The organism is Sorangium sp. So ce124 (assembly GCF_051525235.1).
Lineage (GTDB): Bacteria > Myxococcota_A > Polyangia > Polyangiales > Polyangiaceae > Sorangium > Sorangium atrum.
This window is the reverse complement of sequence record NZ_CP150312.1, coordinates 8,334,855-8,450,197: the sequence shown is the minus strand read 5'-3', so window position 1 is coordinate 8,450,197 and position 115,343 is coordinate 8,334,855. Positions and strand designations below refer to the sequence as shown.

The 115,343-nt window shown below is 70.3% G+C and carries 76 protein-coding genes (2 of these 76 cut by a window edge); 46 read left to right on the top strand and 30 right to left on the bottom strand.

The genetic code is table 11. The features are described from left to right. Both WMF19_RS31430 and WMF19_RS31425 read left to right on the top strand, forming a co-directional pair. On the top strand, window positions 1–845 hold the 3' portion of the coding sequence (locus WMF19_RS31430; protein ID WP_437893762.1) for a glycosyl hydrolase family 8. The gene continues 337 nt to the left of window position 1, outside the view; only the last 845 of its 1,182 coding nucleotides appear in the window; its start codon lies off the left edge, out of view; the stop codon is at window positions 843–845. Between the two features lie 459 nt (window positions 846–1,304). After that, window positions 1,305–2,447 (top strand): purple acid phosphatase family protein, encoded by a 1,143-nt coding sequence (locus tag WMF19_RS31425; protein WP_437893761.1) that lies wholly within the window; start codon window positions 1,305–1,307, stop codon window positions 2,445–2,447. A 39-nt stretch (window positions 2,448–2,486) separates the two neighbouring features. Here WMF19_RS31425 and plsY read toward each other — a convergent pair whose 3' ends face one another. Continuing rightward, window positions 2,487–3,146, bottom strand: coding sequence for a glycerol-3-phosphate 1-O-acyltransferase PlsY (gene plsY, locus WMF19_RS31420; protein ID WP_437893760.1), 660 nt, complete (start codon window positions 3,144–3,146; stop codon window positions 2,487–2,489). A 116-nt stretch (window positions 3,147–3,262) separates the two neighbouring features. Here plsY and WMF19_RS31415 point away from each other — a divergent pair, with 116 nt between their 5' ends. The 5 genes from WMF19_RS31415 (at window position 3,263) to WMF19_RS31395 (ending at window position 10,122) form a co-directional block, all read left to right on the top strand. After that, window positions 3,263–4,537 (top strand): patatin-like phospholipase family protein, encoded by a 1,275-nt coding sequence (locus WMF19_RS31415; RefSeq protein ID WP_437893759.1) that lies wholly within the window; start codon window positions 3,263–3,265, stop codon window positions 4,535–4,537. 136 nt (window positions 4,538–4,673) lie between these two features. Beyond that, window positions 4,674–6,782: an SUMF1/EgtB/PvdO family nonheme iron enzyme gene (locus WMF19_RS31410; RefSeq protein WP_437893758.1), complete on the top strand. Its 2,109-nt coding sequence runs from the start codon at window positions 4,674–4,676 to the stop codon at window positions 6,780–6,782. A gap of 287 nt (window positions 6,783–7,069) precedes the next feature. Next, a complete protein-coding gene (locus WMF19_RS31405) occupies window positions 7,070–7,735 on the top strand; it encodes an STAS domain-containing protein (RefSeq protein WP_437893757.1) in 666 nt (221 codons plus the stop codon). 164 nt (window positions 7,736–7,899) lie between these two features. Further along, window positions 7,900–9,087 carry an oxygenase MpaB family protein gene (locus WMF19_RS31400; protein WP_437893756.1) on the top strand — a complete coding sequence of 396 codons (1,188 nt, stop codon included), beginning with the start codon at window positions 7,900–7,902 and terminating at the stop codon, window positions 9,085–9,087. Window positions 9,088–9,219: 132 nt separating this feature from the next. After that, window positions 9,220–10,122, top strand: a complete 903-nt coding sequence (locus WMF19_RS31395) for a hypothetical protein (RefSeq protein WP_437323524.1) — start codon at window positions 9,220–9,222, stop codon at window positions 10,120–10,122. Between the two features lie 79 nt (window positions 10,123–10,201). Here the strand turns inward: WMF19_RS31395 and WMF19_RS31390 are convergent, their stop codons facing one another. Further along, the gene (locus WMF19_RS31390; RefSeq protein WP_437893755.1) at window positions 10,202–10,387 is read right to left on the bottom strand and encodes a hypothetical protein; all 186 of its coding nucleotides are present in this window, start codon (window positions 10,385–10,387) and stop codon (window positions 10,202–10,204) included. Here WMF19_RS31390 and pgm point away from each other — a divergent pair. Then, window positions 10,386–12,032 (top strand): phosphoglucomutase (alpha-D-glucose-1,6-bisphosphate-dependent), encoded by a 1,647-nt coding sequence (gene pgm, locus WMF19_RS31385; protein WP_437893754.1) that lies wholly within the window; start codon window positions 10,386–10,388, stop codon window positions 12,030–12,032. The genes WMF19_RS31390 and pgm overlap by 2 nt on opposite strands. 99 nt (window positions 12,033–12,131) lie before the next feature. On the opposite strand, the gene WMF19_RS31380 is transcribed toward pgm, so the two are convergent. Beyond that, window positions 12,132–14,468, bottom strand: coding sequence for a DNA polymerase II (locus WMF19_RS31380; protein ID WP_437893753.1), 2,337 nt, complete (start codon window positions 14,466–14,468; stop codon window positions 12,132–12,134). Between the two features lie 462 nt (window positions 14,469–14,930). Between WMF19_RS31380 and WMF19_RS31375 the strand changes: the two genes are divergently transcribed. Continuing rightward, the gene (locus WMF19_RS31375) at window positions 14,931–15,563 is read left to right on the top strand and encodes a DUF4142 domain-containing protein (RefSeq protein ID WP_437893752.1); all 633 of its coding nucleotides are present in this window, start codon (window positions 14,931–14,933) and stop codon (window positions 15,561–15,563) included. A gap of 44 nt (window positions 15,564–15,607) precedes the next feature. On the opposite strand, the gene WMF19_RS31370 is transcribed toward WMF19_RS31375, so the two are convergent. Further along, window positions 15,608–16,777: a zinc-dependent alcohol dehydrogenase gene (locus WMF19_RS31370; protein ID WP_437893751.1), complete on the bottom strand. Its 1,170-nt coding sequence runs from the start codon at window positions 16,775–16,777 to the stop codon at window positions 15,608–15,610. A gap of 2 nt (window positions 16,778–16,779) precedes the next feature. Continuing rightward, window positions 16,780–17,517 carry a hypothetical protein gene (locus WMF19_RS31365; RefSeq protein WP_437893750.1) on the bottom strand — a complete coding sequence of 246 codons (738 nt, stop codon included), beginning with the start codon at window positions 17,515–17,517 and terminating at the stop codon, window positions 16,780–16,782. A gap of 342 nt (window positions 17,518–17,859) precedes the next feature. On the opposite strand from WMF19_RS31365, the gene WMF19_RS31360 reads away from it, so the two are divergent. The 3 genes from WMF19_RS31360 to WMF19_RS31350 all read left to right on the top strand — a co-directional run bounded on the left by WMF19_RS31360 (window position 17,860) and on the right by WMF19_RS31350 (window position 21,583). Next, entirely contained in the window at window positions 17,860–18,732 is an 873-nt protein-coding gene (locus WMF19_RS31360; RefSeq protein ID WP_437893749.1) for a CIA30 family protein, read from the top strand. Between the two features lie 230 nt (window positions 18,733–18,962). Then, window positions 18,963–20,486, top strand: a complete 1,524-nt coding sequence (locus WMF19_RS31355) for a sugar ABC transporter ATP-binding protein (protein WP_437893748.1) — start codon at window positions 18,963–18,965, stop codon at window positions 20,484–20,486. Then, window positions 20,483–21,583, top strand: coding sequence for a sugar ABC transporter permease (locus tag WMF19_RS31350; RefSeq protein ID WP_437893747.1), 1,101 nt, complete (start codon window positions 20,483–20,485; stop codon window positions 21,581–21,583). Before WMF19_RS31355 ends, WMF19_RS31350 begins: the two co-directional genes overlap by 4 nt. A 377-nt stretch (window positions 21,584–21,960) precedes the next feature. On the opposite strand, the gene WMF19_RS31345 is transcribed toward WMF19_RS31350, so the two are convergent. The 4 genes from WMF19_RS31345 to WMF19_RS31330 form a co-directional block, all read right to left on the bottom strand. Further along, window positions 21,961–23,892, bottom strand: a complete 1,932-nt coding sequence (locus WMF19_RS31345) for an ABC-F family ATP-binding cassette domain-containing protein (protein WP_437893746.1) — start codon at window positions 23,890–23,892, stop codon at window positions 21,961–21,963. Between the two features lie 210 nt (window positions 23,893–24,102). Beyond that, window positions 24,103–27,294: a CARDB domain-containing protein gene (locus tag WMF19_RS31340; RefSeq protein WP_437893745.1), complete on the bottom strand. Its 3,192-nt coding sequence runs from the start codon at window positions 27,292–27,294 to the stop codon at window positions 24,103–24,105. Window positions 27,295–27,683: 389 nt separating this feature from the next. Then, a complete protein-coding gene (locus tag WMF19_RS31335; RefSeq protein WP_437893744.1) occupies window positions 27,684–28,526 on the bottom strand; it encodes an ABC transporter ATP-binding protein in 843 nt (280 codons plus the stop codon). A 127-nt stretch (window positions 28,527–28,653) separates the two neighbouring features. Further along, window positions 28,654–30,438, bottom strand: a complete 1,785-nt coding sequence (locus WMF19_RS31330) for an SUMF1/EgtB/PvdO family nonheme iron enzyme (RefSeq protein ID WP_437893743.1) — start codon at window positions 30,436–30,438, stop codon at window positions 28,654–28,656. Between the two features lie 102 nt (window positions 30,439–30,540). Between WMF19_RS31330 and WMF19_RS31325 the strand changes: the two genes are divergently transcribed. Beyond that, window positions 30,541–31,326: an aldo/keto reductase gene (locus WMF19_RS31325; RefSeq protein ID WP_437893742.1), complete on the top strand. Its 786-nt coding sequence runs from the start codon at window positions 30,541–30,543 to the stop codon at window positions 31,324–31,326. A 32-nt stretch (window positions 31,327–31,358) separates the two neighbouring features. Then, window positions 31,359–32,315 carry an NAD(P)-dependent oxidoreductase gene (locus WMF19_RS31320; protein WP_437893741.1) on the top strand — a complete coding sequence of 319 codons (957 nt, stop codon included), beginning with the start codon at window positions 31,359–31,361 and terminating at the stop codon, window positions 32,313–32,315. Window positions 32,316–32,830: 515 nt separating this feature from the next. Here the strand turns inward: WMF19_RS31320 and WMF19_RS31315 are convergent. Next, window positions 32,831–32,974 carry a hypothetical protein gene (locus tag WMF19_RS31315; RefSeq protein WP_272094423.1) on the bottom strand — a complete coding sequence of 48 codons (144 nt, stop codon included), beginning with the start codon at window positions 32,972–32,974 and terminating at the stop codon, window positions 32,831–32,833. Window positions 32,975–33,097: 123 nt separating this feature from the next. Here WMF19_RS31315 and WMF19_RS31310 point away from each other — a divergent pair, with 123 nt between their 5' ends. The 14 genes from WMF19_RS31310 (at window position 33,098) to WMF19_RS31245 (ending at window position 52,627) form a co-directional block, all read left to right on the top strand. Further along, the gene (locus WMF19_RS31310; RefSeq protein WP_437893740.1) at window positions 33,098–33,586 is read left to right on the top strand and encodes a hypothetical protein; all 489 of its coding nucleotides are present in this window, start codon (window positions 33,098–33,100) and stop codon (window positions 33,584–33,586) included. A 74-nt stretch (window positions 33,587–33,660) separates the two neighbouring features. Further along, the gene (locus WMF19_RS31305) at window positions 33,661–34,671 is read left to right on the top strand and encodes a hypothetical protein (protein WP_437893739.1); all 1,011 of its coding nucleotides are present in this window, start codon (window positions 33,661–33,663) and stop codon (window positions 34,669–34,671) included. Between the two features lie 9 nt (window positions 34,672–34,680). Continuing rightward, a complete protein-coding gene (locus WMF19_RS31300) occupies window positions 34,681–36,663 on the top strand; it encodes a tetratricopeptide repeat protein (protein ID WP_437893738.1) in 1,983 nt (660 codons plus the stop codon). 194 nt (window positions 36,664–36,857) lie between these two features. Next, window positions 36,858–37,700 carry a sialate O-acetylesterase gene (locus tag WMF19_RS31295; protein WP_437893737.1) on the top strand — a complete coding sequence of 281 codons (843 nt, stop codon included), beginning with the start codon at window positions 36,858–36,860 and terminating at the stop codon, window positions 37,698–37,700. 9 nt (window positions 37,701–37,709) lie between these two features. Continuing rightward, window positions 37,710–39,167 carry an MBOAT family O-acyltransferase gene (locus tag WMF19_RS31290; protein WP_437791829.1) on the top strand — a complete coding sequence of 486 codons (1,458 nt, stop codon included), beginning with the start codon at window positions 37,710–37,712 and terminating at the stop codon, window positions 39,165–39,167. A gap of 9 nt (window positions 39,168–39,176) precedes the next feature. Continuing rightward, window positions 39,177–40,484: an alginate O-acetyltransferase AlgX-related protein gene (locus WMF19_RS31285; RefSeq protein ID WP_437893736.1), complete on the top strand. Its 1,308-nt coding sequence runs from the start codon at window positions 39,177–39,179 to the stop codon at window positions 40,482–40,484. A 1-nt stretch (window position 40,485) separates the two neighbouring features. After that, a complete protein-coding gene (locus WMF19_RS31280; RefSeq protein WP_437893735.1) occupies window positions 40,486–41,445 on the top strand; it encodes an NAD-dependent epimerase/dehydratase family protein in 960 nt (319 codons plus the stop codon). Next, a complete protein-coding gene (locus WMF19_RS31275; RefSeq protein WP_437893734.1) occupies window positions 41,446–42,489 on the top strand; it encodes a hypothetical protein in 1,044 nt (347 codons plus the stop codon). Then, window positions 42,486–43,565, top strand: a complete 1,080-nt coding sequence (locus WMF19_RS31270) for an NAD-dependent epimerase/dehydratase family protein (RefSeq protein WP_437893733.1) — start codon at window positions 42,486–42,488, stop codon at window positions 43,563–43,565. Before WMF19_RS31275 ends, WMF19_RS31270 begins: the two co-directional genes overlap by 4 nt. Next, window positions 43,562–44,281 carry a glycosyltransferase family 2 protein gene (locus WMF19_RS31265; protein WP_437893732.1) on the top strand — a complete coding sequence of 240 codons (720 nt, stop codon included), beginning with the start codon at window positions 43,562–43,564 and terminating at the stop codon, window positions 44,279–44,281. The genes WMF19_RS31270 and WMF19_RS31265 overlap by 4 nt, the downstream gene beginning before the upstream one ends. Beyond that, on the top strand, window positions 44,268–46,313 hold the full coding sequence (locus WMF19_RS31260) for an alginate O-acetyltransferase AlgX-related protein (RefSeq protein ID WP_437893731.1): 2,046 nt from the start codon (window positions 44,268–44,270) through the stop codon (window positions 46,311–46,313). The genes WMF19_RS31265 and WMF19_RS31260 overlap by 14 nt, the downstream gene beginning before the upstream one ends. Further along, window positions 46,310–47,164, top strand: coding sequence for a transglutaminase family protein (locus tag WMF19_RS31255; protein WP_437893730.1), 855 nt, complete (start codon window positions 46,310–46,312; stop codon window positions 47,162–47,164). The genes WMF19_RS31260 and WMF19_RS31255 overlap by 4 nt, the downstream gene beginning before the upstream one ends. Window positions 47,165–47,912: 748 nt before the next feature. After that, window positions 47,913–50,216: an FG-GAP-like repeat-containing protein gene (locus tag WMF19_RS31250; RefSeq protein ID WP_437893729.1), complete on the top strand. Its 2,304-nt coding sequence runs from the start codon at window positions 47,913–47,915 to the stop codon at window positions 50,214–50,216. Between the two features lie 326 nt (window positions 50,217–50,542). Beyond that, window positions 50,543–52,627, top strand: coding sequence for an FG-GAP-like repeat-containing protein (locus tag WMF19_RS31245; protein WP_437893728.1), 2,085 nt, complete (start codon window positions 50,543–50,545; stop codon window positions 52,625–52,627). Window positions 52,628–52,634: 7 nt separating this feature from the next. Here the strand turns inward: WMF19_RS31245 and WMF19_RS31240 are convergent, their stop codons facing one another. Both WMF19_RS31240 and WMF19_RS31235 read right to left on the bottom strand, forming a co-directional pair. Beyond that, window positions 52,635–53,120 carry a hypothetical protein gene (locus tag WMF19_RS31240; RefSeq protein ID WP_437893727.1) on the bottom strand — a complete coding sequence of 162 codons (486 nt, stop codon included), beginning with the start codon at window positions 53,118–53,120 and terminating at the stop codon, window positions 52,635–52,637. A 147-nt stretch (window positions 53,121–53,267) separates the two neighbouring features. After that, window positions 53,268–53,774 (bottom strand): hypothetical protein, encoded by a 507-nt coding sequence (locus tag WMF19_RS31235; protein ID WP_437893726.1) that lies wholly within the window; start codon window positions 53,772–53,774, stop codon window positions 53,268–53,270. Between the two features lie 386 nt (window positions 53,775–54,160). Here WMF19_RS31235 and WMF19_RS31230 point away from each other — a divergent pair, with 386 nt between their 5' ends. Both WMF19_RS31230 and WMF19_RS31225 read left to right on the top strand, forming a co-directional pair. Next, entirely contained in the window at window positions 54,161–55,822 is a 1,662-nt protein-coding gene (locus WMF19_RS31230) for a hypothetical protein (protein ID WP_437893725.1), read from the top strand. 781 nt (window positions 55,823–56,603) lie between these two features. Continuing rightward, window positions 56,604–58,349 carry an EGF domain-containing protein gene (locus WMF19_RS31225; RefSeq protein ID WP_437893724.1) on the top strand — a complete coding sequence of 582 codons (1,746 nt, stop codon included), beginning with the start codon at window positions 56,604–56,606 and terminating at the stop codon, window positions 58,347–58,349. Window positions 58,350–58,701: 352 nt separating this feature from the next. Here the strand turns inward: WMF19_RS31225 and WMF19_RS31220 are convergent, their stop codons facing one another. Beyond that, the gene (locus tag WMF19_RS31220) at window positions 58,702–59,436 is read right to left on the bottom strand and encodes a hypothetical protein (protein ID WP_437893723.1); all 735 of its coding nucleotides are present in this window, start codon (window positions 59,434–59,436) and stop codon (window positions 58,702–58,704) included. Window positions 59,437–60,354: 918 nt separating this feature from the next. On the opposite strand from WMF19_RS31220, the gene WMF19_RS31215 reads away from it, so the two are divergent. Both WMF19_RS31215 and WMF19_RS31210 read left to right on the top strand, forming a co-directional pair. Next, a complete protein-coding gene (locus WMF19_RS31215) occupies window positions 60,355–61,044 on the top strand; it encodes a hypothetical protein (protein WP_437893722.1) in 690 nt (229 codons plus the stop codon). A gap of 12 nt (window positions 61,045–61,056) precedes the next feature. Beyond that, window positions 61,057–61,506, top strand: coding sequence for a hypothetical protein (locus tag WMF19_RS31210; protein ID WP_437893721.1), 450 nt, complete (start codon window positions 61,057–61,059; stop codon window positions 61,504–61,506). 215 nt (window positions 61,507–61,721) lie between these two features. On the opposite strand, the gene WMF19_RS31205 is transcribed toward WMF19_RS31210, so the two are convergent. Next, window positions 61,722–62,969, bottom strand: a complete 1,248-nt coding sequence (locus WMF19_RS31205; protein WP_437893720.1) for a sigma-70 family RNA polymerase sigma factor — start codon at window positions 62,967–62,969, stop codon at window positions 61,722–61,724. Window positions 62,970–63,202: 233 nt separating this feature from the next. Between WMF19_RS31205 and WMF19_RS31200 the strand changes: the two genes are divergently transcribed. From WMF19_RS31200 to WMF19_RS31185, 4 genes are all read left to right on the top strand, one after another. Next, window positions 63,203–64,249: a hypothetical protein gene (locus tag WMF19_RS31200; protein ID WP_437893719.1), complete on the top strand. Its 1,047-nt coding sequence runs from the start codon at window positions 63,203–63,205 to the stop codon at window positions 64,247–64,249. Window positions 64,250–64,941: 692 nt separating this feature from the next. Then, window positions 64,942–65,391 carry a hypothetical protein gene (locus WMF19_RS31195; protein WP_437893718.1) on the top strand — a complete coding sequence of 150 codons (450 nt, stop codon included), beginning with the start codon at window positions 64,942–64,944 and terminating at the stop codon, window positions 65,389–65,391. A gap of 999 nt (window positions 65,392–66,390) precedes the next feature. Beyond that, a complete protein-coding gene (locus WMF19_RS31190) occupies window positions 66,391–66,609 on the top strand; it encodes a hypothetical protein (protein ID WP_437893717.1) in 219 nt (72 codons plus the stop codon). A gap of 468 nt (window positions 66,610–67,077) precedes the next feature. After that, complete coding sequence (locus tag WMF19_RS31185) at window positions 67,078–68,265, top strand: DUF6544 family protein (protein ID WP_437893716.1); 1,188 nt, start codon at window positions 67,078–67,080, stop codon at window positions 68,263–68,265. Here the strand turns inward: WMF19_RS31185 and WMF19_RS31180 are convergent. The 6 genes from WMF19_RS31180 to WMF19_RS31155 all read right to left on the bottom strand — a co-directional run bounded on the left by WMF19_RS31180 (window position 68,242) and on the right by WMF19_RS31155 (window position 76,429). After that, entirely contained in the window at window positions 68,242–69,132 is an 891-nt protein-coding gene (locus WMF19_RS31180; RefSeq protein ID WP_437893715.1) for an SDR family oxidoreductase, read from the bottom strand. The genes WMF19_RS31185 and WMF19_RS31180 overlap by 24 nt on opposite strands. A 49-nt stretch (window positions 69,133–69,181) precedes the next feature. Beyond that, window positions 69,182–70,090, bottom strand: a complete 909-nt coding sequence (locus WMF19_RS31175; RefSeq protein ID WP_437893714.1) for a helix-turn-helix transcriptional regulator — start codon at window positions 70,088–70,090, stop codon at window positions 69,182–69,184. 94 nt (window positions 70,091–70,184) lie between these two features. Continuing rightward, window positions 70,185–72,146: a sugar-binding protein gene (locus WMF19_RS31170; protein WP_437893713.1), complete on the bottom strand. Its 1,962-nt coding sequence runs from the start codon at window positions 72,144–72,146 to the stop codon at window positions 70,185–70,187. Between the two features lie 167 nt (window positions 72,147–72,313). Then, window positions 72,314–75,136: a cation-translocating P-type ATPase gene (locus WMF19_RS31165; protein ID WP_437893712.1), complete on the bottom strand. Its 2,823-nt coding sequence runs from the start codon at window positions 75,134–75,136 to the stop codon at window positions 72,314–72,316. Window positions 75,137–75,149: 13 nt separating this feature from the next. Next, window positions 75,150–75,986, bottom strand: coding sequence for a PspA/IM30 family protein (locus WMF19_RS31160; protein ID WP_272094395.1), 837 nt, complete (start codon window positions 75,984–75,986; stop codon window positions 75,150–75,152). Between the two features lie 53 nt (window positions 75,987–76,039). Next, a complete protein-coding gene (locus tag WMF19_RS31155) occupies window positions 76,040–76,429 on the bottom strand; it encodes a hypothetical protein (RefSeq protein WP_272094394.1) in 390 nt (129 codons plus the stop codon). Window positions 76,430–76,798: 369 nt separating this feature from the next. Between WMF19_RS31155 and WMF19_RS31150 the strand changes: the two genes are divergently transcribed. Together WMF19_RS31150 and WMF19_RS31145 are read left to right on the top strand one after the other, a co-directional pair. Continuing rightward, the gene (locus tag WMF19_RS31150; protein ID WP_437893711.1) at window positions 76,799–78,325 is read left to right on the top strand and encodes a serine/threonine-protein kinase; all 1,527 of its coding nucleotides are present in this window, start codon (window positions 76,799–76,801) and stop codon (window positions 78,323–78,325) included. Between the two features lies 1 nt (window position 78,326). Continuing rightward, the gene (locus WMF19_RS31145; protein WP_272094392.1) at window positions 78,327–79,721 is read left to right on the top strand and encodes a sigma 54-interacting transcriptional regulator; all 1,395 of its coding nucleotides are present in this window, start codon (window positions 78,327–78,329) and stop codon (window positions 79,719–79,721) included. A gap of 30 nt (window positions 79,722–79,751) precedes the next feature. Here the strand turns inward: WMF19_RS31145 and WMF19_RS31140 are convergent, their stop codons facing one another. Beyond that, window positions 79,752–81,554 carry a monovalent cation:proton antiporter-2 (CPA2) family protein gene (locus WMF19_RS31140; RefSeq protein WP_437893710.1) on the bottom strand — a complete coding sequence of 601 codons (1,803 nt, stop codon included), beginning with the start codon at window positions 81,552–81,554 and terminating at the stop codon, window positions 79,752–79,754. 44 nt (window positions 81,555–81,598) lie between these two features. On the opposite strand from WMF19_RS31140, the gene WMF19_RS31135 reads away from it, so the two are divergent. The 3 genes from WMF19_RS31135 (at window position 81,599) to WMF19_RS31125 (ending at window position 87,046) form a co-directional block, all read left to right on the top strand. Further along, window positions 81,599–83,008, top strand: a complete 1,410-nt coding sequence (locus tag WMF19_RS31135) for a B12-binding domain-containing radical SAM protein (RefSeq protein ID WP_437893709.1) — start codon at window positions 81,599–81,601, stop codon at window positions 83,006–83,008. 422 nt (window positions 83,009–83,430) lie between these two features. Beyond that, window positions 83,431–84,936, top strand: coding sequence for a hypothetical protein (locus tag WMF19_RS31130; protein ID WP_437893708.1), 1,506 nt, complete (start codon window positions 83,431–83,433; stop codon window positions 84,934–84,936). Between the two features lie 547 nt (window positions 84,937–85,483). Further along, window positions 85,484–87,046 carry a hypothetical protein gene (locus WMF19_RS31125; RefSeq protein ID WP_437893707.1) on the top strand — a complete coding sequence of 521 codons (1,563 nt, stop codon included), beginning with the start codon at window positions 85,484–85,486 and terminating at the stop codon, window positions 87,044–87,046. Between the two features lie 33 nt (window positions 87,047–87,079). Here WMF19_RS31125 and WMF19_RS31120 read toward each other — a convergent pair whose 3' ends face one another. After that, window positions 87,080–87,601 carry a hypothetical protein gene (locus WMF19_RS31120; protein WP_437893706.1) on the bottom strand — a complete coding sequence of 174 codons (522 nt, stop codon included), beginning with the start codon at window positions 87,599–87,601 and terminating at the stop codon, window positions 87,080–87,082. 657 nt (window positions 87,602–88,258) lie between these two features. Between WMF19_RS31120 and WMF19_RS31115 the strand changes: the two genes are divergently transcribed. Beyond that, complete coding sequence (locus WMF19_RS31115; RefSeq protein ID WP_437893705.1) at window positions 88,259–93,124, top strand: hypothetical protein; 4,866 nt, start codon at window positions 88,259–88,261, stop codon at window positions 93,122–93,124. A gap of 443 nt (window positions 93,125–93,567) precedes the next feature. Further along, window positions 93,568–94,698, top strand: a complete 1,131-nt coding sequence (locus WMF19_RS31110) for a protein kinase domain-containing protein (RefSeq protein ID WP_437893704.1) — start codon at window positions 93,568–93,570, stop codon at window positions 94,696–94,698. A 147-nt stretch (window positions 94,699–94,845) separates the two neighbouring features. Here WMF19_RS31110 and WMF19_RS31105 read toward each other — a convergent pair whose 3' ends face one another. Beyond that, entirely contained in the window at window positions 94,846–96,072 is a 1,227-nt protein-coding gene (locus WMF19_RS31105; protein ID WP_437893703.1) for a glycosyltransferase, read from the bottom strand. 819 nt (window positions 96,073–96,891) lie between these two features. Beyond that, window positions 96,892–99,522: a collagen-like triple helix repeat-containing protein gene (locus WMF19_RS31100; protein ID WP_437893702.1), complete on the bottom strand. Its 2,631-nt coding sequence runs from the start codon at window positions 99,520–99,522 to the stop codon at window positions 96,892–96,894. Window positions 99,523–100,106: 584 nt separating this feature from the next. Here WMF19_RS31100 and WMF19_RS31095 point away from each other — a divergent pair. After that, window positions 100,107–100,637: a GNAT family N-acetyltransferase gene (locus tag WMF19_RS31095; RefSeq protein WP_437893701.1), complete on the top strand. Its 531-nt coding sequence runs from the start codon at window positions 100,107–100,109 to the stop codon at window positions 100,635–100,637. A 609-nt stretch (window positions 100,638–101,246) separates the two neighbouring features. Here the strand turns inward: WMF19_RS31095 and WMF19_RS31090 are convergent. From WMF19_RS31090 to WMF19_RS31065, 6 genes are all read right to left on the bottom strand, one after another. Continuing rightward, window positions 101,247–101,981, bottom strand: a complete 735-nt coding sequence (locus WMF19_RS31090) for a DUF7873 family protein (RefSeq protein WP_437893700.1) — start codon at window positions 101,979–101,981, stop codon at window positions 101,247–101,249. A gap of 109 nt (window positions 101,982–102,090) precedes the next feature. Next, on the bottom strand, window positions 102,091–108,132 hold the full coding sequence (locus tag WMF19_RS31085; protein WP_437893699.1) for an AAA family ATPase: 6,042 nt from the start codon (window positions 108,130–108,132) through the stop codon (window positions 102,091–102,093). A gap of 231 nt (window positions 108,133–108,363) precedes the next feature. Beyond that, window positions 108,364–108,966, bottom strand: coding sequence for a hypothetical protein (locus tag WMF19_RS31080; protein WP_437893698.1), 603 nt, complete (start codon window positions 108,964–108,966; stop codon window positions 108,364–108,366). Window positions 108,967–109,036: 70 nt separating this feature from the next. Beyond that, window positions 109,037–110,104 carry a hypothetical protein gene (locus WMF19_RS31075; protein WP_437893697.1) on the bottom strand — a complete coding sequence of 356 codons (1,068 nt, stop codon included), beginning with the start codon at window positions 110,102–110,104 and terminating at the stop codon, window positions 109,037–109,039. After that, complete coding sequence (locus WMF19_RS31070; protein WP_437893696.1) at window positions 110,101–111,687, bottom strand: FecR domain-containing protein; 1,587 nt, start codon at window positions 111,685–111,687, stop codon at window positions 110,101–110,103. Before WMF19_RS31070 ends, WMF19_RS31075 begins: the two co-directional genes overlap by 4 nt. Further along, window positions 111,663–112,310 carry an RNA polymerase sigma factor gene (locus tag WMF19_RS31065; protein WP_012238084.1) on the bottom strand — a complete coding sequence of 216 codons (648 nt, stop codon included), beginning with the start codon at window positions 112,308–112,310 and terminating at the stop codon, window positions 111,663–111,665. Before WMF19_RS31065 ends, WMF19_RS31070 begins: the two co-directional genes overlap by 25 nt. 154 nt (window positions 112,311–112,464) lie before the next feature. Between WMF19_RS31065 and WMF19_RS31060 the strand changes: the two genes are divergently transcribed. Next, window positions 112,465–114,705 (top strand): DUF3160 domain-containing protein, encoded by a 2,241-nt coding sequence (locus tag WMF19_RS31060; RefSeq protein WP_437893695.1) that lies wholly within the window; start codon window positions 112,465–112,467, stop codon window positions 114,703–114,705. 315 nt (window positions 114,706–115,020) lie between these two features. Beyond that, window positions 115,021–115,343: the 5' portion of a hypothetical protein gene (locus WMF19_RS31055; RefSeq protein ID WP_437893694.1), read on the top strand. Its footprint extends 301 nt past the window's final position; the window shows 323 of its 624 coding nt (coding positions 1–323); it begins with the start codon at window positions 115,021–115,023; its stop codon lies off the right edge, out of view.

The following is a 115,343-nucleotide window of genomic DNA, read 5'->3' as shown; positions in this document are numbered from 1 at the left end:
CGCTCCAGCCCACGTCCGGTCCCAACCAGGGTTATCTCATGTCGTGGTGCGACACCCCGGCAGGCCCGATGTTGTGCGCCGATCCCTTTGGCCTCCAGCAGATCGCGATGGCGCTGTTCTTCGCCCACGGCCGCTGGGGGAGCGACACCGGGACCATCGACTATGGGCTGGACGCGATCAACTTGCTCGAGGTGATGCGCCACAAGGAGGCCCTGAACGGGGGAGTCGACTCGGGTGTGACGAACACCTTCGATTCGACGACGAAGCTCGTCTACGACTACCCGCACGTCTCGGCGGCGGACGTCACCCGTCCTTCCATCGAGATGCCCGCCTATTACGAGCTCTGGGCGCAGGCCATGCGCGACCCCTTCTGGTCCGAGGCTGCCGCCAGCGCGCGCACACACTGGCAGGAGGCCGCGCACCCGAGCACCGGGCTCATCCCGGTGCGCACGCACTTCGACGGCACGCCGGTGCTCAACTGGGACTACTTCGGCTCCGAGGCCTACCGCACGCAGCTGAGCCTCGCGCTCGACCACGTCTGGTTCGGGGTCGACCCGTGGCAGGTGGAGGAGGCGGACCGGCTGCTCGGGTTCTTCTCGAAGCTGGGCATCGGCAAATACGGCGCGGTCTTCAAGATCGACGGCGCGATGCTCAACGCCACGCCGGAGTCGGCGCTCATCTTCATGAACGGGGTCACCGGGCTGGTCGCGACGACCGAAGATCGCGCCGATTACATCGCGGCGGTGTGGACGACGCCGCCGGCGACCGGGGAGACCCGCTACTTCTCGGGGTTGCTCCACATGCTCTCGCTGCTCACGCTGAGCGGGCAGTTTCGCGTGTACTGATCCGGCGCGAGCTCGCGCTCGCGAGGATCGTCGGCGGCGGAGGCGAGCCCTCCTCGTGCGCGGGCTCCGGCAGGCACGAGAGCTCCGATGGGAGCAGGCGGCCGACAGAAAGCGGTGTGCGCGAGCTCACGAGGCTTCTTCCCGGCGAACGTCGGACCAGAGGAAAGCGGCGAGCGCGGCGCATGGGTACAGGCTCGAGGCAGGGGCCGTCTCTCGGATCACGCTGACTCCGTTGTTGATATTGAAAGTGGTGTTCAATTTGTGCGTGTGGATCTCGCCGACGTCAAGCAAAAACGGGCACCGTTGGAGGGGGCCGGGCCGCGGCGCGGATACCGTGTTGACGCCAGTGTCCGGTCTGGGTGGAAGAGCTGGTGTGCTCGAGTTTCCTGGCGTGCCGGGACGAACAAAGCTTTGGACGGGTGATCATCGGAGACCGGCGTTGGTTACAATGAGCGCCAGATGAAGCCTCTTCGCGCAGCACGTCCTCTCGCGATCTCCACGAAGTCCCTTGTTGCCCTCGTCCTCTCGGCGTCGCCGGCCATCGTCTTCGGCGCGGGCTGCGGCGTGGCGGACAGCGTGCCGATCCCGGGCGCAGGAGCGCTGGCGGGGGCAGGCGATGAGCCGACCAGCACGGGCGCCGCGAGCAGCGGCGCCGGGCCGAGCGGCGGGATCCCCGCGGACCACGGCGCGAGCTTGGGCGCGGCGGGCGCCCAGGCCATCGGGACCGTCGTCTCTCACCTCGATGTCGTCAGGATCATCGCTATCGGCGACACCGGCGAGGGAAACCTGGCGCAGAACCAGGTCGCCGATCGGATGAGCGAGAAGTGCATCGAGGTCGGGGGCTGTCATGCCGTGATGATGAACGGCGACAATTTCTACGACAACGGCGTGGCCGACACGGGCGATGCGCAGTGGGGTCCCAAGTTCGAGCAGCCCTACGACAGGGCCGGCCTGAACGGCCTCCCATTCTATGCGGTGCTGGGGAACCACGACCACGGCCCCAGCAGCAACGGCGTGCGGCAAGCGCAGATCGACTACTCGCAGCTGCCCGTGGGCGACGGGCCCGGCATGCGGATGACCGCCAAGTGGCACATGCCCGCCTCGTACTACGACGTTCGCGTCGGCGACGTCCATCTCTTCGGGATCGATACCGTCGACTTCACCTCCGATGACCAGGCGCGCGACATGGGCGCGCGAGTCGCCGCCTCGGACGCCACGTGGAAGATCGTCTTTGGCCATCACCCCCGCTATACGTCCGGAGCTCACGCCTCGGACAACCCGTCGCTCGGGATGAGCGGGATGTTCGCCATGCAGCAGGCCATCTACTGCGGGGCCGACATGTATATGGCCGGCCACGACCACAACCTCGAGTTCATCGACAAGGGGCGAGACGAGGTCTGCCCGAGCACCTATTTCGCCGTCAGCGGCGCCGGCTCGAAGACCCGCCCGGTGTCCCCCTCGGTCCCGACGGAGCGGGGGCAGCTCTTCTTCACGGACAAGACCGAGGGCTTCGCCTATCTGCGGTTCGAGGGGAGGAACCTGCTGTTCGAGTTCATCGACAAGCAAGGCGCGGTGATCTTCACGAAGACCATCTCCAAGTGAGCGGGCGCCGCGCTCGGCGGCCGAGCGACGCCGCGGCCGTCAGCGGCGCTCGTCGTCGCGCGGCGCGCCGTCGCGCTCGTCGTTGCGCTCGTCGTCGCGCCGCTTCCCGAACGAGATCGTGTTCTCGGTGCCCGCGAGCATCCGCCGGATGTTCGGGATGTGCTTCAGCCAGACGAGCCCGGCGAGGAGCAGCGAGAGGCAGAGGGCCGGGGCGGCCCGCTCGCCGAGCAGCCAGAGGAAGAGGGGCAGGGCGAGGGCGCCGGCGAGGGAGCCCGCCGAGACCATGCGGGTCGCCCGCACGACGACCGCGAAGACGGCCAGCGTGGCGAGCGTGGATCGCGGCGCCAGCACGAGCAGGACGCCGCAGGAGGTCGCGACGCCCTTGCCGCCCCGCATCCCGAGGAAGACCGTGTAGTCGTGGCCCAGCACCGCGGTGAGGCCGCCCGCCGCGGCGACCCACCCGCCCGGCGCGACGGAGAGCCACGACGCGAGGGGCCCGGCGACGAGCGCGCCCTTCGCCACATCCGCGGCCAGGACGGCCAGGCCAGGCCCCCAGCCGAAGGCGCGCAAGACGTTCGTCGCGCCGATGTTCCCCGAGCCGACCTGGCGGAGGTCGACCCCTTTGACGAACCGCGCGAAGAGGTAGCCTGTCGGGATCGCTCCGAGGAGGTAGGCAAGGGCCAGGTAGATTGCCGTCATCTGCCGTCACCGCGCGCCTCCGTGCCCGCGTTCACGGCGGGTGTAGCACGCCGCGGCGACGCGTGAAGCGCGCCAAAGAGCCCATGTCGTGATGGCGATCATGGTATTCTGCGAACATGGCTGACCTGGCGCCCGTCTCGACCCGGAGTGGCCGCGCCCCCAAGATCGCGCTCGTCCTGGCCGGCGGCGCCGCCCGCGGCGCTTACGAGGTCGGCGTGGTGCAGCACATCCTCGAGGACGTCTCTCGCGATCTCGGCCGCGAGGCGCCGCTCGATATCCTGTGCGGCACCTCGGTCGGCGCCATCAACGTCTGTGGGCTCGCCGCGTTCGCGGACGAGGCGCGGAGCCGCGCGCGGCGGCTCGCCGGGGTATGGACGCGCCTGCGCATCGACGACCTCGTGCGCCTCGACGTGCGCGGCGTGCTCGCCGTCGGGCACGACCTGCTCCGCGGAGGCGCCGCGAGCGCGCCCTCGAGCGGCCGCGCCGCGATCCTCGACACGTCGGGCCTCGAGCGGCAGATCGCGGAGGCCGTGCCCTTCGAGCGGATCGACGGCCACCTCGAGAGGGGGCTCCTGTCGGCGCTGACCGTGTCGACGACGCTGGTCAAGAGCGGCCGCACCGTCGTCTTTGTCCACCGCCGCGAGCCCGGCCTGCCGCCCTGGAGCCATGACCCGACGATTTCACCGCGCGCCACCGCGATCCGCGCGCAGCACGCGCTCGCCTCGTCGGCGCTCCCCATCCTGTTCCGCCCGGTGAGCATCGACGGAGAGCTCTACTGCGACGGCGGGCTGCGCCAGAACGTCCCGCTGTCGCCCGCGCGGCGCCTCGGCGCCGACGGCGTGATCGTGGTCAATCCGCGGTACATCGAGCCCGCCTCGAGCGCGACCGAGCGCGACGCGCCGGGCTTCCCCGGGCCCCTCTTCCTGCTCGGCAAGACGCTGAACGCGCTGATGCTCGACCGGATCGACAACGATCTGGCGCGCCTCGAGAGCATCAACGGGATCCTGGAGGCGGGGCGGCGGCGCTATGGAGAGAGCTTCGTCGGCGAGCTCAACGACGAGCTCGGGCTGCCGCCGGGGCGCGCGCTGCGGCCGATGCGGTCGCTGCTCATCCGCGCCTCCAAGGACATCGGCAGCCTGGCGGCGGAGTTCGTGCGCTCCCCCGCCTTCCGCGCGCGCACCACCAGCGTGCTCGGCCGCGTGATGCGGCGCCTCGCCGAGGGAGACGAGCAGCGCGAGGCCGATTTCCTGTCTTACCTGCTGTTCGACGGGGAGTTCGCCGGGGCGCTCATCGAGATAGGCCGCGCGGACGCGCGCGCGCGGCACGAGGAGCTGTGCGCGTTCTTCGAGCGGGCGCTGAGGCCGGGCGGGTTCGAGGACCGGGCGCCCTGAGGGGATCGGGAGACACGCTCTGGATCCGTCCGGATCCTCCCGGGCGCCGACGCTCAGACGACGTCGGGGCGCTCGGCGCCTATCTCGGCGCGAGCTCCGCGCGGCCGCGGCGCCCGGTGTACACTCGCGCCGCGAGATGGCACCTTCGGATCCCTTCGGCTGGGTGGGCGCGACGATCGGCGGCAAGTACCGGCTCGACGCCGTGGTCGGCGAGGGCGGGTTCGGCGTCGTCTACCGCGGCCAGCACCTCGGGTTCGACGAGCCGGTCGCGGTCAAGTGCCTGAAGCTGCTCGGATCGCTGGCCCCGGCGGAGCGCGCGTCGTTCCAGCGGATGCTCCTCGACGAGGGGCGGCTCCTCCACCGCCTCTCCCGGGCGAGCGCCGGCATCGTGCAGGCCCTCGACACCGGCGCCGCGGTCTCGCCGTCGGGCGAGTGGACGCCTTATCTCGTGCTCGAGTGGCTCCATGGCGTGCCGCTCGACCGCGAGATCGCCGAGCGGCGCGCCCGCGGCGATGCGGCGCGCCCGCTCGCCGAGGCGGTCGCCCTGCTCGCGCCCGCGGCCTACGCGCTCGAGGTCGCGCACGCGCAGGGCGTCGCCCACCGCGACGTCAAGCCGGCCAACCTGTTCCTCGCGGAGATCGGCGGCCGGCGCACGCTGAAGGTCCTCGACTTCGGCATCGCCAAGGTGCTCGGCGAGCTCTCGAGCATGACGCAGGCGATGGCCGAGACAGGGAGCGCGCTCCGGGCCTTCACCGTCCATTACGGCGCGCCGGAGCAGTTTCACCACCGCTTCGGCGCGACCGGGCCGTGGACCGATGTCTTCGCGCTCGCCCTGGTGCTCATCGAGGTCGCCTCGGGCAACCGCGCCCTCCTGGGAAGCGACGTCACGCAGCTCTACATCGCGGCGACCGATCCGGCGTTCCGCCCGAGCTTGCAGGGCGCGGGCGTGAGCGCGCCCGACGCCGTCGAGGCGGTGGTGCGCCGCGCGCTCGCGATCGACCCGCGGGAGCGCTACCGCACGGCAGGCGAGCTCTGGGGAGCGCTCGAGGCTGCGATGGCGACGGCCGCGCCCGCCGGCGCTGTCGCGCTCGAGGCGGGCATCCCGCCTGCGGGCGCAGCGCCCGGCGCTGCGGCGCTGGGCGTGGCGGGGACGGAGCGCGTGGCCGCTGGCCCGCCCGCCGGCGGGCTTCCCACGTCTGTCGGCGCGCCCCCCACGTCCGTCGGCGCGCCGCCCACGCCGTCCCTCACGACGATGCGCGGCCTGGCGACGAGCGCGCCGCCGCTGGCAGCCCCGCAACCGGCGTCGCCCCCTCCCGCGCCGCAGGCCGTCAGGGCCGCTCCGCGGCGGCGCCTGTTGCCCGCGCTCGCCTCGTCGGTCGCGCTGGCCGCCGCGGCCGGCGCAGGCGCCGTCGCGTTCGTCCGTTACCGCGCGCCCGACGATGCGCGGCCGGCGCGCGCGCTCGGCGGCCTGACCGCGCCCCAGATGAAGGCGCCTCCCCCGCCCGACATGGTCCGGGTGCCGGCGGGCCGCTTCACGATGGGCAGCGAGAAGGGCGGCAAATCCGAGCGCCCGCCCCATGACGTGACGCTGACCCGCGCGTTCGACGTCGATCGCACCGAGGTGACGGTCGCCGCCTACCAGCGCTGCGTCGAGGCGGGCCGGTGCACGCCGAGCGGCCTGCACGGCCCCCGCGCGACCGACGCCGACGTCGAGCAGCGCGGCGCGCTCTGCACCGCGGCGGATCCCGCGAAGTCGCAACACCCGATCTCGTGCGTCGACCAGGCGCAGGCGGCCGCGTACTGCGCCTTCGCCGGCAAGCGGCTCCCGACCGAGGCCGAGTGGGAATACGCCGCGCGCGGCGCCGACGGCCGCGAGTACCCGTGGGGCAACGAGGCGCCAGGGTGCGCGCACGCGATCGTGTCTCGGCCTCCTGGGCAGGGCTGCGGCGGGCGCGGCAAGGGCACCCAGGAGGTCGGCTCGGCCAAGGCCGGAGCGAGCCCGTCGGGCGCGCTCGATATGGCGGGCAACGTCTGGGAATGGGTGGCCGACGGCTGGGATCCGGGTGTGTACGCCAGAGGCGCCCAGACAGATCCCCAGGTGCCGGCGACCGGCAGCAGGGGCGTGCTCCGGGGTGGATCGTGGGACTTCTCCGCTAGCACCGCAAAGGCGACATTCCGGCTGGCGTACGATCGTGAGGCAGGTGACGTGTCGACCGGATTTCGTTGCGTTCGCTCGGTCGATTGAACACGAGGTCGCCAGCGCGGGCGGCGGGGAAGCGCGGAAGCGCGGATCAACCGGCCAGGCTCATTTCAGCCGCGCCGCGGATAGGCTATCTATCCCATCTTGGTCGAAGGTCGATTCACACGCCCGCTCGCGAGGTACGATGTAGGGATAGGTAGAGCCGTGCGATCGGGCACACGATGCCAGATCACCGCGGGCACATCCCATGCGGCCGGCGAGGTCGACCCAGCGCATGAGCCCGGTGACTCCGCTTCCTCACCGGTCAACCTCTGCTGCGCCCCCAGGAGCCCATGCAAGAATCCGAGAACATGATCTCCATCGAGGAACGCCGGATGCAACGCGTCATCGATGCGGTTGCGCTCGCGTCCACCGGAGAGGTCGAGCTCGCGTTGACGCAGCTGACGGAGGTCGAACACGACGCCTTCGGGGTGATCGAGGAGGCGCTGCGCGTCTTTCTCTCCGAGCTCTCCGTGACCACGCAGCAGAAGAGCCAGGCGCTCGCCGCGCTCGCCGCCTCGAAGCGAGAGCTCGAGCATCAGCTCGACACCATCCAGCGCCAGGAGTGCGCGATCCGGGAGCTCTCGGTGCCGATCATCGATATCTGGCACGGCATCCTCACGCTCCCGCTCGTCGGGCTGTTCGACTCGGTGCGCGCCGTCGAGGTGACCGAGCGGCTCCTCGTGCGCGTGGCGGAGGACAGCGACGTCGAGTGGGTGATCCTCGATCTGACCGGCGTCACGCTCATCGACTCGATGACCGCCCAGCACCTCATCAAGCTGGCTCAGGCGGTGCAGCTCCTCGGCGCGCGCTGCGTCCTCACCGGCCTGGGCGGTCATGTCGCGGAGACGCTCGTCGCGATCGGGGTCGCGTTCGATGAGCTGAACCCGATGCGCAGCCTGCGGGAGGGGCTCAGGTTCTGCCTTGCGCAGCGCGGGCGCACGATCTCACCGAGGTGATCCGCGGAGCTCCGGTCGGCGCGCGGCGTCGCGCAAGGCGGCGCCCTGAGCCGCAGCGACGCCCCGCGGTGGAGCGCCCGGCTGCTCGCCTCGGCGTGACGATCCGCGCGGCGTCGCCTTTGCGGAGTGCAGCCGGTGCGCCAGGGGATATTCTGTTCCAGCGCATGGAGAACGCGACGATTCCGGCTCGCTTCCAGGACACCGCAGACGCCCGCCATCGCTTCGGCGACCAGCTCGATCGCCTGGGGCCCTTCCTGCTCCGCGTCGATCCGGCGGCCGACGCCGTCGTGGAGGCGTTCGCGTCGATGCCCCCGGGCCAGGGCTTCCGCCTCCTGGAGGCTGCCCTCGCGCGCGGCATCGACGATGACCGCACGGCGAAAGAGGCGCCGGCCGAGCTGCGGGCGCTCTTCGCGTCGGTCGATCACGTGCCCCTCTGGGTGGACTGGGAGGCGGTGAACCGCGGCGGGGCGGCGTTCCTGCGCACGGGCTTCCTCGGAGGGATCCTGCTCGCGATGCAGTCGCTCGTCCTCGGGTACGCGTCGCCCGGCGGGAACAAGCCGCTCGTCTTCTCGGGGAGGCTCCGCGAGCAGGCCGCGCGCCGCCTCGCCGAGACGAGCCGGTTCGTCTACGCCGTGAGCCAGGCGAACGGAATGCGCCGCTCCGGCGAGGGCTTCGCGATCACCGTCAAGGTGCGCGTCATGCACGCGCAGGTGCGGCGCCTCATCCGCGCGAGCGGCCGGTGGCAGACGGCCCTCTGGGGCGAGCCGATCAACCAGCACGACATGGTGGCGACGGCGCTGCTCTTCTCGGTCGCGGTCATCGACGGCCTCGACAAGCTCGCCTACCGCTTCACGCCCGCCCAGAGGGAGGACCTCGTCCACCTCTGGCGCTACGTGGCCCACGTCATCGGCGTCGAGCCCGAGCTCATCCCCGGGTCCTACGCCGAGGCGCGAAGGCTGGCCGAGATGATCTTCGCGACGCAGGGCGCGCCGGACCACGACTCGCGCATGCTCGTGGACGCGCTGCTCACCGGCAAGGTCCGCAGCGCGCGCACCGCAGGCGAGCGCCGGAGCGCCGAGCGGTTCATGGCCATCTCCTGCAGCCTCTCCAGGGCCGTGCTGGGCGACGAGCTCGCCGAGCAGCTCGGCGTGCCCCGGCAGCGCGCGCCCCTCGTCGTGCCGCTGCTCCGCGCGGTCGCCGCCGCGTCGAGCCGCGCGCACGCGCTGCCGCCCCTGCAGGATCTCGCGCTCGACCTCGGCGACCTCCGCTGGCGGCGCGTCATCTCCATGGGCCTCGGCGGCCGCCCGGCCGACTTCGCGCCTCCGGAGCGCTTGGCCGGCAGCGGTACCTGAGCGCACCTGAGCGGTCGCGCCGCTCGCAGGGCGAGGCGGCTGCGGCGCCGGATGTCCAGGGCGACGGCGTGGGAGCGGGCGCGGCGGTCGGGGTTGAACCGCCCTCCGGTTCTGCGGTACGAGACCTCCCGCATGGAGATCATCCCTTACGGCGGTTGGAAGCGCGCCGCGCGCCTCGTCTGCGGCGACACGGAGCTCGTCGTCACGCTCGACATCGGCCCGCGCATCATCCGGTACGGCGTCATCGGCGGCCCGAACGAGCTCTCCGAGATCCCCGAGGACATGGGCGCGACAGGCGGGACCAAGTACAGGTTCTACGGCGGTCACCGGCTCTGGATCGGCCCCGAGGATGAGCAGCGGACGTTGCAGCCCGACAACGATCCGGTCGAGCACCGGGAGGAGAACGGCGCGCTCGTGCTCCGGACCGCGCCGGACAGGTACGGAATGCAGAAGGAGGTCCGCATCGCGGCGGACGCCGCGGCGGGCAGGTTCGTCATCGATCATGCGATCGAGAACCACAGCGCCTATGCCGTCGAGTTCGCCCCGTGGTCGCTCTCCGTGATGGCGGCCGGCGGCGAGTGCCTGTTCCCGCAGGCGCCGTTCGTCCCGCACCCCGATCGCGTCTTGCCGGCGCGGCCGCTCGTGCTGTGGTCGTATACCGACATGGCCGAGCCCCGGTGGACATGGGGCAAGCGCGTGATCCGCCTGCGGCAGGTCGCCGGCAAGGACCCGCAGAAGGTGGGTGCGCTCGTGAGCCAGGGCTACGCGGCGTACGCGAACCACGGGAACGTGTTCCTGAAGCGGTTCCCGTTCATCGAGGGCGCCAGGTACCCGGACATGGGGTGCAACTTCGAGACGTTCACGAACGCGGACATGCTCGAGGTCGAGTCGCTCGGCCCGCTGCAGCACGTGGAGCCCGGCGCCCGCGTGGAGCACCGGGAGGCGTGGTATCTCATCAAGGGCGTTCAGCCGCCCGCCGAGGACGGCGCGTGCGCGGACTGGCTCGAGGCGGCGGCGAAGGACAGGCCGCTGTGAACCGCCGCTCCTGAGCGCGTGGCGTTCGGCTCTCCTCGCCATCGCCCATCGCGCCCCCGCGGGCGGCGGCGAACGGCGCTCAGGCCTCCTCCTTGACGGCCGCGCGCCCCAGGAACCCCTCCACGAGCGCCACGCCGACGAGTTGGCCGGCGCTCCAGCAGGCCAGGCGGAGCTCGAGCGGCAATCCAGATTCGCCGTGCCCGGGACCCGCGGCACCCGTGGAAGGGTTGGCTCGTCCCGCGCGCTCGGCTATGCGGAGGCTCATGCCGCTCCACCCCCTCGCAGGCCGCAAGGCCCCTCCCGACGTGCTGATCGATCCCGACAAGCTGCGCGCGCAGTACTACAGCGAGCGCCCCGACATGGGCGATCCGCAGCAGCGCGTCGCCTTCGGCACCTCCGGCCACCGCGGCTCGGCCGCCCGGCGCAGCTTCAACGAGGCGCACGTCCTCGCGATCGCGCAGGCCATCTGCGAGTACCGCGCGAAGGAGGGCACGACGGGCTCGCTCTACCTCGGCATGGACACGCACGCGCTCTCGGAGCCGGCGCAGCGCAGCGTCATCGAGGTCTTCGCGGCCAACGGCGTCGACGTCCTCATCGCCGAGCGGAGCGGCGTCACGCCGACGCCGGCCATCTCGCACGCGATCCTCACCGCCAACCGCGGGCGCACCTCGGGGCTCGCGGACGGCGTGGTGATCACGCCGTCGCACAACCCGCCCGACGACGGCGGCATCAAGTACAACCCGCCGAACGGCGGGCCGGCCGACACCGCCGTCACCGGCTGGATCGAGGATCGCGCCAACGAGCTGCTCCGCGCCGACAACGCGGGCGTGAAGCGCACGCCCTACGAGGCCGCGCTGCGCGCGCCGACGACCCACCCGTACGATTTCATCGGCCCCTACGTCGCCGATCTCGGCAACGTGGTCGATCTCGAGGCCGTCCGCGGCGCGAAGCTGCGCATCGGCGTCGATCCGCTCGGCGGCTCGAACATCGCGTACTGGGCGCCGATCGCCGAGAAATTCGGGCTGGATATCACGGTGGTGAACCAGGCCGTCGACCCCACCTTCGGCTTCATGCCCCTCGATCACGACGGCAAGATCCGCATGGACTGCTCGTCGCCCCACGCGATGGCGAACCTCATCGCGCTCAAGGACGACTACGATCTCGCGTTCGGCAACGACGCCGACTCGGATCGCCACGGCATCGTCACGCGCAGCGCCGGGCTGATGAACCCGAACCATTACCTTGCCGTGGCGGTGTCCTACCTCTTCCGGAACCGCCCGCTCTGGCGGCCCGACGCGGCCGTGGGCAAGACGCTCGTCTCGAGCAGCATGATCGATCGGGTGGCGAAGGACCTCGGCCGCCCGCTCCGCGAGGTGCCGGTCGGCTTCAAGTGGTTCGTCGATGGGCTGCTCGACGGCTCGCTCGGCTTCGGCGGCGAGGAGAGCGCGGGCGCCTCGTTCCTGCGGAAGAACGGGCAGGTGTGGTCGACGGACAAGGACGGCATCCTCCTCGACCTGCTCGCCGCCGAGATCCTCGCCCGCACCGGGCGCGATCCGGCCGAGCACTACCGCGACCTCACCGCGCGGTTCGGCGCGCCGATCTACACGCGCATCGACGCGCCGGCCACGCCGAGCCAGAAGAGCGTGCTCAAGAAGCTCTCCCCCGACGCGGTGCGCGCCAAGACCCTCGCGGGCGAGCCGATCACCGCGAAGCTCACGCGCGCGCCCGGCAACGGCGGCGAGATCGGCGGGCTCAAGGTCGTCGCGGAGAACGGCTGGTTCGCCGCGCGGCCGTCGGGCACTGAGGACGTCTACAAGATCTACGCGGAGAGCTTCAAGGACCAGGCGCACCTCGATCGCGTGCTCGACGAGGCGCGCGCGATGGTCACCGACGCGCTGTCGGCCAAGTGAGCTTCCCGGGCGCCCCCGCGAACTCCTGATCTCCCGGCGCTCCGCCGGGGACCTCGCGGCCGCCCGCCCCCGGATGCGCCTCGCGCGACCAGCGCCGGGTCAGAACAGCGAGAGCTGCCGCCGCGCGCCCGTCATCTCATCGAAATCGGCCCCGCCCAGCCACCGCAGCACCGAGTCCGCGATCGGCTTGAGCTGCTGCGACACGTAATGATCGTAGTCCGGCGGCGCCGTCGTCTGGCCCGCCGGCTCCGGGCCGGCGCGCGTGATCACATAGGCCACGATCCTCCCCGCGTCCCCGCCCAGCTTGCGGGCCGCCTTCACGTGCGGCGGCGTCGTCTTCGTGTAAGCGCCGAGCGGCTTCCTCAGCGCCTTCTTGTAGACGAGCTCCGCGTCGAACCGCCCCGCGCGGAGCTCCGTCACGAAGCTCCGCACGAAGCCCTCCACCGGGCGATCGTGGAAGACCAGGTCGAGCAGCTCCCGCTGGAAGCGCCGCGCCACCGCGCTCGCGTCGCGCCGGACCGCCTCGAGCCCGACGATCTCGAGCTTGTCGCCGCCCTCCCCGGCGACCAGGCCGGCATAGCGCTTCTTGCTGCCCTGCGCGGCGCCGCGCAGCTCGGGCAGGAGGAAGCGCGCATAGACCTTCTCGAACTCGAGCTCCAGCCGGCTCTCGCAGCCGAACGTCCTCGCGATCTCGGCGGCGACCGACCCGGAGACGGCGTCGCGGAGCTCCTCGGCCCGGGCGACGGCGCGCGCCGTGTCGGGCTCGCCGATATCGACGAAGAGAGAGTCGGTGTCTCCGTAAAGCACCCGGTGCCCGGCCCTCCGCACCGCCTCGGCCGTGAGCCGGATGACGTGCTGCCCGGCGCGCGTGATCGCGTTCGCGACCTCCGGGGAGAACAGGCGCGACGCGGGAGAGCCGAGCACGCCGAAGAGCGAGTTCATGAGGATCTTGATGGCCATCGCGCCCCGCTCGTCGCCTGCCCGCCGCGCCTCGGCCCGCTCGTCCCAGAGGCGCGCGACGAGCTCGGGCAAGATGCCCGGCTCGCCGCGCCGGAAGGCCGCGCCGCCCGGCGTCACGATGAGCGCCTCGGGCGGCCCGGCGCCCCCGGCGACGAACGTCAGCGGGTCGATGTTGAAGGTGCGAATGAGGCTCGGATAGAGGCTCTTGTAATCGTACACCACGATGTTGCGGTAGAGCCCCGGGAGCGAATCGAGCACAAGGCCGCCGGCGATCTCCGCCTCTCCCTCCGGCCCCTCCCTCGATACCGAGGGCGCGACCTTGCCGCGGGCGCGGAGCGCGGGCAGGTAGAGCGAGTCGATCGCGGCGATCTGCGCCCCCACGCGGTCGAGCTGCATTCCGGTGAGCAGGCTCCTCCGCACCGAGAGCTCGATGAGCCCCGTCTTCTCCAGCAGGTCCCGGACGAGGCGCGCGTCCTCGAGGTTGTACTCCGCGAGCCGCGCCGGATCGTCGCGGTACGACGCCTCGATCTGCTCACCCCGGTCGTCTGGGCCGAACAGCTTGCCGCGCCCGAGGATCGTCCGGGCGGCGGTCTCGAGGCGGTAATCCTCGAGCCGCAGGAAGGCGCCGCGGAGGAGCGCGAGGCCGTCGAGCACCACCCGCCCCGGCAGGACGGCGCGCGCCTCGCGCGAGAAGCCCGGATCGCGCAGGATCGTGATCTCGTCATCGCCCCTCCCGAGCGCGCACGGGAGCCCGGCGCGCCGGCAATAGCGCTGGAGCGCGGGCAGATCGAAATCCGGGATGTTCCAGCCGGTGAGGACGTCGGGGTCCGCCTGGGCGACGAGCTCGAGGAAGCGCTCGAGGAGCGCCCGCTCGTCAGGGAAGCGCTCGACGAAGGAGGGGAGTCCGCCGGGCACCGGCTCGTCGCGGACGAGGAGGCAGCGCTCGCCGCCCGCCCCCGCGAGGGCAATGGCATAGAGGCTCTCGCCGTCGAGGCTCGTCTCGATATCGAGCGAGAGCACGCGGAGGCGGGGGACGAAGCTCGCGGGCACGAGCGTGGGATTGCGGTACACGCGCCCCACGCCCGGGTGGAGCTCGAAAGGCCCGGAGACCGCGAACGCCCCGCGGATGCCGCGATCGATGAGAAAGCGGTAGGGAAAGCGCACGTCCGCCTCGAGGGCGTCGGCGCCGGCCTCGGCCAGCCTGTCGCGCAGCGCCGCGACGTCCCGGGGGAGCGCCGCGTCGACGCGCAGGACCGGCTCTCCGTCGAGCGTCTCGAGCGCCTGCGGGGAGACGCGGCGGTCCGCGAGCCGCCGCGCGACGTCCTCGTCGCGGGCGCGAACGAAGAAGTAGGGCCTGAACCTGTCCTCGATGACGAGCGCCGGCGCGCCGTCCTCCATCACCGCGTGGAGGTGGATCTCCGGGCACCCGGCGACGACGCGGGTCGTGGGCGTGAGGATGAAGCCGCGGTCAGGCATGTGCGAATTCGCGGAGGCCCCCAGGCGAGCTCTTCGCCAGCGCGCGAGGCGGCCCGGGGGCCGCGCCACGCTGCACTTGACCACCGGGACCGGCGCCCCGCAAGCCCCTCTCGCCCCCGGCGCAGGGGATTTCCCGGAGGAGCCCGATTGCCGAGGGAGCGGGGCTTCCGCCGGAGAGGGCGCCTTTCGAGGAGGCGACCTCCCTTGCACGGTCGATTGAACGGGGGATAACGGGCCCTCTTGGCTCGACGTGGAATCCCGAGACACGGCGAGGACGACTCGCCGGGTGTGCGGCGAGCGCCCCGCGAGCGCGCCCGCGCGCAGCGCCATGAGCAGGGCAGTCCCTCGGATTACGTCGAGAGCGGGTCCGCCGCTTGCTTGACGTTCGAGACGTCGTGAGCCGCGGGCATCCACGGATCGGCCCGTGAAGCGCGCCGCGGAAATCCAGGAAGGGAATCCACCATGATGCGCCATCATTTCAAGCATCGCGTCGCGGTGATCGCCGCGCTCGCCGCGAGCGTCATCGGCAGCTCCGCGCACGCGGGTGGGCGGGGAGGTGTTGTCCATCAGGGCGCGCAGATCTCCCAGCAGCAGAGGCCGCAACTGGCGAGGCTGCAGCCAGCGGAGAAGCGGGTATCGGACGGCGCCCTCGTCAAGGTGATCTCCGCGGCGAACCAGGGTGAGATCGCCCAGGCGAAGATCGCCCTCGAGCTGGCGAAGTCGCGCGAGGTGAAGGACTTCGCCCGGGAGATGATCAAGGCCCACACCCAGGCGGAGAACGATCTGGGGGCGCACCTCCGGCGCCTCGGGATCAAGGCGGAGCCGACGCGGGCGAGCGCCATGCTCGCCGCGCACTCGTCCATCATCGCGGCGCACCTCCGCGCGCAGCCGGTCGAGAGGTTCGACCAGGAGTACATCGCCATCCAGGTGAGGATGCACAGCTATGCCGTGCGGATTCTGGACGAGCAGGTCATCCCGCGGGTGAAAGACCAGGAGCTCAAGCAGGAGCTCCAGCGCATTCGCGACACGGCGGCGAGCCACCTGAAGCGGGCGCAGGCCATCCAGGCGACGCTGGCGGAGGGGCAGGAGCGCTAGATCCCGCGCGGCGGCCTCGCCAGGGCGCGGCGGCCTCGCCAGGGTCAGGGGGCGAACACCGCGCGCATGCACCCCTCCGTGCGCGCCTCGAACAGGCGGTATCCGCGCGGCCCGTCATCCAGGCACATCCGGTGCGTCAGGAGGTACGACGGATCGATGTCGCCGCGCTGGATGTGATCGAGCAGCCTCGGGATGTACCGCTGTCCGTGCTGCTGACCGGTCCTGACGATGAGCGCCTTGTTCATGAGCGCGCCGAGCGGGATCTTGTCGGCGAACCCGGAATAGACGCCCACGATGGACACCGTGCCGCCCTTGCGGCACGCCAGCATCGCCTCGCGCAGCACGAGCGGGCGGTCGCTCTGCATCCGGAACGCCTGCTTCACCCGATCGACCGCGTACTGCAGGCCCGTCCCGTCGGCTTCCATGCCCACCGCGTCGATGCAGGCGTCGGGGCCGCGCCCTCCCGTCATCTCGCGGAGCGCCTCCTGGACGTCGACCTCGGCGTAGTTGAGGGCGTCGGCGCCCCCGTGCGCCTTCGCCATCGCCAGGCGGTCCGCGATCCGGTCGATCGCGATGACGCGCTCGGCGCCGAGGAGATAGGCGCTCTTGATCGCCATCTGACCGACGCCCCCGCACCCCCAGACGGCCACGACCTGGCCGGGGCGGATGTCGCAGAGCTCGGCCGCCATGTAGCCCGTCGAGAGCGCGTCGGAGGCGAACAGGGCGCTCTCGTCCCGCACCCCGTCGGGGACCTTGAACGCGCCGTGATCGGCGAACGGAACGCGCACGTACTCGGCGTGGCTCCCCGCGAAGCCCCCGAAGGCGTGCGAGTACCCGAATATCGCGGCTGTCGTGTCCCCGAACACCCTGTCCGCCACCACGTGATGAGGATTCGAGTTCTCGCAGAGCGACCACAGCTCGCGCTGGCAATACGCGCACCGCCCACATCCGATGATCGACGCCACGACGACGCGATCGCCCCGCTGGACCCGCTTCACCTCCGCGCCGGTCTCCACGACCTCGCCGAGGAACTCGTGCCCGAGGATGTCGCCCTGCTTCATCGTCGGGACGTACCCGTGGAGCAGGTGCAGATCCGAGCCGCACACCGACGACAGCGAGACGCGGACGATGGCGTCGTGCGGGCTGATGAGCCCCGGCTCGGGCACCGACTCCACGACGATGTCATCCACCCCGTTCCAGCAGATCGCGCGCATGGTCACTCCCCCTCACGGTCTGTCCGGCCGGACGGCTGCCCCGCCGTCGTCGGGATCTCGCCGATCTCGATCCATTGCCTCAGCCGCCGCAGCTCGCCCCGCAGCTGCCGCCTGGGCAGCTCCGCGAGCAGCTCGCCCGCCGCGCGCGCGAGCCGCCCCCTCGGCCGCGCGCCCGGCAGCACCACCTTGATCTCCGTGCCCCTGTCGCCCGGCGCGGTCGCGAGCGAAACGACGCCTGCCGGCGTGCGCTCCGGGCCACCCGCGCCGGCCGCCCGGAGCGTGGAGGCCTGCCTCTTCGCGCCGGCCTCCACGCGCCCGATGCTCGGCAGGAGGCGCCGCACGCCCGCCGCGTCCTGCAGCGCGTTCAGGACCGCCGCCCGCGCGCGGCTCACCGTGACGCTGCTCACGACCCGCGGGGCGCGGGCCCCGAACGCCCGCAGCGCCGACGCCGCGATCTCGACCCCGAGCGCCGGCCGCTCCTCGGACAGCCCGGCGACCCGCTCGTAGATGCGGTATGCCGCCGTCTCCAGCCGGCTCAAGAGCAGCCCCGCGACTCCCCTCCTCCCCGGCAGCCGCGCGCAGCTCCCGCGCTGCGCCGCCGCGCTCTGCCGCTCTCTCCGCGGGGCTCTCTCCTGCTCCGTCGGGGGCGCGCCTTCGCCTTCGCTCCGCTCCCGGTCCGCGCTCTGCGCGCCCCTCTGCGCCGCGGCGCGCGCTCGCCGGCCAGCCTTCGCCCGTGCCATCTTTCCTCCTTCGAGCCTCGCCGAGAGAGCCCGCGAAGGCGCCTTGCAAGCAGGCGGCCACTCGCGCTGATCCAGGCGCTCACGTCTCAACGACGCTTCGAACGTGCCACCGCCGTCGCGAGCGGCCCCAACAAGGACATTCGCGCGAGCCTGCTCTCCATGGCGAACTGCGGCGCACTGCGGCGAACGATGAGAAAGATGGATTGCAGCGAAGGAAGAAGAAGGTTGCAGGGCCTGAACTTCCAGGCGATACTCGCCGCGCCAGGACGCTCCTTGATTCAATTGACGTCCGGCCCAGTGCGAGCGCTGATTAGCATAACCTAGGTTCGGAGATATGAACGTATGAAGACTAGAATTTTCCTGCGTGCCTTTAACTTGACGGTGTGCGGACTGGCTGTCGCGGCGTTCGCGGCGTGCGGCGGCGACGACGATGGCGGCGGGAGCGGGGGCGCTGGCGGCGCCGGCAGCGCCGGCAGCACCACCTCCTCGGGCAGCGTGGACCCGTCGACGACGACGGCGGCGAGCACGGGGGCCACCGATCCCACCACGACCTCGACGGCCGCGAGCACCTCCGCGTCGACGGGCTCGGGCGCCGGCCCCCAGACGATCGAGATGATCGATGACATGGAGGACAACGACAACGCCATCCTCGCCAAGGGCGGGCGGGTCGGTTACTGGTACACCTTCAATGACGCGACGGAGGGGGCCACGCAGACCCCGCCGCCCGATCCGGAGGGGACCGGGGAAGAGCCTTTCACGATGACGGCGCTCGAGCCGGCGCGCGGGCCGAGCACGTACGCGGCGCGATCGTGGGGGACGGGCTTCACCGAGTGGGGCGCTGGCTTCGGCTTCGATCTGAACAGCCCCGAGGGGGTCAAGGCCTCCTATGACGCCTCGGCGTACACGGGAATCACCTTCTGGGCGAAGCTCGGCCCGGGCTCCGGCACGAGCGCGACCGTCATGATCTCGGACCCGGGGACGGATCGTGCCGGCGGTGCCTGTTCAGACAAGTGCGACGCGTGGCAGAAGACGTTCGCCGCCACCGAGGAGTGGCAGCAGTTCACCATTCCCTTCGCGGACCTGAAGCAGGGCGGCTGGGGCGATCCGGCGGGCACGGACCAGATCGACGCATCGAAGCTCTACTCGCTCCAGTTCCAGATCGGCAAGGCGCCCCAGTTCGACCTCTACATCGACGACCTCGGCTTCTACAACTGAGCGCCCTCGCCCGGGCCGCCCCGGGAGCCCTCGCGCCGGGGGCTCTCATCCACTCTTCGCCCCCCGCGCTTCCCAGGGAACACGCGTGACGCGCGCCGCGTGACCCGCGTCGCGCGTCACGCGGCGACCCGAGCGCCCAGCTCCTCTTCGCGCTTCCAACAAAGTGCTTGCATCGCAGGCCCCTCCCAGGCGAACGTGGCCGCGCGCTGACGCCCCTTGCGCCCAGGACAATGCCTCTCCTCGAGCTCGCATCGATCACGAAGCAGTTCCCCGGGGTGAAAGCCCTCGATGGCGTCTCGTTCGACCTCCAGGAAGGCGAGATTCACGCCCTCTGCGGCGAGAACGGCGCGGGTAAGAGTACCCTCATCAAGATCCTCTGCGGCTACTACCCCGCAGGCACCTACGGCGGCGAGATCCGCTTGAACGGCGGCGTCGTGCAGTTCAGCAGCATGCGCAGCGCCGAGGAGCACCGCATCGCGCTGATCGCGCAGGAGCTCGCGCTCGTGCCTGATCTCACCGTCGCCGAGAACCTCGTGCTCGGGCGCGAGCCCGTCCGCGGGGGGCTCATCGACTGGGACGCGGTGCGGGCCGTGGCACGGGAGGCGCTCGCGCGCGTCGGGCTCGACATCGATCCCGAGCGTCCGATCAAGGAGCTGGGCATCGGCCAGCAGCAGATGGTCGAGATCGCGAAGGCGCTGCTCAAGGACGCGAAGATCCTCGTCCTCGACGAGCCCACGGCGGCGCTCACCGAGTCTGGCGTGAGGACGTTGCTCGGCCTGCTCCGCGACCTGCGCGCCCGCGGCGTCTCCTGCATCTACATCAGCCACCGGCTCGAGGAGGTCTTCGAGATCGCCGATCGCATCACGGTCCTCCGTGACGGGAAGTCGATCACGACCCAGCCGCGGACCGCGCTCACGCCCGACAACGTCATCTCGTACATGGTCGGCCGCGAGGTGACGAACCTCTATCCCTGCCCCCCGCCGCCGGAGGGCCCTGTCGCGATGTCGGTCCAGGGCTGGTCGGTCGAGGACGCGGGGCACCCCGGGCGGTACGTGCTGCGCGACGTGAGCTTCGAGGTGCGCGCCGGCGAGGTGCTGGGCGTCGGCGGCCTCATGGGCGCCGGCCGCACCGCGCTCCTCTCGACGATATTTGGCGCTGCAACGAGCCGCGTCACCGGCGCGATCTCGGTCCGAGGCGGGCCCGCGACGCCGCCGTTCAAGGAGCCCGCGCAGGCGATCGACGCGGGCATCGCGCTCGTCAGCGAGGATCGCAAGCGCTACGGCCTCGTGCTCGAGGCGACCCTCCTCGACAACATCACGCTCGCTACCCTGCGGCGGTTCGTCAAGGGGCTCTTCCTCGATCACGCCGATCGGGAGGTCACTGCGGTCGAGCAGATGAAGGCGCTCCGGACCAAGGCGTCTGGGCCGCTCGCGCTCGCGAACCAGCTCTCGGGCGGCAACCAGCAGAAGATCGTGATCGGCAAATGGCTGATGACGGGGCCGCGCGTGCTGCTGCTCGACGAGCCGACCCGGGGAATCGACGTCGGTGCGAAGGCGGAGATCTACCAGCTCATCCACAAGCTCGCTTCGGATGGGCTCGCGGTGGTGCTCGTGTCCTCCGATCTACCGGAGCTGCTCGGCATGAGCCACCGCGTGCTGGTCCTCAACCAGGGCAGGCCGACGGCCTGCCTCGATCGGAAGGACGCGACCGCGGAGCGCGTGATGGCTGCTGCAACGAGGAAGGTGACGGAATGAGCGAGGCCAAGCTTCGCGTGCGTATCCCCTGGCGCGCCCTCTCGATGGTGGGCTCGCTCATCGCGATCTGGATTGCCTTCTCCATCACGACGGATGGGACGTTCGTGACGCCGCGCAACCTGACGCTCCTCGCGCGGCAGATGTCGGTGACCTCGATCCTGGCCATCGGCATGGTGATGGTCATCGTCTCGGGGCAGATCGATCTCTCGGTGGGCGCGCTCGCCGGTCTGCTCGGCGCCTCATCGGCGATGATCTACGTGAGCCTCGGCTGGCCGCTGCCGGCCGCCTTCGTCCTGCCGCTCCTGCTGGGGGCCGTCCTTGGCTTCGTGCAGGGCGCCCTCGTGGCGCGGCTGCGGATTCCCCCCTTCATCGTCACGCTCGGCGGGATGCTCATCTTCCAGGGATCCATGCTCGGCTTGACGGGCGGTGTGTCCATCTCGCCGGCGCGTCCTTACCTGTTCGTGGGCCAGGCGTACGTGCCGCACGCCCTCGGCTGGGCGGGCGCTGGCGTCCTCTGCGTCGGGCTGCTGTACAAGGCGGTGCGCGCGACCGGCTCGGCGCGCTACCCGTGGATCGGGCTCGCCGTGTTCTCCGTCGCGTTCGCCGCCCTGATGAACTCCTACGAGGGTGTCCCGTTCCCCGTGCTGGTCGTGCTCGTGCTCGCCACCGCGTTCACGGTGCTCGCGAAGCACACGACGTTCGGGCGGCACCTCTACGCGATCGGCGGCAACCGAGAGGCGGCCTTCTACTCCGGCATCAGCATCGATCGTCACCTCATCGCCGTGTTCACGCTGATGGGCGTGATGGCGGGCATCGCGGGCGTGGTGCTCACCGCCCGCGTCGGCTCGGCGACCTCGGACGCCGGCCGGATGATGGAGCTCGACGCGATCGCGGCCGCCGTGATCGGCGGCACGTCGCTCCTCGGCGGTCAGGGCACCATCTGGGGCGCGCTGCTCGGCGCGCTCGTCATGGCCTCGCTCGACAACGGCATGAGCCTGATGAACACGGAGAGCTTCTGGCAGCCGATCATCAAGGGCATCATCCTCATCCTGGCCGTCGGCATCGACATGGCCAGCCGCAAGACAAGAAGTCACTGAGCGACGGCTCACCCGCTTCGGATACGGGCCCACCTCGACGTTTTCGGTGCTCAGCGCACTTGAGTGCGCTTCCGCGCCGAAAACGCCGATCTGGGCCCGTCTCCTGTGCGGGTGAGCCGCCGCTCGCGTCGCCAAGGGGAGCCGCCGCGTGCTGAGCGGGTCATCAACAGAGCACCGGTAGGCCCCGGGAGAGGGGGTCCGCCGCGCGGCGCGGGGGATGGGCCGATGTTTGAGCCTGAGACGATGATCCTCCGGCGAAGCCGGAGGATCATCGTCTCAGGCGAGTTCGGCGGGGCCCCCGCGCCGCGCGGCGGACCCCCTCTCCCGGGGCCGGGCAACCCGGCAGGACCTTCGGACCGGGGCAACCCGGCAGGACCTCACTGCGGCTGCGCCACCCCGAGCTCCGCGATCTCCTGCTCGAGCTGCTCCCACTCCGCCATGAGCGCGTCGATGCGCGGCCCGAGCGCCTCGTCCTCGGCCTGGAGCGCCGCGATCTCGGCCTGTCCGGTGCGCTCGAAGAAGCCGTCGCTGCAGTAGAGGTCGTGGATCGCCTTCTTTCGCGCCTCGGCCGCCTCGATGGCCGCGAGCACCTTGTCGCGCCGCGCGGGCAGCTCCTTCTGCCGGTTGCGACGCCGCTTCTGCTCTTCCCAGGAGCCGCCCGCCTCGGCCGGCGCGGCCGCCTTCTGGTGGTCGCGCTTCGCCTTGAGCACCACCGTGTCGGCGTCGAGGTGATCGTCGCCGCAGCCGGCCAGGTACTCCTCGTAGGTGCCTGGGAAATCGCGCGGCCCGCTCGGCGTGACCTCGAGGATGCGCGTCGCCAGCTCGGACACGAAATAGCGATCGTGCGAGACGAAGAGCACCGTCCCCTCGAACGCCTTGAGCCCCTCGACGAGCCCCTGGATCGCCTCGAGATCGAGGTGATTGGTCGGCTCGTCGAGCACGAGCACGTTGGGCCGCTCGACGATGATCCGGCAGAAGATGAGCCGCGCCGCCTCGCCGCCGGAGAGCGAGCCCACGCTCTTCTCGACGTCGTTGCCAGAGAACAGCGCCTTGCCGAGCTGGCCGCGGACGTAGCTCGGCGACTCGTCGGGGCACGCCGCCCACAGGAAGGAGAGCGGCGTCATCGACCCGTCGACGAGCAGCTCGCGGTGATCCTGGGCGAAGTAGCCGACGCGGGCCTCGTGCCCCCACGACGCGCCGCCGGCGTCGGCCGCGAGCCGGCCCACGAGGATCTTGAGCAGGGTCGATTTGCCGAGCCCGTTCGGCCCGATCACCGCGACCCGCTCGCCCCGCCGCACCGACAGCGAGACGTCGCGCAGCACCTGCTTCGCGCCGTACGATTTCGAGATCCCCTTCGCCTCGAGCACGTCGCGCCCGCTCGGCCTCTGGACCGCGAACCGGAACACCGGTGAACGCCGCGACGTGTCGGCGAGCTCCTCGACCTCGATCTTCTCGATCTGCTTGAGCCGGCTCTGCGCCTGGCGCGCCTTCGTCGCCTTCGCGCCGAACCGCTCCACGAACGCGCGCTTGTCCGCGATGATCTTCTCGGCGCGGGCGATCTCGGCCTGCTTGCGCTCGCGGATCGCCTGCTTCTCGACGACGAACGCCGCGTAGTTGCCCGTGTAGAGCGTGATGGTCTCGTAGTCGACGTCGAGGACGTGCGTGGCGACGTTGTCGAGGAAGCGCTGGTCGTGGGAGATGACGACCGCGCAGCCCTTGTAGCCGGCGAGGAACTTCTCGAGCCAGCGGATGGAGAGGATGTCGAGGTGGTTCGTGGGCTCGTCGAGCAGCAGCACGTCCGCGCCGCCGAGGAGCACCTGCGCGAGCAGCACGCGCAGCTTGAAGCCGCCCGAGAGCGTGGAGAGCGGCCTCCGGTGCGCCTCCACGGGGATGCCGAGCCCCTCGAGGACGGCGCTCGCGCGCGCCTCCAGCGTGTACCCGTCGTGGGCGCGGATGCGATCCTCCAGGTCGGCCACCCGGCCGGCGTCGCCGCCGTCCTCCGCGAGCCGCCGCGACTCGACGAGCGCCTCCCACACGACGCGATCACCCATCATCGCGAGATCCAGGATGATCTGGTCGTCGCTGAGGAACCGGTCCTGCCGGAGCACACCCACGCGGGCGTCCTTCGGGAAGCTGACGCTCCCGTCGCTCGCGGGCTCGTCGCCCGCCACGATCTTCAGGAAGGTGGTCTTCCCCGAGCCGTTCGCGCCCACCAGGCCGTAGCGGGACCCGGCGTTCAGCTTGAGCGACACGCCCTCGAAGAGGGTCCGATCACCGAATGATTTTGCGAGGTTCGAGGTTCCGAGCATGGCGCTGTGGGGGCTTGGGTCGCGGCGCGCGGGGCGCGGGGCTCCGCGCGCCGGGGCGGCGCGCCGTCAGCGGCGCGGCGGGGCGCACAGGCATAGCACCGCGCTCCGGGCGGGAGCCTGTGTTCGTGCGTCAGCGCGGCGCGCGGCGCGCGACGCCGGCGTGGCGCGCGCCTGGCCGGCGGGGAGGCCCGCCGGCCGGACGCCGGCGCGTCAATTGATCTCCGGGCACAGGAGCTTGTCCGAGGCGGCGTCCTTGTTGTTCCCGTCGTTGCACTCGTCGATCGCCCCGTCCGGATCGACGACGGCGTAGATCAGGATCGACAGGTTCGACGGGAACTTGTCGATGGTGGCGGTGAGATCCACGCTCGCCCCTGGCGCGATCGGCCCCGCGATGACCTCCTCGTGGAGCACCGTCCCGCCCTGGCCGGGATCGCCCGCGTAGTACCGGATCCGCACGTCGCTGGCCGGCGCGGAGCCGGCGTTGGTGACGGTCGTCGGGACGTCGACCTGCTTCCTGTTGCACTTCGCGCCGGTCACCCGGCCGATCTCGATCTGGAGGTCCGGGCGCGCGCTGCCGGCGTCGAGCGGCGCGGTGAGCGCGTTGTTGTCCTCGTGGCACTCGCGCTCGACGGCGTCCTCGTCGACGACCGCGCGCAGGCGGGCGGGCAGCGTCCCCTGCGCGTTGTTCGCGGCGTCGTACCTCACCGTCAGGAGCAGCGAGCTGTGCGGCTCGATGCTGCTCTGGAGGACGAACTGCAGCGGGGCGAGGTCCTCACCGTAGAGCGGCTCATCGACGTCCGGCGTGTCCCACTCGCCGTAGAAGTTGATGGCGACGCCGGGGCCCACGCGGAGATCGCCGAGGTTCTCGACGCGCACCGTGATGGCGATCTCGTCGGTGAGCTCGCCGCATGTCGCGTCCGGGGACGAGACCTGGATGCCGCTCAGCGCGAGATCCGGCGCGATGCCGTACGACCGCGGGTTCGAGCGGTAGGTGTTGTAGACGCGGCCGCCGTACGCCTTCCAGCTCTCGGGCTCCCGCACGGGGATGCCGCCGTTCTCGAGCACGTTCGTCACGTGGTAGCTGTGCTGGTTCCAGATGCGGCGCGCCGAGACCCAGAGGTCCTTCTGCGCGCCCCAGACCTCGAGGCCGTTGTTGTAGTCGGCGCCCTCCGAGCAGTGGTTGGACTCGTTCGAGGTGCCGAACACGATCTCCGCGTTGCCGTCGTTGTCGACGTCGGCGACGATCGGGTACTCGGACCGGGTGCGGCTCGGCGAGTGCTCCTTGAACAGGACGTCGGCCGTCACGCCGTCGTAGATGCGGAAGTAGCACTCGTCGTTGTAGATGACCTCGGCGGCGCCGTCGCCGTTGAAGTCGAACACGCTCGACCCGGTGGTGCGGCTCGAGTCGTCCTCGGTCAAGCGCTGCCAGCCGTTGTGGTAGCAGACGCAGGTGCCCCGCTGCTGGTTGCACGTCGCCGCGCCCGGGGCGCCGCAGTCCTCGTCGGTGGTGCACGGCTTCCCGTTCGGGGTCCGCGGCGGGTTGCCCTGGAGCCCCGTCCCCGCGTCGGTGAACGCGTTGGGCCACGCCGGGCACTCGGCCGTCGGCTCCTGGAGATCGAACATCATGTAGCGGAGGCCGAACGCCGTGCCGACCTCGGGGAAGCCGTCGCCGTCGAAGTCGTCCACGTTCGGGGCGCCGCCGTCGAAGGTGGTGCCCTCGGCCGTCATCACCTGGTGGCGCTGGATGGTGCCGTTCTGCCCGTTGAGCACGAAGAAGTGCCCGTTGTTGAACAGGATCACCTCCGGGCGCTGATCGAGCGGGTTGTTCGGCCCGGGCGCGGCGGCCTGGTTGCGCCCGAGGATGTCGGCCACGGCGCAGAGGCCGTCTCGCTGCGCGTTCGGGATCTGGGCCGTGCCGTTGACGATCTGCCCGTCCCAGAGCTCGAGGAGCCTCCCCTCGCAGAACGCCGTCGCGTCCTCGTTGGCGTAGGGCGGCGTGCACCCGGCCCTGCTCGTCACGCCGGCCGGCGGGCGGGGCAGCCGGTAGGCGGTGCTGCCCGCGACGATCTCCAGCCGGGGGTCGTCGTCGAGGTTCGCGACGCACGCGATGGGCCCGAGCCGGTTCTGCTGGTTCGACGGTGACCCCTGTACCCCTTGAGCCTTGTCGCCCTTGAAGTGGTCGACGATCGAGAGCTCGCGGGTCGCCTCGTCGACCCGCAGCGTGAACACGTGCGGCCCGACCACGATCTCCGGGAGCCCCTCTCCGTCGATGTTGGCGAGCGCGGGCGACGGCTCGTTGTAGCCCGTCCAGATCTCGTTCATGAGGACCTTGGTCTCGCCCGTGTTGCTGAAGATCTGGAGCCCTGTCTTCGTCACCTCCGTGGCCCCAGACCCCGTCACGACGGCGGTGATCGCGACGATCTCGGGGACGCCGTCGCCGTCGAGATCGCCGACGGCCAGCCCGGCGGTCGGCATCAGCGTCGCGTCGGCGCAGGCGTAGGGCGCGTCGATGGGGTCGCCTTCGTGCCAGACCTGCGCGCCGAGCACCGCGAAGTAGTTCTCTCCCTTGCGGGGCCCGCCGCCGTGGATCGCCCGGAGGACGCCCTGCTTGCCGAAATTCGAGCCGCAGAACGTCGTGAAGATGATCTCGGGGAAGTCGAGCTCGTTGATGAGCCCGTCGCCGTTGTCGTCGTCGAGGTTGGCGACGAGCGGCGTCATGACGGTCTGCGCCGAGGTCTTGAACGGGCTGTTGGCGGCGTCGGAGTTGGCGCGGTTCTGCCCTCCCCACTGGATCTCGTTCTGCGGCAGGGCGCCCGCGAACGGCTCCGGAGGCAAGAGGCACGTGGGCGCGGCGCCCGTGCCTGCGCAGGAGCCGACCTCGCAGGCGGCGTACGTCGGGCAGTCCCAGTCGTCCTCGCAGGGGCAGCTGGCGTGCCCCGCGCCGTCGTCGGTGCACGTGCTCTCGAAGTAGGCCTCTCCGCCGCACGTGAAGAGCTCGCTCGTCGTGCTGCCGTTCGACACGCACAGCCGGAGGCTGTCGCCGTCGCACGTCCGGGCTCCGGCCGTGCAGGCGTCGACGACGCAGATGGTGCCGTTGCAGAACTGGTCGACGGCGCACTGGAGGTCGCTCTCGCAGGCGATATCGACGCAGCGCGCGCCCGCATCCGGGGGCGTCTCGCACACCTCGGTCGCGTCGCAGGTGAGGTCGTCGCACGTGTTGTTGACGCAGGTGCCTTGTCCGTCCTCCTCCTCGCAGTGCTGGTCCGCCCGGCAGCTCACGCCCTCACAGCCAGTCCCGCCGCCGGCGCCGCCCGAGGCGGCCATCGACCCGACGAACCCGCCGCCATCGCTCGAGCTGCTGCTCGCGCCGCCGTCGCCCCCGCCGCCATCGCCGGGCGGCATCACGACATCCGGATCGCCGCCGCAGGCGGCTACAGCGAACAAAAACCAAGGAAGGGCGCGGGGAAGCAACCGCCGGGGGCACGTGGGCATGAGGCGATTGTACGAGCGCGCTGTCGGCATGGAAGCGCGTTCGCGCGCGGGATCGTGCGGCGAGTGGGAGCTCTGCCCACGATCGGCGTCGCTCGCGGCGGCGGTCAGCGGCAAGCGGGGAGAGTAGAAGCGGGCCACGCGGGCCGTGGGGACGGCCGCGGTGGGGGCGGAGAGCTTCGGTGCACGGAGGGTATTGGAGGTGACCTGGGTGCGACTGCCGATCGCGCTGCCCACGCTCGATAGCGGGAGTGTCGTGCAGCGCCGGAGTCCGACAGCGCGCTAGTTCCGCCCGCGGGGCCTCACGCCCCGCCGCTCTCCAGCGCCTCTTGCAGCGCGCGCACCTCGCGCGCGAACGCGGGCTCGGTGCGCAGCGCGGCCGTCCGCTCGTCCGGCAGCGCCAGCGTGCGGTCGGCGACGACGCGCGCCGGCCGCGGGGACAGGACGACGGCGCGCTCGGCGAGGTAGGCGGCCTCGGTGATCGAGTGCGTCACGAAGAGCACCGTCATGCCGAGCTCGGCCCAGAGCGCGCGGAGCTCGTCGTCGAGCCGGCTCCTCGTGAGCTCGTCGAGCGCGGCGAACGGCTCGTCGAGCAGGAGCAGCCGCGGGCGCGTGACCAGCGCGCGGGCCAGCGATACGCGCATGCGCATGCCGCCGGAGAGCTCGGCCGGGTAGCGCGCGCCCGCGTCGGCCAGGCCGACCTGGACGAGCGCGGCCCGCGCCGCCGCGTGGCGCTCGTCGAGCGGGGCGCCGGCGAGCTCGAGCGGCAGGGCGGCGTTCTCGAGGACGCTCCGCCAGGGCAGGAGGTGGGCGTCCTGGAAGACGTACGCTAGGGGCGCGCGCGCGCCGCCTGCGCCGCTTCCGCCGCCCCGCGCCTCCTCGGCCTCCACGACGGCCGCGCCGGTGTCGGCGCGGTCCAGCCCGGCGACGAGCCGCAGGAGGGTGGATTTGCCGCACCCGGAGGGCCCGAGCAGCGCGACGAACGCACCGGGCGCGATGTCGAGATCGATGCCGTCGATCGCGATCACGCCGGGGGCGCCGTCCCTCGGCCCGCGGCCCGCGTCGTCCAGCACCGGGAAGACGCGCCGGACGCCGGTCAGCCGCACGCGGACGCCGCCGCTCGCCCTGGCCTTGTTCGTCTGCATCTGCGCCCGGCGTTCTATCCGCGCCGCCGCCGGTTGACCAGGCGCTCGTGCGCCGCGCGCCGCGCCGAACAGCCGAGCTCGCGCCGAGCAGCCGCGCGCGCGCCGAGCAGCCGCCGCGCCCGCGCCCTCAGCTCGCCGATGCCGTTCGCACGCAGCGGAAGCCGCCGCCGGCGAAGCGGTAGTGCGCCTCGAAGCTCGTGCGCGCCCAGGTGCGGAGCGACTGCGCGCCGTACATCCACGAGCCGCCGCGCATCACGAGCAGCGGCCGATCCGAAGGCCGCGTGTTGCGCGGGTTGTGGGAGGGGCCGTCCGCGTAGAAATGCGGATCGTCGTAGTCCTCGCACCACTCCCACACGTTGCCGGCGAGGTCGAGGATGCCATACGGGGAGGCGCCCCCCGGCAGCGAGCCGACGGGCACCGTCCCGCCCTCGCGGTTGTCGTAGTTCGCGCGCGTGGGCCCGGGCTCGGCGCGCCCCCACGGGTATTTGCGGCCGTCGGCGCCGCGCGCGGCCTTCTCCCACTCGGCCTCGGTCGGCAGGCGCTTGCCGGCCCAGTTGGCGTAGGCCCGCGCGTCGTCCCACGACACGTACACCACCGGGTGGTCCTCGAGGCCCGCGGGGATCTCGCCGCGCCTGAAATGGGCGAGGAGCCGGCTCGCGTCGTCGTCGTCGGGGCGATACCCGGTCACGTCGAGGAACGCCTTGAACTGGCGGTTCGTGACCGGCGTGCGATCCATGTAGAAGGCGTCGACATGGACCTTCCTGCGCTGCTGCCCGCTCAGGAACGGCCCGCCCGGGACGAGGATCATCTGCTCGCCGGTCTTCTCGCGGACCGTCGGCGCGAGCTCGCGCCCATCGGACGAGGGCCGCGACGGGGCGGGCGAGAACTCCGAGAGCGCCTCGTCGAGCCGCGCCCGGAACTCCGCGCACGACGCCGGCCTCCCTGCCGGATCCTTCGACAGCGCGTCGAGCACGAGCCGGTCGAGGGCCGGCGGGAGGTCGGGGCGCAGCGACGAGGGGGGCGCCGGGGCGTCGGCGACGTGGGCCATCATCACGGCGAAGTGGTTGGGGCTGTCGAACGGCACCTGCCCTGTCGTCAGCTTGTAGAGCGTCACGCCGAGAGAGTAGATGTCCGAGCGCCTGTCCGCGGCGTGGGGGCTCTTCACCTGCTCGGGCGACATGTAACAACACGTCCCGAGGAACGCGCCGCTCAGCGTGTACGTCGTCCCCTCCAGGATCTTGGCGATGCCGAAGTCGACGATCTTGGGGGAGAGGCCGTCTTTCCCGGTCGTGACGAGGATGTTGTCGGGCTTCAGGTCGCGGTGGATGATGCCCATGCGGTGCCCCTCGTCCATCGCCTCGAGGACGCCGCCGAACAGCGCGCGGATCTCCTGGAAGGGGATGCGCCCGCGCCACCGCTCGAGGTGCCTCACCAGCGTCGACCCGTCGACGTACTCCATGACGATCGCGAGCAGGTGATCGCGCTCGACGAAATCGTAGACGGCGACCACGTTGTCGTGGCTCCAGGAGCGGAGCACCCGCGCTTCCCGCGCGAACCGCCGCCGGATCTCCGGGTTGCCGCAGAGGTTCGAGTGGAGGCATTTGACGGCCACGACGCGCTCGCGCGCCCGGTCGTAAGCGCGGTAGACGACGCCCATGCCGCCCTCGCCGAGCGTCGACTCGATGCGATAGACGCTGATCTCCGTCCCGGGCAAGAGCCGCACCGGCGGCAGCGGCAGGGAGGTTGGCGGCAGCCCGACGGCGCCGGGCTGCGTCGCGGGGAACGCCGTCGGGGCGAGGGCAGGGCCGGGATCCGGGGCGGTGACGAGCCGGCCGCACGAGGGGCAGAAGCGGGCGTTCTCCGGGAGCGGAGCGCTGCAGCCGGCGCACCGGGGAGGCGAGTCCTGGCCCATCGGTGGACCGGGAGTCTCGCACAGGTCGGGGCGGCCGTGGGCGGCGAATGTGCGGCGCGCCGGAGCCGGTGACATCGACGGAGGTGATGGTAGATCCGGCCCATGGACGACTGGCTCCACCGCGCGCCGACCGCCTTTCACGGCAAGCGCATCTTCCGGCTCGGGCTCGCGGCGAACTACGGCATCGACGAGGGCGGGGTGCGCGCGGCGATGGACCGCGGCGTCAACCTCTTCCTCTGGACGGTGCGCTCGGGCGGGCTCGGCAACCCGCTGCGCGAGGCGCTGAAGGGGCGCCGCGACAGCGTGGCGGTGGTCGGCTTCGCGCAGGCCGGCTGGTTCGGCTGGGGCGTGCGCCGGGGCGCCGAGAAGCTGGTCCGGGAGCTCGGGACCGACCACCTCGATGTCTATCTGCTCGGCTGGCTCGGCGTCGGGTCTGCCTGGACGAGCGCGACCGAGCGCGAGCTCGTTCACCTGCGCGAGAGCGGCAAGGTGCGGGCGCTCGGGGTGAGCATCCACGACCGCGCGCGGGCAGGCAGCCTGGCCGAGTCGTCGCCGCTCGACCTGCTCATGATCCGCTACAACGCCGCGCACCCCGGCGCGGAGCGTGACATCTTCCCGCGCGTGCGCGACGCGAAGCCGAGCATCCTCGCCTACACGGCGACGGCGTGGCGTCGGCTGCTGAAGCAGCCGAAGGGCTGGGATCGCCCGGCGATGACGGCCGGCGACTGCTATCGATTCCAGCTCTCCAGCCCGCACGTGGATCTCGCGCTGACGGGGCCGAAGAGCCGCGCCGAGGTGGAGGCGAACCTCGACGCGCTCGCGAAGGGCCCGCTCACCGCCGACGAGGAGGCGTGGATGCGGGAGTTCGGGCGCGCCGTGCACGGGTGAGGGGGGAGGCGTCGGTGGATCGGCTGATCATCGTGAGCACCGTTGTTCTGCCGGCGGAGGCGGCGCGCTCGCTCTCGGAGGGCGTCGCGCCGCACGCGCTCGAGCTGGCCGCGGCGCGCTCCGCGAAGAACCTCGCCGTCGTCGAGCCGGATCCGCTCGTCCTGGGCGCCGAGGTCGTCTTCGGCCAGCCGCACCCGGATGACGTGTGCGCGGCGCCGCGGCTCCGCTGGGTGCACCTCAGCACCGCGGGGTACGCCCGCTACGACGTGGCGGCCGTGCGCGCCGCGCTCGCCGCCCGCGGCGCCGCCCTGACGACGAGCAGCGGTGTCTACGCCGATCCCTGCGCGGAGCACGCGCTCGCGTTCCTGCTCTCGGCCTCGCGGCGGCTGCCCGAGTGCCTCGAGAACCAGCTCGGCCCGCGCGCCTGGCCCGACGCCTCCGTGCGGTCGAGGAGCGCGCTCCTGCGCGGCCGGCGGGTGCTCCTCCTCGGCTTCGGCGCCATCGGCCGCCGCCTGGCCGAGCTGCTCGCCCCGTTCGATGTGGATCTGCGCGTCCTGCGCGCCCGCCCCCGCGGCGGCGAGCCCTTCCGCGTGGTCGTGAGGGAGGAGCTGGGCGACGCGTTCGCCTGGGCGGATCACGTGGTCTCGAGCCTGCCCGAGGCCGAGGGCACGCGGCGGCTGGTCTCGGCCGCGCTGCTCGCGCGGATGCGGCCGGACGCGTGGTTCTACAACGTCGGCCGGGGCGTCACGGTGGACCAGGCCGCGCTGCTCGAGGCGCTCGAGGCGCGCCGCATCGCGGGCGCGTACATCGACGTGACGGATCCCGAGCCGCTGCCGCCGGAGCACCCGCTCTGGCGCGCCCCGGGCTGCACCATCACGCCGCACACAGCCGGTGGGCGGCGCGAGGAGCCGATGGCGCAGGTCGAGCATTTCCTGGCGAACCTGCGGCGGTTCGAGCGGGGGGAGCCGCTCGTGGACCGGGTGATCTGAGGCGGCGGCGCGCGCCGGGCAGTGGGCAGCGCGTCACTCCAGCTGGATCTGATACCGAGGCAACGGGTCTCTGCTCGTCCCCTGCAGCCACGTGGCGTCGTGCCGCCACGCGCCGTTCCTGCGCGGACCGGATCCCGGCGTTGACGGCGGCCTGATAACAGAGGAGCTGTGCGATGAAAAAGCTCCCGCCGGCCTCCGTGATGAGCTCATCGCGACGCGTGAATCGGATGTTCGCCGCTTGCTCTCTTTTGATGATCAGCTCGGCGACCTTGACGTCCTTCTGGCGATCCATCTGGATGATCCGGAATCGGCCGGAGAGGTCGGGCAGCGCCTCAATGAACGAGCTACCGATCGGGTTGATCCCTATGAGGGTCACCTTGGCCTAAGGCCGCTCCTGATCCGCGAGGATCTTCATACAGTAGCCGGCGCAGAGCGAGACAAGGGGCGCGTCGGCGTGCCGCGGGCACACCTCGCCCGCCGGACGTTGATCTGGCCCGGGATGTTGTCGCGATGCGCTACGCGGCGTCGCCGAGCGCCTTATGGCGCAGGACGGTGTTCTTCCAGTACGGCGGTCCCCGGTCGGGTGAGCGGCCAGGAACGTCGGTCGGCTCGCCGAGCGCGGAGAGGAAGCGGGCGATGCTGCTTGGCTCGGTCACCATGGCGGCTCTCGCGCACCCCGCCGTAAATTACCAGCGGTAGTGCTGCCCTCACGGTGGAAAGATGCCGACAGCCTGGAGCGATCTCCGGCGTGGGTTGCTTCATCTCCAGAATCGGCGCTTGCCTTGTTGCAAGATCAACCTTTCTCGCCCTATTCTGCGACGATGATGCATTCAAGCCGACGCCAGTTTGGTCGCCAAGCGTTTATGAGCGTGCTGCTGCTCGCAATAGCCGGTGTCGAGCGGAGCGCCCGGGCGGACGGGGTCGCACCCCTGGAATTGACGGCAAAGCTCGTCGAAATTCCCTCCAAGATGCCCCCCGATGACCTGTACGATTACGCCTACGTGATGCGCTACCAGGTCCAGGGCGGGCCGCTCGACAAGCAGTTCATCCTTGTCGCGCACTACAAGCCGCTCGTGCCGCGCTCCAAGATCAAGGACAAGATGAAGGAGCAGGTCGGCGGCAAGCTGCGCAGCTTCAACCAAGGCGACGTTCACCAGATGAAATTGACGGCTGATCTGAAAGCCATCTGGAAAGGTGCACTCGTAGACGAATATGCCGCTACGGATCGCGGGAGCGTTCGCTATTGGTGCCTCCAAGTCGACCCAGCTTGACCTTGCGCTCGGGAGAAACTCGATTGAACTTCAGACGACTACGTGTCCCGGGCGCCTGGCTGGTAACATGTGGTTTGGCCGCGGTCGCCAGCTTTCCGTTCATTGCGGCCGAGCGCGCGGCTCGGCAAAACGATGTGCGAGTGGCCCGCCTGGAGGCGACCCTCGGCGAGCGAGGCGACGCGCTCGCCGAGCTCGGACCAGCGCTGTCTTTACGAGTTTCACGGCTGGAAGGCCTGCTCTCGAGCTGGGAGACGATCGGCGGCTGCGGAGCCGGTGCCTCCACGGGCGCGGGGGGCGGAATCAAGTGGATCGGCCACAGCGTGACCGGGGGGCTATTCGAGCAGCAGACACTCGGCACGTACACGCACCTGGACGACGGCTACAACCTCAGCCTCAGCCCTCAAGTTTCGCGTAATTTGAACGAGAAATGGAATGTGGGGCTCGTGGTTCCGCTGCTCTACAAGTACTACCGCGACTACTACGGCCTGCCCGTGGACATCTCGAACTCCGGCGTGGGTGACGTCGCGGGGTTCGTCACGCGGCGCTTCGGCGAGATCAACTCCACCAGCCTGACGTTGCAGGTCGGTGTCCCGACCGGCGTGCACGACGCCCAGTACAAGAACGACTATCTCACGCAGGAAAAGCAGCTTGGCCTTGGCAAGGTGAGCGGCAGCCTGACGCTCGACCATACGATCGACAAGACGTGGGGGCTGATCGTGCTGGGCGGCTCGTTCGGCTACCGCGGCGGGGAAAACGAGCTGGGCAACTACCGCGCACCGGCGGCCGCGATCTACGGCTACTCGGGCTATTTCTGGGGGCCGCTGGTGCCGTCGCTCGGCCTGTCGCTGTCGCATTTCTTCGGTGCGGATCGTGACCGTGGGCTTGACCAGGAGGTGCAGCTGTGGGCAGTCACCGGCACGCTCGCCGTGGAGTGGTCGAACGCCTGGCTGGCGATCCTGGGGGGCGTGTCGCTGCCGCTCGGCTGGGACAAGCGCGGAGTCGTCGACGGCGCCGAGAGCAGCAGCCAGGGCGCGAGCCTGCAGCCGTGGACGGCAGGCATCGGCTTCACCGTCTCACCGTTCTGAGAAGTGGTCATGTTGCCCGTCGCCGCCCTGCTCCGCCATCGCACGCCGCTCGTCGCGGCGTTGCTCGGCCTGGCTGCGGCCTCGACGGGGCTCGCGCCTTCGGCCGACGGTGACATCTGGTGGCACCTCGCGGCAGGTCGCGAAATGGTCGCTCGGCGTGGGCTCCTGTTCACCGATCCCTTCTCGGTCAGCGCGCAAGGGCGTGCCTGGGTCGACGTGCACTGGCTTTTTCAGCTCGCGGTGTACGCGGTGCACCAGGCGGTCGGCCTCGTCGGGCTTGTTCTGGTCAAGTGCGCGCTGATCGGCCTGGGCGCGGGCTTCCTCTACTTCGCGCTCGAAGCGCGGCGCGGCTCGTGGGCGAGGGGGCTCCTCGTGACGTCGCTGGTCGGCGGGCTCCTGGCGGCTCGCTCGCTCTTGCTCGTCCGGCCCGTGATAGGCACGCTCGTCCTGCTCGCGTTCTTCTGGTTCGCGCTCGAGCGCTTTCGGCGCGACGGCCGGGTCCGGCACCTGCTGGTGTTGCCCTTGGCGCAGCTGGTCTGGGCGAATTTCCAGGGCCTTTCGGCGCTTGGCCCCGCGGTGATCGCGGCGTACGCGGTGGCGGCGCTCGGCTGGGCGAGCTTTGGCCAGACGCGTGCGTGGCCGTTTGCGCGCGAACACGCCGGTGCGCTGGCACCGTGGGCCCGGGTACAGCAGCTGTTCGCGACGCTAGGGGGGTGTTTGCTGGCGACGTGTCTCACGCCGTTTGGCTTGCGCGGCGCAGCGTTGCCGGCGCTGCTGCTCGGGCGCTTGTTGCCCGGCGAGCACCAGGTCTTCGCCCACGACGTGGCGGAGAACCTGCCGCCCTTCGAGCTCGAACGCCTGTCAGACGGCGAGTTCTGGCACTTCAAATGGTGTTTGGCCCTGCTCGCTCTGTCCGTGCTCCTGGCCGGGCGCCGCTTGAGACTGAGCCATGCGCTGCTGCTGCTCGGCTTCGCCGGGCTGGCGTTGATGAGCAACCGCAACGTGCTCCTGCTGTACTGGCTCGGGGCGCCGATCTTCGCGGTCAATCTGGCCCCGGCGCTCCGGCGGCTTTGTGTCTCGAGCTTTCGCCGCGCGGGCGTGCGCGTGGCGGTGGGTCTCAACGCGGCGCTTCTGAGCGCGCTGCTGCTCGTCTCGGCATCGGCGGCGGCGCGCGAGCCGCCGCTGGCGGATCCGAGCCCGTTCCGGGTGCCGGCCGAGAGCGCTGCGCGCCTCGACGCGCTGCCCGGGGGCGACGTCTTTGCGGCCGATCATCACGGAGGCTACCTGATCTGGCGGCTCTATCCGCGGTTTCGGCCGTACATTGACACCCGGCTCGTGTTGCGCACCGCCGACGAGTATGCCGAATACCTGAGGCTCGCGGACGAGCCAGAACGTTTCGAAGCGTTTCAGGCGCGTCATTCGTTCGCCTACGTGGTCTTGCCGGTGATGTTCCCCGAACGCTACCAGCGCTTGATTGGCCACCTCTACGCGAGCGCTGATTGGAAGCTACTCTACACGGACGGCTCGGAGGTGCTGTTTGCTCGCCGCGACCTTGCGCCCGGCGTCGCGGAGCAGCCGGTCCGTGAAGCCAGCGAGACGGATCGCACCTTGGTCCAGCTGGGGCAGCGCTTCGCGGATTCCCCAAAGGTGCACGCCGCGGCACGTCTGAGCCTGGCCACGTTGCACGGCGTGCTCGGTCAGTTCGAGCAAGCGGAGCGTACGCTCGCAGGCCTCGACACGCCGCAAGCCCGGGCCCTCGAAGCGCGTCTTCGCTTCGCGGCGGGTGAGCTCGATGCCGCCGAGCGGCTCGCCCGGCAGAGCCTGATTTCCCAGGACGACGACGTCGGGAGCCTGAATCTCATGGCGTTGATCGCCCTGCGAAGGGGCGAATCGGCGCAAGGCCTGGGCTTTCTACGGCGTGCCTTGCGCGTCCGGCCTTTCGACCCCGAAGCGACGCGGATTTTGGTGAACTTGGAGGAGAGTCGACGATGAAACCACTTTTCAACGTGAGCCTGTCCAGGTCTCGGTGGGCGCTCGTTTCCTTGTTCGCGCTGGTCGGCGGGCTCGCCTGCGGGGTCGCCGAGCATCCGCACGACACGCAGTCCGTCGGGACGGGGGACGACTTCGGGCCTTCGAGCGGCGCTGGAGCGGGGACCACCACGGGTGGAGCTTCGGTCGGCGGTGCCATGACCGCGGCGAGCGGGAGCGGTGGCGGCGGGAGCAGCGGGACCAGCGACGCGGGGGCCGGCGGTGGGCCGGCGCCTTCGGGCGTGACCATCAACCTTGGAGGCGTTGACGTCCCGAGGGAGCGCGCGATCGCCTTCATTCACATCGGTCACTCCAACATGGCCGGTCGCGCCACGAGGCCCCAGAGCTCACGCCCGTTCCATTTCACGGAGACCCATCCGCACGCCTTCATGTACCACCCTGGCTCGGCGCCGGAGCTCGCGATCGAGCCGAAAACCGCCGGTGACACCGACGCCGGCGGGCCGGGTACGGCGCTGGTCAAGGAAGCCGCGATGCTCGCGCCCGACAACTATTTCATCTCGCTCGGATTTGGGTGGCCCTCGGCCTACTGCTCCCAGTTCATTCCGGGCGGCCTCTACTACGACAAGCTGATCGCCGCACCGAAGGCTATCAAGGGGCGGGTGACCTTCGGCGGTATCTTCATCTATCTCGGGATCACCGAGCGACACGGTACTGCCGCCGATCGCTCCGGTTTTCCCGAATGCATCAATACTCTCGTGACCGCCATTCGCAACGACGTCGGCGAGCCCACGCTGCCTGCATTGATGAACGACTACGAGGTGGAAGGCTCGGGCGAGTTCGTTGTCGGCGGCGCCGTGGCGACCGCCATCCGTCCCGAGATCGAAAGGTGCCCGAGCGTGGTGTCGAACTTCGCGCTCGTCTCGGCCGAGGGTGTGGGAATGCAAGACGACCATCACTTCAATCTGGACGGCCATCGCACCTGGGTGCAACGAGCGCTCGCGACGATGAAGGACAAGGGCTGGCGCCCGTGGGCCCCGTGAGCCGCTGAGATGGTCTTTTCCAGCCATATCTTCCTGTTCTACTTCTTGCCGCTGGTACTGGCCGCGTACTACGCCCTGCCGGGCCGGGCCCGCACGGCCCTCATCGCCGTGTCGAGCTACGTATTTTACGGCTGGGCGAACCCGAGCTGGGCCGTGATCATGTTCTTCGGCTCGAGCGTCGACTACGTGTGCGGCCTCTTGCTTCTGAAGATGTCACGGCTGCCCGACGTCGACGGCTTGCCGCCCGTGATCGGTCCCGAGGTCGTGCGGACCCGCCAGATGAAGCTGGTGCTGGCGACGTCCATCGTCACCAACCTCGGGCTGCTCGCGGCGTTCAAATACACGGGCTTCGTCGCCGAGAACATCAACGCGCTTGGCGCGCTCTTCGGCAGCTCGACGCAGATCGTGCCGGTCTTGCACGTCGTTTTGCCGGTGGGCATCTCCTTTTACACGTTCAAGGCGATGAGCTACGCCATCGACGTGTACCGCGGCGACGCCCGACCGATGCGGCGCTTCACCGACTACATGTGCTTCGAGGCCTTCTTCCCCGACCTGGTGGCGGGCCCCATCATCCGTTATGCGGCGATCGAGGAGCAGATGCGCGTGCGCCAGCACACGCTCGAGAAGTTCGCGCGCGGCGTCGCGTTCTTCTCGCTGGGGATGGGCAAGAAGATTCTGCTGGCCAACCCGATGGGGCACATCGCCGATACGGCGTTCGCCGGTGGCGCCAAGCACTTCTACGACGCGTGGTTCGGGCTGGTAGCGTACGCGTTCCAGATTTACTTCGATTTCTCCGGCTACTCAGACATGGCCGTGGGCTTGGCGCTGATGCTCGGCTTCGTCCTGATCCAGAACTTCGACTCACCCTACAAGTCGCGCAGCATCACGGAGTTCTGGAGGCGCTGGCATATCAGCCTGTCCACGTGGCTGCGCGACTATTTGTACATCCCGCTCGGTGGCAACCGCAAAGGCCCCTTGCGCACGTACGCCAACTTGATGGCTGTCATGTTGCTCGGCGGGCTCTGGCACGGTGCCAGCTGGAACTTCGTCATCTGGGGCGGCATCCACGGTGGCATGCTCGGGGTGGAGCGCAGGCTCGGTAAAGCTCACCCGCTGCGCCGCCTGCCACCTGCTGTCGGCGTCGCCTTCACCTTCTTGATCGTGTGCTTGTCGTGGGTGTTCTTCCGCGCCAAGACGCTCGAGCAGGCGGTGACCTACCTGGGCTCGCTGTTTGGGCTCGCCGCCGTTTCGCCGGCGGCGGACGTCGTGGCGGGCGCATTCCACCCGCGGTACTACGTGGGGCTATTCGCCTTGGCCGCGGTCGTGATCTTCGGCATGCCCAACAGCTGGGAGCTCACGCGGCGCTTGTCCTTGCCACGTACCGCGTTCGTGACGGCCACGATGGCGCTCGCGACGTTGATGATGTGGACGCAGACCATCAACCCGTTTCTGTACTTTCAGTTCTGAGGCCGCGCGATGCAAAGTACCTTGCCTCCCTCGTCCTCCGCCATCGAACGCAGCGGCGGTCCGACCGACCCCACAGGCGACGAGCAGCTGCGCCGCGGTATCATCGCGACCGACGTGAGTCGCGGCGCGGCCTGGCTGCTCACGCTGCTGTTTCTGGGGGCGATCTACGCTGTTCCGCTCGCGCAGGCCTACCTCGAGAAGAGCGAGGGTGAGGAATCGCCTCTCGCGGATCTGGTGCGCCGCCCACCGACGGCCGAGAACCTGCGTCAGCTCGAGAAGGGCATCGAGGATGCCTCGTACGCCAAGTCCTGGGTCCAGCCCCGCGTGCAGCTTCTGCTCACTCGTCTAGGTCGTGTGGGCAACAAGCTCGCGGTCGTCGGACACGGCGGCTGGCTCTATTACACGCCCGGTGTGCTGCACGTCGGCGGGCCCGGATTCCTGGAGCCCGAGGTGCTGCGGGGCCGCGCCAGGGAAGCCCTCGACGCAGGCCAGGAGCCCATCCACCCGGATCCGCGACCCGCCATCTTCGCGTTCCAGCAAGCGCTCGCGCAACGCGGGATTCGCCTCGTGCTCCTGCCGATGCCGGACAAGGCTGGGATCGAGCCGGGTCCACTTCTTGGGCGTGATGGGCGCGTCGAAATGGCGCAGAATGTCGACTACGACCGCTTCTTGAGCGAGCTCCGAGCAGCCGGCGTGGCCGTCCTCGACGCGCGCCGCAGCGTGCCTGAGCCCCGTACCGAGCCGCTTTTCCTGGCTCAAGACACGCATTTTACGCCCGGCTACATGGAGCGCATCGCCGCCGACCTCGGCCAGCTCGTGATCGGGCTCGGGGTGTTGCCAGAGCTGGCCGAGAAGCCCGTGCTGCGCGGCGTTCCGCAGCCGGCTTCGCGCGTCGGTGATCTGGTCGACATGCTCAAGCTGCCCGACGACCAGAGCCTGTTTCAAGCGGAGAGCGTGGTCGTGCACCAGGTGCAGGACGCGGCCGGCACCCCCTGGGAGCCTGACGAGAGCGCCGACGTGCTCCTGCTCGGCGACAGCTTCACCAACATCTTCACGCTCGAGGGGATGGGCTGGGGCAATGCGTCGGGCCTGGCCCCGCACCTGGCCCTGGCGCTTGGTCGCCCCCTCGACGTGATCGCGCAAAACGACTCCGGCGCCTTCGCTACGCGCCAGGCGCTCGCGCGCGAGCTGAAGGCCGGCCAAGATCGCCTGGCGGGCAAGCGCGTGGTGGTCTGGGAGTTCGCTTCGCGCGAGCTGTCGGTCGGAGATTGGATTCCGCTGGATCTCCCGACTCCCGAGCCTGCGGGGGCTCCGTAGGATGCCGACAGCCCTGGTCACTGGCGCCGCCGGCGTGATGGGCGCCCGCTTGACGGCGCGGCTGCGCAAAGCGGGCTGGCAAGTGCGAGCGCTCGTGCTGCCCGGTGATCCGTCGCGAGCGCGCATCGACGCGCTGGGCTGCGACGTGCGCGAAGGCGACATCAGCGATCCGAACACATTGGCCGGCGTGTGTCGCGGCGTCGACCTCGTCTACCACTTGGCCGCCATCATCATCACCCACGACCCCACGATGTTTCAGCGCGTCAACCGCGACGGCACGGCGCACCTCGTTGCGGAGGCGCGAAGAGCGGGGGTGCCGCACTTCGTGTACGTCTCGTCGGCCTCGGTCGTTTACCCCCGTCGCACGCGCTATGCCGAGTCCAAGCTCGAGGCCGAGCGTCTCGTCCAGGGCTCAGGGCTCACCTACACGATCGTGCGGCCCACGCTGGTTTACGACCAGGGCGGCGGTCAGGAGCTCCTGATGTTCCTCGACTACTTGCGGCGGTTTCCGGTGGTGCCGTTCATCGGCGCCGGGGGCGCGCTCAAAAGGCCCGTTTGGTCCGAGGATATCGTCGACGGCCTCGTGCGGCTCGCCAATGCGCCGATCGCGCACGGCAAGATCTACAACTTCAGCGGCGCGGAGGTGATTTCGATGCGCGAGCTCGCGGAGCTGCTGCTGCTTCATCACGATCGGCCTCGGCCCTTCTTGCACCTACCGGTGTGGGCGTGCCAGGCGCTGGCAGCCGTGCTCCCCGTGTTCATGAAGCGGCCCCCGCTCACCTCGAGCGCGATAGCCGGCATCGTCAACGACGCCGATCTCGACCCGACCGAAGCCATGAACGACATCGGCTATGCGCCGCTCGGCGTGCGCGCTGGGTTGCGTCACTGTTCCCCTTCACCCGCCGTCGAGGCGGCCACCCTCGCACCCCGCGCGAGTGGAGCTCGCGAAAGGACAAATTAGATGAGCCTGCGTTTCCCACTGCGGCAAATTGGTACTCTGTGCTGCTCGGCTGTGCTCGGATGCTCGGCCTTTTCGGGCGAGCCCCCGAAGGGTGCCGACGAAGCCCCGCCCGCGGAGGACGTCGCGCTGATGCGCGAGGTCGGCGGAAAGGCCAACGGCACCATCGTCTGGTCCAGCTCCCGCGTGGGCAATCACGACCTGTTCACGATGAAGACGGACGGCTCGGACGTCAAACAGATCACCAAGGGCGACGAGGTCGACTGGTTCCCGAGGTACTCTCCGAGCGGCGCGCAGATCCTGTTTTGCCGCAGCAAACAAGGCTGGGTGAGCGAACGCGACGCCAACACCAGCGACAAATGGGACATCTACACGATCAAGCCGGACGGCTCCGAGCCGAAGAAGGTCGTCGAGAGCGCGAGCTGGGGTAGCTGGATTTCGGAGGATGAGATCCTGTTCGTACGCGGCACGAAGGTCTTTCGCAGCAAGCTCGGCAGCGGCGCAGAGACGCAGTTGATGGACAGCGAGGGCGTATCCGAGCTGGACGGCGCCTTGCTGCAGCAGCCGGAGCTTTCGAGTGACGGCAAGTACCTCGCCATCACGCTGCGCGGCTCGAAGCGCGAAACCGGCATCTGGAACATCGCCAAGAAGGCCTGGACCCAGACCGGGCTGGGCTGCCAGGTGAACTGGACGCCGGATCACACGGCCATCTACTGGGTTCACCCGACCGGGAACGGCGATAGCCGGGTGCTGCGCATGCCGATCGATGACGGCACGCCGCCGAAGGACGTCGACCTGGACAAGCTCCAGTTCATGGACTTGCCGGGTCGCCGCTCGCACGAGTACTTCCCGCAGCTGTCGCGCGACGGCAAATGGCTGGTCTGGGGCATCACCCAGCGCGGTCATGACCACGACACCGCCGACTACGAGATTTACCTGTGGGAGGTGGGCACGCCGCCCGAGAAGGCCGCGCGCCTCACCTACAACTCGGCCAATGATCGCTGGCCCGACATCTTCATTCCGTCCGCCGGGAGCGGCTCACCGTGAGGGAAACGCGCATCGCCGTGGTCGGCGCGGGCGGCTTCATCGGCTCGCACCTGGTGCCGGCTTTGCTTGAACGCTTTGCCTGCCAGGTCGACGCCGTCGACGTGGATTTGACCAAGCTCGAGTGCTGGGACCCGCGCGTGCGGCGCATCGAGGCGCGCGTCGAGGCGCCGGGGCTCGTCGAGGACGTGACCGAGCGCTGTCAGGTGGTGATCTCGCTCACGGCGCTTTGCAACCCAGCCCAGTACTCGACCATCCCGCTGGAGGTCATCGACGCCAGCTTCACGCACCTATTGCCGCTCGTGAAACGCTGCGCGGAGCGCGCCGTGCGCTTGATTCATTTCTCGACCGCCGAGGTTTACGGGCGCGCCGCGCTGGACGCGCAGGGGCTGCCGACCGCGCGTATGCACGAGGACGACTCGTGCTTCTTGCTCGGCCCGGTGGGGCGCGAGCGCTGGACGTACTCGTGCGCGAAGCAGCTGCTCGAGCGGGTGATCTGGGCGCACGGTCAGCACGGCGCGTTGCCGTTCACGATCGTTCGGCCCTTCAACACCATCGGCGCGCGCATGGACTTCCTGCCCGGCATCGACGGGGAGGGGACACCCCGCGTACTGGCCTGCTTCATGAGCGCGCTGCTGCGAGGGGAGCCTTTGCCGCTCGTGGACGGCGGCGCGCAACGGCGGGCGTTCATGGACGTGAGCGACATGGTCGAAGCCGTGTGCCGCGTGCTCGAGCGGCCGAAGCAAAGTAGAGGTCAGATCTTCAACATCGGCAACCCGGACAATAACGTCAGTATCGCGGAGCTCGCTCGGCTGTTGGCCGACGCTTTCGCTGAGCGGTTGCCCGAGCGCGCGCCTGCGCAGTTTCGCGCGGTGTCGGCCGCCGAGTTCTATGGCCCCGGCTACGACGACACGCAGGAACGCATCCCGGACGTTCAGAAAGCGCAGCGACTGCTCGGCTGGAAGCCCCAGCGACGCCTGGCCACCTCCTTGCCGCCGATCGTGCACGACTACGTCGAGCGCTACGGCGCTCGCGTCGCAGCGGCATCCTCGCTCTCCCAGCTCGCGAGCTCCGCATGAAGCTAACGGTCGTCATCCCTGCGTACAACGCTGCCCGGCACATCGAGTCGGTGCTGGAGCGCGTCGGCGGCTTGGCTTCGTCGGGACTCACCCACGTGGTGGTCGTCGACGACGGCAGTCGCGACGACACCGCCCGTCGGGTCGAGCGCCACAGCTCGTCGGCGTTTCGCCTCAGCTTGGTCCGGCGGCGCAACAACGGCGGTTACGGTGCGGCGATGAAGGACGGTCTGGCCAGGGCTTGCGCCGATGCGCCGGAGCTGGTCGCCTGTATCCACGCCGACGGTCAGTATGCGCCGGAGGCCTTGCCTGGGCTGATCGGGGAGCTTTCGCGTCGCGGGCTCGATCTGCTGCAGGGCTCGCGCATCGCTGCGGGCACGGCCTTGCAGGGGGGTATGCCCCTCTACAAGTACGTCGGCAATGCGCTGCTGAACCGCATCGAGAACCGGACGCTGTCGCTTTCGATGACTGACTACCACAGCGGCTACCTCCTCTATGGGCCGCGCGCGCTGGCGCTGCCGTTTCACGACCTGTCTGACAGCTTCGATTTCGATCTGGAGGTCATCGCCTCGGCGCGGGCACGTGGGCTTTCGGTCGGCGAGGCGCCGGTGCCCACGCACTACGGGGACGAGGTCTCGCACCTGAACCCGCTGACGTACGGGCTCCGGGTGCTTCGAGTGATGTGGAACTATCGTCGAGGTCGCTATGACGCAGCGTAAGCGCGCACTTGGGGTCTGGGGCTTGCTCGCCGCCGCATCGGCGCTTGGCATTGTTGCTTGTCACGCCGGGTCTGCGAATTTTCCCTGGGGTGATGCGAGAGCGGGCACGCGCGTCGAACACGCTTACGTCCATACGCTGAACGAAGGCTATGCGCGAACGCACTCGCAGGTCTGGGTGCGTGAGGTGGCACGCCCGACGCGCGCCGCGCTCGACTACGCCGCCTATCACAGCAACTTCATGATCGCCGACCCGGAGCCAGAGACGCCCATGTCGGCTGCGGGCACGCCCGATACCTCGCACGCGTTCGCGGGTAAGCTCGACCAGGGCAGCCTGACGAGCGATCTCGCGAAGACGCCGCTCTCGCCGGTCGAGCAGCAGCAAGCGCTGGCTTTCGCGCCGCTGTCGGAGTTTTTGCAAGCGCACAAGGTAGCGGGGGCTGAAGCGCTGGCCGGGGTTGGCTCAGCCGTGCGCAGCGAGCGGTGGGGCCTGCAGTTGCCGCCCGGCACCTCCGGCCAGCTCCTGAGCGAGGTGTTCGTTCATCAGGCCGCGTCGGGCGCAGTGGAGTTGTGGGCCAAGGTAGAGTTTCAGCCTTGGTTCAAGCCTTTTGCGGGCTCCGCCGATCAGGACGGGGACGGCTTTCCCGAGCTCTATGGCCGGGTGGCGCCTGGCGTCGTCACTCCCGTGCTCGTGGCTGCGATTCAGAAGGACTACGTCGCGCCGGTGCTGTCGCCGAGCGAGGTGAAGGCTTGGGCGAACCAACTCTCGTCGTATTGGTACCCGTCCTTCAACACCGATCTCATGCCGGTGGGACCGAGCTTTCCCGACGCGCAGACCGAGCCTTACATCAAGCAAGAGCTGGGCGGGCGCGCCTTTCCGGCGCCGACCATCGTGCTGCGCGGCAAGCCGCAAGGCAAAGCCACGTACAACGTCTTTCTGGTGCGTGGCGAAGGCGCGGCGCTCGCGGCCGCTGCGCCCGCGAAGCCGGCGCTCCGGCTGAGCAAGACACGTCCGTCGCCGAATCCCGCGCCGGGGCTCGAGACGGTGCAGCGCGAGCTGGCCCAGGCGGGCGGCTCTTGGCCGAAGTGGATGGCCAAGCTCGCGCCGACCCATGACGCCCTGAAGAAGCGGCTCAAAGGCATGCCGCCGAAGGTCAAGGCGCTGGCTGGGCGAGATGGCTTTCTGTTCTACCGCAACGACCTCGAATACGTCAGCGGTGGTGATCTCGAGCAGCAACCCAAGGGAAAGAACCCGCTGCCGGTGATCCTCGAGTTCAAGAAGCTGCTCGACGAGCAGGGGGTCGACTTCTTGTTCGTGCCGGTCCCGACGAAGCTCGAGGTGTATCCGGAAAAGCTGGACCCCGCCTTCACAGCGCTCTCGGGCCAGGTCATCAATCCGGCGTTCCGCAAGCTGATCGAGAGGCTCAGCAAGGAAGGCGTGGAGATCGTGGACCTGCTGCCGGCATTCCTGCAGGCAAAGGTCACGAGCGCGGCGGAGCCGTTTCTGTTCCAGCACCAGGACACGCACTGGACCGACCGTGGGCTGCGCTTGGCCGCAGACCTCTTGGCCAGCCGCGTGAAAAAGTACCCCTGGTACGCCGATCTCGCCAAGCAGAAGCGCGCTTACGACCTGCGCGAAACCAGCTTCACCCGTTTCGGCGATCTGCATTCGCGACTGCCGGAAGCTGAGCAGAAGAAATACGCGCCTGAGACGCTCGTGGCGCACCAGGTCGTTGCCGACGGCAAGCCGTACGATGACGACCCGGATAGCCCGGTCGTGCTCTTGGGCGACAGTTTCACCGCCGTCTATGAGCTGACGGACGCCGAGCACGCTGGCGTCTCGGCGCACCTCGCGCGTGGCATCGCGTATCCGCTCGACTTGGTCATGAGCTACGGCGGTGGCCCCAACGTGCGGCAAAAGCTGCTGCGCCGCAGCGTCGAGGCGCTCGGCACGAAGAAGCTGGTCATCTGGATGATGACGGCGCGTGATCTCTACAACTACTGGGAAGACTGGGAGCCGCTGAAGAAGCCATGAAGCGCCGCTCGCTCCTGCTCTTGCTCGCGGGCAGCGGCTGCTTTCGCGCTCCGCGCCGAGAGCTTGCGTTCGGCCGCGCCCTGATCGGCCTGGCCCGTGACACCGCGTTCGTCGACGAGAGCCAGGTGACATGGAGCCTGACGGAGCTCTCGCGTCTCGTCGACGAGGCGGAGAGCGCGCTCGCTTCGTCGCCGCAGCGCTCACCTGCCACGGTGTTGAGTGAGCTCTTGTTCGGTCGTTGGAGCTTCGTGCGCGAAGTGGCCGACACGAACCTAGCCTTCGTGTGCCTGCCCGGCGTGCTGGAGCGCCGCCGCGGAAGCTGCGTTGGCCTTGGTACCTTGTTTCTCGCGCTGGCTGACGCGCTCGGCTATTCGGCGTCCGGGGTGATGATGCCTGGGCACTTCTACGTGCGGGCGCAGGAACAGGGCGGCGCGCGCAACGTGGAGCTGCTGCGCGCCGGTGAGGCGATGCCGGACGCGTGGTACGGCCAGCGCTTTCCGGTACCGGGCGGCTCGGCGCGCGAATACGCGCGTCCACTCCGCCAATCCGAGGTGCTGGGCGTCGTCGAATACAACGTCGGCAACGAGCGGCGCCGGCAGCTACGGCTGACCGAAGCGCGAGCAGCCTTCATCCGCGCCACCGGCCTCTTTCCGGAGCTGTCCGAGGCCCACGCCAGCCTTGGCGCCGTCGAACAGCTGCTCGGTAATCTCGAGAGCGCGGAGGCAAGCTACCGTCGCGCTTGCAACGCCAATCCGCACTTGCCAGGCATCGAGCAGAACCTTTCTCTCTTGGCAGCGGAGCGCACGACCGCGACGACTCCGCGGGCGTGCCCGCTGCCGCCGAGCTACTGATTCGAAAGCGAGTCTCGCCAGGGCGTGTCGGCAAAGCTGCTCGCGCCCCGAATCGTCGCTCGCCCTACCTCGAGATCCTCAAGGGTAGCCGGTCCGCAGACCGCGTCTTTTCGCTGGCCAGATTCGGTTGCACGCCACGTGACGTCAGATGAGGGGCGTGCCCTCGCCGAGCGAAGAGGAGCGGAATCGCGTTTGGCCACTCGGGTCGGTTCAGCAATGTGTTGAGAGTTATGTCGCCTGTGCACAAACGTCGCCGTCTGTGCAGAATACAAACGATAGCGCCTCTTCACGGGTGTGAATCACAAGCGTGAATCACATGGGTCGATGCATTTTTTCGATTTACTTGACTCGACCGGCTCGTAGTATCCGAGCGGACACTCCTCCGTCGTTCTCGACAGTGAGGGGCGCGCTCCGCGGCTGAGGCATTCAGGCAGCAGTAGCAGCAGCGGAGCGCGCCCGGACCCCGGGGCTGTACGCGTCCGGCATCGCGGTGTGTGCGATGCCGGACAAACGAGCCCGAGGTGAAGGTGTGCCCTGATTTTAGCGTGATTTCAGCACGGGAGCCGGTGGCTCGTGCGGCGGCGCGCCGAAAGACGCGCTGCGGGCTGCCTCTACATCACCTCCACAAACGGCGTATTCACGCTGGCATCGATCTTGAATTGGCGAGTCGGACGACCTGGGTTTCTTCAGCCAGCGCCGGCTCGCCATCGCGCGGCACCCCCGCTTGAACCCAAACAGAGGACAAACGATGCGCTCTCGCAAGAGCTCTCTTCTCGGCTATCTGGCGATCCCTGCTTTCACCACCCTGCTGCTCGCGAGCTGCACCAGCGCCGGCCCCTCCGCGGCCGACGGCGATGAGGGCGACGTCGTGGGCGAAGCCCATGGCGCGCTCACCCCTGCGCAGTGCAACTACTTCGACGTCAACGGTACGGTCCAGCTCTGTCACAGGACCGGTTCCACGACGAAGCCGTACACGATCATTCGCGTCAGCGAGCAGGCGTGCGTCAACGCGCACAGCGCCCATGCCGGCGACTACGTTACCAGCCTCGACCCGAGCTCGCCGACCTACGACCCGACCTGCGGCGGCCAGGGATGTCTGGCTGTGAACGCGCCGTGCGACCCCACGGTGCCGTGTTGCGACGGCCTCACCTGTCAGAGCGGCACCTGCACGGATGTCGACGAGTGCGCCCTCGGCACCGACAACTGCGACGCGAACGCTGCGTGTACCAACACGCCGGGCTCGTTCACGTGCGCCTGCAACGCGGGGTACTCCGGCGACGGCGTGACGTGCACCGACGTGGACGAGTGCGCCCTGGGCACCGACAACTGCGACGCGAACGCTGCGTGCACCAACACGCCGGGCTCCTTCACGTGCGCCTGCGACGCGGGGTACTCCGGCGACGGCGTGACGTGCACCGATGCCGACGAGTGCGCCCTGGGCACCGACAACTGCGGCGCGAACGCTGCGTGCACCAACACGCCGGGCTCCTTCACCTGCGCCTGCGACGCGGGGTACTCCGGCGACGGCGTGACGTGCACCGATGTCGACGAGTGCGCCGCCGCCACGGCCAACTGCGACGTGAACGCGACGTGCACCAACACGGCGGGCTCCTATACCTGCGCCTGCAACCTGGGCTACTCCGGCGACGGCGCCACGTGCGCGGAGATCGACGAGTGCGCGCCCAACCCGTGCCAGAACGACGGGACCTGTACCGACGGCCTCAGCAGCTACACCTGCGAGTGCGCGCCCACCTACGAGGGGACCAACTGCGAGGCGTGCCAGGGCACCCTCGCGGACTGCAACGGGCTCACGTCCGACGGCTGCGAGGCGAACGTCCAGAGCGACGCCTCCCACTGCGGCGGCTGCAACAGCGCGTGCGCGGCGGGTCAAATCTGCTCGAACGGTGGCTGCCAGACCCCGCCCTCCGGCCAGGTCCCCGGCACGCCGGTCACCGTCTCCGTGCCCCACAACCCGCTGGCCCCGGCGGTCGCGGATGTGAATGGCGACGGCAAGCTCGACGTCCTGGTGGCCAACGGCGAATCCGGGTCGTTGCTGTTCCCCTCCGGGTCGCTCTCCGTGTTCCACGGCAACGGCGACGCGACCGTCCAGCCGGAGCTCTACACAACGGGCGCCCCGCTCTCCAGCAACGCGGTCGTGGCGGTGGACGTGGACGGCGACGGGTGGCTCGACGCCGTCACCGTCGACGGCCAGACCAACCTGCCGCTCATCAGCGGGAGCATCAGCGTCTACCGGAACCTGGGCCCGAGCGCGCCCGGGACCTTCGGCGCGCCGACGAGCTTCACCACCGGCACCCCGGGCTCCGTCCACCTCTGCACCGGGGACTTCGATCACGACGGGGCGGCCGACATCGCCACCACCAGCGTGACCCTGAGCCAGGTGAGCGTGATGTTCGGCACCGGCACGGGCAGCTTCGGCGCGCCCACGCACATCTCCATCTTGAGCACCGGCGGCGTGCAGTCGAGCATCGCCTGCCGTGATCTGAACGGCGACGGCTCTTCCGATCTCGTGGTGACGAGCCCCGGCTCCGCACGCCTGTCGATCCTCCTCAACCACGGCAACGGCTCGTTCGCCGCGCCGGTCGCCTACACCAACGCTGTCAACGGCCAGACGGCGGGCATCGCCTTCGGCGACGCCGACGGCGACGGCAAGCTCGACATCCTCTCGAACGGCGCGGCCGGCCGGTACCTCTTCTTCTTCAAGGGGAACGGTAATGGCACGTTCGCGAGCGGCGTTCAGTCCGCCGCCGCGCCGACCACGAGCGCCAACTCGGCGCTGGGGGTCGTGGCCAGTGATTTCAACGGCGATGGGAAGCTCGACGCCTACATCCTGGTCACCACGTCGTCCGGCGGCGTCCGCCCGATGACCGGCAACGGCAACGGGACCTTCGTCGCTGGCTCGGTCGTCCCGACCGGCACCTCGCCCGGCGCCAACGCCATCGCCGCCGCGGACCTGGATGCCGATGGGTACGACGATCTCATCCTGACCAACAGGGGATCCGGCACCCTCACTGTGATCCCCAACGGACTCTGACCCGCCTTTTCGCCCTTTTTTTATTTACGTGGCTCGCCCGGTTGGAGCATCCTACGTGAGCTGAAAGCGCTCCATCGACGGCGGATCGTACGGAGTCGTTTCGCACGATGAGTGGCGCGCTCTGCAGCTGAGGCATTCAGGCAGCAGTAGCAGCGGAGCGCGCCTGAACCCGGGGGGCTGCTCGTGCTTGAACCCGTGATGTGCGCGGTACCGGGCAAACGGGCCCGATGAGGTGGTGTGCACTGATTTTCGCGCGAGCTCAGCGCGGAATCCGGTGGCTCGCGCGGCAGCCCCCCCGGGCTTCAACAAAAAACAGAGGACAAACCATGAGCTATCGCAAGAGCTCTCTTTTCAGCTGTCTGGCGATCCCTGCTTTCACCACCCTGCTGCTCGCGAACTGCACCAGCGCCGGCCCCTCCGCGGCCGACGGCGATGACGACGGGGACGCGGGCGGCCAGGGCTGTCTGGCCGTGAACGCGCCGTGCGACTCCACGGTGCCGTGCTGGGACGGCCTCACCTGCCAGAGCGGCACATGCACCGATGTGAACGAGTGCGCCCTGGGCACCGACAACTGCGACGCGAACGCGGCGTGCACCAACACGGCGGACTCCTTCACCTGCGCTTGCAACGCAGGGTACTCCGGCGACGGCGTGACGTGCACCGAGGTCGACGAGTGCGCGCTCGGCACCGACAACTGCGACGCGAACGCTGCGTGCACCAACACGCCAGGCTCCTTCACCTGCGCTTGCAACGCAGGTTACTTCGGCGACGGCGTGACGTGCACCGACGTCGACGAGTGCGCCCTGGGCACTGACGACTGCGACGCGAACGCTACATGCATCGATGCGTCGGGCTCCTTCACCTGCGCTTGCAACGCGGGGTACGAGGGCGACGGCGTGACCTGCACCAACATCGACGAGTGCGCCGAAAGCCCATGCCAGAACGGCGGGGCCTGCGTCGACGGCATCAACAGCTACACCTGTGAGTGCTTGCCCGGTTACACGGGCGACAGCTGCGAGACCGACATCGACGAGTGCGCCGAAAGCCCGTGCCAGAACGGCGGGACCTGCGTCGACGACATCAACAGCTACACCTGTGAGTGCTTGCCCACCTACGAGGGGACCAGCTGCGAGGCGTGCGAAGGCACCCTCGCGGACTGCAACGGGCTCACGTCCGACGGCTGCGAGGTGAACCTCCAGAGCGACCCCTCCCACTGCAACGCCTGCGACAGCGCGTGCGCGGCGGGTCAAATCTGCTCGAACGGTGGCTGCCAGGACCCGCCCTCCGGCCAGGTCCCCGGCACGCCGATCAGCGTTTCCGCGCCCCACAACCCGCTGGCTCCCGCGGTCGCCGATGTGAATGGCGACGGCAAGCTCGACATCCTGGTGGCCAACGCCGAATCCGGGTCGTCGACGACCCCCTCCGGGTCGCTCTCCGTGTATCACGGCAACGGCGACGCGACCGTCCAGTCGGAGCTCTACACCACGGGCGCCCCGCTCTCCAGCAACGCGGTCGTGGCGGTGGACGTGGACGGCGACGGGTGGCTCGACGCCGTCACCGTCGACGGCCAGACCAACCTGCCCAGCAGCAACGGGAGCATCAGCGTCTACCGAAACCAGGGCCCGAGCGCGCCCGGGACCTTCGGCGCGCCGACGAGCTTCACCACCGGCACCCCGGGCTCCGTCCACCTCTGCACCGGGGACTTCGATCACGACGGGGCGGCCGACATCGCCACCACCAGCGTGACCCTGAATCAGGTGAGCGTGATCATGGGCACCGGCGGGGGCAGCTTCGGCGCGCCCACGCTCATCTCCATCGCGGGCACCGGGGGTGTGCAGTCGAGCATCGCGTGCCGTGATCTGAACGGCGACGGCTCCTCCGATATCGTGGTGACGAGCCCCGGCTCCGCACGCCTGTCGATCCTCATCAACCAGGGCAACGGCTCGTTCGCCGCGCCGGCCGCCTACACCAACTCCGCCAACGGCCAGACGGCGGGCATCGCCTTCGGCGACGCCGACGGCGACGGCAAGCTCGACATCCTCTCGAACGGCGCGGCCGGCCGGTACCTCTTCTTCTTCAGAGGGAACGGCGACGGCACGTTCGCGAGCGGCGTTCAGTCCACCGCGTCATCCAGCGCGATCGCCAACTCGGCGCTGGGGGTCGTGGCCAGTGATTTCAACGGCGATGGGAAGCTCGACGCCTACATCCTGGTCACCACGTCATCGGGCGGCGTCCGCCCGATGACCGGCAACGGCAACGGGACCTTCAGCGCGGGCCCGGTCGTCCCGACCGGCACCTCGCCCGGCCCCAACGCTATCGCCGTCGCGGACCTGGATGGCGATGGGTACGACGATCTCGTCCTGACCAACACGGGATCCGGCACCCTCACCGTGATCCCCAACGGACTCTGACCCGCCTTTATGGGCTCGCCTTCGCGCGGCGGCCGGTGAAGGTGTCGGAGGCGATGGGATCGCCGGTGTCGGTCGAAGGGTCGAGCGGATCTTCCCCGTCCTCGAAGGTGCGCACGACGAGGGAGCCGGCGATCTCGTCGCAGCCCTGGCCGACCGTGTCGAGGACGATGTCGATCCGGGCCGTCGTCATCAGGGTGTTGTCCTCGTCGTAGACGAAGGCGAACAGGGCGCCTCGAGCGCCGTTGTGGCCGACCTTCTCCCAGCTCCCCTGCTGGTTGGAGAAGTTGTAGAGGGGCTGTGTCGAGGTGGTCCCGAAGAAGGACCCGTCGGCCGCGAACGTCCAGAAATCCCTGGCACCGCCCCCTTCCGAGATCAGGTAGGTCCCGGCGCATCTGGAAGGGAAGCCGCCGGCCAGCGTCGGCGCCGGCCTGACGGCGAGCCCGAGGGCCGCGAGCGGGAGCAGCGAGAGAGCAACAAGAAGCCTTTTTCGCATACGTGTCGATCCTTCCCATGAACCAGGCGCGTGCTCTCGGCGCGTCCTCGCGCCAGGGCGCCGCGACAGGTCCGTTAAACGAGCGTGGAGAAACTCTCTCTTATCTCACGGCAGCGACGCCGCCGGAAGCTCTTTCGGCGCGGAGAGCTAGGGCGCGGACGACCGATGGTAGAGATGCCCATTCAGGTACGCGCAATCGAACACCGTGACCGGGGTGGCGGCGGGATCGAGCGGGTCGACGCCCGTGGCGAAGATCTTGCCCTGGCAGCTCGCCGTGAACGTCTCCTTGTCAGAGGCGAACACCAGGAGGTAGTCGACGACGGCGATCCCGGAGAACGCCGGCGCTGCGCCGGTCAGATCGAAGTTGAGGTTGAGCATACGCACGGAGATCGCATGGTTCCCCGAGCGCCTCCAGGAGCCCAGGCTGTCGCTGAACGTGAACCCGCCGGCGCCGAACGTGACCTGATCCGAGAGGGTCATCCCGGCCGTGCCGTCCCGGTGAAGGTGCATGATCTCCGCGCGATCCGGGAGGCTCGCCACGTAGGTCCCGGCGAAGTCCGTGCCCTCCGCGAGAGCGCCCCCGGCGCCGGCGAAGAGCCCTCCGGTCGCTGCGGCGAGCGCCGTGGCTGCAAGATGGATTCGAGAGATACGCATCGCTGAACGCTCCTTTGTATTGAAATGTTCATTCAATCATGTCCGTGCATCGGCTGTCGATGGGCAGTGAAGGAGCACGGAACCCGGGATCTCGGGATCAGGGCCTGGCCGAGCTGTGAGGGGGAGGGGGAGGCCCGGCCTGCGTCGCGCGGAGCGCGGCATCGAAGACCGCGCCCGGAGAGGCGCCCCAGAGAGCCAGAGCCGGGCCGTCGCCCCCCGAACGTCGCGGCGGCCGCCTCGCGCACCTCGGCCATCGCCTCGCGCGCCTCCCATGGGAGCGCGTCACCGCCGGGCGCGCAGAGCGTGGGCGAGGCCAGCCGGGTGGGAGCTCGGTCCGATTCACGCTGTTGCGTCCACGAGGGCCACGGGTGAGGATGTGCAGACGAATGAAGCGTTCTCCGCAGAGCGCCCAGCACGCCGCCGTCGCGGCCGAGCTGGAGCAGGTGGTGGCGAGTCCGGTGTTCGGCGGGTCGGCGCGGCAGATCCGGCTGCTCCGTTTCCTTGTCGGCGAGGCCCTCGCGGGGCGCGGCGCCGATCTGCGCGCACCTCTCCTCGCCACCCGCGTCTTCGATCGGCCCGAGGGCTTCGACTCCGTCGAGGACTCGATCGTACGCGTCGAGATGAGCAAGCTCCGGCGCGCCCTGGAGCGCTACTACGCCGCGAGCCCCGCCGCCCTGGTGCGCATCGAGCTGCCACGCGGCCGCTATGCCCCCGTCTTCGCCACGGGGCCGGCCGCGGCCGACCCCGCCCAGTCCGGCGCCTCGCCGCGCCCCCCGATGGACTCGCAGCCCGCTGATGGGTCGGGTCCGCTGTCCCCCCGATCGGGCTTTATCCCGGACGGCGCCGACGGGCCCGTCGTCGCGATCCTCCCCTTCACCTCGATCATCGCCGTCTCCGCCTCCTTGAACGCGGGCGCGCCGGAGAGCGAGCCGCCGGTGGCGGGCTCGACCGGCGCGCGGAGCCGCGCCGTCGCCCACGGCCTGACCGACCGGCTCGGCGACCTCTTCGTTCGCGCCCCGCGCGTGCGCGTGCTCTCGCGCGCCACCACCCTGGATGAGGCCGAGGCGCGGGGCGCGCGCTACGTGGTCGAGGGGAGCGTGCGCCTCATCCCCGGCGCGCTCCGCGTGACGGTCAAGCTTCACGACACCGCGTATGGGATCCAGGTGTGGGGCGAGAAGTTCGACCGCTTCGACGTCGATGGCCGTCTGTTCTCCGTCGAGGACGAGATCGCCCGCGAGATCACCACCCTGCTTGTCACGCTGCCCCTCGGCGCGGTCCATGCCATCGAGTCCGAGGAGCGCTCTGCCCACCCTCCGCGCTCGGCGTATGAAGTGCTCCTGCGCTTCCCCCGGTGGCTCGCCACCTTCGATCGCGGCCTGCAAGCCGAGCTCGCGGACCACTGCGCGCGCTTCCTCGACCGCGACCCCGATGACGGGGTGCTGCTGGGGTATTCCGCGTTGTTTCATGTGCTCTCCTCGTGGACGGCCGCCGGCAGGGATCACGACCTTCGCCGGGCCGCGGACCAGGCGCGGCGGGCCGTGGCGCTCGAGCCGGAGCTGACCAATGCCCGCCAGGTGCTCGCGTTCGTGCTGCTCGACAGCGGCGACGGTCCGGGGGCGCTGGCCGAGGCCGAGATCGCCTTGAAGCTCGGCGGGTCGCTCATGTTCACGGGCTTCCTCCTCGCGCTCGCCGGTGACTGGGAGCGCGGCACTGCCATCCTCCGCAAGCATCAGGGCATGGCGAAGCGCTATCCCGGCGCCGTCCACCACGCGCTCGCGCTCGACGCCTGCCGCCGCGGCGACTACGAGGCCGCCCTCGTCGAGGCCGGGGCCATCGGCCACCCCAACCTCGCCTGGAGCGCGCTCGACAGCGCCGTCGCCCTGGCCCGCCTCGGCCGCCTCGCCGAGGCCCGCGCCGCCAGCTGCCAGCTCGCCGCTATCCTGCCCCAGGTCGCGCGGGATCCCCGGGCTGTCGTCAGCCGCCTGACAGCGGACCAGGCCCTTGTCGACGATCTCGTGGAGGCGCTCGCGCTCGCAGGGCTCGGTTGAAGAGGGGGCGGCGGCGTTGCACGGCCGCGGCCGCTCGTGCTGGTGCGGCGCACCCTCGCGGCGGCCTGCACCTGCCTTGAGATCAAGCTCTTGCACGATGCCGAAGCCGTGCTCGGGCGGCGGAAGCCCGGCGGGCTCGCCGCCCGCAAAGCTCGTGATGTGCCGGTAGCCTGCCGTCGAACGCGGCGGACTGCGCGGGTCGCGACCGAGGATATGTCATGAGCGATGTCGCTCGTGCACGAACGGCGGCGTCTGTCCACGAACAGCGCCGCCCGCGCATGAACGGCAGCGTCCGTCCACGAGCGGCGGCAATAGTCCAGAAAATGGCAATAAATGGGGCGAGCGCATTTTCTGGTTTACATGGCTCACCCCGTCATTCATATGCAGACCAGCGCTCTGTTATCGGTCGCGGCAGAGCGTCCGTATTCGTTCAGGATGGTTGGGCGCGCTTCGCAGCTGAGGGGTTCGGGCGAGGGGAGCGGCGGAGCGCGACTGGCGGCGGGGGCCGCTCGTGCCCGGTGCCGCGGTGCGCGCGACGCCGGGCAAACGGGCTTGATGGGGCAGTGTTCCCTGACTTTGGCGCGATTCAAGCGCGGGAGCAGCTAACTCGCGCGGCGGCGCGTCGAGAGACGCGCAGGGGCCTGCCTCGACATCACCTCCGCAAGCAGCGTACTCGCACAGGCATCGATCCTGAGCTGTCGACTTGGATGCACCGAGGTTTCTTCAGCCGGCGCATGCGCGGCGTCGCGCTCCGGCTTGAACACGAACGGGGGGACACACCATGCGCTATCTCAAGAGCTCTCTTCTCGGCTATCTGGCGATCCCGGCGTTCTCCGCGCTGTCGGTCGCGAACTGCTCCAGCGTCGGCCCCTCCGCGGCCGACGGCGACGACGAGGCCGCGGGCGAGGCCCATGGCGCGCTCACCCCCGAGCAGTGCGACTACGCCGACGTCAACGGGAAGGTCCAGCTCTGTCACAGGACCGGCTCCGCGACGAAGCCGTACACGATCATGCGCGTCAGCAGGCGGGCGTGCATCGACGACCACAGCGCCCACGCCAATGATTACATCACGAGCCTCGACCCGAGCTCGCCGCTCTACGACCCGACCTGCAGCGGCCAGGGCTGCCTGCCTGTGGGCGCGCCGTGCGACGCCATGGTGCCGTGCTGCGGCGGCCTCACCTGCCAGAGCGGCACGTGCGCCGACGTGGACGAGTGCGCCCTGGGCACGGACGACTGCGACGCGAACGCGGCGTGCACCAACACGCCGGGCTCGTTCACCTGCGCCTGCAACGAGGGATACGTCGGCGACGGCGTGACGTGCGTCCTGCCCGGCTGCGGCAACGGCTTCGTCGAGGCGCCTGAGGAGGTCTGCGACGATGGAAACCAGACCGCCGGCGACGGTTGCCGCGCGGACTGCAAGGGCCTGGAGGTCTGTGGGGACGGCTTGACCGACTACCCCACGGAGCAATGTGACGACGGTGACGACACCGATCCGGCCGACAGCTGTCACACGTGCCAGTGGCTTGCGATCACGAGCGTGCCCGCCCAGAAGATCAACGGCGCCCTCTCGTGCCCGAACAGTGAATTCTCGAACACAGGGCGCAAGATCTCCAGCGATGTGTTCGGCAACGTCTACGTCGTGATGCTCTGCGGGGGTGAGGCCTTCACGGTCGTGAGCCGCGATTTCGGCCAGACCTGGAGCGCGCCGATCTCGACCGGCCTCACCGGCGTGTTCGAGGCGGCGATCGAAGGCGGCGCCGGCAATACCGCCTACGTCGCGGCGACCCGCAGCTCCGGCAAGCTCGGCTTCACGCGCTCGACGGACGGCGGCGCGAGCTGGGAGGCCGTCCAGGAGCTCGTGGAGCCCATCGTCGACGCGGAGGTGAGCATCGACTCGCTCGGACAGCACGTCTACATCTCGGTCGTCCCGGCCGCCGGGCAGCTCCAGATCCTGCGCAACGATCAGGGCGGCGACTCCGGCGCGTGGGCCTCCACGACCATCGCGCAGTCGAGCGCTTTCCACGAGGTGATCGTCGACAAGATCAGCGGCACCGTGATCTCGGCGTCGGACGACCCTGCTTTCCACATCCGCACGAGCACGGACGGCGGCGTCACCTTCGGCCCCGAGGCCAGCCCCCCCGGGCAAGCATTCTACTCGGACTGGGCGGGCTCGAACGGGCTCCTTTACACGACGGGCACCTTCGGCGGCACGGACATCGACATCATCCCCCTCTCTGCGCCCGGGACATCGACCCAGGTGAAAGGGCTCCCCGCCAACGGTCCTGACCCCCTCCGCGCGATCGACGCCGATCCGGTCGGCAATGCGTACGTCGTCAGCCAGCTCAACGACGAGAGCATCCAGCTCGACCGCATGGTGTACCAATCGGGCGTCATCTCGGCCGCGGATGCCCGGCTGATCGCGCCGGCCGGCGCGGCGCCGGGCGTCGCGGGGCTGCCCAACAGCCAGGGGGCAATCGTCGTGTTCCGCAGCCGGAGCGACATCTACGCCGCGGTCGAGGTCTACTGACGAGACCGGTCGCACTGGCACGTAGCGGTCCCGGAGAAGTCCCGGAAGCGCAGAGGCCGTCAGGGGCTCGGGCTCGCGCGCCGGCCGGAGCGGCGGTGAGCCCTCTTCTGCGTTGAGATCGCCTTCCCTGGCGCACAGTCACCCGCTTCAAGGCTTGAAATGCCCGACTCGGTCGCCGAGTTGGCGATTTCAAGGCCTGAGACGGCCCACTGGGCCGCCAAGTCGGCCGTCTCAAGGCTTGAAACGACCCGCTGGGCCGCCGAGTCGGCCGTCTCGAGCCTTGAAACGGCCAACTCGGCGACCGAGTCGCCCGCTGCAACGCTTGCATCGAGCGTTGCAGCGGGCCGTCGGCTCACGCCTCCGGCGAGGGCGCCGGCTGGGCGGCGGCCGGCGCCGTCGGCGCGGCCGGCTGGCCCGGCGGGACCGCGTCGCTGACGCCGGACGCTCGGTGGATCTCGGCCAGGTCGTCGAAGATGAGCGGCAGGAGCTCGGGCTTGCCGAGGTGGGCGAGCAGCCCGCGCACGAGGCTCTTGTTCGCGTTGTAGACACCCAGCCAGGCCTCGCGCGCGGTCGACACCTCGGGGCCGAGCTCGAGCCGCTCGACGCGCGTGGCGCGCTGCTGCCGCTCGATGATCCCGAGCTTCTCGTGCGCCTCCCGGAGCTCGGCCAGCCACATGTCCGCGCCGCGGACCTTGTCGCGCTGTCTCTCGAGCTCGTCCGCGATGTGCCCGACAGCGGCGGTGAGCTTCGTGAGCCGCCGGCGCGCGAGGACGCTCGGCGCCTCGCCGCGGAAGAACAGCCGGGTATCGACCGGCCTCCCCTTGAGCGAGTCGAGGTAGGAGGCGAACCGCACGATGACGTCGCGCGCCTCGTCGAGCACCTCGGCGGTGTCGAGCTCCGGCGCCGGCTTGGGCTGGCGGTCGAGGACGTCGGACATCGCCTGATCGGCGAGGAGCTGCTTGCCCATCGCGAACTCGACCATGCCGTCGAGGGCAGCGACCTTGCCCATCAGGACCGCGGCCATCTGCTCGCGCGCGAACTTCCCGTAAATCTTCGTCTCGAAAGGATCGATGTAGGGGTCTGCCATAGGCGCCTCCTTGGGTTGAGCAAAACGCGCCGATGTTGGCAGAGCTCCTCGGGCCATGGCAATGGCTCATTGCCTCATCGGCATGGAATGGCACGAATCGGACGCTCTCCGCGGCTGACCGGGCCGAGGGGGCTCCTGCTCCTATCCTGCATGGTGCCGGGGGCGCGGCGGGTCCCGTCGAGCAGCCTCCGCAGGCGGCCTCAGTGGAGCGGCCCCCGAGGCGGGGGGGGCGACGGCGCTGAAGGCGACGGCGAGCGGCACGAACCGTGTTTCTGCAAGTCGCCGGGAGCCGATGCCAGGCACTTGTGTCCGTCCACAAGGGCCGCGCGTGTAGCGATCGCCTCGTCGGCAAGTCAGGCACGATTACGTGACAGCAAAAAGTGAGCGGATGTAAGTCCGACGGGGTGTCGGCGGCATCCGGGCGAGGATCCGGCTTCCATCGGTCTCCCCGCCCCGCTCTCTGCTCCAGACGAGCAGCTCCGCAAGTTGACCTTGCGCAGCGACGCGCGGTACAAATTGGCCCTGCCTAGCACCACGGCAGCACCTTCCGGACCGGTGGTTTATGGGACGAGATAAGAAGCAAAGCGACGCGGATGCGCAACAACCGACCGTTTTTACCGCGGCGCCAAGATTCCGAAAGGGTGAAGGCAGCGACGAGGAGGTCCGTCGCGAAGGTGTCCTCAATCGCGACCTGACCAGCGAGCGCCGAACCGCTACGCCCGAGGAGGAAAGGCTCCCACCTTCCGACGACGCGCTTGCCGGTACCTCAAAATGGCCGAGCCGAGACGACCTGGGTCGAGGCCGTCTGTCTATTCAGCGATTCATGCAGCACATGAACTTCGAAACGCTGCTGATGAGAGAATCGTCCCTCGCCCGTGGCAAATTTTGTGCGCCGGTGCTATTCTTCTATTCTGCAACATGGCGCTCTGGACGGCCTCGGGCTGCACCATAAAGATAGGACCCGGAACCGAGGACAAAGCGGCCAATTCCGAGACGGGCGAGGACGACAAGACCCTCCCCGACGACGACAAGACCCTCCCCGACGACGACAAGACCCTCCCCGACGACGTCAAGACGCCGGAGGAGCGGGCCAACGAGGCTTACGAACAAATCGATCCGAGCGAACTTGCCGTGGCTTCGCAGAAGGCAGGATTCGTGACCACCTACCTCGTGGGCGCCACCGAGGCACTGGGCCTTGATCCTATGACGCTTGACGAAGCGGCTCTCGCTGATCTCCTTCAGCAGACCATGCCACTCGCTGCCGAGGAGGCAGACAGATGGCTCGCTACCCTTGATCCAGCCGCCGCCGAGCTTTCATTTTCCATAAAATGGGAGTGTGGTCGAGAGGGCTGCAAGAACCCGACGCCATGCGGGTACTTTCCTCCTCCCGTTGATCACTATTGCTATGTAGATGATTGCGGAAGCGCAGCGTGTCGCAACTGCCCGGAGTGGGTCGCCGAACGTCTGAAGGGACTCGTGTGGAAGACATGGTGCTCTTATGTCTGCATTGAGATCAATACGTCACCGCCCAAGGTTGTCGCCGTAGGAGCTGGCGCCGTGTCGGCGTTCAAGGGAAATTTTGTGGGGCCCCTCTGTTTTTTACAATGAGGAGCAGTGGTCGTGGAGGATGAGAAAGGCGAACGGGATTGCGCGGTGCTCCGCGATGTCGTGGTCGACGAAGCAGCTCGAGACAGACAGCGCCGGCTCATGTCTGCGTTTGGTGGCGTACTCAACTTAATGACCGCGTTCGCGGCGCCACGGTACCTCGCGCGAGCAACCACCGTAGAGCCGCTGCCGGAAGCGGAGATCCTGTCTCTCCTCGACGATCTTGTTGAAATGATGAAAGGGCAGACATGCGGAGAGAAGGAGTTGAAGATCCTCGATATCCTACGGAGGATGCGGGCGTTGCTCGTTGGCTGGCGCTTCAGCACCGTGGCTTCTCCGCCGATCGTGCAGACGGCACGCGAGTTCATGGATGCGTTCGGCATCTTCGCGCCGGACGAGGGGTGGGACGCGTGGGAACCACCCCCCGAAGAGGAGCCTGGGCCGGGGGAGGCGTCCTCAGCTTAGGACCGCGGCCATCTGCTCGCGCGCGAACTTGCGATAGATCTTCGTCTCGAAAGGATCGATGGAGGGGTCTGCCATAGGCGCCTCCTTGGGTTGAGCAAAACGGCCTGATGCTGGCAGAGCCCGAGGGGCCATGGCAACGCCTGACGGGCTCAACGGGACGGAATGGCGCGAATCGGACGCTCAGCTGGGCTGACTGACCCGGCCGCAGTCCCGTTTCAGTCGCGGCGCGCCACCGCTCGTAGCCGCTGCAGGAGCACCTCGCGATCTCCGGCGTAGGAGCCCTTCGGGAAGTCGCGCCGGTGTTGCTCGAGCAGGACCCGAACAGCGCCGTATTCACCGGAGGTGAGCGCCGCGAAGGCCTGCCGCATCAACCGGTCCTCCGGCATCGAGACGGCGGCGTCGCGTCGAGGAAGGCTGTGCGGAGCGCGCGGAGGCGCCGCGTCGGGGCGCAGCGCCTTGAGGGCGCCGGTGGGCGGCTCTTCGGGGCGCAGCGCCTTGAGGGCGCCGGTGGGCGGCTCCTCGGGGCGCAGCTCCGGGCCTGAGGGCAGAGCGCCGCGGCGCTCTGTCGCGGCCGCTGGGGAGCGCAGCGCGACGGCGTGAGCTTGCGGCAGCGGGCTCTCGCTGCGCGGGCCCGGGACCAGCAGGACGAGCGCGCCCGCCACGGCGGCCACGGCGCCGGTCGCGGTGCTGGCCACGCTGCGTCTGCCGGCCCTCCTGGCCAGGAGCGGCCTGCGCCACGAGCTCGCCGCGGGGCCGGCCTCGCCGCGAGCCGGCGCGCGCCGGAGGGCCCGGCAGGCCCGGTCGAGCAGCCGCCGCAAACGGCCTTCGTGGAGAGGCCGCGAGGCGGCGCGCGCATCGAGCGCGCCGAAGGCGATGGCGAGCGGCGCGATCAGGGCGCCGCGGCCGCGGCTCCGGGCCCGCCAGCGGCGCCCGGCGGCGACGAGGGTCTGCCGCGCGAGCCGGAGGTGATTCCATGCGGTGTTGCGCGGCATCGCGCGCTCCTCGGCGATGTCCTGGACCGCCTCCTCCTCCAGGTCATGCGCGACGAGGATCTCCCGGCGCATCGGGGGCACCTCCAGGAGCAGATCCGCGAGGAGCTCGCGCTGCTGTGCCTCGATGAGCCGTGTCTCGGAGTCAGGCGCTGGGCTGGAGAGCCCGTCCAGCGCCTCCTCCGGCCAGGGCTCCTCGTGCCGGCGATGGGCGCGCTTGCGCTCGTTGGAGATGTGGTTGAACGCGATCCGCAGGAGCCAGGTGCGCACGCTGGCAAGGCGGGGATCGTACCGGGGCAGCGACCGTGAGGCGCCGAGGAAGATCTCCTGGAGCAGGTCGTCCCGATCCGCGCCGCGGAAGCCCTGCCGCTCGACGTAGCGGCGGACGAGATCCAGGTGCTCGGCCATGATCGCCTCGATGGTGAGCGGCGGTTGATCGGCGGCGGTGCCCGTCGTGCGAGACGATTTCCTCATGCCAGCGTAGTTACCTGGTGGCCGCGTTGGACATTTGAGAATCGACATGCCCCGCTGAGCCGAGCCAGGCGCGCGGCGTTCGAGTGCGCGCGGCCCCCTCGGCGCGCCGCGCAGCAGGACGAGCATTCTCGCGGCGCGACCAGAATTGCCTGACGGTAGAGCCGATTCCGTCGTTTTCTCCGGACCAAGGTGGCTTGACCGAAACGAGACTCGCCACGTAGTATGCCGCGGAGATGGCGTCCACAGGACGGTTGCTCCTCGCGGTGGCTGCCGCGTCTGCCGTGTGGAGTCGCGTGGCGGTGGCCGCCGGAGAAGGTCCTTCTGCTGGACCGTCCGGCGCGGCCACGATGCGCTCCGAGGCCGAGGAGGCGTTCGCACGGGGCGATCGGGCGCGGCGCGCGGGGCGGAGGGAGGACGCGGAGGCGTCGTATCGCGCGGCGTGGAAGGCGGATCCGCGGCCGGAGTTCGCGGGGGAGCTCGGGCTTTCGGAGCTCGCGCTCGGGCGGTCCCGGGACGCGGCGGAGCACTTGAGGGAGTCGCTGCTGTATCCAGAGACGCTCCAGCCGGCGGCGGAGCGGCGCTTCCGGGCGGGGCTCCAGAAGGCGGAGCGCGAGATCTCGTCCGCGACCGTCGCGGTGAGCCGACCCGAGGCCGAGGTGTTCATCGACGGCCGGCGGATCGGCCGCGGACAGGGCATGTATTTCGTCTACCTCGAGCCGGGGCGGCACGAGGCGCGCGGCAAGCTCGATGGGTATGTCGACGACGTTTATCCGTTCGAGGCGCAGCGGGGACGGGAGTCGATGGTCGGCCTTCACCTGGAGTTAAAGCCTCCGCCGCCTGCTACGCGTGCGCCGGTCGCGGCGCCGGTGGCGCCTGTGCCGGCTGCTGCGCCCGGGGGGCCGCCGGCGGGTACGGTGTTCCGCATCGGTGGGTTCGCGCTCGCGTCGGCCGGAGTTGCGGTCGGCGCGGGCTTCTCCCTCGCAGCGGCGGTGCGCGGCGGCGAGGCGGAGGCTCAGGCGGATCGGATCCGCCAGCGCGGCGGGCCTTTTGCGTGCGCGAACACGGACTACGTCGTGCAGTGCGCCGTCCTGCACGACCTGAACCACAGCCGCGACATGCTCGAGGCTGCCGCGGTAGCGGGCTTCCTCAGCGCAGGCATCGTCGCCGCGATCGCGCTCTCGTCCTTCTGGTGGGCCCCGGCGCCTGGCAAGAACATCCTGCGCGTGGGGCCGATTGCGACGGCGCAGCACCATGGTGTGCTTCTCTCAGGTACATGGTAGGGGAGCGAAGTCGACCGAAAGAAATGGTAGCCTCCATGCGGATCGTGCGGAGCATACTGACGGGGGCGTCGCTTCTCGTTACAGGCAGCATAGCGGTAGCGGGCGGTTGCGGCAGCGAGCGCGACTGCGCCGAGTACGTCATGTGCGAGGTGGTGAACGAGGATGGCACGAGCAACGGGCATTGCTGGGGCCAGTGTGTTCGCGTGCCGCCGGGCTCGTTCGGCGCGCCAGTGCTTGTCTGGACAGGGCCCGAGACGCTCGCTCCGTCATCGTGTGACGAGCTCGCGTGGGTCGTTCCAGAGACGGGCGAACGGGTCCCTCTCGTCGCCGCTTTGCCGAAGTTCGTTGGACGAGCCGTACCGATCGCTACCCACGACTGCCCAGCGTGTGACTGCATGGCCCCGGCGTGCACGCTGCCGTCTGCCGTGATGACGAGCGCGCTTGGGATGTGCGGCACCGGGGACACGATGACACCGTTCTCTCCGCCGCCGGGCTGGGACGGGTCGTGCGTATCGCCAGGTTTCCTGGCGCCGGAGCAGTTCACCTCGATCTCCATAGGGTCCGTGCAGATGTGTATGCCCTTCGTGACCGGCGAGCCTTCGCGACCGCTGGCGGCGGGCACGGGTAATGTCGCGATCGCATGCAGCGGTGACCTGGAGCTGAAGCTGTGCCCGGACCCCTCGGAGCTCTGCATGACCCAACAGCAGCAGGCGCATTTGCCGGAGGGATGGCGCCACTGCGTCGTCGCGGAGGACGATGGCACGCAGGAGTGCCCGCAGCCTGGGGAGACGGCTGACCCGCGAAAGGTGTTCTCCGAGAAGCTTTCGGTATTCTACGACGATCTGGTGACCAAGCCCGCATGCACGCCGTGCGCGTGCGACGCGCCGGCTACGAGCCGATGCGAAGCGCTCGTGTATACATACGAGGATCGCGCGTGCAGGGACTTGCTCTTCGTCGTCAATGCGACCACGAGCGGTGGGGAGACCTGCGCGGTCCCGCCGCCGAGCACCAGCCTGGGCAGCCTGAGCGCGACGTGGCTCGTCAACGAGCCTGGGCGCTGTACGCCAAGCGGCGGCGAGCCGTTTACCGAGGTGACGCACGGCCAGCCCAAGCTGCTGTGCTGTCTGCCGAGGGAGTCGTGAGGCTGCAGGCGGGCGAACCGCCCGGCGGGGCGCTCCCTGCCGGACGGAGCCAACCCGAGGCGCAACGGAGCGTGGTCTCAGCGAGGGCGCGTGGAACAGAGCGGTGAGGTCGAGATGAGGCGGAACAGAACGCGGCGGCTTCTGCGCTCGCTGAGCGCACTCTCATTGGCTGGCCTGAGCTGGGCGCTCGCGGCGGGGGCGTGCACGCCGCGCGAGGAGGCGTGTGGCGACCCGTGGAACCTCTGCCCGGTCGTCAACGACGATGGCACCAGCAACGGAGTCTGCTCGGGCAAATGCGTTCTGCAAGAGCTGGCCTTCTTTACCGAGCCGTTGCTCCTCTGGACGGGACCCGAGGAGTCCGAGCCGGCGTGCGAGGAGCTCGTGTTCGTCGATCCCAGATCGGGCAAAGACGAGACTATCGCCCCGACCACGGCGTTCCTGCTCCAGTCGAACCGGCCCGGTGGGGAGGCCTGCCCTGAATGTGCGTGCAGCGGGCCGGATTGCGTGTTGCCGCGGATGGTCGCGGCGAACTCCCTTGCGTCCTGCGAGCAGACGCCGCCGGCGACCTATATGCCATTCAATCCGCCTGCGGATTGGCGAGGCGCCTGCGTTTCCCCGGGCATCGTGCCGTCAGAGCAGGTCAGATCGATCTGGACGGGGCCGGCCACGGAGGCGTCGTGTACGCCCACCACCTTCGAGCGGCCGCCTCCCGAGGGACCTCAGCAGATCGCGGTTGCATGTCGGGGCATCGTGGCCGAGGGCCGGTGCCCAGCGTTCAGGGACCTGTGCATGGTCAACCAGGAAGAGGCGAATGTGCCCCCAGGATGGCGCTACTGCATCGTCGGGAACGGAGGTGACCAGAGCTGTTACGCGCCTTCCGAGCCTGGAGATGCCCCGAGGTTTTCGGACAAACTGACCTTCTACCGCCGAGGAGTAGACGCGCTGGAATGCGCGCCCTGCGCCTGCCTACCCAGCGCGCCGAGCCGGTGCGAGGCGCGGGTGAGCGCCTACACGGACCGTACCTGCAGCGACAGTGCGCTCATCGGCGCGGAGGACGTGGTTGCGGGCGAGGGAGACGGTTGCCTGCAATTCGATGCCGGGCCGGCGCTCGGCAGCATCCGCGCAGAATGGATGGTGAACGAGCCGGGGAGCTGCATCCCGACCGGCGGCGGGCCACGGGCCATCACCGTCTGCTGTCTGCCGGAGCCGGAAAAATGACGGACCGATGTGGGTCTACATCAAGGGAGCAGCCTGAGCGCGACGTGGGTCATCAACGAGCCCGGGCGCTGCTCCCCGGAGGACGGGCGTCGATGGGCGCGCTGAAACGCAAGGGGGCGGAGACGAGCTGCGGCCTCGCGGCGGTCATCATGGTCCGCGACGCGAGGCGCTCTTGTCCTCGGGGCGCCCGCCATCATGCCCGCTGTGTGCATACCTGATCAACACCTCATCGTAATTGAGCCCAGGAGCAGCGGCGACGGCGAGCGGGACGCGCAAGATCTGCGTGTATGATGGCCGGGCTGCGCGTCTCGGTGCTCGGTTCCGCGCGAATGGACCGCGCCCTGGGCGTCGCTCCTGGTTTGGCACGCGGGCTGCAGAAGTAAAAAGGAGCACGTGAGAGACGGAGTCGTCTGCGGACGACCAGGCGACGGCTGTGCGCAGCAGGCGATTCCGGGAAAGAGACACGTCATGCGGCTCGGATTGGCGATCCTGATCGCGCTCCACGGCGCGATTCACCTCATCGGATACCGCGAGTGGTCGAAGCTTGCGGCCGCCGGTCAGCCGAGCGATCGCACGCTCGTGCCCCTCTCTCCCACGGGCAGTCGGGTCTTCGCCCTGCTCTGGCTCGCGGCGGTGATCGCGCTGCTCGCGGCGGCAGCGCTCGAGGTCTTGCGGCGCGACGCGTGGGGGGCGCTGGCGCTCTCCGGCGTGCTCCTCTCCCAGGGCGTCATCGTTTTCGCGTGGCCCCAGGCGAAGTTCGGGACGCTGGTCAACGTGCTCATCCTCCTCGCGATCGTGTCCGTTGCCAAACACGCACGCTTCCAGCACGAGGTCGATTCGGAGGTCCGAGCGCTGCTCGCGCACCCCGCCGAGCCGCACGCCTCTAGCGTCGAGCCCTCCGAGATCGAGCGCCTGCCCGCGCCGGTGCGCACCTGGCTGGAGGCCTCGGGCGTCGTCGGCCGGGACAGGGCTCAGACGGTCCGGCTGAAGCAGCGCGGCGAGCTCCGGACCAGCCCCGACGCCGCCTGGATGCCCGCGGAGGCCGAGCAGTACTTCTCCGTCGACGAGCCTGCGTTCGTCTGGAAGGTCACCACGAAGATGATGGGCATCCTCCCGATCGAGGGCCGCGACAAGTACGCCGCTGGCAAGGGCCAGATGCTCATCAAGGCGGCGTCGCTCGTCAGCCTCGTCGACGCGGCCGACGAGAAGATCGACCAGGGCGCCATGCTGCGATTTCTTGGCGAGATCGTCTGGTTCCCGTCAGCGGCGCTCCGCCCCTACATCGCGTGGGAGTCTATCGACGCGACGAGCGCGAAGGCGACGATTCGGCACGCAGGGAAGGTCGCGTCGGCGGTGTTCGCGTTCGATCCGCAGGGGCGCGTGGTCGGGCTCCAGGCAGAGCGTTATCTCGGCGGCGGCGCGGACGCGAAGCTCACCCCCTGGTCCGTGTCGTGCTCGGACTGGCGCACGTTCCGGGGAGTCCGGATCCCGAGCCAAGGGGAGGTCCTGTGGAAGCTCGAGAGCGGGAGTTTCAGCTACTACCGCTGGGAGATCCTCGACGTGGAGCACAACCCCGGAGGGCCGTACCGGGAGGGCGGCGCTCGCGCGCCTGCCGAGCTCGGGACTTCCGCGTCATTCCCGAGTGACCACCTCTAGGAGGTGCCCCAGCCCCTGCGCGCGCAGCGTCTCGGCCTGGAGCCGCTCCGCGACCGCGTTGAGCTCGCCGAGCGCCTGGCCGGAGCCGCCGCCCACGATAGTGCGCAGCGGTCGCTTGCCGGCCGGCGCCTCGACGAGCGCCACGACGGCGTCGGCGACGTCGCGCGGGTCGGGCGCACCCGCCGCCTCGAACATGGCGGCGAGGCCGGCGTTCATGCGCGCGGGCAGCTCGGCGAGCTCGCCGTAGCCGGCGAGGCGCGCGGGCTCCGCGGGCGCCAGCATGTTCCTTCCGAGCGCGGTCGGGTACGGCCCGGGCTCCACGATCGCCGACTCGATGCCGAGGGGCGCGAGCTCCAGCCGGTACGCCTCCGCGAGCATCTCCAGCGCCGCCTTGCTGGCCGCGTACAGGCCGAAGCACGGCATGACCATGCGGGCGAGCCCGGTGGAGACGTGAACGAGCAGCCCGCGGCGCCGCTCCTTCATGAGCGGCAGCACGGCGCGGTTCACGCGGTGCGCGCCGAGCACGTTCACCTGGAACAGCCGCAGCGCCTGGTCGGTCGTGAACCCCTCGCTGAGCCCCATCGCCGACAGGCCTGCGTTGTTGACCACCACGTCGATGCAGGCGCCGTCCGCGGCGAGCGCGCCGATCGCGGCCTCCACGGACGCGTCGCGCTCGACGTCCATCTCGACGGTGGTGATCCGCCCCGCCCCCTGGGCGGCGAGCTCCGCGGCGGCGCCCGCGGCCCGCCCCTCGCGGTCGCGCACCGTCGCGAACACGCGGTGCCCGCGGCCCGCGAGCGACAGCGCGATCAGCCTGCCGAAGCCGCTCGAGCACCCGGTGACGAGCACGTCCTTGCTCTCTGCCATCTTCACGCTCCTTCGAGCGAGACACGTAGCAGGACGGAGTTTTGCGCCTCTACCGCGTTCGGGGCGCGGAGGACGCGTTCGTGACGCCTCGCGCGCCGGCGCCGGCGCCGGTGCCAGTCGATGCGCGCCGGTAGGCCCCCGGGGTCATCCCGGTCGCCTTCCGGAAGAACGCGGCGAAGTGGCTCGCGTTGGCGAAGCCGATCTCCGCCGCGACGTCGATGATCCGGCGGCCGGGGTCGGCGAGCAGCGCCTTCGCGCGATCGACGCGGATCTGGCCGAGGTAGCGGTGCGGCGAGAGGCCGGTCGAGCGCTTGAACATCCGCGAGAAGTGGTGGACGTTCATGCCGGCCGCGTCGGCGAGCTCGACCACGCCGACGTTGCGCTCCATGCCCTCGTGGAGCAGCTCCTTCGCGCGGCGGAGCACCGGAAGCGGCAGCCCCGAACGCGGGGGAGGGCGCAGCGAGAGGCCCGAAGCCCGGAGCATGCGCGCCGCGAGCACCACGGCCGACGCCTCGACGTACCCGGCCGCGGCGTCGCCCCCCGTCTCGGCCTCGTGCAGCATCGACAGGGCGAGCTCGCGGCCCACGGGGTCGTCGAAGCGGAACAGGCACGCGAGCTCCCGGCCGCCGGGCGGAGCGATGCCCTCGGCCACCCGCGCGACCAGCGCGTCCGGCACGTGCACGTGGAGGAAGCCGGACCGGTCCCGCGTCCAGCACGTGCTCTGCCACCCGGCAGGGATCACCGTGAGATCCCCGCGCCCGAACACGCCCTCGTGGATGCGACCCTCCCGGCGCTGGCGCACGCGCGCGGGCGCCCCGAGGTGCACGCCGAGCACGTGGGCGTCGAAGGCGCCGCTCACGCCGTCGCACGGCGGCTGGTCGCGGCGCGCCACGAGCGCGATCGTGGCCCCCGGCGCGCCGGAGGGACCCGACGAGGTCGTGAAGCGAAACTCGGCCACCTGCGCCCCTCAGGCCCGCGACGGCCCCCGTCTCACCGCGCGCCGCTCGCGGTGAGACATGGCGTTTTCTGACGCCGCGAGGCCCTCTTCCCGCCTACTTGGCAAAGATCGACCCGTTCCAGACGTACCGCGCCGGCTGCGCTCCGCCCCACGGCAGCAGCAGCGGCTCGAAGCCGCCGACGGGCGCCTTGTCCTGGTTGAAGGGGTACGTCTGCTCCGTCCACTCGACGGCCTTCCCCGGGGCGAGCTCGATCCCCACCTTGTCGCCCACGCGCACGAACCTGAGCTCGCCGGCGATCTTCTTGTCGCCGACGCTGCGCGCCACCTCGGCCGCGAAGATCCGCTGGATGCTCTCGCCGTCGACCCGGAAGATCATCACGACGTCGCGGTCCACGGTCCCGCCGCCCGCCTCCTTGGGCGCCGCCGCGCGGACGGTGCCGTGGACGATGATCTCCGCCTTGCCGTCGCCGGTGAGATCCCGCGCGCTCATCGAGCGGATGTCGGCCGGAGACGCGAACTGCGCGAGCGTCATGAACGCGTACCCCGCGCCGCCACGGAACCCCTTGCCGAACACCACGATGTCGCGGTCGTGCAGGAGCACCCGCTCGGGCTCCTTGCCGCCGGCCATGTCGGCACCGAGGTCGAACTGCGGCTTGCTCGCCGAGGCGCTCCGGTCGCGCCGGTAGAGGGCGTACACCTTGTCGAGCATCTCGGCCGGCGAGAGGCCGGCCGGCTTCGGCGCGGCCCGCGCCTCCTCGGCCCTCGCCGGCGCCGGGCGCGGCCCCGCGGCGCCCGCCTGCCGCTGCTCGCTCGCCTTGGTGAACACCCCGCCGGTCAGCTTGTAGAGCTGCGACTTGATCGACCCCCACGGCAACAGCAGCGGGTCGTACGTCGTCTCGACCCCCTCCGCGTAGTTGCTCGCGTCGTACCGGGTCGCCTTGCCCGGCTCCACGCGGATCGCCACCTTGTCGCCGTCCGCCACGAAGTCGACGTCGTTGACGACCGAGCCCTTCTCCGTCGCGATCGCGATCTCGTGCTGGAAGATCGGCTTCGGCGTGTCGCCGGCGCCGAACTGGAGCACGTGCATCACCTCGCGGTACTTCGCGCCGCTGCCGGAGCGCTTCCGCAGGATGAGCTCCGCCTGGCCGTCGCCCGTCAGGTCGCGCGCCGTGAGCGACGGCAGCATCCCGTCCTTGGCGTCGACCCCGAGGTCCTCGAAGTAGTACTGCGCGCCCTTCCGGAACCCGGGGCCGAGGACGATCATGTAGCGCTCGTAGACGAGCACCCGCTCCCGCATCGCATCGCCGGCCACGTCGGCGACGAGGTCGTAGCTCGCGCGACCCTGGATGCCCTTGCTCCGGAGGAGGCCGTCGGTGAGCGCGAGCTCCGGCTCGGTCGCGAGCGGCGACAGCGACGCGTACGCCTCCGAGGCGGCGCTGCCGACGACGGCGTCGACCCCTCCGCCGTCGTCGTCGTGGACGAAGAGCCCCGCCCGCAGCCCGACCCGGGTCGTCGCCGCCTCGGGAAACGCCGTCCAGGGGACGCTCGCCTCCAGGGTGTACCCGCCGCTGCGGGGGGCCTCGATGACCTTCGCCCCGGCCACCGCCTTGCCGCCCGGGACCTTGACGCTCCCCGCCGTCTTGCCCGGCTGCCCAGGGTAGAGCGCCACCTCCTGGACCTTTCCGCCCGGGAACCCGATCACGACCTTCACGTGATCGGCGCCGCCGCGCAGCGTGTCGTCGGTCACGTCGGCCGCCACGTAGATCCGCGCGTCGTCGTAGGCGATGGCCACCTGCGCGGCCAGATCGGCCTTGCTGGGCTTGCCCTTGAGCTTGAGGCCGAGGGAGGTGAACGCCACCGGCCACTCCTTCGGGACCCCGTCGAGCTTGAGCCATTTCGACTCGACGAGCGGCGCCGCGATCGGCGTGCCGGCGGCGAGGGCGGAGGAGGGGGCGGCGGTGGTCAGCGCCGCCAGCGCGACCGGCGCGAGCGCGGCGAAGCGGGAGCCGGAGGTTCGAGCCCCCGGCGCACGGTGCGAGTGTGTTTTACGTCTCATAAGCTCGGGTTTGGACGCCTCTCCGCGCCCGCTTGTTCTTACCACGAGCACTTTCTTTCCGGATCGCTCAGCGTCGCCCCACCCGAGGCGTCACCTGGACGCCGCGAGGCGACGATTTCGACGTGGCAGGCGAGGGGGCCCGGCGGTGCCGAGGCCCTCGCCTGCTGTCATCCTTGGGGTCTGGGAGAGGGCGTGAGGCGGGCGGGGCCGGCGCCTTCGGGGCGGATCCGGCGGTACACGAGCTTTGCGATCTCGACGGCCGGCACGATGAGCGCCGAGAGGACGAGCAGGAGCATCCACTCGTTCGACGACATCGCGTACGTGCGGAAGACCGGGCGCAGCGCGGGCACGAGCAGCGCGATCAGGTGGATCGCCGCGCTCGCCGCGACCGCCAGGAGGAGCGGGAGGCTGATGAGCGGCTTCGACGCGAAGAGCGAGATGACCGGGCTCCGGCAGCTCCAGGCGTGGAAGAGCGGCGACAGCGCCAGCAGCGAGAAGGCGACGGCGCGCGTGCGGAGCAGCGCCTCCTCGGTCTGGTCCGACGTCGCGTAGAGCGCGACGGCGGCGAGCCCCATGATCGCGCCGACGTACAGGATGCCGAGGTAGTCGCGCTTGACGAGCAGGCCCTCGTCGCGCGGCCGCGGCGCCTCGGACATGAGCTGCGGATCCGGCGGATCGATGCCGAGCGCGAGCGCCGGCAGGCCGTTCGTCACGAGGTTGATCCAGAGGATCATGAGCGGCGTCAGCGGCGGCCACTTGCCGAAGAACGAGACGACGAACACGGCCACGAGGAGGCCCATGTTCGACGAGAGCAGGAAGAAGATGAACTTCTGGATGTTGCGGTAGATGGCGCGCCCCTCGCGCACCGCCTCGACGATGGTCGCGAAGTTGTCGTCCGCCAGCACGAGGTCCGCCGCCTGCCGCGCCACGTCGGTGCCCCCGCGCCCCATCGCCACGCCGATGTGCGCCTCCCGGAGCGCGGGCGCGTCGTTCACGCCGTCGCCCGTCATCGCCACGATGTGGCCGTGCGCCTTGAACGCCCGCACGAGCCGGAGCTTCTGCTCCGCCGTCGTCCGGGCGAAGACGCGCAGGTGCATGATCCGCCGCGCCAGCTCCTCGTCGCCCATCGCCGCGAGCTCCGCGCCGCTGAGCGCCTCGTCGCCCTCGTCCCAGAGCCCGATCTCCTTGGCGATCGCCGTCGCGGTGAGCCGGTGGTCGCCGGTGATCATGACGGCGCGGATGCCGGCGCGGCGGCACTCGGCCACCGCCTCCTTCACTCCCTGCCGCGGCGGGTCCATCATCCCGACCAGGCCGAGGAACGTGAGCTCGCGCTCGATGTCGTCCTCGTCGCGGCTGAGCCGCACCCGGCGGCAGATCGCGAGCACGCGCAGCGCGGCCGCGCTCATGCGATCGGCCTCGGCGACGATCGCGACGCGGTCGTCCTCGGTCAGCGCCCGCACGCCCTTGTCGTCGGCGAACTTCACGCAGAGCGGGAGGAGCACGTCGACGCTCCCCTTCACGTGCGCGATCTCGCGGCCGCGCTCGTCCCGCGTGATCACCGTCATCCGCTTGCGGTCGCTGTCGAACGGCAGCTCGTGCACGAACGCGTGCGACGGCGCCACCGACTCGCGCGAGTAGTTGCCCTTCGCGGCCAGCGTCAGCAGCGCCCCCTCGGTCGGATCGCCGACGATGTTCCAGCGGCCAGTCGCCCGGTCCTCGTCGAGCGACGCGTTGTTGCAGAGCGCGACCGTCGCGAACAGGTACGTGAGGGGCGCCGCGTGCTCCACGACCTCCGCGCCGCGCTCGTCCCGCAGCGCGCCCGCCGGGTTGTACCCCTCGCCGGTCACCGTGTAGCGGCGGCCGCCCGCGTACACGTTGCGGACGGTCATCTCGTTCTGGGTGAGCGTGCCCGTCTTGTCCGACGCGATGATCGTCGCGGCGCCGAGCGTCTCGACCGCGGGCAGCTTGCGCACGATCGCCCCGCGCCGCGCCATGCGCTGCATCCCCAGCGCGAGCGTGATCGTCGTGATCGCGGGCAGCCCCTCGGGGATGGCGGCCACCGCGAGGCTCACGCCCTCGAGCAGGAGCTCGTGCCACGGCCGGCCGCCCCGGATGAACCCCCAGCCGAGCAGCACCGCGGAGAGCGCCAGGCAGACCCGCAGGATCACCGAGCCGAAGCGATCGAGGCGCTCCTCGAGGGGCGTCTTCTGCTCGCCGACCGAGCGGATCATCTCGCCGATCCGGCCGAGCTCGGTGCCCACTCCGGTCGCGGTCACCACCGCGCGCCCCTTGCCGCGCACGACGCTCGTGCCGGTGAAGACCATCGTGACCCGGTCGCCGAGCGGCGCGTCGCGCGCGACAGGGGCGAGCGCGTCCTTGACCGCGGCCGCGCTCTCGCCCGTCAGCGCCGCCTCCTCGGTCGCGAAGCTGATCGTCTGCACGAGCCGCGCGTCGGCCGGGACCGAGTCGCCCGCCTCGAGCTCGAGGATGTCGCCGGGCGCGACGTCCTCGGCCGCGATGACCACGGTCTTGCCGCCGCGTCGGACGCGCGCGTTCGGCGCGCTGAGCTTCTGGAGGGCCTCCAGGGCGGCCTCCGCGCGCCGCTCCTGGTAGTAACCGAGGAAGGCGTTCAGGATCACGATGAGCAGGATCGCGATCGCGTCGCCGAACCGGTGGAGGAAGCTCTCGTCCTGGTCGGCCGTGAAGCCGACGACCACGGCGATCGCCGCCGCGGCGAGGAGCGTGAGCACGAGCGGGTTCGCGAACTGCTCGAGGATGCGGACGAGCGCGCTCTTCTTCTTCGTCTCGGGCAGCCGGTTCTTGCCGTGCTCCGCGAGGCGCCTCTGCGCCTCGGCGTCGGAGAGCCCGCCGGACGAGCTGACCCCGACGCGCTCGAGGAAGGCGCCGACCTCCTCGGCGTGGACTGGGATGGGAGCGGCGGGAGAGGCGTTCGGTCCGGCCGGGCGGAGCGCCGTGGCGGCTTGGCTCATGGGCAGGCGTGCTCTAGCGCTTCATCCTGGCTTGTTCACGTTGTTCTTCGGCCTCGAGCTCCGCGATCGCCGCCGCGAGCTCGTCCTGCTCGGCCTGGGGCGCGGCGGCCGGCGCGCCGCCCGCGCCGGCCACGCGCACCTGAGGCGGCGGCGCCGCGGCGGGCGGCGGCTCGGGCGGGAGCACGCCCATCTTCCGCTTGAGCGCGAGCAGCTCGTCGTCCGCGCCCGCCGTCGCCTCGAGCTGCCCGAACCGGTGCGCCAGCGTGTCGCCCGTGTACTGCTCGGCGATCTCCCCGGCGGCCTCGGCCTCGGCCTCGATCTGGTCGATCTTGTTCGCCATCCGGTCGAACGTCTCGAAGGCGGAGGCGTTGTTCAGGCCGCTCATCGTCTCCTGGATGGCCTTCTGCGCCTCGGCCCGCTTCTTCCGGGCGATGAGCACGTTCTTCTTGCGCTTCGCCTCCTCGATCTTGTTGTTCAGGAGGCGCAGCGCCGTCTTCAGCTGGTCGACGGCCTGCTTCTGCTTCTGCCACTGGTCCTTGTAGGAGGTGGCGAGCTGGTCGTGCTCCTTCTTGCGGTTCAGCGCCTCCTTGGCCAGCGCGTCGTCGCCCGCCTTGATCGCGAGCATCGCCCTGCGCTCCCACTCCGCGGCGTGAGCGGCCTCCTGCTCGGCCTGCTTGGCCAGCCGCTTCTCGTCGGCGATCGAGACGGCGACCTGCTTCTTCGCCTCGATCAGCTGGTTTGCCATGTCGATGACGACCTGGTTCAGCATCTTCTCGGGGTCCTCCGAGCGGCTGATGAGGTCGTTCAGGTTCGACTTGATGAGGGTCGCAAGGCGCGCGAAAATTCCCATAGATCAGCTCCAACTCTCGGGGTGCGCAGGGTCGAAAGGCGCGGCGGGTCTGCTCAGCTGAGCGCGAGATCGTGCAGCACGGGGACGTGGCGGGCGAGCGCGAGATCGATGTCGCTCAGGATCGCCTCGAGCTCGTTCATGTCGAGGTTCTCGAGCTCCAGCGCCGCCGACAGGACGACGGTGCCCGCCTCGATCCCATACGAAGCATGCATCAGATCCGTCGCGTTGTACTCGAGCAGGCGGCGGAAGAGCTTGGTCTGGTGTGCGTCGTCCCCGGGGACAGGGCCGATCGAGACGCGCACCGCCACGATCGGCGGGTCGATGCGGATCGCGATCGGCGGCGCTCCCGCGCCCCCCGAGACGAGGTAGGTACCGGCGTCGTTCTCGAACCGGCGATCGAGCTGCAGGAGGTAGGTTTCGACATCCTCGGCTGTGCGCGGCATGGCGCGCCGAGCCTACAGAATCATGTCGCCTCGGGCTAGTGCCGCGTCCCTCGGATTCTTCCCGGGATTCCGCGCGCCGCGGGCTGCGGGCTGCGGCGACGACGCCGCGACGATCGTTCATCGAGCGCGCGCGGCTCGCCGTGGGCCTCCGAACCATGGCGCCCCCTTCGTTGGGTTCGTGCTCCGATCGCATCGGCGCGCTGTCACGTCGCGACGCGCGCCGCGCGCCTGGATTGCGCGCCGCGAGCCGCGACGCGCGCCGCTCCGTGATCGGTTCTGCTCGCTACGGGAATCACCGCCTTTCCCCGGACGCTCGCTTTTTTCTCACCTGTCCGAGAGTTGCGGTGGTACGGTCCCGATCCAGGTTACGTGGCGATCCACCCGGGCGACGTCGTTGCTGGCTACCGTGTCACCCGCCTGCTCGGGCGGGGCGGCATGGGCGAAGTCTGGGCAGCAACACGGGAATCGGACAATCAGCAGGTCGCCATCAAGGTCCTGCTGGCGCGCGCCGCGATGAAGCCGGATCTCGTGCGGCGCTTCGATCGCGAGGCGAAGATCGCCTCGGCCATCCAGAGCCCGTACGTCTGCCAGCTGCTCGAGGTCGGCCAGACGGACGAGGGCGAGCATCTGCTCGTGTTCGAGCAGCTCGACGGCGAGTCGCTGGCGGACCGGCTGAAGCGCGAGCAGTACCTGCCGTTCAGCGAGGTCGGGCCGATCATCGACGACGTGCTCCAGGGGCTCGTGGCCGCGCACGCCGCGGGCGTCATCCACCGCGATCTGAAACCGGGCAACATCTACCTCGAGCACCTCGGCCTGCCGGACCGGCGCGAGCGCGCGAAGATCCTCGATTTCGGCATCTCGAAGCTCACGCGGCGCGAGAAGGAAGAGCCGACGCTCACCGCCTTCGACGCGACGCTGGGATCGTTCGCGTACATGGCGCCGGAGCAGGTGCGGGGCGCCGCGCGGGCCGACGAGCGGGCCGACATCTACGCGGTCGGCGCGGTGGCCTTCCGGGCCCTGTCCGGGCGGCTGCCGTTCGAGGGGGCGAACGCCGCGGTGCTCGTCGCGATGAAGCTCGACCGCCCGGCGCCGTCGCTCGCCGAGGCGACCGGCGAGAAATGGCCGGTGGGCATCGAGCGCTTCCTCGAGCGGGCGCTCGATCGCCGGCGCGAAGGGCGCTTCGGCTCCGCGGGAGAGGCGCTGTCGAGCTGGCGCGCCATCCAGCCGGCGAACATCACCCGCGCGACGCGCCGCTCGCAGCGGAGCAGGTATCCCTCCGAGCTGCCCGACGCGTTCCTGGAAGACAACCCCACGGTCGTCGACGGCCCCCCGACGATGACGGAGAACGGCGGCGGCTTCACCGACGCCGGCCACAGCTCGCCGCCCCCTGCTCCGCTCGCCCCTCCCAGGGCCGGGAGCACCGTGCCCCCGCCGCCGCCGAGCAGGGCCGCTGCGCCGCCGGCGTCGCCGAGCAGGACGGGCGTGGGCGCGCCGCCGGCGCCGCCGAGCAGGACGGGCGTGGGCGCGCCGCCGGCGCCGCCGAGCAGGACGGGCGTGGGCGCGCCGCCGGCGCCGCCGAGCAGGGCGGGCGCAGGCGCGCCGCCGCCACCGCCGAGCAGGGCGGGCATGCCGCCGCCACCGCCGAGCAGGGCAGGCGCAGGCGCGCCGCCGCCACCGCCGAGCAGGGCGGGCGCAGGCGCGCCGCCGCCACCGCCGAGCAGGGCGGGCGCGGGCGCGCCGCCGCCACCGCCGAGCAGGGCGGGCGCGGGCGCACCGCCGCCACCGCCGAGCAGGGCGGGCGCAGGCGCGCCGCCGCCACCGCCGAGCAGGGGCGGGGGCGCAGAGATTCCCCGGCCGGAGGGACCCCCTTCGCGCCGCAAGACAGAGAGGCACTGAGTTGCTCGACGCAACGGTAGGCACGAAGAACCGGGTCGAGGTGCGCGGCGGGCGCATCCGCCTCACGAAATCGTCGGCCGCGCGCGGCGGCGGATGGATCGAGATCGGCACCGATCCCGTCATCGTCGGCCGCAACGCGGCCTGCCAGCTGGTCCTCGACGACGCCAAGGTCAGCGCGGTGCACGCCGAGTTCGTCGCCACGGAGCAGGGCGTGCGCGTGCGCGATCTCGACAGCCGGAACGGGACCTTCGTCGGCGGCGTGCGGGTCGGCGACATCTACCTGCTCACGAGCACGAAGCTGCGGCTCGGCGAGACCGAGATCCAGTTCGAGCCCCTGCGGCCCGAGCGCATCACGGTCTCGGCGATCCCGTCGTTCGGCCCGCTCGTGGCGAGCAGCCCCGGGATGCGGGCCATCTTCGAGCGCCTGTCCAAGATGGCGCCGACCGATCTCACGGTGCTCATCACGGGCGAGACCGGCACGGGCAAGGAGCTCGTCGCGCAGGCGCTGCACCTGGCGAGCGCCCGCTCGAAGAAGCCGTTCGTGGTCGTGGACTGCGGCTCGATCCCGCCGACCCTGGCCGAGGCGACGCTGTTCGGCCACGAGCGCGGCGCGTTCACGGGCGCTGTCGACAAGCGCCTCTCGCCGTTCATCGAGGCGGACGGCGGCACGATCTTCCTCGACGAGCTCGGCGAGCTGCCGCTCGAGGTGCAGCCGAAGCTCCTCCGCGCGCTCGCCGAGCGCCGCATCAAGAGCGTCGGCGGCTCGAGCTACCGCGAGGTCGACGTGCGCGTGCTCGCGGCGACGCGCCGCGACCTCGTGCGGGCCGTCAACGGCGGCAACTTCCGGAGCGACCTCTACTTCCGCGTCGCGCAGATCAAGATCGAGCTGCCGGCGCTCCGGCAGCGCGTGGAGGACATCCCCGTGCTCGTCCGCCGGATGCTGAAGGATCTCGGCGACGAGAGCGCCTACGAGCGCGTCTCGAACATGACGCTCGAGCGGCTGATGCGGCACGACTGGCCGGGCAACGTCCGCGAGCTCCGGAACGCGGTTGCCGTCGCGTTCGCGCTCGCCGCCGAGGGCGAGGAGATCGACATCGCGGCGCACCTCGGCGCCCTCACCGAGACGCCGGTGCACCCGAGCTCCTCCTCGCCGTCGATCCCCCCGGGCGCCGGCGGCAGCGCGGCCGGCAGCTCGTTCGCGTCGATGAAGGGCCGCCAGTTCCAGGAGGCGAAGCGCGACGTCCTCGCGCGGTTCGAGCGCGACTACTTCGCCGCCCTGTCCGAGGACGCGAAGGGCAACGTGAGCGAGATGGCGCGGCGCGCGGGCATGGAGCGGGCGCACGTGCGGGCTTACCTGCGCCGCCACGGCATCGGCGCGAAGCAGGAACAGGAGTGAGCGAGCCGACCGCGGCTCGCTCGCCTCGCGTCACACCGCCGCGGCCTTGTCGTCCCTTCCGGACGGCGCGATCTCGTCGGACTCGAACAGCCCTTCGAGCTCCTGCGCCGCCTGCTTCGCCGCCTCGATGAGCTTGACCTCGTCGTTGTGCACAGCGTGCCCGCGGAGCAGCACCTTCTCGTCGTGGGCCCTGAACCGCTCGATGGTCGCGCGGGCGTCCCGCTCCCGCATCCCGAGGCCCTCGAGCACGCGCCCCGCCACCTCGAGCGACGACAGGAACGTCTCCCGCTCCAGCACCGTCACGCCGATATCCATGAGCTGATACGCGTGCTGGCGGTTCCTGGCGCGCGCGTAGATCCGGATGTCCGGGAAGTGCTGCTTCACCACCTCCGCCGTCTTCACCGACGACGCGACGTCGTCGATCGCCAGCACGAAGATCTTCGCCTTGTCGGCGCGCGCCGCGCGGAGCAGGTCCAGCCGGGAGGCGTCCCCGTAGTAGATCTTGTTGCCGTACTTGCGGACGAAGTCGACCTGCGTCGCGCTCGCGTCGAGCGCGGTGAAGGGGATCTTCCTCGTGCGGAGGACGCGAGAGACGATCTGCCCGAAGCGGCCGTATCCGGCGATGATGACCCTGGGGTCGTTGTCGTCGATCGCGTCGAACTCGCGCTCTGGCGCGCCCCGCCGCCATCGCTTCACGATCGCGTCGCCGAGCGCGATGACGAGCGGCGTGAGCGCCATCGACAGGGTGACCACGACGACCAGGAGGTCGGTGAGGAGCCTGTCCATGATGCCCTGTCCCGCGGCCATCCCGAAGAGGACGAAGGCGAACTCGCCCCCCTGCGGCAGCGCGAGCGCGAGGTCGCGCGCGGAGCCCCGCGCGTGCCCGGTCGCCCTGCCCAGGACGAACAGGACGGCGGCCTTGAGCGCCATCACGCCGAGGACGAGCCCGAGGACGAGCAGCGGCCGCGCGACGACGAGGCCGATGTTCGCCGACATGCCGACGGCGATGAAGAAGAGCCCCATGAGCAGGCCCTTGAACGGCTCGATGTCCGCCTCGAGCTCGTGGCGGTACTCCGAGTCGGCGAGCAGCACGCCCGCCATGAAGGCGCCGAGCGACATGGAGAGGCCCACCTGCACCATGAGGAGCGCCGTGCCGAGCACGACGAGCAGGGCCGCCGCGGTGAAGATCTCGTGGGCGTGGGTGGCGGCGATGGCCCGGAAGACGGGGCGCACGAGGTAGCGGCCGCCGGCGACGACCGCGAGCAGCACGGCCACCGCCTTGAGCGACGAGGCGACGGCGCTCCCCTCGGCGGGGGCCCCGCCCGCGTGGCTGAGCAGGGGGAGCACCGCGAGCAGCGGGATCACGGCGAGGTCCTGGAAGAGCAGGATGCCGAACGCGGAGCGGCCGTGCTGCGACTGCATCTGGCCCTTCTCGGCCAGGATCTGCAGGACGAACGCCGTCGACGAGAGCGAGAGCCCGACGCCCGCGATGGCCGCGGTGTCGGCGCGCAGGCCGAGCGCGGCGCCGCTCAGCCCGATGAGCGCGCCCGTGACGGCGACCTGCGCGCCGCCGAGGCCGAACACGGCGCGGCGGAGCACCCAGAGCCGCGACGGCTGGAGCTCGAGGCCGATGAGGAAGAGCAGCAGCACCACGCCGAGCTCCGAGAAGTGGAGGATGTCTTCGACGTTGGTGATGATCCGCAGCCCCCACGGGCCGAGCAGCGCGCCCGCGACGAGGTAGCCGAGCACCGCGCCGAGGCCGATCCGCTTGAACAGCGGCACGGCGACCACGGCCGCGCCGAGAAAGACTGCGGCGTCAGAGAGCAAGCTCATTCGTCGTGGGTCTCCTTGGGGCTCCGTGATAAGCACGATCGGCCATGCAGATCGAGCTCATCGCCACGGCAAGCGAAGATTCCGCGTACCTGCCCCGGGTGGGGCTCGGCACCCTCGCGGCGCTCACGCCCCCCGAGGATGAGATCATCTACACCGATGACGTCGTACAGCCCTTCGATCTCCAGCGCGACGTCAAGGACGTCGACCTCGTCGGGATCAGCGTCGACAGCAAGACAGCCCGCCGCAGCTACGATATCGCCGCCGCTTACCGCAGGCGCGGCGTGAAGGTGGTGCTCGGCGGCATCCACCCGACGGCCTGCCCCGACGAGGCCCTGCAGCACGCGGACGCCGTCGTGGTCGGCGAGGCGGAGGACGCCTGGCCCGCCCTGCTCGCGGACGTGAAGCGCGGCGAGCTCAAGCCGATCTACCGCCCGGAGCTGCCGAGCCTCGCGGGCAGGCCCCCGCCGCGGCGCGACCTGTTCACCTCCAAGAAGTACATCCCGTTCCAGGTCGTGCAGACGATGCGCGGCTGCCCGTATCCGTGCGAGTTCTGCAGCGTGTCGACGGCGAACGGCACCACGATGCGGTTCCGCCCGACCGACGAGGTGCTGAGCGAGCTCCGGTCGCTCGGCAAGCTCATCATGTTCGCGGACGACAACGTGATGATCCACCGGGCTTACTCGAAAGAGCTCTTCACCCGGATGGTCCCGCTGAAGAAGCACTGGATAGGGCAGTGCTCGCTCGCCGCGGTCAAGCGCCTCGAGAACGTGAAGCTCATGGCCGAGAGCGGGTGCAAGGCGCTCTTCATCGGCTTCGAGAGCATCGACGAGGAGACGGTGAAGTTCACCGGAAAGCGGCAGAACCGGCCCTCCCAGTACAAGGACACGATGGCGATGCTCCACGATCACGGCATCTCCGTCTGGGGGAGCTTCGTCTTCGGCTTCGATACGGACGATCCCGAGGTGTTCGATCGCACCGTGGAGTTCGGCATCGACATGAAGCTGACGATGGCGCTGTATGCCATCCTCACCCCGTACCCTGCGACGCAGCTGTACCGCCGCCTCAAGGCGGAGGGGCGCCTCACGGACGAGCGCTGGTGGCTGCGCCGCGACCACGACGCCGGCTCACCCTATTTCGTTCCCAAGCAGATGTCGCGGGAGCGGCTCCGGGAGGGGTGGGTGTCCGCGTGGACGAAATTCTACTCGCCGTCCTCGATATGGCGCAGGTTCACCCTCACGCGGCAGTCGAGCTGGATCCAGCTGGCGGGCTTCTTCCCGCTGAATTTCATGCAGCACACGCTGGCGCACCGCAAGATCGCGGGCGGCGAGCAGCGCTTCCGCTCCGGCGTGCACATCGAGGAGGCGGCCGCTTCGTCCGTGGCGCAGCCGCAGCCGCAGCCGGAGCCGCAGCCTGCGAGGGCCAAGGGCGCTCGGCAGCTCCCGATCATCGGATAGGCGATCCCCTGGCGCCAGCTTCGCGCCCTGTGCGTGCGTGGGCGCCGTCCTGCACGCTGCGGCGCAATGGTACGCCACGGCGCATTGGCGCCGCGCTCCGCTCGCCGGCTATGAGGCGGCGCCCTGGCGCCGCGTGATGGGGCGCCGCAGGACGCCGCGTCTAGGCCGCTCTTGCGCCCGCGCAGGCCGAGCGCTCCGCGGCGCGCGGAGCGCCCGCAGCGCATCGGTGGATGTGGGCAATCGACCGCTCCTGGATTGACAGCAGCATACGGTGAGCGAGCGACGTTCTTCTGTCGCGCTTGCAGTGCGATTGTCGCTTGCTGATTTTGCTACACTCGCGTGAGCTCCTGGAATGCCGGGGTATCGAGCGGGGTGTGAGCCCGCTTTGTCGCGGCATCGAGCATCCCTCAAGCGGAGGTGTCATGGGTCGACGTCGGTTCTCCTTCTCGCTCCTCATCGTGGTTGGCGCTGCCGTGTCCAGCGCTGGCTTCGCGGCCAGCTGTAGCGCGACGGGTCCGTCCAACCAGCTCGACTCGAGCGGAGCTCACGATACAGGGGTGGGAGGGGGCGGCACGACCGGCGGAGTCGACGGGCTGGGTGGGCTCCTCGACATCGATGGAGGGCGCGAGCCGCAGGGCGATGTGGTGGTGAACTCTTGTGGGAGCGCGTGCGGCGACAGGGAGCTATGTACCGGCGCGACCCTCGGCCTGGACGACGACTGCGATGGGATGATCGACGAGAGCTGCGGGTGCATCCCCGGTCAGGCGCACTCCTGCTTCCGCGGCGATCCGTCGTTCCGGAACAGCGAGGGGTGCTTTCCTGGCACCCAGATCTGCGACGAGACCGGCACCTGGGGCCCGTGCGTCGGCGGCGTGCACGCCGACGAGAACTGCCATATGGATAGCGGAGCTCCGTGCCGCCCGATGCAGGCGTCGCCCTTCGCCGATGTAAACCTCAAGGCAGGCACCGGCGCGTTCGGCGCGGATGCGGTCGCGGGATCCGAGCTGTGGACGGTGGATTGCCCCGACGGCGTCGACCCGTGCCCCGGAGTGGCCGGCACCGATCCGGCGGACGATTTCAAGCCTCTGCAGTCCGGCGAGTACACCGTCACGTACACGAAGCGCGTCGCGAGCGGCGCTACCCAGAGCTGCCAGTACCCGCTCTTCGTCAGCGCGGGCGGCCTGCGCGTCGAGCTCGAGTGGGAGCACGAGGTCGGCGACATCGATCTCGATCTACACCTCCACAAGCCGAACAACACGCAACCCTGGAGCATGTCGGGCTCGTCGGTGGACTGCGGCTTTTACAACTGCACCATCGACCACTTCTCGTCAAAGGGCTCGGATATCCGCTGGTTCTTGAACAGCGCGAGGCTCCCGGATCCCGTGAACTGGTACCTCGACCCGGTGCCGGGCAACAATGGCTGCTTCAACGCCCCTCGGGGCGTGGGGAGACAATGGGAGGCCAACGGTCTTGGCTGCCACAACCCGCGGCTCGACCTCGACAACTGGAAATGCGACCCCACCGTGACGGACCCCAACGACGTAGACTTCTGCGCGCCGGAGAACATCAACCTCGACTATCCGCCGAAGGGGCAGTGGATGCGCATCGGCGTGTATTACTATGGTCAGGGCAGCGCGAAGCACGATATCCACCCCCGGATCAAGATCTTCTGCGACAGCGCGCTCGGGGCCGATCTGGGGCACACGGGGTTCTACAGCCCAGAGCGGCCCGTCGCGTTCAAGCCCACGGAAGGGCACAAGAGGTTCTGGCTCGTCGCCGACGTGCTCTTCCCCGAGCCGGACGAGTGCGGCCAGGCGGCCTGCATCGTGCAGCCACTCTATGAGAACGCCAGCGCGATGACGCCGCTGCTCACCACGCGGAACGACGTCGAGGCGAGCTTCGGTCCCGCCTACCCCACGCTGCCCTGAAGAGAGCGCGCGCCGCGCGCCCTGAGCCGTATCCCATCCAGCTCACCGGCCAGGCCTCGCGACGTCAGCGCGCACGAGCGCGCCGCCGCGAGCGCACGAGCTCTGCCGGCGCCGCCTTGCCCCACGCAGAGGAGCGGTGAGGCGCAACGCCACACCGGCCAGCAAGGCAAGCTCCGTGGCGATCTGTCTGAGGATGATTTGTCTGGCTCCTTGGCTGAGCTGGTGATTTGCCTGACTCTGCCTCTGGCGAGGGCGCCTCTCGCCGGCTGAAGGCGGCTCATTGTGTCCATCGCCGGACGGAGTCCGTGCTAGGGAGTCCTCCTCCTGCGACTCACCCTGCTGAGTCTGCATGACAGTGGTTCTTGTTACTCGATGAGGGTCGGGGCTTCGTGATCTGGCGTCCCGAGCCGCGCGTCCGCGCGCGCTGGGGACACCGGTATCCGCTTTGCTTCACGCCGTAGTGCCTGGTGCACGGCGCGCTTCGCCGTCGCGCGGAGCGGGCGCAGGCCGCGGCGACACCGCGTCTAGGTCTCCAAGTGGAGGTATCATGTCTCGTCTTCGTGTCTCCTCCGTGCTCCCCGTCGCGATCGCGATCGCGGCGTCGGGCGCCGGTTCCGCGGCCGGCTGCAGCGCCGAGGGAAAGCGGCTCACGTTCGATCCGGCGACGGGCGGCGGCTCGCGCGCCGACGAGGCCGGCAGCGCCGGCGGGGCGGGCGGCGCCGGCGTGGCGACCGCCCAGCCCGGCGACTCGGAAGGTTACGGCGGCTTCCTCGGCGATATCGATGAAGGGACGCACGAGGGCTTGCCGGTGACGGTCAACCCGTGCGGGAGCGCCTGCGGTCCGACGGAGCTGTGCGGCGTGGATGAGCTCGGCGTGGATCACGCCGGGCTGGACGACGACTGCAACGGGATGATCGACGAGAGCTGCGGGTGCATCGCCGGGCAGGCGCACTCCTGCTTCCGGGGCGATCCGTCGTACCGGCGCAGCCCGGGGTGCTTCCCCGGGACCCAGATCTGCGACGAGACGGGCACGTGGGGCCCGTGCGTCGGCGGCGTGCACGCGGACCAGGACTGCCACCGGAACGACGTGGCCGGCTGCCACCCGCTCCAGGCGGCGCCGTTCACCACCGTCGATCTGAAGGAGGGCACCGGCACGTTCAGCGAGGACGCGCAGCCGGGCTCCGAGGTGTGGACGGTGACGTGCCCGCCGGGCGTGAACCCGTGCCCCTCGGTGGGGGGGCAGGGGCCGGCGGACGACTTCAAGCCGCTCCAGTCGGGCGAGTACACGGTCACGTACACGAAGAGCCTGGCGAGCGGCGAGACCGCGACCTGCGTTTACCCGCTGTTCGTCGGCGCCCGCGGCCTCCGCGTCGAGCTCGAGTGGGAGCACGAGCCGGCCAGCGTCGATATGGATCTCTACCTCCACAAGCCGAGCAACATGCAGCCCTGGACGGTCGGCGGCTCCAGCGCCGCGTGCGGCTACGGGAACTGCACGCTCGACAGCCTCTCGGGCGGCTCGGCCCTCACGTGGTTCAGCGACGCGGCGACGCCCCCCGAGCCGGTGAACTGGTACCTGGATCCGGAGGAGACCAACAACAGCTGCTTCTACGCGCCTCGCGGCGTGGGGGAGGAATGGCGCGAACACGGCAGGGGGTGCCACAGCCCGCGGCTCGATCTCGACAACATCTCCTGCGCCCACCGCACCACGGACCCGGACGACCCGACCTTCTGCGCGCCCGAGAACATCAACGTCGATTTCCCGCCCAAGGCCAGCTGGATGCGCATCGCCGTGCACTACTTCGGCGGCAGCGTGTCGTTCGACGTGCACCCGCGGGTCAAGATCTACTGCAACGGCGAGCTCGGGGCCGACCTCGGGCCCACCGGCTTCTACGACCCCGAGGTGCCCGTCGCCTTCGTTCCGGAGGACTCGGGCGACAGGTTCTGGCTCGTCGCCGACGTGATCTTCCCCGAAGCAGGGGAGTGCGGAGACGATACGTGCGTCGTCAGGCCGATCTACCGGGACGAAGCCGTGAAGACGCCGTTCCTCTCGACGGTCCGCGACATGCGCAACGACTTCGGTCCGGCCTACCCCAGCCTGCCGAGGCCCTGACGGCGCGGCGCCGGCCGGCGGCGGGCGCGCCCCTCACGCCTCGACGCCGGCCCGCCTGAGGAAGGCGAGCGCCGGTCCGAGCGCGTAGGCGGGCGCCCTGCCCAGGCGCAGCTGCTCCCCGGTCGACAGGTGGAGGAGCAGCCAGCGCGGCGCGAGGCCCGGCTCGTCGACGTCCGTGTCCGAGGCGGGCGGGGTCGAGACGCCGACGATCGCCTGGATCGGCAGGGTCCGCCGGAAGCCACGGCCGTCCTGGATGAGCTCGTTCCGCTCGAAGTCGAGGCGGAACACCCCGTGGAGCCGGCGGCGCCGGCGGACGGCGAGCAGCGCGGCCGTGGCTCCGGCGGTCCAGGTACCCGCGATGAAGAGGATGGGAAAGGGGGCCGCGCGCGCGGCCACGATGCCCGCCACGACGAGGGAGGCGACGAGCGCGAACGTGGCGACGCGGCGGACGGCGAGGTCCAGGCCGTCGCCACGGCACTCGCAGACGAGCACAGCGGGGCCTTGCGCCAGGATGGTGCCGTCGGTGTTCGAGAGCAGGACGTCTCCGTCAGGCACTGCGGTCCTCCCGATCGGGTGAGGTGGTCGAATACCGCGGCCTCGGGGGCGAGGCGAGGGGAGGCGAAGGTCGTGCCGAGCGGCCGGGGGCCTCAGGCGAGGACCAAGCTTCGCACCGCGTTCTCCTACATCCGAACGTTTACGTGGTCGTAGTCGTGGTCGTGGTCGTGGTCGTGGTCGTCAACGGCAGGCCGTGAACGTCCACGACCACGACCACGACCACGTAAACGTTCACGTTCACGTTAATGACGGATGGGGCCGGGTTTCGTGCCCTGAACGTGACCGAACGATCTTGGTTAACGTCTATGCCCCTGGGGCCTACCGCGAACGACTGGAACAGCCGAGCCGCTCGCCGATTAGAACAGGCTATTCCGTCCACGCACGGAGAAGCGCGCGACAAAGGGGGTAGCGGCTGTCAATCGCCTAACGCCCGGCGGCGCGGTGAGAGGGACGCGAGGCGGAAAAGGCATTGAATGCCCGTGGATTGGCCAGGAATGGCGAGGGGGTTGCGCGCGTGGTACGTGGTATGCCGCTGTGCCGGCGAGGGCGAGCAGGCACGCCCCTCGCGCGACCGGGGCGGTCGTCGCGGCGACTGACGCCGAGGTTCTCATGGGGGCATGCGCGCTCGGGACCGAGCTGCCAGAGGAGGACTCTGCGATGAGTTGGATTGTGAGACAGGCATTGCTCGCGGCAGCGGTGTGCTCGATCGCGGGCTGCGCCGAGGAGCGGCCGGCCATCCGCCAGGTTCAGGCGAACGCGCTGGCGAAATCGTTCTTCGTCGGCGCGGATCTGCAGAGCAAGGAGGACGATCCAGAGTTCTGGGCGCGGACCACGGTGGTCGACGTGGGCTACGGCGCCTCGCAGGACGGGCTCTTCTCCTCCTCGTACGCTCAGGCCGAAGTCGCGCGCATCAAGTGGATCATCCAGGAAGACCTCCTGCTGGGGCGCCTCACCTACGAGCGCGTGAAAGACAGCGACGGCAAGGGCGCCGGCGCCGCCACGGACGATGGCGTCGTGGTCGTCGCCTACAAGATCCTCTCGCACTTCGACATCCAGCGCGACTACAACCGGGCGACGGGGGAAGAGAGCAACGTCGTCGTCGAAAATACGACCGACCGTCCATGGTATGAGCGCGAGTACATGCGGGTCGATTGGTCGAAGAACCTGAACGTCGACTCCTACGACTTCGACACGCTGTCGCTCATCGGCGTCTACGGCGGCGTGCAGTACGAGCCGCTCTCCTACTACGTCAGCGACCCGAGCCACCCCGACGCGCCCCATTTCGACCCCGAGGAGGGGTATTTCGACGTCACCAACAAGGCCTTCGCGGTGCCCCAGCTCGTCGATCTCAGCCACCTCGGGTGGGGCATCGACAGCTTCCCGGCCTGCATGCTCGACACGGACTTCGCGGGCGGCACCGCGCCGGTCGGCTCGTGCAACCCGGTCGAGATCACCCTCCGGCAGTCGTTCCGGCGCGTCGTCGATCGGGACTACGAGCCGGCCGAGTGGGACGGCTACCGGTTCCGAGCGTTCGGCGCCTTCGTGCGAGAGCGCTTCGGCTACGCCCGCAACTACGGCATGAGCGACGCCAAGTGGCACCGCATGATCTCCCGTTACAACATCTGGGAACGCAGCCACTACTACGACGATCCGGAGAGCATGACGGGCGAGATCCCGTGCTTCACGCCCGAGACCACCCCCGCCGGCGCAGATCCGCACCGCGACCAGGACCGGAACGGGACCGAGGACGAGTGCGAGGCCGTCACCGGGGCCTCGATGGCCCGGGATGGAGGGATGGAGGCGGTGGGGCCCGGCTCGCGGTGCGATACCTTCAAGCAACGGTGCACCCTGCCGTACCAGCGGCGCGAGGCCGTGCCGCAGGCGTGGTACGTGACCTCGGACAGCAACCCCGACTATTTCGCCGCCACGGACATGGCAGCCCACGAGTGGGACGTCGCCCTGCGCAGCGCCGTCGTCACCGCCAAGTACGCCGAGTGCGTCCGGACGCAAGGGGACGCGGCGCGCTGCGGCGAGGCGTTCCCGGTCTACGACGGGCAGATGGACGATGACGCCGACGCCGTCGCGCTCGCGCGCGAGGTCGACGCGTGCCGGCGCGGCGCGGCGCCCGAGGGGCAGCGCTGCGAGGCCCTCGCCGACGAGATCGGCGCGCGGCGCGGGTACTCGAGGGGCGTCATCGCGCTCGCGAAGATGCCCGAGATGATCGTGCTCTGTCACAGCCCCGTCGAGGCGGCCGACCCCGAGGCGTGCGGCGGTCCGCGGCTGCCGGCGGGCGTGACCGCCAGGATGTGCAGCGACGAGCGCCGCAAGGAGACAGGGCGGGATCCCGAGCTGATGAAGTCGTGCGGCGATGCGCTGAACGCGCGGATCGGCGACCTGCGCTACCACCAGATCAACAACTTCGAGGCGCCGCAATCGCCCTCCGCCTGGGGCATCTACAGCGACTCGGAAGACCCGCTCACCGGCGAGAAGGTCGCGGCGAGCATCAATGTCTGGACGCACGTCAGCGACATCTGGAGCCAGGGCGTCGTGGACACGGCCCGCTACATCAAGGGAGAGCTCAAGACCGAAGACGTGACCGACGGCGACTACGTCCGGGACTGGGCGCAGGCGAGCGAGGGCGCGTCGCGCAGCGGCGCGCTGCCGCGGCTCACGCGGGAGGAGCTGGCGCGGCGGATCGCCCGGTCCGCCGGGGCGAACGAGGCAGCCGTCTCCGAGGGCGCCGGCCAGATGCCGCAGAACCCGGCGCTGCGCGAGAGCCTCCGGCGGCTCTCGAAGGAGGTGCGCGGCATCGCGGCCGACGCCACGGCGCCCGACAGCATGCGCGGGGTCTACGAGGCGCGCCGCAGGGCCGCCGTGGGCACCGAGCTCGAGGCCGAGCTCACGACGAAGGCGATCCAGGAGCTCACCGGCGTCGAGGGGCTGCCGCTCACGGACGAGGTGATGCGCTTCGCCTCGCCGCTCCGAGGGGCGAACCCGAGCGTGCGGCGCGAGCTCGGGAACCTGAAGGAGCTCGCGCTCGCCGAGCGCGGCGCGTGCGTGATGCAGGAGGCGCCGGCGCCGCTCGCGACCGCCAACCTGGCGGACGTCCTCGAGGAGAAATTTGCGAGCAAATACGGGCGCTTCGGCGAGGGGGACGCCGCGCAGAAGGCGCGGCGCGCCGAGGCCATGCGGCGCTACCTCGCGCAGCGGGCGCACACGTCGGTGATCCTCCACGAGATGGGCCACTCCGTCGGGCTGCGGCACAATTTCGTGAGCTCTTCCGACGCCTGGGGCTACCGGCCGCAGTACTGGCAGCTTCGCACGAACGATGGACGGGTGAAGACGCAATGCGAGACGCTCTCGGAGGACGGCGAGGCCTGCGTCGGGCCGAGGTACTACGACCCCGTCACCGAGAACGAGCGGAAGAACCTGATCTGGATGTTCATGCAGTCGTCGACGATGGACTACGCCGGCGAGCCCACGCAGGACCTCATCGGGCTCGGCGCCTACGATTTCGCCGCGGCCCGCATGTTCTACGGCGATGCCGTCGCCGTGCACGCCGACCCGAGCTACAAGGCGACCACCCCGCGCGGCAAGGGCATGCTCGCGAAGATCGACGATTTCGGCGGCATCCTCGGCATCCAGCCCGAGTACGACGACGAGGACATCCATTACTCCGAGCTGCAGAGCAAGTACGAGCTGATCAAGCCGCGCAGCTGCGTCGAGGTCGACCCGAGCGCGTACGTGCCCTCGGACTGGGACGAGGAGCGGAACGGCGCCTGGCACCCCTTGCTCGACGGCCAGATCGTGTCGATCGGCGGCAAGACCACGCGGTGCCGGCAGCAGAAGGTCGATTATGTCACCTGGCGCGCGCTGGCGACGCCGAAGGACGTGAAGGGGCCCTCGGTGGACCCGGCGGGGCGGACCCGCCTGCCCTACGGCTTCGCGAGCGACAGGTGGGCCGACCTCGGCAACCTGAGCGTGTACCGGCACGACAACGGCGCGGACGCCTACGAGCTCTTCAATTTCTTCGTCACGCAGCAGGAGGTGAACCACATCTTCGACAACTACCGCCGCGGCCGGCAGGCGTTCAGCGTGCGCGCGGCGTCGGAGCGGACCCTGAACCGGTACAACGCGAAGATGCGCGACGGCGCGAAGGGCCTCGGGCTCATCATGAACATCTACCGCGAGTTCGCGCTGGGCCGCGGCTACGATTTCGACACGTTCTGGGTCCAGGCTGCGAACAGCCTCTTCAAGGAGAACACCCTCGCGGCCGGGATCGCGTTCGATCACTTCTCGCTCCAGATGGCGCGCCCGCAGCCGGGTGAGCACTTCCTGCCGGACGGGGATACAGTCCTCCGGTCATCGAGCGATGTCTTCGGCGATCCCGGGGAGCCGCTGGTGGTCGTGCCGAACGGCGCGACGGGCTATTTCGGCGACATCGCCATCGGGGGCAAGCCGCTCGAGAACGCGCTCGCGGAGGACAAGGGCGAGTACGACTCGTCGTACACGATGAACGCCGGGGCCTATTACGACAAGGCGTGGGTGTCGATGCTGATGACCGAGTCGGTCGACAACTTCATCAGCGACTCGCGGCACGACTTCCTCGACGCGCGCTACCGCGCGGTCTCGCTCGCCGACGTCTTCCCGGAAGGGTACCGCCGCTGGCTCGCCAACAACCTGACGGGCGACGACGCCTTGAAGGGCGTGCGCGTCGAGGCCGACCAGCGCGGGCGGCCGGTCCGGGACGCGAGCGGGTACCCGGCCGGCGCGCTCGGCTGGACCTCGTGGTGGGCCGAGAGCGGGCCGGAGAGCTGCTTCCCCGGGGCCGGGAGCATCGTCTGCAGCTCCTACGGCGCGCCCGACAGCGCGCCGTGGAACCCGCGGGCCCCGGCCAAGGTCGCCATCCTCGACCCGCAGATCGGCTGGGAACAGCAGAAGTTCCTCATCGCGTGGACCCTCCTCTACCTGCCGGAGAACCAGAAGCAGAAGTGGCTGGACATGATGCACGTCTGGGAGGCCGGGGCAGACACCGATCCCGGCTTCCCGGACCGGATCGAGCTCCACCACCCGTCCGGGAAGGTGTTCGTGGCGAAGGCCTACGGGACCGAGACCGTCTTTGGCAAGGTCGTGCAGAAGGGCATCGGCGCGCGCGTCCTGGAGTACGGGAATGAGCTCCTGGCAAAGGCGTATGTCACGGAGCCTGGACCCGACCTCGACGGCGACGGCAAGGCGGACTGGTACAAGGTGAAGCCGAACCCGGAGACCGGTCAGCCGATCGTGCGGTGGGATCCGACGATCGCCGCCATCGCGGACGACGGCGAGGTCCTGCGGGAAGGCGTGGACGGCTGCAAGGCGGACGCCGACGCGGACGACGACGACTTCAGCGATTTCTACAAGTGCACGTGCTCCTCGAACCGCGCTTGCGGCGCGCTCGAGAGCTACCTCTCGGTGCCCGCCTTCATCCGGCAAGCGCTGGCGGCGTTCAAGCTGGGTGATCCGACGATGAAGGGCCTCCACTGAGCCCACGCCCGAGCACATCCGATCCTGTCCGATTGCGGCCCCACGACTCCGAGCACATCCGAGCACATCCCTGGCAGCCTCACGATGACGAGGCGGAGGCCCCGGCGAGGCCACAATGGTCGGGGCATCTTGCCGCATGGGGCGATTCGCCCCACGCGGCCGCGCGTTTGCCGCGGCGCTCCAGGCGCGCCGGCGTGGCTCGGGTTTTGCTGAACTTTTCCATGAAATGACGTGTTGTTGGATGTCGCCCACCCCCTGCGGCTCTCGTGTCGGTGACGCGGGACGGCCGGGCGGGTCGCGGTGCCGACGAGCTGCAACCCCGGCCTTCCGTCGCGGAGCGCCGATTCGACCGTAGCGCCGTCGCCGGGACACGGGAAACGCGGAGCAGAGAGGCTCTCCTGCGCCGGGAGGGCCGTTGGGTCGAGGTACGGAGAGGACCAGCGATGGAGTTCGAGAATGTCACGAACGCCCAGAGAGCGCAGGCGCGGGTGGGAACGTCGCTCAACGGCGCATGGCGTCTGGACGCGCTGATCGGCCTCGGCGGGATGGCGGCCGTGTATGCCGCGACGCACCGGAAGGGCCAGCGGGTCGCGATCAAGCTGCTGCACCCCGAGAGGGCGAGGGACCGGGGCGATCGCGCGCGGTTTCTCCGAGAGAAGGCCATCGCGCAGACGGTCGATCACCCGGGGGTCGCGGCGGTGATCGCGGACGACGTGACCGAGGACGGCTCGCCGTTCCTCGTGATGGAGCTCCTCGAGGGAGAGAGCCTTCTCCAGCGCTGGAAGGCGCAGAGGGGCCCGCTCCCGCCGGCCGAGGTCCTCTCGGTGAGCGAGCAGATCCTGGAGGTGCTCGCGGCAGCGCACGCGAGGGGCGTCGTTCACCGGGATCTGAAGCCTGACAACATCTTCCTCACGCGAGATCGCGGGGTGAAGATCCTCGACTTCGGCATCGCGCGCCTGCGGGCCCCCTCGGGGCAAACCTCCCTCGTGGGGCTCCGTGCGATGGGCACGCCGGCGTACATGCCGCCCGAGCAGGCCCGCGCGCGCTGGGATCTCGTCGATGCGCGGACGGACCTCTGGGCGCTGGGGGCGACGATGTTCTCGCTGCTGACGGACCGCTACGTCCAGGAGGCGCCGACCGTCAACGAGCTCTTCTTCCTGAGGATGACCTGCCCGATTCCGTCGCTCGCGCGGGTCGCGCCCTCGATGTTTCCGGCCGTGGTGCGGGTGGTGGACCGCGCGCTCGAGTTCGCGCAGGCGGATCGCTGGCCTGATGCGCGGTCGATGCTGGCAGCTTTGCGCGAGGCGCACGCCGCGCTCGCGCTCGCGCCACCCCGGAGCACGCAGGTGCCGCCGCCCCGGAGCACACTGGTGCCGCCGCCCCGGAGCACGCAGGTGCCGCCGCCCCGGAGCACGCTCGCGCCGGCGACGGACCCGCGCGACCTCGGCGCGCTGGACGAACGGCCGCCTTCGGGTCTTCCCCAGGCGCGGCTTTCCCGGACGGCGGCGCTCTCGTCGCCGCCGTCGCTCGCGACGAGCCGGCGTGCGCGCTCGACGATCCCCCGCGTGCCTTGAAGCGAGCGAGGCAGCCACAGCCTGCCCCCGGAGCCTGGCGACGCGCTTGCCGCGCCGTTCGCGGTTCGCCTGGGTTGTGGATCGTGGACGCGAGCCTGCGAGCCGCTCGCTGGGTGATGGGGGCGAGCCTGCGAGCCGCTCGCTGGGTTATGCGTTCAGGCCTGCGAGCAGCTCGCTCGGCCGCAGCACGCCTCGCCGCTCCGACTCGCGCCGGGCGAGGAGGGTCTCGTAGATATCCATGTAGCTCGCCATCATGCGTTCGGCCGAGTAGCGCCGCAGCGCGAGCTTCCTTCCGCGCTTGCCCATCGCTGCGGACTGCGTGGGATCCCCCTTGAGCAGGGCGAGCTTGGCGGCGAGCGCGCCCTCGTCGTCCGACGGCACGAGGAAGCCCGTCTCCCCGTCGGCGATCAGGGCAGGGATGCCGCCCACGGCGGTCGAGATCACCGGCAGCCCTGTGGCCATGGCTTCCACCATGGAGAGCGGCAGACCCTCGGACTTCGACGACAGGACGAAGACGTCGCTGGCGGAGAGGAGCCCCGGTACGTCGTGCCGTTCGCCTGCGAAGACCACGCGGTCGCTGATGCCCAGCTCTTCGGCGAGGGCGCGCAGCGCGGCGGCTTCGGGCCCGTCTCCGACCAGGAGGAGGCGCGCGTCGTCCGAGTCGCCCGACAGGACCCCCGCGGCGGCGGCCGCGCGGAGCAAGAGCGCGTGGTTCTTGACCTGCGACAGGCGCCCGACCGCCCCGGCGACCCACGCGGCCTGGGGGATCCCGAGCTCGGCTCGGATGCGGTGCCGCGCCGCGGCGTCCGGCCTGAACCGGGAGAGGTCGATTCCATTCAAGACCACATGGAGCTTCGAGCTCGGCACCTCTTTGTGCTTCAGCATGAAGTCGGCCGTGGACTGCGACACGGCCACGTGCGCGTCGGCGAGCCTGGCCGCCATGTGCCGCAGCCACGCCCTGCGTCCCTGATCGAACATGGCGCCGTGCAGCGTGTGGCACACGGGTACACGGTGCAGCCGGCCCGCGGCCGTGGCGTAGATGAGCGGCAGCTGGTTGTGCGAGTGCACGATCGAGACACCGTGCTTGGCGAAGAACGCCGCGAGCTTCCCGGGGAGCTTGAGGTCGAAGCCGGAGCGCTTCGGCAGCATGTGCACCGCGACGTCGCGCTCCCGGAGCTGCGCCGCGCGCGGCCCGTCGGGGTTCGTCTCGATGCCCACGACCACCACCTCATGTCCGGCGGCGCGCTGCAGCCCGGCCAGATCCACCACGACCTGCTCGGCGCCGCCCACCTGGAAGGAGTTCAGCACGTGTGCAATCACGAGACGGTCGTGGCGGCGTGCTCCGGTCATCGTCGCATGCTCGGTGGTCTTCATATCGTAATCTATGCTCATGGTTCCCCTCTGGGGTGCGCTTCGGGCGCATGTGGTCCGACCTGAGAGAAACCCCTCCTTCGTGTCCGCGTCCCCGGGGAGGGGCAAATTACCACAGCATTTACGAAGCGAGGAGATTTCTCTGTGTGTCTCCTCGATATGCCGGGTATCGCTGGATTGACGTGAGGGGATGTCTTCATCGGCCCGTCCGCTGACTACGTGCAAGCGCGCCTGTGGCAGATGGCAACAGCTGTGACAAAGAGCGTCGCGGCGGCTTCACGTGCGTGCCATCGCAGCTCTCCCTGATCCAGGGCAGCAGCGATGCCACGCCAACATTCCGGCAGAAATGCCGGAAGCCGCGCATTTTTTTCGGAACGTGGAAGAGCCCGTTGTTCACGCAGTCACCGGTCAGGAATTCATGCGAAAAGCGTGCAAGCTGCCTCACGCGTCCCTGCGGCACAGCTGTACCCCACGGTGCCACGACGGCGAGGGATGTCGTCTTTGTGGGTGAATGTATGGCGATGGTGGCGCGGGGCCGCTGATGCGGCTGTGTAAGGGGCTCCGGGGAGGGCCGCGACCTGGGTCCGGCGGCGTCGCTGACCGTGCTCCTGGGGAGCACGGGCGGATCGCGGTGACCCGTCCAGGCGGGGCGGCAGGTGGGGCTGTGCGGCGATGGCACGGCTGCCGTGCGGCGTGCAGAGAGCAACGGTGAGGTGCTTAGCCAGCTGCCCCCGCCCTCGGTGTCACGGTGGACGGGCGGGGGACAGCGGGTCGAGCGATGGGCCCGTGCTCACGCGAGCAGGGCCCTCCGGTCTTCCGGGATCAGCGCTCGGACAGCTCGGCGCACACGGCGAAGGTGGTCAGCGACACCGTCTGCGCCTTCTTGCCGTAGCCGCTCTCGAACACGGCGGTCGATGTCCAGCCCGTGCGGCCTTCGGTGGCGTCGGACGGCGAGTTCTCGACCACCCTGCTCGTCGCCTGTGCGCCGCCGGAGATCGAGAATCCGCCGCCGAGCACGACTTCACCCGCGTCGCAGAGCGCCTTGACGTTGACGAACGCGCTCCCGGGCGACGCCTCGCGCGTCACGGAGACCACGTGGATCTTCACGAGTCCAGGCGATCCGGCCGGCCCCTGGGGGCCGCGCTCGCCCTTGGGTCCAGCGGGGCCCTGAGGACCACGCGCGCCGTCGACGCCCTTGAGGCCCTGAGCGCCGTCGACGCCCTTGAAGCCCTGGAGGCCCTGAGGACCGACGATGCCCGGGAGGCCGCGCTCGCCGCGCTCGCCCTTGGGGCCGGCAGGCCCCTGCGGACCAGCCTCGCCCTTGGGTCCAGCGGGGCCCTGAGGACCGCGCGCGCCGTCGACGCCCTTGAGGCCCTGAGCGCCGTCGACGCCCTTGAAGCCCTGGAGGCCCTGAGGACCGACGATGCCCGGGAGGCCGCGCTCGCCGCGCTCGCCCTTGGGGCCGGCAGGCCCCTGCGGACCAGCCTCGCCCTTGGGTCCAGCGGGGCCCTGAGGACCGCGCGCGCCGTCGACGCCCTTGAGGCCCTGAGCGCCGTCGACGCCCTTGAAGCCCTGGAGGCCCTGAGGACCGACGATCCCGGGGAGGCCGCGCTCGCCGCGCTCGCCCTTGGGTCCGGCAGGCCCTTGCGGACCAGCCTCGCCCTTGGGTCCGGCCGGCCCCTGAGGACCGAGCTCGCCCTTGGGTCCAGCGGGGCCCTGAGGACCGCGCGCGCCGTCGACGCCCTTGAGGCCGTGAGCGCCGTCGACGCCCTTGATACCCTGGAGGCCCTGAGGACCGACGATCCCCGGGAGGCCGCGCTCGCCGCGCTCGCCGCGCTCGCCCTTGGGCCCCTGCGGACCCTGAGGACCAGCCTCGCCCTTGGGTCCAGCGGGACCCTGCGGACCGCGCGCGCCGTCAGCGCCCTTGAGGCCCTGAGCGCCGTCAGCACCCTTGAGGCCGTGAGCGCCGTCGACGCCCTTGATGCCCTGGAGGCCCTGAGGACCGATGAGCCCCGCGGGGCCCTGGAGGCCGCGCTCGCCGCGCTCGCCCTTGGGTCCCATGGGCCCCTGGGGACCGACTTCGCCCTTGGGTCCAGCGGGCCCCTGAGGACCACGCGCGCCGTCCGCGCCCTTGAGGCCCTGAGCGCCGTCCGCGCCCTTGAGGCCCTGAGCGCCGTCGACGCCCTTGATGCCCTGGAGGCCCTGAGGACCGACGATCCCCGGGAGGCCGCGCTCGCCGCGTTCGCCGCGCTCGCCCTTGGGCCCCTGCGGACCCTGAGGACCAGCCTCGCCCTTGGGTCCAGTGGGACCCTGAGGACCCATCTCGCCCTTGGGCCCTATCGGCCCCTGCGGACCACGCGCGCCGTCAGCGCCCTTGAGGCCCTGGAGGCCCGTGTGCCCCTGAGGACCCATCTCGCCCTTGGGCCCTGCCGGCCCCTGAGGACCCTGCGCGCCGTCAGCGCCCTTGAAGCCCTGAGCACCGATGTGCCCCGCCGGCCCCTGAGGACCCATCTCGCCCTTGGGCCCCATGGGCCCCTGCGGACCGCGCGCGCCGTCGACGCCCTTGAAGCCCTGGAGGCCCTGCGGGCCGATGAGCCCCGCGGTGCCTGCCGGCCCCTGCGGGCCGGGTTCGCCGCGCTCGCCCTTGGGCCCCATGGGGCCCGCGGGCCCTTGCGGACCATGCGCGCCGTCAGCGCCCTTGAGGCCCTGGAGGCCCGTGTGCCCCGCCGGCCCCTGGGGGCCGACCTCGCCTTTGGGTCCCATGGGTCCCGCGGGGCCCTGCGGACCGCGCGCGCCGTCGACGCCCTTGAGGCCCTGAGCGCCGTCGACGCCCTTGAAGCCCTGGAGGCCCTGAGGACCGACGATCCCGGGGAGGCCGCGCTCGCCGCGCTCGCCGCGCTCGCCCTTGGGCCCCATGGGTCCCTGCGGACCGCGCGCGCCGTCGACGCCCTTGAAGCCCTGGAGGCCCTGCGGGCCGATGAGCCCCGCGGTGCCTGCCGGCCCTTGCGGGCCAGGCTCGCCGCGCTCGCCCTTGGGCCCCTGCGGGCCCTGCGGACCGCGCGCGCCGTCGACGCCCTTGAAGCCCTGGAGGCCCTGGGGACCGACGAGCCCCGCGGTGCCTGCGGTGCCTGCCGGCCCTTGCGGGCCAGGCTCGCCACGCTCACCCTTGGGCCCCTGCGGACCCTGCGGACCGCGCTCGCCCTGCGGCCCAGCGGGCCCCCGCTGCCCCATGGGCCCCTGGGGACCGCGCTCCCCCTTCTGATACTGCTGATACTGCTGGCCCACGAACCCCTTGCCCTTGCCGGGGATGTGGTGCCCGACCTCGTCGGACGCCCCGGCCTCCGCCTTGACGTCTCGCGAATCGCCGGCCCAGCTCGCGCCTGCGCTGGCCATCACGCCGGCAAGCCCGGCAAGGATTCCAGCAGAAACCGCACTCGCTCGATACTTTCGCATGTGACTCCGCCTTTCTATCGATTTCGAGCTTCAATGCGCTCGATCCCGCAGACAGCCGCGTTCAGATGAGGTGGAGCCCAGAAGGCGAGTGAATCGGGCGAAGGCCGACTGCGGGACGGATCTCCGCCCGTGCCCTGCACCGACTTCTCGATGAGAGTCCCACCAATTGCCGGCACGAAAAGTCAGGGCGATTCGTCGATGCGGCACCCGACAGGCCACGCCACGACGCGGGCGTGACCAGGTGCAGCCAGCGCTCGAAGGCTCCAGTCGCCAACCCGCTGTGTCTGGAGCGATCCTAAGTTGATGGGGGCGGTTCACCAAGCCCCTGAGGAGGGGTTGACGGCCACGGCGCCCGTCGAGCCGCCGGCGATCGTTCGTCCTCGCGCCGGGGGAACGCCGCGCCTCCACGCGAAGCAGGGGTATTTGCAGGCATCGAGAGCAGATCAGGGCGAACGCGTGGAAAGGCAGCAACTCGCGCCTGGGAGCGCGCAATGGCGCCAAGGAGCACCAAGGCGAGAATCAGGAGACGACCGCGCACGGGGCAGGAAATGGCGAACACGCGGCGGACCGGGTAGGATCGCCGGGTGCCCAGCTTCGACACAGACGACGACGCCCTCCTCTTGACGGAGCGCCTGCGCCTCCGCCCCCACCGGCTGGCGGACGTCCGGTTCATGATGGAGCTGAACTCGGATCCCGACGTGGTCCGCTACACCGGCGACACCGCGTTCGGGTGCGAGGACGAAGCGCGCGCGGTCGTCGCGCGGCTCGCGCGCCAGTTCGACGACTTCCGCATGGGCCGGCTCATCGTCTCGGACCGGAAGACGGGGGAAAAGCTCGGCTGGTGCGGCCTCAGGTGGCACGACGACCTCGAGGTCGCGGACCTCGGGTACCGCTTCTTCCGGAAGCACTGGGGCAAAGGCTACGCCACGGAGTCGGCCGCCGCGTGCATCCGGTATGCAGCCCAGGAGCTCCGGCTCCCACGCCTCGTCGCGCACGCGATGCTCGAGAACGTCGCGTCGGTCAAGGTGCTGGAGAAGCTAGGATTCTGCCGGACCGGCCCGACCGTGTTCAAGGGGCTCGCGGCCGAAGGGTTCGAGCTCCTCCTGAGGGCCTGAACCGCCGGCGCTCTCGCGCGCTGCGCCCAGCTTCACCCCGCCCCGCGGTCGTCAGCGGCGGAAAACGAGGCGTCGTCGATCGAGCTCCCGCGACCCGAAGGCCCCTGAAATAGGTGAGACCCGGGACTGTGGCCTAGTCCCGGGCCTCGGTTTGCCGCCATCTGCGCACACCCACACGTTTAAGGTCGAAGGTCAGTCCTTACACCGCCGTGTTCTGCCATTGAACTACCGGCCATCACGGACTGCGCGCCGGGGCGGGAGCGCCCCGGCGCCGCGCGAGGCGAGGCGAGGCGACGCCTCACCTCGGCGCGGGCTGGCCAGGCTGGAATTGAACCAGCATCCGACGATTCAAGCCTCCTCCCGTTCGATTGGGTGATCGGCGGCGAATGCTCGAGCCTGGAGTGAGAGCTTGAGACCATTGAACGGGCCGGCGCTGCCTCTTCCGAGTTGGGCTACCCCGCCGCGAGAGAAGATGAGGTGGCGGGGGCAGGACTCGAACCTGCGCTTGGGCGCCGAGCCCATCAAGCTGAGCTTGAGCTTCAACTTGCACTCCGCCGCCACGATATCGCTCCGGCGGCCGCGGCGCAAGCGCGGCCTGGGCGGCGCGCGTCAGGCGCTGAAGAGGTACCCGAGGACGGCGGCGCCGACCTTCTGCTCCTCGACCGCCTGGGGTTTCGCCTCCTCGCGGGCGAACTTGACCGCCTTTTGCAGCTTCTCCACCCGATCGAGCAGCTCGTTGATGCGCCGCGCCGGCAGCGCGCCCGAGAACTTGACCGTCTTCCAGTAACCGACGACCACGTCCTCGTGATAGACCTCCACCTGCGCCGGGTGTTTGTCCGTCGCCTCGGCCTTGACGTGGTTGCGTGGGATCTTCTTGGTCCGCGCCGTCTGCACCGGCTCCGTCGCCCAGGAGTCCGCGGAGGGATCGAACGTCCAGCTCTCCGACGCGTCGAGCACCGGCAGCTTCTTGATGAAGGTGTTCATGTCGACCAGCTGCTTCTCCAGGAAGAGCAGGTAAGTCACGGGCGCCCCCGTGAGGAGCACCTTGCCGTCGACGACCACGTCCGCGCGGGCCTTGCAGTTCGCGTAGTCCTTGGTGGCCGTGACGTCGAAGAGCTCGCTCAGGATGTCGACGGTGCTCCGGATGATGTCCTCGGCCTTCGCCTGCACCCTCGTCGCCTCGGGCGGGAGCTGCTCGCCCTCCTCGTCCTTCGACCGGTAGGTGCGCGAGATCCCGGAGAGCAGCGCCGGCTTCTGCAGCGCGTGGTGCGCCTCGGTGAGGCGCTGGTGGGAGCGGGCCTTGACGCCCTTCTCGATGGCGATGATCTGGTTCAAGCGAGGCATGGCAGTCTCCTAGGACGACTACCCTATCAGAGGAGCAAAGCGCCTGTCAGCGCCGTCGCGTGAGCGTGCACGGCGGGCTCGGGAAGCGCTGTCGTGAGCGCATGAGCGCCTAGGCCGATGGGCGCAGAGCCCCTCGGCCATGGGTCGCCGTCTCCGCCTCGGCCGGGCACAAAGGGAGCTCGACGATGAACGCAGCGCCCGCGCCCGGCTGGCTCTCGACGCGGATGGTGCCGCCGTGGGAGGCGACGATCCACCGAACGATGTAGAGGCCGAGGCCGAGGCCGCCGAAGTTGCGGACGGAGACGGCGCGCTCGAAGCGCTCGAAGATCCTGGCATGGTCGGCCTCCGCGACGCCGATGCCGTGATCGCGGACGACGAGCCGCGCGCGATCGCCCTCGCCGCGCACGACGACGTGAATGGGGCCTCCCGCGCCGTACTTGAGCGCGTTGGACAGGAGGTTGATGAGGACCTGCTCCATGCGAGAAGCATCCCAGTGCCCGATCACGGGCTCGTCCAGGTCGAGCTGGGTGCGGCAGCGGGCGTCGGCGAGCTGCTGGTGCATCCGCTCGACGACCTCGCGCGTCAGGGCGGCCAGGTCGAGGGGCGCGCGCGCGAGGGTGAGGCGGCCGGCGTTCATGCGGGTGACGTCGAGCAGCTCGTTGACCAGGTGGGCGAGGCGCGCGATCTGTCGGTTGAGGACCTGGATGGCGGCGTCGATGCGCTCCGGGGCGACCTCGGCGCGCTGGAAGCGGGGCAGGAGCCGGGCGAGGAGGTGGGCCTGCATCTTGAGCGAGGTGAGGGGAGTCTTGAGCTCGTGCGATGCGACGAGGAGGAACTCGTCGCGGCGCTCGATCGCCTCCTGGGCCTCGGTGAACAGGCGGCTGTTGTCGAGGGTGAGCGCGGCGCGGCTCGCCAGCTCCTGGGCCAGCCACAGGTCGGCGGGGCCGTAGCGGCGCCGTGGCGAGGTTGCCAGCAGGGTCATGACGCCAAAGCACCGGTCGCGCGCGAGGAGCGGAGCCCGGAGCAAGGAGTGAACGCCGAGCGGCTCCAGGAGGGGCGCGGCGCGGACGTCGCTCACCTCGGGGCGGCTCAGCGACGCCGCCGAGAGCGGCTGCAGCGCGTCCATCACCGCCGCTGCGAGCTCGGCCGGCACCCCCGCGGTGGCCGTGCGCTCCGGAGCGTCCGGATCGAGGCGCACGTCGACCACGCACTGGTCGGCCAGCTCGGGCACGGCGAGCTGCGCGACGCTCTCGAGGGTGGCGCCGTAGCCGAGGGCCATGAGCTTGCGGCTCGCCTCGGCGAGGAAGCGCTCGGCCAGCTCGGCGCGCTTGCGCTCGGTGATGTCGGTGGAGACGCCGCAGATCACGCCGGGCATCACGTCCTCGCCGAGCGGGAACTTGACCGACAGGTAGGTGTGCGGCCCGTCCTCCATGATCAGCTCTTCCTCGAACTCGAGCGGCTCGCCCCCGTCGAGCACCTGCCGGTCGTGCGCGTCCAGCGCCTCGGCGCGCGCGGCAGGCATGAGCTCGGCGCTGGTCTTTCCGATGATCTGATCGAGCGGCCTGCCGAGGGCGCGGCTCACCCCGCGGTTGGCGAGCAGGTGCCGGCCGTCGCGATCCTTGAGGTAGATGGCCGCCGCGGAGTTGTCGATGATGGCCTGCAGCGCGGCCTGGCTCTCGCGGAGCTCGCGCTCCGCCCGGCGCCGCTCGGCGTTCTCCTGCTCGATATCGGCGTAGAGCATGGCGTTCTCGAGCGAGATGGCCGACTGCGAGGCGAGCAGCTCGAGCACGGTGAGCCGCCCCGGGGTGAACGCCCCGGCCACGAGCCGGTTCTCCAGGTAGAGCAGGCCGAGCAGCCGCGCCTGGCGCACGATCGGCAGGCACAGCACCGACCTCGGCTTCTTCCGCGTGAAATACTCCTCTTCGAGGAAAGGGTGCCTCCCGGCGGCGTCATCGAGCAGCACGCGCTCGTGGCTCCGGCGAACGTAGTTGAGAATGGATTGCGGCAGCGCGGCCGCCGCCGCCTCGCCCGCGTCGAGCAGCCGCGCGTCGCCCCCGGAAGCGGCGATCGCCGCCGCGGTCGACAGGCGATCTCCTCGGGCCAGGAGCACATAGCCTTCCTCTGCGCCCGCGTGCTCGATCACCGTGCGCAGGAGCATCTCGAGCAGGCGCGGGAGCTTGAGCTCTCCGGAGATGCTCTGAGAGGCCTTGACGATGGACAGGACGTCAAACTGCTCGGCGCGGACGGCGAAGGTGACGGTGGGGGCGATCGGCTTTCGCTCGACGAGGAAGGGATAACGCTGGTCGAGCTGCTCCACCTTGGCGTGGGCGCCCCAGCGGAAGTAGGCGGCGCGCGCCTTCTGGAGGTGGGCGTCGGCGGCCGTGGCGAGGCCGCGCGCGCGGTAAAACGCCGCGGCGAGCTCGCAGGCGATGGCCTCGTGCTGGACGAAGCCGCCCTCCCGCGCCGCCGACGCGGCCTGCTCGTAGAGCCGGGCCGCCTCCGGTTCCTGCCCGCGGAGCCGGGCGATCTCGGCGCGGACCAGGGCGTGCTTGTGGAGGTAATTGTCGGGGCCGCTCCTGGCCCACTCGCCGAGCTGCCGCTCGCAGTCGAGCAGCTCGTCCGGCAGCTCCCGCTCCGGCGACGGCGGCGCCTCGTGCGGGCTGCGCGCCTCGTGCGGGCTGCGCGCGTCGTCGTCGTCGACGAGCGCCGCGAGCGCGAGCGCGTGATAATAGAAGTCCTCCGCCACGAGCGCGTGCGGCTCGGTCCTCCAGGGCCTGTCGACGATCACCCGGCGCGTCGCCTCGCACGCCTCCGCGGGGGAGCCGAGCAAGAACAGCCCCTGGGCCTTCAAGCTGCAATAAAAGCTGAGCACGCCGCCCATGTCCCCGGGAGGCAGCCGCGCCTCGAGCGCGCCCGGATCCAGCTCGGATCCATCCATCATCGGGAGCCGGGCCGGCCTGCCTCGCAGCGCCTGGACAAGCGCGTAGGCGCCCAGGAGGATGTTGTAGACGAACTCGTATCCGATCTTGCGCACGAAGCGGAGGTGCTCCTCGACCTCGCGGAGGACGTCCTCCAGCGGCTCGCCGGCGAGCAGCGGGAACAGCGGGGCCCAGATGCAGAGGAAGCACGCCTCGTTCAGGTTGCCGGTCTCGACCGCGGCGTTGAAGCCGGCGCGCGTGTACGGATACGTCTCTCGGTAGTGGCGCTTCCAGAAGATGATCAGATTGCCGAACAAGGAAAAGACCATGGCCTTCATGGCGAGGAGGTTGTCCCTCTCCACCAGGTCATGACCGAGCTTGCCGAACAGATATCCCTCCTCGTATCGCCCGTACCTCGGGCCGACCGCCTTCGCGAAGGCCCCATACGCGTGAGGGGAGCTCGCGGCATTCCCGTGCTGCAGGCTGAGCTTCACCATGCGCGCGACGACGAGGTAGTTCAGGTCCGGGTTCACGAAGTACGCGGGGACAGACACGCTCGCCAGGACGCTCATCGCGATCTTGCACGTCGGGTGCGTCATGGGAGGCAGGCGGATCAGGCCCTCGATCGCCCGGTCGCCGAGGGCCTGCCAGACGCCCTCGGTCTCCTCCGCGAGCCGCGCTTCGGTGAGCGGGATCGACAGGTCGACGTCGCAGGAGCGGAGGAACGAGAGCCCGATCTCCACCGCGCGGGCGCACTGCCCGCGGGTCACGCTCAGGGCAATGGCGAGCTCGACGGCCGCGGCTCGCTCGGCCTCGGTGCTCGCGTGATCGATGAGCTCTTGAAGGAGCCGCTCGGCCTCGTCGAAGCCGCCGGTGATGTACGCGGCGTGCGCGCGCTCGAAGGTCAGATCGTAGGTCAGCGCGTGCCGCGCGTCCCAGCAGCCGGGCGCGAGCAGGGAGAGGCCCGCGGCGAAGAGCGCGGCGGCGGACTGGAAGGCCGCGGCGGCCTTGGCCTTCCTGCCGGCGCGGAGGTTCAGCGCGGCGAGCTGATCCCGCTCCGCCTGGCAACGGATGAGCGTGGCGCCGCGGTTCAGGTGCCCCACGACGTCGAAGAGCGCCTCCTCGCGCTCGTCCGCGCGCTGACCCTTCAGGAGCAGCCGGCCGATGCAGAGGTGCACCTCCGCGAGCTGTCCGGCGGGGATCAGCGCATGGGCGGCCTGCTGCACCCGATCGTGGAGGAACCGGTAGGCGGCGCCCCGGCGGAGCAGCAGCCCCTCGCGCACGGCCTCGGCGAGCGCCTCGCCGAGCTCGGCCGCAGGGCGGCTCGCGACCAGGGCGAGGGTGTCGAGGTCCAGGCTGGCGCCGAGGCACGCGGCGAGCTTGAGCGCGTCCTGCGTCGGGACGGGGAGCCGCTTCAGCTTGCCCACCATCAGATCGACGACGTTGTCGGTGAAGCCCTTGTCGCGGATCGCGGCGATGTCCCAGCGAAAGGCGCCGGCCTCCGCGTCGAAGGCGATGAGGCCTTCCTGGTGCAGCTCGAAGAGGAACTGGATCGCGAAGAAGGGGTTGCCGCCGGTCTTCTCGTGGACGAGCCGCGCGAGCGGCTCGGCGCGCTGGGCCGCGGCGTGGACCGCCCCCGCGACGAGCGCCCCGACGTCGGAGGCGGAGAGCGGCGCGAGGACGAGGTCGCTGAAGGTCGCGCCGCGCTTCCGCGCGTCGGCCAGCATGAGCGGCAGCGGGTGCGCCGGGCCGACCTCGTTGTCCCTGTAAGCGCCGATGATCAGGAGGTGCTCGGTCTCGGTGTAGGTGATGAGCTGCTCAAGCAGCTGGAGGCTCCCGGCGTCGGCCCACTGGAGATCATCGAGGAAGAGCACCATGGGGTGCTCCTTCTGGACGCACGCCGCCACGAAGCGCTGGAGCGCCGCGTGGAACCGGTGCCGGGCCTCGACGGCCGGGAGCTCCGGCACGGGCGGCTGCGGGCCGAGGAGCAGCGCGAGCTCGGGGAGCACGCCGGCGAGCAGCGCGCCGGTCGAGCCGACGGCCTCCCGGAGGCGCTGCCGCCAGCGCTCGAGCTCCTCCTCGCTCACGCACAGGATCTCCCGCAAGAGCGCCCGGAACGCCTGGAGGAAGGCGTGGTAAGGGACGTCGCGCCTCAGCTGTTCGAACTTGCCGGAGAGGAAGAAGCCCCGCTCGCGCACCACCGGCCCGCGCAGCTCGGCGACGAGCGACGACTTGCCGACACCCGAGTAGCCCGACACGAGCACGAGCTCGGGGCGGCCGCTCGCGACCGTCCGGTCGAACGCGGCGAGCAGGTCCCTCAGCTCGCGCTCGCGGCCGTAGAGCCGCTGCGGGATCTGGAACCGATCGGAGAGATCGCGCTCACCGAGCGGGAAGGGCGGAATCGCCCCGCTCGCTCGCCACCTGGCGGAGCACTCGTCGAGGTCGTGCTGCAGGCCGAGCGCGCTCTGGTAGCGATCCTCGGCGGACTTGGAGAGCAGCTTGAGGACGACCGCCGACAGCTGCGGGGGAATCGAGGGGACGAGCGCGTGGGGTGGGGATGGGCGCAGGGCGACGTGGCAATACACCCATCCCACGGGATCGTTCGCCTGGAAGGGCAATGCGCCGGTCAGCAGCTCGTAGAAGGTGACGCCGAGGGAGTACAGGTCGGTCCGCTCATCGATGGGGCGGTTCATCCGGCCCGTCTGCTCGGGCGCCATGTACGCCAGCGTCCCCGCGATGAGCCCGTCGTGGCAGAGGTCGTGGCATTCGCGGGGCGAGAGGCAGGCGATCCCGAGATCGGTGATCTTCACCTCCCCGGTGTCGGGGTTGTAGAGCAGGTTCTGGGGCTTGATGTCCCTGTGGATGACGTGGTGTCGATGCAGCTCGGCGACCGCGCCCGAGAGGCGGAGAGCGAGGGGGAAGAAGCGCTCGAGCGGCGTCGGCCCCTGGATGAGCCGGTCGAGCGAGCGGCCGCCGAAATCCTCGAGGACCAGCGTCATCTGGTCCCGGAACGCCTCGATCCCGTGGGCCTTGACGATGGCCGTCGAGTCGAGCGCCCTGGCGACCTCGTGCTCGTGGCGCAGCCGGCCGAGGGCGCGGGGGCTCGCGTGGTCGCGCCGCAGGACCTTGAGCACCACCGGCCGGCCGTCCTCCTCGCGCCGGGCTCGGTAGAGGATCGTCTCGGGCCCGTCGTGCAGGACCTCGATCACGAGGTAGCGTGGACTATCGGCCATAGGGGGATCTTCGAAGGCCAACGCGGCGGCCTCCGAGGCGTCGAGCGTGGGTGCATGTTGCCAAACGCGCCGCGCTCCGCCATGGAAAATGGCGAAGCGCCCTCGCGCCGGCTCGCCTGCGACGACGAGGGAAGAGAGGGAATTCGCCCAGGATCCTCCGACGCCTACCGCACGGGCGCGCTGCGCTGCTCCTCCGGGAGCCTGACGGCAAGCCGCCGTGCGACCGTGGAGCTACGAGCCGCAGCGCTGGACCGAGTGATCTCCGTCGATCGGAAAGCTCGGGTTCTCCGTGCCGCGCACCTTCACGAAGAGCGAGGTCTCGTCGCTCTCGACGATCTCGAGCGTGCCCCAGTACCTGTTGCCTGTCCCACCCCCGCCGCCGCCGGCGCACCCGGCCATGGCCATGAACTGATGGAAGCCGATCCGTGGATTGGAAAGATCGATCAACCCGGGCGTGTTGAGCTCGGGCGGGATCATCAAGATGTGTTGCCAGACAGGCTCGGTTTTGCACGTGCCGTCGGACTCTATCTCGATCGGGATCGCGGGCTGGGTACACTGCTGGACAGCGCTGCTGAAGAACAGGACGAGCGCGTCGGGATCAGCCCAGGGGTGCGGGTTGAGCGTGGGTCTGAAGGGGAGCGACTCGAAGTCCACGTCGCTGCCTCGCAGCGCGATCACGTGGGGGGGCGAGGCGTCGTTGTCTTCCTCGTCCGGGGCCTCGTCGATGGGCGTGATGGCCTCCGGAGAGCTCTCCCAACCCCCGTTCTGAATGGGATTGAAGACGATCTCGCCACATCCGCTGTTCATCACCGCCATCGCTCCGAGGACCATCATCCATCGTTTCATTCGAACGACCTCCAGGCCAGACTCCAGAGGTGAAGTCCCTCCGGCGCGTGACGGCGGCTCATAAAAACAGATCCAGCTCGATGCCGGCTGATGAGAGGATGAACGGTTTGCCCCAGGTCGCCGTCTCTCGCTCGACGAACCGGACGGAGACACCCTGGACGAGCACGCTGGCGAGGGCGTCGGCGCGCAGCCGGAGACGCGGGGTCAGGGCGAAGGAGAGGCCGACGCCCGCGAAGGGGCTGGCGGCCACCGCGGCGGATGCGCTCGAGCGGAAGCCTTGGCTGGACACCCCCGAGCTCCAGAGCAACACGGCCGAGAAGCCGAAGTCTGCCGAGGCCGTCCACGGGCTATCGCGCGAGGCCAGCTGGAAGCGCGCGCCCCCACCGGCGAGCAGGACGGAGAGATCGGCGGTGCCTTGCGATCGCTCGATCCGGTGAGGGCTGAGCGGAATCGCGGCGAACGCGATCGCGCCGACGTGCTCGCTCGGCATCCAGGAGAGGCCGACGTCGACGCTGACCTCCGCGCCGAAGCCGCCTGGGCTCAGCAGCACGCCGGGAGCGAGCGAGAGGCGGAGCGCCGGCGACGGCCTCTGGGCCGGCGCGGGCGGCGTGTCCGGCGCGCGCACCCGCAGCTTCTCGCGGATCTCGGGCGTCGCGGGCACCTCTCCGGGCGGGGGCGCGGGCAGGCCGACCTCGAGGAGGCTGGCGCGCAGGAGCTCGACAGCGCGGAGCGCGAGCGCCGCGTCGCGGTCGGGCGTGCCGCCGTCGTCCGCCATCTCGCGGAGGACGGTCTTGCCGGTCACCCGATCGGCGATCCAGATCTCGACGCCGCGCTCGGAGGGAACGGCGCGGATCGCGGCGATGGCGCCCACCTCGCGCGCCGAGGCCTCGAGGGACGCGCGCGACGCGGGCTCGGCCGCGGGGTCGAGGCGCTCCGCCCGGAAGCCCAGCGACTCGATCTCGGCCACGATCCGCAGGCCGAAGCGATCACCGGGGGCGCAGAGGACAGCGATGGTCGAGGGGGCTTCGGTCCGGGTCTCGTCGGCGCGCGCGTCCTCCGCGAGCGAGGCCCCGGCGGCGAGCGCGGCCCCGGCGAGGAGGAGGAGCGTCGCGGAGCGGCGTCTCACGGCGCCGGAGGCTCGGCGGCAGGGCCCGGCTCGCCGGGCGAGCCCCCGGGGGTGACTGGCCTGCCAGGCGAGCCTCCGGGGGTGACCGCCTTCGCGCCGCGCGCGAGCACGTGCTTCGCGTACCCCGCGTGCGAGCCGCTCGGATGAGCGGCGAGGTACTGCTCGGCCGCCCTCCGGGCGCCTGCCTCATCGCCCCGCCTGTCCTCCGCCTCGACGAGGCGCCCCGCGGCGTCGGCGGCGAACGGGCCCGCCGGCTGCTCGCTCAGGTACCGGGCGAACCAGCCTGCGGCGGCCGCGTGGTCCTTGCTCTGGTCCTGGGCGATCCTCCCCAGCATGAACGCGGCCGACGCCGCCTCGGGCGAGCCAGGGAACCGGGCGCGGAGGGAGGCGAAGGCCTGGGCGGCGCGCGCCGGGCTCCCGCCGAGCCGGGCGGCGTCGCCGAGCGCGCGCAGATCGCTCGCGCTCGCGGCATCGCAGAGCGCGTCGAAGCCGTCGCCCTCCGCGGCGGCCAGGGCGTCCCTGTACCTGGCCTCAAGGGCCAGGGCGCGCCACGACGACGCCTGTCGGCGCGCGGGCAGGGGAGCGACCGAGCCCCCGCCGCCCGCTTGCCGTTCCTGCGCGGCCGTCCGGGCGTCCGGGGCGCGGGCGGTCGCGAAAGGCCCTCTCGTCGTGGGCGCCGCGCTCGGAGCGGCCGCGCTCGTGGCCGCCGCGCCTGGAGCGCCTTCGCTCGGGGCAGGCGCGCCTGGAGCGGCCGCGCTCGGGGCAGGCGCGTCCTGGGGGGCCGCCGTCGAGGTGAGGCCCGAGGCGGCGTCGATCGAGCCCACCGCGAGGGTGTTCGTCGCGGCCGAGATGGTGAGCCGCTCGCCGGCGCGGACGGCACGCGCATCACCCACCACCGGCCCGGAGACCGTGATCTCCCCCTCGCGCAGCGCGACCACGAGCTGCTCGGTCTCCGGGTTCCAGCGGGTCTCGAAGCGCGTCCCGATCACGTGGACCTGGAACGGCCCGACCCGCACCGTCCAGCGCGCGCCCTCGCGGTGGATGACCGAGAGATCGAGCGCGCCTCGCTCGAGGGAGAGCTCCGCGCCGTCCGCGTCCACCGAGGCGACGCGGGCGCGCCCCCCGGGCGCGAGGCGGAGCAGCGAGCCGTCGGAGAACCGGATCGGCAGCTCCGCCGTGGTCGGCGCGGCGATCCACGCGCCGACGACCCCTGGCTCGGCTGTCCCGAGCTCGAAGCGCATGGGAGCGCGGGGGCGCGCCACGAACGCCACGGCGAGCGCGGCGACGACCAGCGCCGCCGCCGCCAGCGAGACGGCGCGCCGCGCCGCGAACGGCCTTCCACGCGCCGGCAGTCCGGGGCCGCTCGCCGCGCCACCGCCGCGGAGCCTCGCCAGCCGCGGCGCTCCGGGGGACCCGTGGCGGAGCCCCGATCCACGATCGGCTCGCTCCGTATCGGGCAGCCGCGCCGCCGCGAGCAGCCGCGCTCGCCCGCGCTCGCGATCGAGCCGCGCCGCCGGCGTCCGGTCCTGCAGCTCGGCCACGTGCCGCCCCAGGGCGGTCAGCGGGCGCTCGGATTGCCCCACCGGGTACCTCCATCCAGCCACGCCTCGAGCGCGGGTTGCTTGCGGGCTTCGGCCTCGAAGCGGGCGCTGGCGCGGGCGAGCCGCCGCTTGATGGTCGCGAGCGAGGTCTCGCACGCCGCGGCGACCTCGGTGAGCTCCATCCCGTCGATGAACCGGAGGGCGAAGGCGATGCGCTCGTCCACCGGGAGCGCGTCGAGGACCGCGTAGGTCGCGCGCAAGGCGTCCAGCACGTCGCCCGACGCCGCGCCGGACTCGACCTCGGGCAGCTCCTCGCTCGGCAGGAACCAGAGCCAGCTGCGCCGCTTCCTGCGGGTGATCGACGATCGCGCCACGTGCACGGCGATCATCGTGAGCCAGCCCTTGAGCGCGCTCGGGTCCTCCAGGCCCGGCAGCGAGCCGAGCGCGCGGACGAAGACGTCGTGGTGCAGGTCGGCCAGGTCGTGGCTGAAGCCCAGCAGCCGGTAGAGCACCCGGTGGACGTGATCCGCGAACCGGTCGTAGAGCGCGGCGCGCGCCCCCGGGTCGCCCCGCCGGAACGCGTGCACGAGGGTCGCGTCGTCGCCCGCGAAGGCCCGCTTCGGGGCGGGCGGCGGCGGTCGGACGAGCTTCAAGGGGCGGGTCAAACGGGGCTCCTCTGCTGAAGTCCCGCGAGGGGAGGCTCACGGCTCAGGAGGTCGCGCGATCGTCCCCGAGGCCGGAGAAGAGCCCACGGCACCACCTTTGCTTGCGAGGCCGTCGCGCCCCGGGCCGAGGGGCACGCTTCGAAAGGGGAGCTCGATGCGCAACCTGCTTCTTCGCCTTCACGTCGTCCCGATCCTCGTCGCCCTCGCCGCCGGCTGTTCGGGCGAGGGGAGCCAGCCCGCGCCCGGCGCCGGCGGCACCCAGCTGCCGGCCACGGAGCTCGGGCCCGAGCAGCAGGCGGAGCTCACCGCGCTGCTCGCCGAACAGGAGGCCTCGGCGAGCATGACGGCCGAGGACTTCGCCTCGCGGTACCCCGTCCCCTTCGCGTCGGGCCTGTCCTATGCGCCGGCGGAGGCCGCGGGCCTCTCGCTCCTCCAGGGCACCGCGCTCGCCCTCGACGAGGGCGAGCTCGCGAAGCTCTCCGAGAACGGCTTCGTCATCTCGAGCAAGAAGTCCTTCCCGACCTTCGCCTACGGCTACAGCAGCATCTACGCGCTCGACCTGCCGCTCTACGTGTCCGCGGACTCGATCCTGTTCGCGGTCCACCGCTCGTACGACGAGATCCTGAAGGCGGTGGAGCTCGCCTCGCTCGCGCCCGAGCTCGGGACGATGCTGAAGCAGATGCGCGCGCGGCTCGCCTCGGGCGCCGGAGCAGAGCTCGGCGCCGAGGCGCGCGCGGACGCGGATCTCTTCACGGCCGTCGCCCTCGCGCTGCTCGAGGGCGCGCCCGTCGCCCCCGTCGCGGGCGCCAGTGCCGCGGCGATCGACGAGCTCGTCGCGGGCGCCGAGGCCCACGACGGCATGGGAAAGGTCCGCCTCTTCGGCTCGGAGCGGCTCATGGACTTCTCGCAGTTCGAGCCCCGCGGCCACTACATCGACGAGCTGCACCCCGAGCTCGCGCGCTACTTCCGCGGCATGATGTGGCTCGGCCGCGTGGATTTCCGCTTCCTCGAGACCCAGGAGGACGGCACCCAGCGCTTCCAGCGGCGGCACCTCGAGGGAGCGTACATGCTGCGCGCCCTGGCCGACGCGGAGACGCTCGCGCGCTACAAGCGCATCGACGACGCCGTCCAGGCCTTCGTCGGCGAGAGCGACTACATGACCCTGCCGGAGCTCGACGACCTGCTCGCCGACCTCGGCCTCAGCGACGCCTCCGGCCTCGCCGGCGTCCCGGACGCGCGGATCGCCGACGTGATCGTGAAGGAGGGCTACGGCACCCAGCGGATCTCGAGCCACATCATGATCAACGGGCTCGGCAAGGGCACATTGCCCCTCTCGTCGAGCTTCGCGCTGCTCGGCCAGCGGTACGTCGTCGACTCCCACGTCTTCTCGAACGTGGTCTTCGACCGGGTGCAGGGCGGCGCCGTCAAGCGCATGATGCCGAACCCGCTCGACGTGGGCTTCGCCGCGCTCGGCAACGATCAGGCGGGCCAGCTGCTCGCCCCCGAGCTCAGGCAGTTCGGCTACGCGCCGGACCTGCACATGATGCGCGTGCTCGTCGACGCGCACCCCGAGGACTTCTGGGGCAAGAACCTCTACAACCGCTGGCTCGGCGCGCTGCGGGAGCTGTCGCCGGCGCGCGCGATCGGCGACGGCGAGGGGCTGCCCGGCGTGACGAAGACCGAGGCGTGGGGCCGGCGGCTGCTGAGCACCCAGCTCGCCTCCTGGGCCGAGCTCCGCCACGACACCCTGCTCTACGCCAAGCAGTCGTACACGGGCGGGGACACGTGCGAGTTCCCGGACGCGTACGTCGACCCGTACCCGTCTTTCTTCACGCGCATCGCCGAGCTGGCCGAGCACGGCGTCGAGATCGCCGGCGCGCTCGATCTGTCGAGCGCGCCGCAGCTCGGGGAGAGGGTGTCGGCGTACTTCTCGCAGCTCCACGACGTCGCGCGGACGCTCGGCGAGATGGCCGCGAACGAGCGCGCCGGCCTGCCCCTCACCCAGGAGCACCTCGATTTCATCAACAAGGCCGTGAAGGTCCAGCCGCAAGGGTGCGGTGCGCCCTATGTCGAGGGGTGGTACATGCAGCTCTTCTTCGACCAGATGAAGAGCCTGGAGCAGGATCCGACGATCGCCGACGTGCACACCCAGCCGACCGACGAGGGCGGCGCGCCGGTCGGCCGCGTGCTGCACGTGGGCACCGGCCTGCCACGGCTCATGGTCGTGACGGCCGATCCCTGCGGCGGCGCGCCTCGCGCGTTCGTGGGGCTCGCCTCGTCGTACTTCGAGGCCGTCACCGAGGACTTCGAGCGGATGGACGACCAGCAGTGGGCTCGTACGGTCCTGGGAACGACCCCCGACGTGCCCTGGATGACGGATCTCGTCTCCCGCTGATTCCGGCGATGCGGCGCTCGGCGCTGGCGATGGCGGTCCCGTGAATTCGTGCCGAGTCGTGCCGACTTGTGCCGACCAGGGCCCGCTGCCCGCCAGCGGGATCATGGTGCTCGATCGACCCCGCCAGCCTCCTGAACGTACCGCCTTCATGCGCTTGTCGCCATTTCGATCTCGCGCTGGAGGCAAAGCTCGCGGAGGATCCCGCTGATCTCCTGCTTCGTTTACTCCATTTACTTGGGGTCCGGCAGGCCTCCCGGGATCGTCGGCTTCCCGGCGGAGCTGGGCCATGAAAACACATAGAGAGGTTCGGCTCGTATGCAAGCGCAGAGCATGTTGGTGCAGGCAGGGACGGCGGTCTTCGCGATGCTGGTGGCGTCGAGCTGCGTCGTCGCCGAGAGGATAGAGCAACCAGGAGAGGAGGAGGTCGACTCGGTGAGCGAAGCGCAGCTCGACCCTGGCATGTCGACCCCATGGCGGCTGTACACGGCGACCTTCTCGAACGGCCAGCCGTTCTTTCGAGCCCTTGCGATCGGCGGGAGCAACGTGGGCAGCTACCAGGCGAACACCGAGTACTTTTATGTGACCACGGCGAGCCTGCAGTACCTCGGCAAGAAGGGCGTGAGCTTCAGCCACACGGA

Bases quoted from the DNA above. Each gene is read 5' to 3' on its own strand.
- WMF19_RS31085 (WP_437893699.1), bottom strand. From the start codon at position 108,132: ATGGCCGATAGTCCACGCTACCTCGTGATCGAGGTCCTGCACGACGGG.
- WMF19_RS31100 (WP_437893702.1), bottom strand. From the start codon at position 99,522: ATGCGAAAGTATCGAGCGAGTGCGGTTTCTGCTGGAATCCTTGCCGGG.
- WMF19_RS31260 (WP_437893731.1), top strand. From the start codon at position 44,268: ATGACGCAGCGTAAGCGCGCACTTGGGGTCTGGGGCTTGCTCGCCGCC.
- WMF19_RS31300 (WP_437893738.1), top strand. From the start codon at position 34,681: ATGTTGCCCGTCGCCGCCCTGCTCCGCCATCGCACGCCGCTCGTCGCG.
- WMF19_RS31115 (WP_437893705.1), top strand. From the start codon at position 88,259: ATGAGTTGGATTGTGAGACAGGCATTGCTCGCGGCAGCGGTGTGCTCG.
- WMF19_RS31060 (WP_437893695.1), top strand. From the start codon at position 112,465: ATGCGCAACCTGCTTCTTCGCCTTCACGTCGTCCCGATCCTCGTCGCC.
- WMF19_RS31335 (WP_437893744.1), bottom strand. From the start codon at position 28,526: ATGCAGACGAACAAGGCCAGGGCGAGCGGCGGCGTCCGCGTGCGGCTG.
- WMF19_RS31380 (WP_437893753.1), bottom strand. From the start codon at position 14,468: ATGCCTGACCGCGGCTTCATCCTCACGCCCACGACCCGCGTCGTCGCC.
- WMF19_RS31295 (WP_437893737.1), top strand. From the start codon at position 36,858: ATGACCGCGGCGAGCGGGAGCGGTGGCGGCGGGAGCAGCGGGACCAGC.
- WMF19_RS31090 (WP_437893700.1), bottom strand. From the start codon at position 101,981: ATGCCTCGCTTGAACCAGATCATCGCCATCGAGAAGGGCGTCAAGGCC.
- WMF19_RS31195 (WP_437893718.1), top strand. From the start codon at position 64,942: ATGACCCAACAGCAGCAGGCGCATTTGCCGGAGGGATGGCGCCACTGC.
- WMF19_RS31240 (WP_437893727.1), bottom strand. From the start codon at position 53,120: ATGCGAAAAAGGCTTCTTGTTGCTCTCTCGCTGCTCCCGCTCGCGGCC.
- pgm (WP_437893754.1), top strand. From the start codon at position 10,386: ATGCCGCTCCACCCCCTCGCAGGCCGCAAGGCCCCTCCCGACGTGCTG.
- WMF19_RS31135 (WP_437893709.1), top strand. From the start codon at position 81,599: ATGCAGATCGAGCTCATCGCCACGGCAAGCGAAGATTCCGCGTACCTG.
- WMF19_RS31130 (WP_437893708.1), top strand. From the start codon at position 83,431: ATGGGTCGACGTCGGTTCTCCTTCTCGCTCCTCATCGTGGTTGGCGCT.
- WMF19_RS31345 (WP_437893746.1), bottom strand. From the start codon at position 23,892: ATGCTCGGAACCTCGAACCTCGCAAAATCATTCGGTGATCGGACCCTC.
- WMF19_RS31280 (WP_437893735.1), top strand. From the start codon at position 40,486: ATGCCGACAGCCCTGGTCACTGGCGCCGCCGGCGTGATGGGCGCCCGC.
- WMF19_RS31215 (WP_437893722.1), top strand. From the start codon at position 60,355: ATGGCGCTCTGGACGGCCTCGGGCTGCACCATAAAGATAGGACCCGGA.
- WMF19_RS31110 (WP_437893704.1), top strand. From the start codon at position 93,568: ATGGAGTTCGAGAATGTCACGAACGCCCAGAGAGCGCAGGCGCGGGTG.
- WMF19_RS31325 (WP_437893742.1), top strand. From the start codon at position 30,541: ATGGACGACTGGCTCCACCGCGCGCCGACCGCCTTTCACGGCAAGCGC.
- WMF19_RS31180 (WP_437893715.1), bottom strand. From the start codon at position 69,132: ATGGCAGAGAGCAAGGACGTGCTCGTCACCGGGTGCTCGAGCGGCTTC.
- WMF19_RS31340 (WP_437893745.1), bottom strand. From the start codon at position 27,294: ATGCCGCCCGGCGATGGCGGCGGGGGCGACGGCGGCGCGAGCAGCAGC.
- WMF19_RS31265 (WP_437893732.1), top strand. From the start codon at position 43,562: ATGAAGCTAACGGTCGTCATCCCTGCGTACAACGCTGCCCGGCACATC.
- WMF19_RS31370 (WP_437893751.1), bottom strand. From the start codon at position 16,777: ATGCGCGCGATCTGCTGGAACGGGGTGGATGACATCGTCGTGGAGTCG.
- WMF19_RS31365 (WP_437893750.1), bottom strand. From the start codon at position 17,517: ATGGCACGGGCGAAGGCTGGCCGGCGAGCGCGCGCCGCGGCGCAGAGG.
- WMF19_RS31235 (WP_437893726.1), bottom strand. From the start codon at position 53,774: ATGCGTATCTCTCGAATCCATCTTGCAGCCACGGCGCTCGCCGCAGCG.
- WMF19_RS31425 (WP_437893761.1), top strand. From the start codon at position 1,305: ATGAAGCCTCTTCGCGCAGCACGTCCTCTCGCGATCTCCACGAAGTCC.
- WMF19_RS31080 (WP_437893698.1), bottom strand. From the start codon at position 108,966: ATGATGGTCCTCGGAGCGATGGCGGTGATGAACAGCGGATGTGGCGAG.
- WMF19_RS31375 (WP_437893752.1), top strand. From the start codon at position 14,931: ATGATGCGCCATCATTTCAAGCATCGCGTCGCGGTGATCGCCGCGCTC.
- WMF19_RS31220 (WP_437893723.1), bottom strand. From the start codon at position 59,436: ATGGCAGACCCCTACATCGATCCTTTCGAGACGAAGATTTACGGGAAG.
- WMF19_RS31315 (WP_272094423.1), bottom strand. From the start codon at position 32,974: ATGGTGACCGAGCCAAGCAGCATCGCCCGCTTCCTCTCCGCGCTCGGC.
- WMF19_RS31330 (WP_437893743.1), bottom strand. From the start codon at position 30,438: ATGGGCCAGGACTCGCCTCCCCGGTGCGCCGGCTGCAGCGCTCCGCTC.
- WMF19_RS31415 (WP_437893759.1), top strand. From the start codon at position 3,263: ATGGCTGACCTGGCGCCCGTCTCGACCCGGAGTGGCCGCGCCCCCAAG.
- WMF19_RS31185 (WP_437893716.1), top strand. From the start codon at position 67,078: ATGCGGCTCGGATTGGCGATCCTGATCGCGCTCCACGGCGCGATTCAC.
- WMF19_RS31250 (WP_437893729.1), top strand. From the start codon at position 47,913: ATGCGCTCTCGCAAGAGCTCTCTTCTCGGCTATCTGGCGATCCCTGCT.
- WMF19_RS31245 (WP_437893728.1), top strand. From the start codon at position 50,543: ATGAGCTATCGCAAGAGCTCTCTTTTCAGCTGTCTGGCGATCCCTGCT.
- WMF19_RS31355 (WP_437893748.1), top strand. From the start codon at position 18,963: ATGCCTCTCCTCGAGCTCGCATCGATCACGAAGCAGTTCCCCGGGGTG.
- WMF19_RS31275 (WP_437893734.1), top strand. From the start codon at position 41,446: ATGAGCCTGCGTTTCCCACTGCGGCAAATTGGTACTCTGTGCTGCTCG.
- WMF19_RS31170 (WP_437893713.1), bottom strand. From the start codon at position 72,146: ATGAGACGTAAAACACACTCGCACCGTGCGCCGGGGGCTCGAACCTCC.
- WMF19_RS31230 (WP_437893725.1), top strand. From the start codon at position 54,161: ATGAAGCGTTCTCCGCAGAGCGCCCAGCACGCCGCCGTCGCGGCCGAG.
- WMF19_RS31225 (WP_437893724.1), top strand. From the start codon at position 56,604: ATGCGCTATCTCAAGAGCTCTCTTCTCGGCTATCTGGCGATCCCGGCG.
- WMF19_RS31255 (WP_437893730.1), top strand. From the start codon at position 46,310: ATGAAGCGCCGCTCGCTCCTGCTCTTGCTCGCGGGCAGCGGCTGCTTT.
- WMF19_RS31350 (WP_437893747.1), top strand. From the start codon at position 20,483: ATGAGCGAGGCCAAGCTTCGCGTGCGTATCCCCTGGCGCGCCCTCTCG.
- WMF19_RS31290 (WP_437791829.1), top strand. From the start codon at position 37,710: ATGGTCTTTTCCAGCCATATCTTCCTGTTCTACTTCTTGCCGCTGGTA.
- WMF19_RS31205 (WP_437893720.1), bottom strand. From the start codon at position 62,969: ATGAGGAAATCGTCTCGCACGACGGGCACCGCCGCCGATCAACCGCCG.
- WMF19_RS31125 (WP_437893707.1), top strand. From the start codon at position 85,484: ATGTCTCGTCTTCGTGTCTCCTCCGTGCTCCCCGTCGCGATCGCGATC.
- WMF19_RS31400 (WP_437893756.1), top strand. From the start codon at position 7,900: ATGGAGAACGCGACGATTCCGGCTCGCTTCCAGGACACCGCAGACGCC.
- WMF19_RS31105 (WP_437893703.1), bottom strand. From the start codon at position 96,072: ATGAAGACCACCGAGCATGCGACGATGACCGGAGCACGCCGCCACGAC.
- plsY (WP_437893760.1), bottom strand. From the start codon at position 3,146: ATGACGGCAATCTACCTGGCCCTTGCCTACCTCCTCGGAGCGATCCCG.
- WMF19_RS31160 (WP_272094395.1), bottom strand. From the start codon at position 75,986: ATGGGAATTTTCGCGCGCCTTGCGACCCTCATCAAGTCGAACCTGAAC.
- WMF19_RS31200 (WP_437893719.1), top strand. From the start codon at position 63,203: ATGGCGTCCACAGGACGGTTGCTCCTCGCGGTGGCTGCCGCGTCTGCC.
- WMF19_RS31390 (WP_437893755.1), bottom strand. From the start codon at position 10,387: ATGAGCCTCCGCATAGCCGAGCGCGCGGGACGAGCCAACCCTTCCACG.
- WMF19_RS31410 (WP_437893758.1), top strand. From the start codon at position 4,674: ATGGCACCTTCGGATCCCTTCGGCTGGGTGGGCGCGACGATCGGCGGC.
- WMF19_RS31155 (WP_272094394.1), bottom strand. From the start codon at position 76,429: ATGCCGCGCACAGCCGAGGATGTCGAAACCTACCTCCTGCAGCTCGAT.
- WMF19_RS31140 (WP_437893710.1), bottom strand. From the start codon at position 81,554: ATGAGCTTGCTCTCTGACGCCGCAGTCTTTCTCGGCGCGGCCGTGGTC.
- WMF19_RS31395 (WP_437323524.1), top strand. From the start codon at position 9,220: ATGGAGATCATCCCTTACGGCGGTTGGAAGCGCGCCGCGCGCCTCGTC.
- WMF19_RS31405 (WP_437893757.1), top strand. From the start codon at position 7,070: ATGCAAGAATCCGAGAACATGATCTCCATCGAGGAACGCCGGATGCAA.
- WMF19_RS31360 (WP_437893749.1), top strand. From the start codon at position 17,860: ATGAAGACTAGAATTTTCCTGCGTGCCTTTAACTTGACGGTGTGCGGA.
- WMF19_RS31285 (WP_437893736.1), top strand. From the start codon at position 39,177: ATGCAAAGTACCTTGCCTCCCTCGTCCTCCGCCATCGAACGCAGCGGC.
- WMF19_RS31165 (WP_437893712.1), bottom strand. From the start codon at position 75,136: ATGAGCCAAGCCGCCACGGCGCTCCGCCCGGCCGGACCGAACGCCTCT.